Genomic DNA, 103,955 nt, shown 5'->3' on the forward strand with positions numbered 1-103,955 from the left:
GCGCCGCCGCCCGCCCCCCCCCCCCCCGGGCCCCCCCGCCCCCCGCCGCCCCCCCCCCCCCCCGGACCGGGGTCAGTACTGGCGGTCGGGCAGGGCGGCGATCGCCTCGTCCTGGGTGAAGGTGGTCTCCTCGGTGATGATGCGCTTCTCAGGCGTCTCACCGTCGTTGATCTGCTTCACGATGTCGATCAGCTGCTTGCCGAGCAGCGGCGAGCACTCGACGATGAAGTTGATCTTGCCGTCGGCGAGGGCCTGCATGCCGTCGTGCACCGCGTCGACGGTGACGATCTTGATGTCGACGCCCGGCTCCAGGCCGGCCGCCTCGATCGCCTCGATCGCGCCGAGGCCCATGTCGTCGTTGTGCGCGTAGATGAGGTCGACGTCGGGGTTCGACTTCAGCAGCGCCTCGGTCACCTGCTTGCCGCCCGCGCGGGTGAAGTCGCCGGTCTGGCTGGCGACGACCTCGAGGTTCGGGTTGGCCGAGATGACGTCGGCGAAGCCCTCGGCGCGGTCGATCGCCGGCGCGGCGCCCGTCGTGCCCTCGAGCTGGATGATCTTCACCGGCTCGGTGGTGTCGGCGTACTCGTCGAGCACCCACTGGCCGGCCTTCTCGCCCTCCTTCACGAAGTCGGACCCGAGGAAGCTCACGTAGAGCGAGTCGTCCTGCGAGTCGACCGCGCGGTCGGTGAGCACGACGGGGATGCCGGCGGCCTTGGCCTCGTTCAGCACGGCGTCCCAACCGGTCTCCACGACGGGCGAGAACGCGATGACGTCGACCTGCTGCTGGATGTACGAGCGGATCGCCTTGATCTGGTTCTCCTGCTTCTGCTGCGCGTCGGAGAACTTGAGCTCGATGCCCGCCTCCTCGAACGCGGCCTGGATGTCCTTGGTGTTGGCGGTGCGCCACCCGGACTCGGCGCCGACCTGGGCGAACCCGACCACGAGTTCGTCGAGCGGCTTCGGGCCGTCGCTGGCGGCGCTGCCGCCGCTGGCGCATCCGGTGAGGGCGAGGAGCATCGCGCCGGTGGCGGCGGCGATGCCGATGAGCTTCTTCATCAGCTGGAACCTCCTTGTTCACTGCCGGCGTCTGGGCTGCTGCGGAGTCTCGGTGCGCCGGGCGGCCGGTTCATTCGGGCCGCGTTGGAATGTTAGCGCTCACAAGTGAGCGCTCACAAGTGTGTTCTGGGAAATGGATGCCTCGCGGATGCGGGGCGATCTTCGTGTCGGTGCTATTCCCAGATCAGTGGATGAATCCGTCGGACCTGCTCGTCGCCGATTCGTGCGCGACAACCCGCCTCATCGACCGGTTGTGATCGCTCATTTCACACGTGCACAACCGCGATGTCGGGCGCCCGCCGGCACGGCGGCACCGCCCGGGCGACACCGGCCGGTGCAGGATGCTGCGTCGTCACGACGCCCGCCGGCCGCTCGCGTCCACCTGCACGGACACAGCGCGCGGGCAGGATGCTGCGTCCGTCGCGTCGCCCGCCGGCCGCTCGCGTTCACCTGCACGACACAGCTCGGGTGCAGGATGCTGGCCATGAGCGAACCCGAACACCTCATCGTCGGCGCAGGTCCGGTCGGCACCGCGCTCGCCCTCCGCGCCGCCGAGTCCGGCGAGCGGGTGCGCGTCGTCACGCGCTCGGGCCGCGGGCCGCGGCATCCGCTCGTCGAACTCGTCGCGCTCGACGCCGCCGACCGCCCCCGGCTCGCGGAGGCCGCCGCCGGTGCCCGAGTCGTCGTCAACTGCGCCAACCCCGGCGCCTACCCGCAGTGGGAACGCGTGTGGCCGCCGCTCGCCGCCTCGATCCTGCACGCGGCCGAGGCATCCGGCGCCGTGCTCGTGATCATGGGCAACCTGTACGGGTACGGGCCGGTCGACGGACCCATGCGGCAGGGCACGCCGCTGCGACCGTCCGATCACAAGGGCGCGCTGCGCGCCCGGATGTGGGAGGACGCGCTCGCCGCGCATCGCGCCGGGCGCGTGCGCGTCACCGAGGCGCGAGCGTCCGACTACCTCGGGCCGACCGCGCCGACCGCCAACGGGCTGCTGCCCCGGTACGCCGCGGCGACGCTCGCCGGCAGGTCGGCGACCGTGTTCGGCGACCCCGACGCCCCGCACTCCTGGACGGCGGTCGACGACATCGCGGCGACGCTCGACGTGCTCGGGCGCGACGAGCGCGCGTGGGGCCGCCCCTGGATCGTGCCGTCCAACCCGCCCGCGAGCGTCCGCGAGGTGCTCACCGCCCTCGGCGAGCGCGCGGGCACCGGTGCACCGACGCTGCGACGGATGCCGCAGTGGGCGCTCTCTGCGATGGGCCTCGTCGTGCCGGTGCTGCGGGAGGTGAGCGGCGTGCTCTACCAGTTCGAGCAGCCGTTCGTCGTGGATGCCGCGGAGACGACCGACGCGTTCGGCCTCGAGCCGACCGACTGGTCGGCCCTGCTCGACGCGACCGCGCGGGCGTGGCTTGACCGGGCGGCCGCGGGGCGCTGACGCGGGGGCCTGCGCGGCCTCGGCGACGGCGGTCGCCAGGCGCGGTGGCGGGCGCTACTGTTTCGCGGCCTTCGCCGCCGCCTTCGCGGCCTGCTTCGTGGCGCGGACCTTCGCGAGCGACTCCGGGTCGACGATGTCGGCCACCGAGGCGAACGACCCCTCGTCGCCGTAGTGCCCGGCGGCCTCGCGCCATCCGCTCGCCTCGAGCCCGCACTGCTTGCCGAGGAGCGCGAGGAAGATCCTGGCCTTCTGCTCGCCGAACCCGGGCAGCGCCTTCAGCCGCTTGAGCACCTCGGCGCCGTCGGGGTCGCCCTGCGTCCAGATGGCGGCGGCGTCGCCGCCCCACTCGTCGCGCACGGCCGCGGCGAGCGACTGCACCCGGCCCGCCATCGAGCCCGGGTACCGGTGCACGGCCGGCGGCTGCTTGAACGCCTCGACGAACCGCTCGGGGTCGACCGACGCGATCTCGGTCGGCTCGATCGTGCCGACCCGGTCGCGGATCTTGGCCGGGCCCGCGAACGCCGTCTCCATCGCGACCTGCTGGTCGAGCAGCATGCCCGTGAGCAGGGCGAACGCGTCGCTGCCCAGCAGTTCGTCGGCAGCGGCATCCCCGGTGATGTTGAGCGTGGTCATGGGGTCCATCCTCCCACCGGGGCGCGCGTCGCGCGGCGGTCGGCGCGCTCCGAGCTGCGCGCGTTCGTGTGCGTGCGCGTCGAAGGAGCGATCGTGCGACACGCCGGGCCGGCGCGGCGCGCCGCCAGGGAACTCCGACGACTCGCACGCGACCCGGTCGAGATCTGCCCGAATTCCGGACAGGAACTGTCCGCATGGCGCGCGATGCTGGACGAGTCAGCCCAGCCGGGACATCCGTCGCCCGGCCCGAACAGGAGGACCACCATGGACTGGAAGATCGAGCTCATCCACGTTCCCGTCACCGACGTCGACCGGGCCAAGGCCTTCTACGTCGAGAAGCTCGGCTTCAACGCCGACCACGACCAGCGCGTGAACGACGACCTGCGCTTCGTGCAGCTCACCCCGCCGGGCTCGGCGTGCTCGATCGCCTTCGGCGAGGGCCTCGGCGGCACGCTCGAGCCCGGAACGCTCGACGTGATCCAGGTCGTCATCCCCGACGCCGACGCCGTGCTCGCCGACCTGCGCGCGAAGGGCGTCGAGTGCGAGGGCGTCGACGAGCAGGCCTGGGGCCGCTTCATCACGCTCGCCGACCCGGACGGCAACCGCTGGACGCTGCAGCAGCTGCCCGACTACTCGGCCGGCTGAGGCGACGGAGGCCACCCGGCCGGGCCGGCGGCGGCCGGGCGCGCCCGATCCGGCCCCGCGACCGAGGCCCGGTCGAGGCATCCGTCGCACGATTCGCAGGGTGAGACGGCTCATGCCTCCCATACGACCCCATCAGTCGGCTCATCCTGCGAACTCGCGTCAGCGGGCCTCCGCGCCGTCCGCAGGATGAGGCGGCTCATGCCCTCTCATCCGACCTCATCCCGCGACTCATGCTGCGAATTCGCCCGACCGGGCGCGAAGGTGAGCGGCATCGGGACGGCCCGGGCCGCTCAGCCGCGCGGCGCCGCGGTGCTCGCGCGCACGACGAGCTCGGGCACACGCGAGGTGCGGTCGGGCGCCGCCGCCTCGTCGCGCAGCACGTCGGCGACGGTCGCCATGATGTCGCGTCCGAGCGAGTCGAAGTCCTGTCGAACGGTCGTCAGCGGCGGGGTGAAGAACGCGGCCTCGGGGATGTCGTCGAAGCCCACGACGCTGAGCTCGCCCGGCACCGCGACGCCCGCCTCGTGGCACGCGTGCAGCAGGCCGAGCGACATCTGGTCGTTGCCGACGAACACGGCGGTCGCCCAGCCCTCGTCGAGCAGGCGGCGGCCTGCCGCGTGACCGGATGCCGCGAGCCAGTCGCCCGCGATCGGCTCGCGGACCTCGAGCCCGTGGGCCTCGAGCGCGGTGGCGAAGCCGCGGCGGCGCTCGGCGGCGTCCATCGAGTCGGCGGGGCCGGCGACGTGGGCGATGCGGCGATGCCCGAGCCCGATGAGGTGCTCGGTCGCGAGCCGGGCGGCGGCGGCCTGGTCGAACGAGACGCGGTGCATGCCGGGTTCGACCTCGGATGCCACGGCCACGACGGGCACGCCCGCGTCGATGCCGCGCAGCACATCGACGCCCTCGCGCTCGCCCGAGATGAGCACGATCGCCTCGACGCGCTGCAGTACGAGCCGGTGCACGGCCTGCGTGAGCACGTCGGCCGCGAGCGTGCGCATGCTCGCCTGGCTCACCGCGTACCCCGCTTCGCGGGCCGCCTCGTTGAACCCGAGCGCGGCGCTCGAGGGTCCGTAGTCGGGGCGTCCGGCCAGGATCAGCCCGATCGAGCCCGAACGCCGCTGCGCCATGGCGCGGGCCGTCGGCGACGGCGTGTAGTTCAGCGCGGCGATCGATTCGCGCACGCGCTCCCGCGTCGCCGCGGCGACGCCCGGCAGGTCGTTCAGCACGCGCGAGACGGTCTGGTGCGAGACGCCCGCGTGACGGGCGACGTCGAACATGGTCGGCACGCCGGCCGACTCGGGGGCGGATGCCGCGCCGGACGTCGCCGTCGTGGCCGGCGCGCGCGAGGCATCCCGTCCGACCGGCGAGCCCGACGCATCCGCCCCGACCCGCACACCCGCCGTGGACGCCTCGGCCGGGTCGTCGCCGACCCGCGCCGAGGCATCCGCACCGCTCATGGGGTCCTCCCTCAGAGCCCCTGCGCCAGTCGGTAGTAGGCCTGGTTCCACCGTACTTCGCGCTGGAACCCGCGCAGGTCGGTGGACTCGTCGATGACCAGCAGCTCCACGCCGGCCATCTCGGCGAAGTCGCGGAACACGTCGACGCCGACCGCGGTCGACATGACCGTGTGGTGCGCGGCACCGGCGGTGAGCCACGCGGCGGCCGACGTCTGGAAGTCGGGGGCGGGCTTCCAGATCGCGCGCCCGACGGGCAGCTTGGGCAGCGGCTCGCGCGGCGCGACGTTCTCGACGACGTTCGCGGTGAGGCGGAACCGGTCGCGCATGTCGCTCATCGCGACGACGACGGCGGGGCCCGGGTCGGCCGTGAAGACCAGGCGCACCGGGTCCTCCTTGCCGCCGATGCCGAGCGGGTGGATCTCGAGCGACGGCTTCGCCGTCGTGATCGACGGCGCGACCTCGAGCATGTGCGCACCGAGGATCAGCTCATCGCCGGGCGTCATGTCGTAGGTGTAGTCCTCCATGAGGGTCGCGCCGCCGGGCAGGCCCGCGCCCATGACGTTCGCCACGCGCACGAGGATCGCGGTCTTCCAGTCGCCCTCGGCGCCGAAGCCGTAGCCCTCGGCCTGCAGCCGCTGCACGGCGAGCCCGGGCAGCTGGCGCAGCGCTCCGAGGTCCTCGAACGAGGTCGTGAACGCGCCGAAGCCGCCCTCCTCGAGGAACGAGCGCAGCCCGATCTCGACCGCCGCGCCGTAGCGGAGCGACTCGTGCCGGTCGCCGCCCTTCCGCAGCTCGGGCACGACGTCGTACTCGTCCTCGTAGAGCGCGACGAGCTCGTCGATCTCGGCGTCGGATGCCGCGTGCACGGCGTCCGCGAGCTCGTTCACGCCCCACGTGTTCACCTGCACGCCGAACCGCAGCTCGGCCTCGGTCTTGTCGCCCTCGGTCACCGCGACGTAGCGCATGTTGTCGCCGAAGCGGGCAAGCTTCAGGTCGCGGGATGCCGCGAGGCCGGCCGCCGCACGCTGCCAGGTGCCGAGCTCGCGCTGCACGCGCGGGTCGGACGCGTGCCCGACGATCGTCTTGCGCGGCACGCCGAGCCGGGTCTGGATGTATCCGAACTCGCGGTCGCCGTGCGCGGCCTGGTTGAGGTTCATGAAGTCGAAGTCGATGTCGGCGTAGGGCAGCTCGACGTTCGCCTGCGTGTGCAGGTGCGCGAGCGGCTTCTGCAGCGCGTCGAGTCCGGCGATCCACATCTTCGCGGGGCTGAACGTGTGCATCCAGGCGACGACGCCGATCACGTTCGGCGCGGCGTTCGCCTCGAGGGCGACCTGCTTGATCGCGGCCGAGTCGGTGAGCACCGGCATCCACACGACCTTGACCGGCACGTCGGATGCCGCATCGAGCGCCTCGGCGATCGTGCGCGACTGGTCGGCGACCTGGGCGAGCGTCTCGGGACCGTACAGGTGCTGGCTGCCGGTGAGGAACCAGACCTCGTAGCCGTCGAGCGAGGTGGTGAGCGGAGTGCGGGTCATGTGCGTGTCCTTCGTGTGGTTCCGGTTTCGGTGTCTGAGCGGCCGGCGGGCGGATGCCTCGGGGCCGTGGTCTCGGGTCGGCCCGCCGTCGTGGGCGAGGATCGGGTCGTGGTCGGCGAACTGGGCGGGATGGTCGTGTGCGCGACGCGAGGTCAGAGCGCCGCCACGGCCGCCGCCTCTGCGGCGAGGCCCGCAGCGTAGCGGTCGAGGTAGGCGGCGAAGCCGGCGACATCCGTCGGGTCGGGCTCGGCGACGTCGATCGCGGCGCCCGCGAAGACGCGCTCGTCGAGGTACGTTCCGAGGTCGGCCTCGGCGGCGTGGGCGAGGTAGGCGGCGAGCACCGCGATCCCCCATGCGCCGCCCTCCGACGCGGTCTCGCCGACCGCGACCGGCGCGTCGAGCGCTCCCGCGAGGAAGCGCTGCGCGACGCCCGCGGTGCGGAAGATGCCGCCGTGCGCGAACATGCGGTCGAGCCCGACGCCCTCGTCGTGCAGCACGCGCATGCCGAGGGCGAGCGTGCCGTAGACGCCGTAGATGTGGGCGCGCATGAGGTTCGCGAGCGTGAGCCGGCTGTCGGGCGTGCGGACGACCATGGGCCGCCCCTCCTCGAGCCCGGCGATGGGCTCGCCTGCCAGCTGGTTGTAGGCCAGGAGGCCGCCGGCGTCGGCCTCGCCCTCGAGCGCCTCGCCGAACAGCGTGCCGAACACGGCATCGCCGTCGAGCTCGACGCCCGCGGCCTCCGCGAACCGCCCGAAGACACCGGCCCACGCCGCGAGCTCGCTCGCGCCGTTGTTGCAGTGCACCATCGCGACGGGGTCGCCCGCGGGCGTCGTCACGAGGTCGAGCTCGTCGTGGGCGTTCGCGAGCGGATGCTCCAGCACGACCATCGCGAAGATGCTCGTGCCGGCGCTGACGTTCCCGGTCCGCGGCGCGACCGCGTTGGTGGCGACCATGCCCGTACCGGCGTCGCCCTCGGGCGGGCAGAACGGGATGCCGGCGCGGAGCGCGCCCGTCGGGTCGAGGAGCGCCGCACCCTCGGCGGTGAGCTCGCCCGCGCCGCGACCGGCGGGGAGCACCTCGGGGAGGAGCGCTGCGACCTTCAGCCCGGGCGCTCGGTCGGCGACGAGCTCGTCGTACGCGGCGATGAGCGTGGCGTCGTAGTCGCCCGTCGCGGAGTCGATCGGGAACATGCCGGATGCGTCGCCGACGCCGAGCACGTCGCGGCCCGTGAGCGCGCGGTGCACGTACCCGGCGAGCGTCGTGACGCTCGCGATCGCGGGCACGTGCGCTTCGCCGTCGAGCACCGCCTGGTGCAGGTGCGCGATCGACCACCGCAGCGGGATGTTCACGCCGAACCGCTCGCTGAGCTCCGCGGCCGCCGGCCCGGTCGAGGTGTTCCGCCAGGTGCGGAAGGGCACGAGCAGCTCGCCCTCGGCGTCGAACGCGAGGTAGCCGTGCATCATCGCCGAGACGCCGATCGCGCCGAAGGTCTCGGGTACGACGTCGTATCGGCGCCGCACGTCGGCGACGAGATCGGCGTACGCGGCCCGCAGCCCCGACCAGACCGAGTCGAGCGAGTAGGTCCAGCGGCGGTCGACGAACTCGTTCTCCCACTCGTGGCTGCCGACCGCGAGCACGTCGGTCGGGTCGGGGCCGATCAGGCAGGCCTTGATGCGGGTCGAACCGAACTCGATGCCGAGCGACGTGCGCCCGTCGAGGATCGCGCTGCGCGCGGCATCCGTGGTCATGGTCTCGCTCATCGTCGTGCGTCTCCACTGGGGTTCGTTAGCGCTAACAATGTCCAATGTTAGCGCTAACGAAAGCGTGACCCAAGCCCCTCACATCCCCGCCGGCGACGTTCGGGAGGAAGAACCTGCCGACCCGCCGTGCCTTCGGGTACGACACGCCGCTCCGCGGGCGATTCTTCCTCCCGAGCGGGCGGGGCCGGGGGCCGGGCGCGCGGGGCGCGCGGGGCCGGGCGCGCGGCCCCGGATCCCCGCAGGAGACACGACGAGGGGCGGATGCCGCGTGGCATCCGCCCCTCGCCGTCTCAGGAGGACGTACTGCGGGTCAGCTCCCGCCCGATCGACGCTTGTTGTACACGTCGAACGCCACCGCGAGCAGCAGCACGAGGCCCTTCACGGCCTGCTGCCACTCGATGCCGATGCCCATGATCGACATGCCGTTGTTCAGGACGCCGATGATCAGACCACCGATGATCGCGCCGCCGATCGTTCCGACGCCGCCCTGCACGGCCGCGCCGCCGATGAACGCGGCCGAGATCGCCTCGAGCTCGAAGCCGTCGCCGGCCTTCGGGCCCGCGAGGTTCAGGCGGGCGGTGAAGATGAGGCCGGCGAGCGCCGCCAGGAAGCCCATGTTCACGAACAGCCAGAAGTCGACCCGGCGGGTCTTGATGCCCGACAGCTCGGCCGCGTGGCGGTTGCCGCCGATCGCGTAGATGTGGCGGCCGAACACGGTGCGGTTCATCACCACGCTGTACACCAGCACGAGCACGCCGAGGATGATCAGCGTGATGGGGATGCCCTTGTACGAGGCGAGCGCGTAGGCGAAGAACCCGATCGCGGCCGAGATCAGCACGAGCTTCGTGATGAACCACGCCATGGGCTCCACGTCCTGCCCGTACTTCACACGACCCCGGCGGGTGCGCACCTGCTGCACGACGAGGATCACGATCGCGAGGGCGCCGACCCCGAGCGTCAGCGGGTCGAGTTCGAACTCGCCGAACACGTTCGAGAGGAAGCCGTTGCCGAGCGCGCGGTACTCGGTCGGGAAGGAGCCGATGTTCGCGTTGCCGAGCACGACGAGGGCCAGGCCGCGGAAGATGAGCATGCCCGCGAGGGTCACGATGAACGCCGGGATGCCGACGTACGCGATCCAGAAGCCCTGCCAGACGCCGACGAGCGCGCCGATGCCGAGCGAGAGGATGACGGCCAGCCACCACGGCAGCCCCCATTGGACGGCGAACACGCCCGAGCAGGCCCCCACGAACGCGGCGACCGAACCGACCGACAGGTCGATGTGGCCGGCGATGATGACCATCACCATGCCGATCGCGAGGACGAGGATGTACCCGTTCTGGACGACGAGGTTCGAGATGTTCTGCGGCCGCAGCAGGATGCCGTCGGTCAGGAACGCGAACAGCACGACCACCGCGACGAGCGCGATGAAGATGCCGTTGCGGCCCAGGTCGCTGAGGACATGGGTCAGCCGATCGGTGAACTTGTTCTGCACCGGGTTGATGTTGCTGCCCGCCGCGTGGGTTTCCTCGATGGTCGGGGGATTCGGATTCGACATGATGTCTCCTGGGGTGATCCGTCAGCCGCGGGCTAGCGGGGCTTTTCCATGGTCATGAGCTTGAGCATCGACTCGGGCGTGGCCTCCTCGACGGGGAGCTCCCCCGTGATGCGGCCCTCCGAGAGGGCGTACACGCGATCGCAGATGCCGAGCAGTTCGGGCAGCTCCGACGAGATGACGATGATCCCCTTCCCGGCAGCGGCCAAGCGGTTGATGATCGTGTAGATCTCGTACTTCGCGCCGACGTCGATGCCGCGGGTCGGCTCGTCGAGGATCAGCACGTCGGGGTCGGAGTAGATCCACTTCGACAGCACGACCTTCTGCTGGTTGCCGCCCGAGAGCTTCCCGGTCTTCACCAGGACGCTCGGCGCCTTGATGTTCATCGACGTGCGGTACTCGTTGGCGACCGCGTACTCCTCGTTGTCGTGCACGAGGCCGTACTTCTCGAGCTTCTTCAGCGACGCCATCGAGATGTTCCGCTTGATGTCCTCGATGAGGTTCAGGCCGTAGGTCTTGCGATCCTCGGTCGCGTACGCGATGCCGTTCTCGATCGCCTCGGCGACCGTGCGCGTCTTGATCTCCTCGCCGCGGAGGAAGACCTTGCCCGAGATCCGCGAGCCGTACGACTGGCCGAACAGGCTCATCGCGAACTCGGTGCGCCCGGCGCCCATGAGCCCCGCGATGCCGACGATCTCCCCCGCGCGGACGTGGAGGTTGACGTTGTCGACCATGACGCGCGAGGTGTCCTGCGGGTGGTGCGCCGTCCAGTCCTCGACGCGGAGCAGCTCCTCGCCGAGGTTCGGCGTGTGGTCGGGGTACCGGTGCTCGAGGTCGCGACCGACCATGTCCTTGATGATGCGGTCCTCGGTGACGTCCTGCTTGGCGATCGTCTCGATCGTCTTGCCGTCGCGGATGACCGTGACGGTGTCGGCGACCTTCTTGATCTCGTTCAGCTTGTGGCTGATGATGATCGACGTGATCCCCTGGCCCTTGAGGTGCAGGATCAGGTCGAGCAGGTGGTCGGAGTCCTCGTCGTTGAGCGCCGCGGTCGGCTCGTCGAGGATCAGGAGCTTCACCCGCTTCGAGAGCGCCTTCGCGATCTCGACGAGCTGCTGCTTGCCGACGCCGATCTCGCGGATCTTCGTGGTCGGGTTCTCGTTGAGTCCCACCCGGGCGAGCAGCTTCGACGCCTCGAAGTTCGTCTTGTTCCAGTCGATGAGACCGCCGGCGCCCTTCTGCTCGTTGTTGAGGAAGATGTTCTCGGCGATCGAGAGGTAGGGGCTGAGGGCGAGCTCCTGGTGGATGATCACGATGCCCTTGGCCTCGGAGTCGGTGAGGTCCTTGAACTCGACCTCCTCGCCCTCGAAGACGATGGCGCCGTCGTAGGTGCCGTGCGGGTAGACGCCCGACAGCACCTTCATGAGCGTGGACTTGCCGGCGCCGTTCTCGCCGCAGATCGCGTGCACCTCGCCGCGTTCCACACCGAGGTTGACGTTCGCGAGCGCCTTGACGCCGGGGAAGGTCTTCGTGATGCCGCGCATCTCGAGAATGTGGTTGGTCATCCCTTGCTCCTGCTCCATTGCCGGTGTGGGGCCGGCCGAGTGGCGGATGCCGCGGCCGGGACCTGAGGCGAGAGTACTCCCGTCACAGGTCCCGACACGCGGTGGTTCATCCGTTGAGGATCAGCGGCTGGTTCAGCCGTTGATCTCCTCTTCGGTCCAGTAGCCGGAGTCGACCAGGACCTCGGTGATGTTGTCCTTCACGACGATCTGCGACTCGAGCAGGTACGAGGGCACGACCTTCACGCCGTTGTCGTAGTCCTCGGTGTTGTTGACCTCGGGCTCCTCGCCGTTCAGCAGGGCGGTCGCCATGTCCACGGCCACGGCCGCGAGGTTGCGGGTGTCCTTGAAGATGGTCGAGTACTGCTCGCCTGCGTTGATCGCCTTGACCGAGTCGAGCTCGGCGTCCTGGCCCGAGATGACCGGCCACTCGTCGCCGACCGAGTAGCCGGCGTCGGTGAGGGCCGAGATGATGCCGCGCGAGAGGCCGTCGTACGGCGAGAGCACCGCGTTGACCTTCGAGCCGTCGGAGTACGTCGAGACGAGGATGTCCTCCATGCGGCTCTGCGCGACCTCGCCGTCCCAGCGGAGGATGGCGGCCTGCTCGAAGTCGGTCTGACCCGACTTCACGACGAGCGTGCCCTCGTCGATGTACGGCTGCAGGGTGTCGATCGCGCCGTTCCAGAAGAACGTGGCGTTGTTGTCGTCGGGCGATCCGGCGAACAGCTCGATGTTGAACGGACCCGCGGGCGCGTCGGCGGCCTCGGCGCCCTCGAGGTCGGTGAGACCCAGGCCCGCGAGGAGCGAGGTGGCCTGCTGCACACCCACGACGTAGTTGTCGAACGACGCGTAGTAGTCGACGTTCTCCGAGTCGCGGATGAGGCGGTCGTAGGCGATGACGGGGATGTCGGAGTCTGCGGCGGTCTGGAGGACCTCCGACAGGGTCGTGCCGTCGATCGCGGCGATGATCAGGGCCTCCGCGCCCTTGGTGATCATGTTCTCGACCTGCGAGACCTGGGTGGGGATGTCGTCCTCGGCGTACTGGAGGTCGACCTTGAAGCCCTGCTCCTCGAGCTGCTCCTTGACGGCGTCGCCGTCCTGGATCCAGCGCTCCGAGCTCTTGGTGGGCATCGCGACGCCGATGAGGCCGCCGTCGCCTTCTCCGCCGCCGCCGCCGCTGCCGCCCGAGCACGCGGCGAGCGCGAGCATCGAACCGGCCGCCAGGGTGGCGAGGAGCACCTTCTTCGTGGTGTTCACGGTGTGTCCTTTCACTGTGTGGTCATGGACGTCGTCGTCTTGGTGACGTTTCGGACCCGGCCTCGTCCATGACGACCGGCTCCCAGCGGCATCCGTCGTGACCTCGGATGCCGCAAGCTCTTCAGTTGCGTTTCGCCTTCGACCGGCTCGCGCCGGCCGCCGCCTTCCCGCCCGCGGCATCCCGACGCGCGTCGGTGGCCTGGCCGTAGACGTTCTGGTACCGGTCGTACAACCGGTCGATCGACTCCTGCGGGATCGGGATCAACGGGCCCGCCTCGCGGGCGAGGTGCACCGTTCGGGCGACGTCCTCGACCATGACCGCGGCCTTGACCGCGTCCTTCGCGTTCGCGCCGATCGTGAACGGGCCGTGGTTCTGCATCAGCACCGCACGCGAGCGGTGGCCGCGGAGCGTCTCGACGATGCCGCGGCCGATCGAGTCGTCGCCGATGATCGCGAACGGGCCGATCGGGATCGGCCCGCCGAACTCGTCGGCCATCGCGGTGATCACGCACGGGATCTCCTCGCCGCGCGCCGCCCAGGCGACCGCGTACGTCGAGTGCGTGTGCACGACGCCGCCGACCTCGGGCATGTTCCGGTAGACGTACGCGTGGGCCGCGGTGTCGCTCGACGGCGCCCGGTCCGCGCCCGGCGTGCCGGGGATGACGTTCCCGTCGAGGTCGCAGACGATCATGTTCTCGGGCGCCAGGTCGTCGTAGCTCACGCCCGAGGGCTTGATCACGAAGAGGTCCGCGCCGGGCACCCGGCCCGAGACGTTCCCGCCGGTCCAGACGACGAGCCCGTACCGGGTCAGCTCGCCGTGCAGGCGGGCGACGTCCGCACGCGTGCGGGCGATGGCGACCTCGATCTGCGGTCCGAACGTCGTCATGCGGCGACCGCCGCTGCGGTCTGGGCGACGGATGCCGCGGCGCGGGCGGCGATCGTTCCGGTGCCGATGCCGGGGGTCCCGCTGGAGACGACGCCGCGCCGGGGAGCTGCCGGGCTGGTGGGCCGGCCGGGGGCGGTCGTGTCGATCACGCGGGACTCCTTCGTCGTGTGCTGCGCCCGCCCTCGAGGGGCGGTGGTGGAACGTCCGGCGATGTGACGCTCCATGTGACCGTTCACATCGCGAGACTCATGTTAGCCACACGTTTCGCGATCCTGTCAACCGAGCGAGGTCACGGAACGGTAACGGGCCTCGTGCGGGTGCGACCGCCGTCTCCGCGCGCGGCGGTCGTCGCCCGCGCCAGGGACCCTGGCCCGGGGCCATCGCCGCGCGCCCCCGCCGCGCCCTCGTCGCGGCGCTCAGAACGCGGGCGCGCCCACCGAGTCGCGCACGATGAGCTCGGGCACGATCGTGCCCCGGTACTCGGGCGCGGCATCGTCGAGGTCGCCGAGGAGCAGGGCGACGCAGCGCCGCCCGAGCTCGGCGAAGTCCTGCCGCACTGTCGTGAGCGGCGGCCAGAAGTGCGACGCCTCGGGGATGTCGTCGAACCCGATGATCGAGATGTCGCGCGGGATCTCGAGGCCTGCGTCGCGCACCGCGTGCATGACCCCGAGCGCCATCTGGTCGTTCGAGGCGAAGATCGCCGTGAAGTCGCGCACCGTGAGCAGTTCCCGGCCTGCGTGGAAGCCGAAGTCGGCGGTCCAGTCGCCGAGGATCGGCGCGGTGGTCGGCACGTCCTGAGCGCCCATCTCGTCGAGGAATCCGCGCATGCGCGCCTCGGCCTCGATCCAGTCCTGGGGCCCCGCGAGGTGGTAGATCGACCGATGGCCGCGCTCGATCAGGTGCCGCGTGGCCAGGCGTGCGCCCGCGATCTGGTCCACCGAGAGCGTGTGCGCGGGGTCGCGCCCCGTCGACTGGAGCGTCACGTAGGGCACGTCGATGGAGAGCTGCTCGAGCGTGTCGAACACGCGCACCTGCGGGGCGATGACCACGAGGCCCTCGATGCCCTGGGCGCGCAGGTGCGCCAGCCCATCGGCGATCGACACGGCGTCGGAGGACTCGATGTTGGCCGTGCTCACCCAGTATCCGGCGGCGCGCGCCGCGGCCTCGATCGCGGCGATGCTCGACGCCGGCCCGTAGTGCGTGCTCGACGCCGAGAGGATCCCGATCGTGCGCGACCGGCTCGTCACGAGCGCCCGCGCCGCCCGGTTCGGGGTGTACTGCAACTCGGCCATGACGTCGAGCACGCGCTGCTTGGTCTCGGGGCGGATGCTCGGGTGTCGGTTCAGCACGCGCGAGACCGTCTGGTGCGAGACGCCGGCGACCCGCGCGACATCGCGGATGCTCGGGGCGCGGCCCTTGGGCGGCTCCTGCGACGGCTCTGGCACGGTGACCTCGATCGATCTCGGCATGTTCACGGTCACACATGCCGGCGACACCATTATGCACATCCCCGCACGGAATGTGACCGTCACAATGTGACCGTCACATGAACTCCGAACCCGCGCGGGTGCTCGCGAGCAGCCGCATGCCGCCCGCGGCCTCTACTCCCCCGACGTCGGTGCGGCCGCCGACTCGCCCGCCCGCGTCGAGGCGCCCTGCGCACCCGATCGCCAGCCGTCCGGCGGTCGCACGCGCGACGCGAGCAGCACGCCGACGACGGCGATCGCGGCGGTCACGGCGAACTCGGGCGCGAACGCCCCAGCGGCGGCCACGCTCGCGACGAGCGCCGTGACCGCGAGCGCCACGGCGCCGCCCAGCGACTCGCCGATCGTCAGGGCCGCACTGTTGAAGCCCTGCACCGACTGCGGCGACTGCTCGAGCACGGCGACCGAGAACCTCGGGTACATGAAGCCCATCGCGGCGCCGGCCACCGTCCAGGCGATGAACGCGGTCGCCGGCGGCAGCGAGAACAGCGCGATCACGAGCACGCCCGCGAGGGCGACGGCGAGCGTCACGGCCCCGATGCGCACGACCTCGGTGTTCGACAGCCTCGCGTCGAGCCGCCCCTGCAGCCACGACGCCGCGGCCCACGAGAGCCCGGCGCCCGTGAGCACCGCGCCGGCGAGGCCGGCGGGCAGGTCGTACCGCTCGATGAGCATCTTGGGGAGGTAGATCTCGGCGCCGAAGAACGCACCGGCCACGATGGCCCGCATCAGCACGGTCGCGGGGATGCCGCGGACGGCCCGGAGCGTGCCGACGGGAAGCAGCGGCCGCACGGCGAGCACCGCGAGCGCGACGGAGCACACCGCGATGACCCAGCGCCACGGCTCGTCGAACCCGGCCGCGAGGCTGATCCCGAGCGCGGCGGCGGCCGCGAGGACCGACCAGCCGACGCGCCGGCCGCTCCACCGGACCTCGGGGTCGCCCTGCACGCGGTCGAGCACCCGGAGCAGCGGCGCGAGCATCATCAGCGCAGCGGGCAGCACGACCGCGATCACGCCGAGGAACACCCAGCGCCAGCTCAGGTGCTCGGCCACGTAGCCGGCGACCGTCGGCCCGACGATCGACGGGATGACCCACGCCGCAGCGAAGCCCGCGAACACGCGGGAGCGCACCGACGCGGGGTAGACACGCGCGACGATCACGTACAACGGCACGATGACGGCCGCGCCGCCGATGCCGTGGACGAGCCGGCCGAGCACGAGCACGGTCATGTTCGGTGCGAGCCCGGCGACCACGAGGCCGACCACGAACAGCCCGCCGGCGGCGAGCAGCGGCGGCAGCGGTCCCGATCGGTCGCTCCAGTTGCCGGCGACGACCATGCCGACGACGCCGGCCGCGAGCGGCACCGAGAACGCCAGCGCGTACAGCCCCTCGCCGTCGAGGTCGGCTGCGATGATCGGCATGGCCGTCGTCACCGCGAGCACCTCGAACGCGGCGAGGAAGATCAGCGCGAACATGCCGAGCGAGAGCCAGCGCCACGACTTCGCGAACACGCCTCCGGCGGAGACGGCCTCGCCGGATGGCACGGGGGTGGAGCGGTCGGTCACCTGATCGAGCCTACGTCCGCCCACCGGCATCCGACGCACCCGAACCGGTCGTCGTTCGGCACGAGGCCGCCATCATCGGCGACCGCGCGCGCGGGGAGCGGCTGCGCTACAGCTCCTCGTGCGTGTCGGGGTCGGCGCCCCAGATGCGCCCGCGCTCGAGGCCCGAGATCGCGTCGACCTCGCTCGCCTCGAGCTCGAGGTCGAACACGTCAAGGTTCTCGCGCCGGCGCGCGGCATCCGCCGACTTGGGGATCGGCACGGCGCCGAGCGCGAGGTGCCAGGCGAGCACGACCTGTGCCGGCGTCGCGCCGCGGCGCTCTGCGATCTCGACGATGACGGGCTCCGCGAGCAGTTCGGTCCGCTTGGCGAGCGGGCTCCAGCTCTCGGTGCGGATGGAGTGCTCCGCGTGGTACGCGCGCAACTCGGCCTGCGGGAAGTACGGGTGCAGCTCGACCTGATTGACCACCGGCATCAGCCCGGTCTCGGCGAACAGGCGGTCGAGCATCGACGGGGTGAAGTTCGAGACGCCGATCGAGCGGACGACGCCGCGCTCCTTCAGCTTGATCATCGAGCGCCAGCTGTCGACGTAGCGGTCGCGCTTCGGATTCGGCCAGTGGATGAGGTAGAGGTCGACCCAGTCGAGGTCGAGGCGCTTGCGCGACTGCTCGAAGCTCGCGAGCGTCTCGTCGACGCCGTGGTGGCGGCCGGGCAGCTTCGTCGTGACGAACAGGTCGCTGCGATCGACGTCGGCGCGGCGGATCGCCTCGGCCACGACCTCTTCGTTGCCGTAGTTGTACGCCGTGTCGATGAGGCGGTAGCCGTCGTGGATCGCCGAGACGATCGCGTCGACGCCCGATTGGTCGTTCAACCCGTACGTGCCCAGGCCGATCGCGGGGATCGTGTTGCCGTCGGCGAGCGCATACGCGTGGGCGGTCATGCGCACCATCCTCCCCCGGGACGGGTCGCACATGCCAGCCGACCTGCGGCATCCGCACCGATTCGCAGGCGAACGAATGCGCCGACCCCTGCCAGCGGCGGCGATCGGGCCTCGCTGCTACGGCACGAGTTCCGCGTCGGCGGCGACGACGGAGGCCGCGACCTCCGCTCCGGCGGGCCGCCCGCGCCGCTCCCGGACCCGGCGCACGATGGTGACGACGACGGATGCCGCGGCCAGCACGATCGGCATGACGAGGTTCTGCCACGCCAGCACGAGCAGGCCGGCCGTGAGCACCGTCGCGACGATCGCCAGCCACCAGCCGAGCGAGAACCGGCGGAGGATGAGCGTCGCGGCGAGCATGCCGGCGGCGTAGATCGCCACCATGTTGCTCGTGTGGATGAGGATGAAGCCCGTCAGGTCGAGCTCGTTCCAGAGCATCAGCACGAAGTAGACGACGATGAGCCCGGCGGTGAGGGCGAGCGCGCGGCGCGGCACCGCGCCGTCCTCCGCGCCCTTCGCGAAGTACCGCGGCAGGTCGCCGTCGCGGCCGAGCGCGGCCCCGAGCTTGCCGAACGCCGGCAGGTAGGCGTTCAGCACGCCGACCGTGACGATCGCCGCCACGATCGCGACCAGCACCGACCCGATGCCGGGCGCCGTCGTCTCGACGAGGTCGAGCAGCGGCACCTGGCTCGCACCCGCGCGATCGCCGAGGACGGCGACCGTGACGAACTGCAGTGCGAGGTAGCCGAGGCCGACGAGCCCGATCGCGATGCCGGTCGCCACCGGGATGGTGCGACGCGGGTCGCGGAACTCGCCCGCGATGTGCGTGCCGACCTCCCAGCCCGCGAACGCCCAGACGAAGAGGCTGACGGCCACGCCGACGCCGGCCCAGCCGTTCGGGAGGAACGGGGTGAAGTTGCCCGGCTCCGCCGCGGGGAAGGTGACCGCGACGACTCCGACGACGACCGCGAGGAGCAGGCCGGTGAGCACGAACTGCACCCAGCCCGCGACGCGCACGCCGAACCAGTTGGCGATGAGCGGCGGCAGGAAGACCGCGAAGCCGATGACCGGCACGGCCGCGCGGTCGACGCCGAGGACCGCCACGACGTATTCGCCGCCGAGGATCGCGACGACGGGTGCGCCGACGCAGACGCCGAAGAAGAACCAGTACCCGGTCATGCGGGCCGCGGTCGGCCCGAGCGCGCGGCGCACGTAGCTGGCCACGCCGCCCGGGTCGGGGAAGCGCGACGCGAGCGCGGCGAACGTGCCGGCGAGCGGGACCGAGAGCACGAGCACGGCAGCGACGGCGAGGATCGAGGCCGGGCCGGCGGCCTGGGCGGCGAGCCCCGGCAGCACCAGGATGCCCGTGCCGAGCACGCTCGCGACGTAGAGGGCCGTGCCCTGGACCAGGCCCAGCCGGCCGCGGTGCGCTGCAGCGGCGCCGACCGGGGGCGCGACATCCAGGGTTCTCGTGCTCACCAGATCATCGTGCCGGATGCCACCGACGCGTGCGCTGGCAGGGACGACATCGTTCGTCGATTTCCTGCCAGCGTCGTGGCGCGTGGGTGCGAGCGGCTAGACCCGCCCGAGCGCACCGTCGATGTCGGCGAGCAGGTCGTCGACGTCCTCGATGCCGACCGACAGGCGCACGATCGACTCGGGGACCTCGGCCTCGGTGCCCTTGACCGAGGCATGCGTCATCTCCGAGGGGTAGTTGACGAGCGACTCGACGCCGCCGAGCGACTCGGCGAGCGTGAACAGCTCGGTCGACTCCGCGAAGCGCCGCGCGGCCTCGCCGCCGCCGACGAGGTCGATCGACACCATTCCGCCGAAGCCCGACATCTGCCGCGCCGCCAGTGCATGCCCCGGGTGCGACTCGAGGCCGGGGTAGAGCACGCGGGCGACCGCAGGGTGCTCGTCGAGCCGCCGGGCGATCGCGAGGGCGTTCCGGCTGTGCCGCTGCATCCGGATGCCCAGGGTCTTGATGCCGCGCGTCGTGAGGAACGCGTCGAACGGCGCCGACACCGCACCGGCGGCGAACTGCGTGAAGCCGACGCGCTCGGCGAGTTCCTCCTGCCCGGGCGCGAACACGAGCGCGCCGCCGACCACGTCGGAGTGACCGCCGAGGTACTTCGTCGTCGAGTGCACGACGACATGCCCGCCCAGGGAGATCGGCTGCTGCAACGCCGGGCTCGCGAACGTGTTGTCGACGACCACCGTGAGGCCGGCCTCGTCGCCGAGCTCGGCGAGCGCCGCGATGTCGGAGATCTTCATGAGCGGGTTCGACGGCGTCTCGACCCACAGCACCTTGGTGGTGCCGAGCTCGATCGCATCGCGGACCGCGTCGAGGTCGCTCGTGTCGACGGTCGAGTGGCGCACGCCCCAGTCGCCGAAGATGCGGCGGATCAGCCGGTGCGTGCCGCCGTACACGTCGTTGCCGATGACGACGTGGTCGCCCGGCTGCAGCACGGTGCGCAGCAGCGCGTCCTCAGCGGCCAGGCCCGACGCGAACGAGAGCCCGCGGATGCCGCCCTCGAGCGCCGCGAGCTGGGTCTCGAGCGCGGTGCGCGTCGGGTTGCCGCCGCGCGAGTACTCGTACCCGCCGCGGAGGCCGCCGATGCCGTCCTGCGCATACGTCGAGGTCACGTGGATGGGCGGGATGACCGCGCCCGTCGTGGGGTCGAACTCCTGGCCCGCGTGGATCGCGCGCGTGTCGAAGCCTGCGTCGTGCTGCATGGTTCCCGGCCCTTCAGGAGGAGAGGTACGAAAGGAGGTCGGTGCGCGTGATCACGCCGAGCGCCTTGCCGCCGTCGGTGACGAGCATGGCGGGCGCCTCGCCGAACGCCTGGCGCGCGGTCGCGACCGGCTCGTTCACGCCGATGAGCGGCAGCGGGTCGCCCACCACCGCCGCGACCTCGTCGGTGAGCTTCGCGCGGCCCGAGAACACCTGCTCGAGCAGCTCGTCCTCGTGCAGCGCGCCGACCACCTCGCCGAGCACGACGGGCGGCTCGGCCGAGAGCACGACGAGTTGCGAGACTCCGGTCTCGGTCATGCGGTCGATCGCCTCGCGCACCGTGTCGTTCGGGTGCACGTAGACGAGCGGTGCGGTGCGATCGGCCTTGGCCGCGAGGATGTCGCGGATCGTGTGCCCAGCGGGCGCGTTGCCGAAGCCGTAGGCGCGCAGCCACTTGTCGTTGAAGATCTTGCCGAGGTAGCCGCGCCCGGAGTCGGGAAGCAGCACCACGAAGACGTCGTCGGGCCCGGCGGATGCCGCGGCCTTCAGTGCCGCGACGACGGCCATGCCGCTCGACCCGCCGACGAGGATCCCCTCCTCGCGCGCGAGCCGGCGCGTCATCTCGATCGACTCGGCATCGGTGACCGCGATGATCTCGTGCGGCACGCTGGGGTCGTAGGCGGTCGGCCAGAAGTCCTCGCCGACGCCCTCGACGAAGTAGGGCCGTCCGGTGCCGCCCGAGTACACCGAGCCCTCGGGGTCGGCGCCGATGATCCGCACCGTGTCACCGGACACCTCGCGGAGGTACCGGCCGGTGCCCGTGATCGTGCCGCCCGTGCCGACGCCGGCCACGAAGTGCGTGACCTTTCCGTCGGTGTCGCGCCAGATCTCGGGACCGGTCGTCTCGTAATGCGAGAGCGGGCCGTTCGGGTTCGAGTACTGGTCTGGCTTGAAGGCGCCGGGGATTTCGCGGGCGAGCCGGTCGGACACCCCGTAGTACGACTCGGGGCTGTCGGGCGCGACCGCGGTCGGCGTCACGACGACCTCGGCGCCGTACGCCTGCAGCACGTTCCGCTTGTCCTCGGAGACCTTGTCGGGGCAGACGAACACGCAGCGGTAGCCGCGCTCCTGCGCCACGAGCGCGAGGCCGACGCCCGTGTTGCCCGAGGTCGGCTCGACGATCGTGCCGCCGGGCTTCAGCTTGCCCTCGCGCTCGGCCGCGTCGATGATGTTGCGCGCGATGCGGTCCTTCGAGGAGCCGCCCGGGTTCAGGTACTCGAGCTTGACGAGCACCGTGGCATCCGTCACGCCCTCGGTCACGTGGTTGAGCTTGACGAGGGGCGTGTTGCCGACGAGATCGGTGATGTGGGCTGCGTACTTCATTCCGCTGGCTCGTTCCTTGGTGTCGTGTGCGTCGAGAGGGGCGCCCGTTCGGCGGCCGACGCGAGGGATGGGGGTCGCTCAGTCAGCGACGACAACACCGGCACGAGAGGCTCACCCGGCCAGCCTAGCGAATGACGGATGCCTCGCGGCAGCCCGGCGGCGCAGACGCGACGTGCGCTCACCGGCCGGTCGTGGCGGCACCGCTCCGGCGCCGCGCCGACCCCTTCGGCGGCAGGAGCGTGTCGGACTCCTCGAGCGACATGCCGTTCGTCTCCGGGATCTTCGCGAGCACGAAGAAGAAGGAGAGCGCGGCGAAGGTCGCGTAGATGCCGTAGGTGAGCAGCAGCGACACGTCCGCGAGCAGCGGGAAGGTGACGGTCACGATGAAGTTCGCGATCCACTGCGCGGCGGCGGCGAGCCCGAGTGCACGGGCCCGGATCCGGTTCGGGAAGATCTCGCCGAGCAGCACCCAGACGAGCGGGCCCCACGAGAAGCCGAAGAACACGACGAAGAGGTTGGCGGCGACGAGCGCCACGGGTCCCCAGGCTCCGGGGAGCGAGAGGTCCTCGCCGGAACCGGTCGCATTCGCGAACGCGAGCGCCATCGTCGCGAGCGAGACCGCCATGCCCGCCGAACCGACGAGCAGCAACGGCCGACGGCCGACCCGGTCGACGAGCGCGATCGCGACGAACGTGACGAGGATGTTCGTGATCGACGTGAACACGCTGATCGCGAAGGCGTTCGACTCGTCGAAGCCCACTGCGCTCCACAGCGTCGTCGAGTAGTAGAAGATGACGTTGATTCCGACGAACTGCTGGAACACCGACAGCAGGATGCCGATCCAGACGATGCCGCGGAGCCCGAACACCGGCCCGCGCAGCGCGCCCTTGGCCTGCTTCGCCTCGGCGTCGGCCTTCATGGTGTTCCGGATGTCGCGGACCGCGCGCTCCACTTCGCCCGGCTGGATCCGCTCGAGCACGGCCCTCGCCTCGTCCTCCTTGTCGACGCGAACCAGGTAGCGCGGCGACTCGGGCAGCGAGAACGCGATGAGCCCGTACGCGACGCTCGGCACGATGCCTGCGAGGAACATCCAGCGCCACGCGTCGAGCCCGAACCAGAAGGGCTCGGCGGCGCCGCCCGCCGCCCACGCGAACACCGCGTCGGAGAGCAGCGCGGCGAAGATGCCGAACACGATCGCGAGCTGCTGCAGCGAGGCCAATCGCCCGCGCGCGCGCCGCGGCGAGATCTCCGCGATGTACGCCGGCGAGACGACCGAGGCGATCCCGATGCCGAGGCCGCCGATCACCCGCCACACGATGAGGTCCCAGACGCCGAGCGCCAGGCCCGACCCGATCGCGGAGATGAGGAAGAGGCTCGCCCCGATGATCATCACGGGGATGCGGCCGAACCGGTCCGCGAGCCGGCCCGCGAGCTCGGCGCCGACGGCGCAGCCGAGCAGGGCGCTCGCGATCGCGAGGCCCGTCAGGCCGGCCGACAGGCCGAACTCCTGCTCGATCGCGTCGACCGCGCCGTTCACGACCGACGAGTCGAAGCCGAACAGGAAGCCGCCGACCGCGCCCGCCACGGCGAGCGCGATGACCCTCCGATTCAGGCCGCTGCCCCGGCCGGCATCGCTCTCGTCGGACCCGCCCGGCTCCCCGGCCGCCGACTCGCCCCCCGGCCGATCGATGTGCTCGCTCACGCGCCCCGACCTCCCCCGCCGGCATCCGACCCGGACCGGCCCGAGCGGTCCGCACGCGGTCGCCCCCGCGCCGGCACGTTCCGAATGCTAGTCCCGCCCGGCGGCGCGAGGGCGGAGCCTCGCAGGTGACGGCGTTCTCCCAGCCCGATACGTTCGTATTGAGTACCCCGTCCCGTACCTCCACCCCGCTCGAGGAAGGCCCCGCGTGAGCGCGACCCAGCCCGGAAAGAAGCCCACCGTCAAGCAGCAGCGCGCTGCGGAACGCGAGCGCAAGCTCGAGGAGTACCGCAAGCGGGAGGCGCGCATGAAGCGCAACCGCCGCATCGCGATCTGGAGCTCCGTGGGCGTGGGCCTCGCGATCGTCGCCCTCATCGTCACCTCGGTCGTGCTCGCGCCGCGCGCCGCGAACTACACGGCCGGAGGCGACGGCGCCGAGATCGAGGGCGTCGAGACCTTCGAGAACGCGTCCGAGCACGTCGAGGGCGTCGTCGACTACGCGCAGGCGCCGCCAGCCGGCGGCCAGCACAACCCGGCCTGGCTGAACTGCGGCGTCTACGAGGAGGCGGTGCCGAACGAGAACGCCGTGCACTCGCTCGAGCACGGCGCGGTGTGGGTCACCTACGACCCCGAGGCCCTCTCCGACGACGACGTCGCGACCCTCCGGTCGAAGCTCCCGAGCACGTACGTCATCCTCTCGCCGTTCGACGGCCTGCCCTCGCCCGTGGTGCTGAGCGGCTGGAACGTCCAGCTCCAGGTCGACGACGTCGACGACCCGCGCATCGAGGACTTCCTCGAGGAGTACTGGCAGAGCCAGAACGTGCCCGAGCCCGGCGCGCTCTGCACCGGTGCCATCGACGGCCCCGGCAAGGTCGCGTGAGCGACGGACACGCCGAGCGCGACGCGCCCCCGCGCCGTTCGGGCGTCGGCCGCTGGGCCGTCGTGCTCGCGGCATCCGTCGCCCTGATCGCCGTCGCCGGCGCGGCCTTCGCGATCGGCCGGCTCTCGACGCTCGGCGAGGAGACGCCGTCGAACACGAGCGCCGAGGCCGGCTTCGCGCGCGACATGCAGGTGCACCACCAGCAGGGCGTCGAGCTGGCCATGATCGTGCGCGACGCGACCGACGACCCCGACGTGCGACTGCTCGGCTACGACATCGCGACCACGCAGGCGCAGCAGTCCGGGCAGATGTACGGCTGGCTCGCCGAATGGGGCCTCCCTCAGGCGGGTCCCGAGCCGTCGATGACGTGGATGACCCGGCCCGCCGCCGACGGCAGCTCGCATTCCAATCACGGCTCCGGCGAGGCCGAGCATGTTCCCGGCGAGCCGATGCCCGGCCTCGCGACCCCCGAGCGGGTCGCGGAGCTCCGTGAACTCGAGGGCGTCGAGGCGGAGCGGAGGTTCCTCGAGCTGATGATCGCCCACCACCAGGGGGCGGTCGTCATGGCCGAGGCGGTGCTCGAGCGCTCGACGTATCCGGTCGTGGTCTCGCTCGCCGAGTCGATCGTCGCGAGCCAGCAGGCCGAGATCGAGCTCATGGAGGGCATGCTCGCCGAGCGCTCGTAGCGCGGCCCCGGCGCAGGGCGCTCCGCTCAGCGCCGCGGGGGCTGCCGCGGGGCGCAGCGGTCAGGCCGTGGGCACCTCGGGCCGCTCGGCCTGCTGCCGGTAGAGCGAGGCGTAGACGCCGCCCTGCGCGATGAGCTCGGCGTGCGTGCCGCGCTCGGCGATGCGACCGGCGACGACGACGAAGATCACGTCGGCCGCCACGACCGTCGAGAGCCGGTGCGCGATCGCGATCGTCGTGCGGCCTCGCGAGGCGTCGTCGAGGGCTGTCTGGACGACGCGTTCGCTGATCGTGTCGAGCGCGCTGGTCGCCTCGTCGAGCACGAGCACCGCCGGGTCCTTGAGCAGGACGCGCGCGATCGCGATGCGCTGCTTCTCTCCTCCGGAGAGCCGGTAGCCGCGCTCGCCCACGACGGTGTCGTAGCCCTCGGGGAACGACGCGATGGTGTCGTGGATGTTGGCCGCGCGCGCCGCCGCCTCGAGCTCGGCGTCGGTCGCCTCGGGCTTCGCGTAGCGCAGGTTCTCGGCGATCGTCGCGTGGAAGAGGTAGGTCTCCTGGCTCACGATGCCGATGTTCGACACGAGCGACTCGTGCTCGAGGTCGCGCACGTCGACCCCGGCGAAGCGCACCGCGCCGCCCGTCGCCTCGTACAGCCGCGGCACGAGATACGACACCGTGGTCTTGCCGGCGCCGCTCGGTCCGACGAACGCCGCGTACTGGCCCGGCTCGATCGTGAACGACACGTCGTCGAGCGTGGGTCGTCCGTCGTCGTCGGCGTCGGGGTATCGGAAGGAGACGTGGTCGAACTCGACGCGGCCGAGGAGGGGGCGGCCCGAGGCATCCGCCGTCGCCGCCGCAGGCACCGGCCGTGCGTCGGGCGCATCGGTGATCGCGGGCGTCAGGTCGAGGTACTCGAAGATGCGCGCGAACAGCGCACCCGAGGTCTGCAGGTCGAGCGCGACGCGCATGAGCGCCATCAGCGGGAACAGCAGGCGGGCCTGCACGGTCGTGAACGCCACGATGGTGCCCGCGGAGATGTCGGTGGTGCCGCCGGTAATGAGCCAGCCGGACACGAGGTAGACGATCGCCGGGATCGCAGACATGAAGATGCCGACCATCGCGAAGAACCACTGGCCCGTCATCTGCTGGCGCACCTGCAGGTGGATCTGGTTCGCATTCTCGTCGCCGTACCGCGCGATCTCGCTGCGCTGGCGGGTGAAGCTCTTCGAGAGCAGGATGCCGGAGACCGACAGCGTCTCCTGCGTGATCGCGGTCATCTCCGACAGCGACTCCTGGGTCTTCGCGGCGATGCGGGCGCGCACCTGGCCGACCCGACGCTGCGCCACGACCATGACCGGGAGCAGCACGAGGGCGATCAGCGTGAGCTGCCAGTTCAGCAGCAGCATGGCCACGAACGCGGCGAGCACGGTCACGGTGTTGCCGAGCACGCTCGAGACGGTGTTGGTCAGCACGGATGCCACGCCGCCGACGTCGTTCTGCAGCCGCGACTGGATGACGCCCGTCTTCGTGCGCGTGAAGAAGCTGAGCTCCATGGACTGCAGGTGCGTGAACATGCGCACGCGCAGCGCGCCCATGACCTTGTTGCCGACCGTCGCGGTGAGCCAGGTCTGCCACACGCCGAGCAGCGACGAGACGATGAACACGGTCAGCATGGCGACGACGATGCTCGTGAGCACCGGCAGGTTCGGACCGGTGACCTGGCCGTCCGGGCCGACGGGGAACAACCCGTCGTCGAACGCGCGCTCGGTGAGCAGCGGCGGGATGACGCTGAGCGCCGCGCTGACCAGGACGAGCGCGACGGTCACCGAGAGCGCGACCCTGTGCGGGGCGAACAGCGCGGCGATGCGACGCATGAGGTGCGGGATCTTCGGCGCCTCGGCGTTCTCGGCGCGCTGCGCGCCCTCGTCGGCCGCGCTGATCCGGCCGCGTGGTCGGCCTCCCATGCGCCCGGGCGAGCCGCCCGGTGCACTCCCATGCATGCTCATGCGATCGAGCCTAGGCGCGGGCGCCGACCCCACGGCCGCGCGAGCCCGCTCGTGCGCTCACGTTCGCCGAGGGCGTGACCCTCGGGTGGGGCGTCGGGTGACCGGACCAGCCGGTGTCGAGGGTGCCGGGTACGACCGACGGGGCGGATGCCGCCTCATCCGCCCCGTCGACGCGCCGCGGATGCGGAGGCATCCGCCCGGTTCGATCAGCCCTTCGTCGCGCCCGCCAGGAGTCCCCGCACGAAGTAGCGCTGCAGGCTGAAGAACACGATCAACGGGATGACGATCGAGATGAAGGCGCCCGCCGTGAGGAGCTCCCACGCCTGGCCTCTCGTTCCGGTCAACTCCGCCAATCGCTGGGTGAGTGGCGCGACGTCCTGTGTGCCGCCGGAGAAGATCAGCGCCACGAGCAGGTCGTTCCACACCCAGATGAACTGGAAGATCGCGAACGACGCGATGGCCGGGGTGGCCAGCGGCAGCACGATCCGGAAGAAGATCTGCCCGTGCGTGGCTCCGTCGACGCGCGCGGCCTCGATGACGTCGCCCGGGATCTCCGCGATGAAGTTGTGCAGCAGGAAGATCGCGAGCGGCATGGCGAACATCGCGTGCGCGAGCCACACCGGTGCGTAGTTCTGCTCCGGGATGATCGGGATCACGTCGTGCAGCCACGCCTGCATCGGCCGCAGCCAGGTCGAGAAGATCTGGAGCAGCGGCACGAGCGCCATCTGCAACGGCACGATCTGGAGCGCGAACACGAAGATGAACAGCGCGTTGGCACCGCGGAATTTGATCCAGGCGAACGCGTACGCGGCCATGGTCGCGAGCACGAGCGGGATCAGCGTTCCGAGGAGCGTGATCGCGATGGAGTTCACGATGTACGCGCCGAGCTGCGGCGACGACGCCGACGGCGAGAGCAGCACCTCGGCGTAGTTGTCGAACGTGAAGCCCGGGTTCTGGAAGATCGTCCACCATCCGGTCGTCTGGATCAGCTCGGCCGGACGGAACGACGAGATGAACAGCCCGAAGGTCGGGATCGTCCAGAGGATCGCGATGACGAGCGCCGCGACCGTCGCGGTCCGCGACGTCAGGCGCTTCTTGACGCGAGCCGTCTTGGTGGTCCCGTACTCCGCCTCCTCGGCAGCTTCCAGGGATCCCTTGTCTCTGCTGACCGGGAGGTCGGCTGGGGCGACGCTGCTCATCGGATCTCCCTCTGCTTCCGGAGGACGTTGACGTTGTAGATGACGATCGGCATCACGAGGAGGAAGAGGATCAGCGCCAGGGCCGACCCTCGTCCGATCTCGCTCGCGCGGAACGCCTGCGTGTACATCTCGTTCGCGATGACGCTGGTGTTGAAGTTTCCGGCGGTCATGGTGCGGACGATGTCGAAGACCTTCAGCGTCGCGATCGAGATCGTCGTGATCACGACCACCAGGGCACCCCGGATGCCGGGGATCGTGACGTTGATGAACCGCTGCCACGCGTTGGTGCCGTCGAGCTGCGCCGCCTCGATCTGCTCAGTCGGAACGCCCTTGATCGCGGCGCTCAACAGGACCATCGCGAAGCCCGTCTGGATCCAGATCATCACGATGATCAGCAGGAGGGTGTTGATCGGATCGGTCTGCAGCCACTGCACGGGCTCACCGCCGAAGAGCACGACGATGGCGTTCAGCAGGCCGATCTGCTCGCGACCGGCCGACTTGTACTCGTAGACGAACCGCCAGATGATTCCAGCGCCCACGAACGAGATCGCGATCGGCATGAAGAGGATGACCTTGTAGTACTTCTCCCCTCGGGAGCGGTCGATGAAGATCGCGTACGCGAGGCCGACCGCCGTCGAGACGGTCGGGACGATCAGCACCCAGATGATCGTATTGATCAGTGTGCGGATCGCCGCGGGCTGCGTGAACGTCCAGATGAAGTTGTCCATCGTCCACGCGCCGCTCGAATCCTGGAACGCGAGGATCGAGGTGCGGATCGCCGGATAGACGAGTCCGACCGAGAGGAAGATGAGCGCAGGGGCCAGGAACCCGGCCAGCTGCCAGTAGTCGCGGCCCCGTTTCGGGGCCTTGTCGATGAAGAAGATGAGGAGGCCGATGATCGCGGCGAAGATCGCGAGCCCCATCACCACCTGAAGGATCTTGCCGAGCAGGTCGCCCGAGGTCATCATGCCTCCCGGTTCGTCGTTGAATCTGGGGGTTCCGAGGGGCGGGGTACCGAACCCCGCCCCTCGGTCATACCGCGTGCGACCCGCGGGACGCGCGCGGCGCGCGGACGATCAGCTGCTGGGCCAGCTCGCCTCGATCGTGTCGAGCACCGACTCGGTGCTGTCACCGCTCACCCACGCCACGATGCCCTTCCAGAAGGAGTCGGCGCCGACGGCACCGGGCATCAGGTCGGAACCGTCGAACCGGAACGTGGTCTCGGGGTCCTGCAGGATCTCGATGGACTGCACGAGCAGTTCGCTCGACGCGTTCTCGGGGTCGACGCCCTTGTTGGCGCTGATGACGCCGCCGAGGCTCACGCGGTTGTTCGCCCAGAGGTCGCTCGAGAGGTACGTGCGCACCGCCTCGACCTCCTCGGCGTCGCGGAAGGCGACCGGGAACTCGCCGCCGCCGGTCACCGACAGCGGGTCGTCGGCGTTCACCGGCGGGAGCAGGAACGCGAACACGGTGCCGTCGGAGGCCACGGTGTTCTCATCCCCACCCTCGGGGTTCCAGAAGGTCTCGTAGAACGAGGCCTGGTGGTGCAGCGAGCACTCGCCGTCGAGGATCGGCAGGCCGGCCGTCTGGAACGCCTCGGTGATCTGCGTCGACACGTCGCCGATGCCGCCGTTGACCATGTCGTCGTTCTTCAGGTACTCGCCGACCGCGTCGAAGGCCTCGGCCACCTGCGGGTCGTTGAACGGGATCTCGTGGGTCACCCACTGGTCGTACACGTCGGGACCGTGCAGGCGGAGCATGTAGTCCTCGACCCAGTCGGTGCCCGGCCAGCCGGTCGCCTCGCCCGACTCCAGGCCGACGCACCAGGGCTTGTGGTCGCCCTCGTCGGCGATGGTCTGCGAGAGGTCGGTCAGCTCGTCGAGCGTCTTCGGGATCTCGTAGCCCTTGTCCTCGAACTCCGCCGGCGAGTACCAGATGTAGCCCTTGATGCTCGCCATCAGCGGAGCGGCGTAGAACGTGCCGTCGGCCGTGCCGTAGTTCTTCCAGTCCTCGGACCAGAACTCGTCGACGTTCGCCTCGACGCCCTCGGACGCCGGGATCAGCCATCCGCCCGCGGCGAGACGCTGGAGCAGGCCGGGCTGCGGGACGATGCCGATGTCGGGCGCGTTGCCGCCCTCGGCGAGCACTGCGATCTGGGCCTCGAACTCGCTCGAGCCCTGGTAGTCGATCGAGATACCGGTGCAGGTGGCGAAATCGGACCAGGACTCGACCAGCCGGTCGGCCTCGAGGTCGAGGATCGTGCCGCCGATGGTGACCTCGGCACCGTCGAACGTGCCGTACTCCTCGTAGTCGGCGCAGTCGACGTCGCCCGCGTCCTCGTTCGCGATGTCGCCGGTACACGCCGTGAGCGCCAGGCCGGCAGCAGCGGCCACCACGACCGGGCCCGTCCAACGGCGATGCCGTGTGAGTCTCATGTCATCTCCTCGTTGAGTGTGGTGCAGGGCGGAACCGGGAACCGGTTCCAGACCCCACGCTAGGCGACCGCAGCAGCGCTGGGCAAGGGCACGGCGGGTCACGATCGGATGACGGATGCCGCGAGTGTGGCACCGGTTCCACACGAAGGGCGATTCGCGTACACTCCGACGCAAGCCCGACGGAGGGAGCGTGATGACCGCGATCTCGGACGTCGCGCGCCTCGCGGGCGTCTCGAAGTCGACCGCCTCGCGTGCCCTGACCGGACGCGGCTACGTCTCCGACGAGACGCGTCGCCGCGTCGTGGAGGCCGCCTCGGAGATCGGCTACATCGCCTCGCCGAACGCGGCGAGCCTCGTCACGGGACGGACCAAGAACGTCGGCGTCGTGATCCCGTTCGTCAATCGCTGGTTCTTCGGCGAAGTGCTCGAGGGCATCGAGCGCACCCTGCTCGCCGCCGGGTACGACCTGACGCTCTACAACCTCGCCATCGCGGGGCCGGAGCGCGACCGCGTCTTCGACTTCTTCCTCGCGCGCAAGCGCGTCGACGCCGTCATCGCGGTGGGCGTCGACCTCGCGAAGCGCGAGGTCGAGGTCATCGAGGCCCGGGGCAAGCCCATCGTCGCCCTCGGCGGCACCGGCCCCGGCGCGCCTCGCCTCGCCATCGACGACCGCGGCGCGGCGCGTCTCGCGACCGAGCACCTGCTCGACCTCGGCCATGAGCGCATCGCGCACCTCGCCGGAGCCGGCGCCGGGTCCGCGGCGCGCAGCGTGCAGGCACTCCGCCGCGCGGGCTTCGCCGACGCGATGCGCGGGGCCGGACTCCGGCCGGTCGGCGAGCCGGACGGCATCGTGGAGGCCGAGATGACCGTCCCCGGCGGGTACGACGCCGCGCTCCAGCTCCTCGGCCATCCGGCGACCCGTCCGACCGCGATCTTCGCGGCGTCCGACGAGATCGCGTTCGGCGCGATGCGCGCGGCCGAACGACTCGGGATGACGCTGCCCGGATCCCTCTCGATCGTCGGCTTCGACGGGCACGAGCACGCCGAGCTGTTCGGCCTCACCACGATCGAGCAGTTCCCGCGCGTGCAGGGCCGCTACGCGGTCGACGCGGTCATGCGGCTCCTCGGCGAGACGACCGGAGACGCCGACCCCATCACGCCCGACGGGCTCCCCGACTTCGACCGACCGCTCGAGACGCGGCTCGTGGTGCGCAGCAGCACGACGGCACCCTCGTCACGGCCGCTCGTCGCGCGCTGACACGCGGTCGACGCCCGTCCACGTGCGGGATGCCGGAGGCCGCTCCGGGGCGACCCGTGCCGCACCTCAGTGCCTGCCCGGGCGCGACCCCGCCCAGTCGTCCGTATCGTTCGCCGCGGGCCGTCATCCGGTACCGAGCGGATGGCACGAGGCCCGGCTCGGACGAGGGAGGGCATGATGAGCGCCGAGGGAATCACACTGCAACGGCTGGCCCGCGGGGGCGGCTACGACGGACCCAACGACGGAAGCCCCGGACCGAACACCTGGCGGGCGCTCCAGCGGCTGGTCACGGGGTACGGGTACACCGGCGCGATCGACGGAGCACCCGGCGCGAACACCTGGCGGGCGCTCCAGCGGTTCGCCGCGCTCGGCGGCTACGCCGGTCCGGTCGACGGCGTGATGGGGGTGGAGTCCTGGAAGGGCGTGCAGCGGCTGCTCTCGCCGTTCAGCTACGTCGCACCGGTCGACGGCATCCCGGACGCCGACACCTACCGCGCACTCCAGACGATGGGCCGCATCGGCGGGTACTTCGGACCCTACGACGGGGTCATGGGGCCGAACTCCTGGCGCGGCATCCAGACGATCATGGCCGGCGCCGGCTACACGGGCCCGATCGACGGCTCCCCCGGCCCGAACACCTGGCGGGGCATCCAGCGGATCGCCCAGCGCGGGGGCTACTCGGGCCCGATCGACGGCGTCCCCGGGCCCAACACGTACGCCGGGATCGAGGCGCTGCTCGTCCGGAGCGAGCACGACTGAGGCCGGAACGACGGATGCCCCGTGCCGAGCGAATCGGCACGGGGCATCCGTGTATTCAGGTGACGCAGGTCACCTCGAGCTGCGGCCCTCCTCGAAGGACGGCGATTGCTCGAGGGTGACGGTCGCCCTCAGTCCGCTGCCCTCCTCGAGGGCGGCGATTACTTGAGGGTGACGGTCGCGCCGGCCTCCTCGAGGGCGGCCTTCGCCTTGTCGGCGGTCTCCTTGTTCGCGCCCTCGAGCACGGCCTTGGGAGCACCGTCGACGACGGCCTTGGCCTCGCCGAGGCCGAGCGAGGTGAGCTCGCGGACGACCTTGATGACCTGGATCTTCTTGTCGCCGGCAGCCTCGAGGACGACGTCGAAGGAGTCCTTCTCCTCGACCTCTTCGGCAGCGGCGCCGCCGCCTGCGGCAGCGGGGCCGGCAACGGCGACCGGGGCGGCCGCGGTGACCTCGAAGGTCTCCTCGAACGCCTTGACGAACTCCGAGAGCTCGATGAGGGTCAGGCCCTTGAACTGCTCGAGCAGCTCCTCAGTGGACAGCTTCGCCATGATTCTTCTCCTTAGATTTCCTGGTAACTCACCGCTTGAGAGGCTCGCGCCTACGCAGCGGACTCCTGCTTCTCACGCAGCGCGTCGACCGTGCGAACGGCCTTCGAGAGCGGTGCGTTGAACAGATATGCGGCTCCGAACAGCGAGGCCTTGAAGGCACCGGCGAGCTTCGCCAGCAGCACTTCGCGGGACTCGAGGTCGGCGAGCTTGCCTACCTCTTCGGCGGTCAGGGGCTTGCCATCGAAGTAGCCGCCCTTGACCACGAGGAGGGGGTTCGCCTTGGCGAAGTCGCGCAGAGCCTTCGCGACGGCGACCGGGTCACCGTGCACGAATGCGATCGCCGACGGACCGGCGAGCTCGTCGTCGAACGACGAGATGCCGGCGTTGTTCGCCGCGATCTTGGTCAGCGTGTTCTTCACCACGGCGTAGCTCGCGTCCTCACGGATGGACGTGCGCAGCTGCTTGAGCTGGGCAACCGTGAGGCCGCGGTATTCAGTCAGCAGAACGGCGGTCGAGCTCTCGAAGAGGTTCGTGAGTTCGGCAACCGAGGCTTCCTTGTTCGCCATGGCCACTCCTTGTGTCTTCTGCATGCACCGCGGTGGCGATGCACGGCCTCGGAGCGCTGGTTGAAACTCATGGGAAAGAAAAAGAGCTCCGGCGCAGTTGCGCGGAGCTCGGACCGGTCGGAACCGGGAAGTCTTCGTCACACCTGCGCGGGCACCTGTTCTCACAGGACTTCGGTCGGATTCGCACGCGAACACGACAACCAGCGGTCTTCGGCTCCGACAAGGGTAGCGGATGCCGCCAGCGACGCCAAATCGGCCCGGTTCCCCTTGACGGGAATAGTTGACCGACATCCAAAGTTGACAACGCTCAACTACTTACCTATGGTTGACGCTGATCAACTTTCTCGGAGGACACCACTCTCTTGTCAGCAGCAGCTCCCACCGCCTCGGTCGAGGCGCCCACGCGCACGCCGCGCGAAGTCTTCATCGCCCTCTCGGGCCTCATTGTCACGATGTTCGTCGCGGTGCTCTCGGGCACGGTCGTCTCGACCTCGATGCCCCGCATCATCGCCGACCTCGGCGGCGACCAGGCCGCGTACACCTGGGTCATCACCGCGAGCCTGCTCGCCACTGCCGTCTCCACCCCGATCTGGGGCAAGCTCGCCGACCTCGTGAACCGCAAGGTGCTGCTCCAGCTGGCGATCTCGCTCTTCGTCGTCGGCACCGCGATCGCCGGATTCGCGCAGGACACGACGACGCTGATCACCGTCCGCGTCATCCAGGGCCTCGGCGCCGGTGGGCTCATGTCGCTCGTGATGATCATCGTCGCGCTCATCATCTCGCCGCGCGAGCGCGGCAAGTACATGGGCGTGGTCGGCGGCATCATGGCCGTCGCGACCATCGGCGGACCGCTCCTCGGCGGCGTCGTCACCGACGCGTGGGGGTGGCGCGCGAACTTCTTCCTCCCCATCCCCCTGGCGGTCATCGCGCTCGTGCTCATCCAGCTGACGCTGCACCTGCCCCAGCTCCCGAAGCGCGCGGTGAAGATCGACTACGTCGGCGCGATCCTGATGGCCGTCGGCGTCTCGCTGCTGCTCGTCTGGGTCACCATGGGCGGCAACCAGTTCGACTGGGACTCGGTGACGAGCTTCGTCATGATCGGCGTCGCCGCGGCATCCCTCATCGCCTTCATCGTCGTCGAGTTCCTCGTGGCCGAGCCCATCGTGCCCATGGCCCTGTTCAGGAACCGCACCTTCACGCTCGCGGTGATCGCGTCGATCTCCATCGGCGTCGCCATGTTCGCGACGAGCGTCTTCCTCGCGCAGTACTTCCAGCTCGCGCGCGGCGCGACCCCCACCGAGTCCGGCCTCATGACGATCCCGATGATCGTCGGGCAGATGGGCGCCTCGATCCTCATCGGCGCGCTCATCAGCCGCTTCGGCAGGTGGAAGGGCTTCATGGTCCTCGGCGCGCTGCTGACGGTCGCGGGCACCTACCTGATGACCACGCTCCGGTACGACAGCGACTACCTCTGGGTGAGCGTCGCGATGGTCGTGCTCGGCGCGGGCCTCGGCATGGTCATGCAGAACCTCACCCTCGTCGTGCAGAACGACACCCCGGTGTCGCAGCTCGGTGCGGCGTCCTCGAACGTGAACTTCTTCCGCTCGATCGCGGGCACCATCGGCGTCACGACCATGGGCTCGCTGCTCGCCACCCAGGTGCAGGACCACATCGCGACGGGCTTCGAGGGCTTCGTGCCGTCGACTCCCGAGGAGGTCGAGGCGCTGCAGGGTCTCTCGGGCGGCGCCGTGCCGAACGTGCACGAGCTCCCCGACACGATCCGCGTGATCATCGAGTCGGCGTACGGCCACGGCATCGCCGACGTGTTCTGGATCGCCGTGCCGCTCGCCGTGCTGTCGCTCATCGCGATCGCCTTCCTGCCGAACCGGCCCCTCTCGACGAAGACCGCCGCCGAGTCGCTCGCCGACGAGGCGGAGGACGCGATCATCGACCTCGCCGAGGCCGAGATCGGCGCACCGGTCCCGTCGGCCGAGTCGTTCGACGCGGGGGCCCGTCGCGAGCTGGTGTCGACGGCCACGGGTTCGGTGGCGTCGGTCGGCCGGGCCGATGCCTCGGAGCCGCGTCGCTAACATGGCCCTCATGACCGCCGACCCCGAGCTCGACGCCGCCATCGCGGCCGTCGAGGACCAGTTCGGCATCGTCTTCAACCGGGCGCGCATCGTCTGGGCCGAGTCGGCGAAGCTGGTGCACCCCCAACTCCAGCCCGCCGGGTACAAGCTGCTCAGCAGCATCGTGCGCGCCGGCTCGACGAACGCCCATGCGCTCGCCGAGCTCTACGACATGGACAAGAGCGCGATCAGCCGGCAGATCCGGCAGCTCGAGGAACTCGGCCTCGTCGAGAGCCGGGCCGACGAGCGCGACGGCCGGGCCCGGGTGCTCGTGCCGACCGCGGAGGCTCGGGATCGGGTCGCGAGCGTGCGCTCGGCGAACCAGGCCCGTCTCCGCAACGCGCTCGCGGGCCGGTCGGTCGGAGAGCTGCGCTCGCTCGCCGACGTGCTGCGCATCGTCGCGGAGGGCTGAACCCCGCCGCCGGAACGGCCCGTCCCCCACCGGGGCGGGCCGTTCGCCGTTCCGGGGCGCCCACGGGGTCGGCGCCGAGATGCCGCGAACCGTCGGTCGGCGGCTCGGATGCGACGATTCCCGTCATCTCTCGCCCGGCCGGGGGCCGGACGAGGGGCGGGGGGCGGGCGGTCAGGCGGGGAGGTCGACGACGAACACCGTGCGGCCGGGCTCGCTCTCGACGTCGACCGTGCCGTTGTGCGCCTCGACGACGGCCTTCACGATCGCGAGTCCGAGGCCGGTGCTGCCGGCACGGCGCGATCGCGACGCGTCGCCGCGCGCGAAGCGCTCGAACAGGCTCGCCCGCACGGCGGGGTCGATGCCGGGGCCGTCGTCGGTCACGGTCACCCGGACCCGGCCGGGCGTCGAACCGGCGGATGCCGCGCGCACGCGGCTCACGCGGACGACGACTTCCGTGCCCTCCGGCGTGTGCACCCGGGCGTTCGCGAGCAGGTTCGCGACGACCTGGTGGAGCCGGCTCGCGTCGCCCGTGACCGTCACCTCGTCGTCGGGCACCTCGACGCGCCAATCGTGACCGGGGGCGGCCACCTGGGCGTCGCCCACGGCGTCGATCACGAGCTGCGTGATGTCGACGGGATCGCGCCTGAGCTCCCGGCCCTCATCGAGCCGGGCCAGCAGGAGCAGGTCCTCGACGAGGTCCGTCATCCGGAGCGATTCCGACTCGATGCGGCCGAGCGCGTGCACCACGTCGGGCGGCAGGTCGCCGCCGTGCAGGCGCGTGAGCTCGGAGTACCCGCGGATCGAGGCGAGCGGCGTGCGGAGCTCGTGGCTGGCGTCGGCGACGAACCGGCGGACCTTGCGCTCTGACTGCTCGCGAGCCGACAGCGATGCGGACACGTGACCGAGCATGCGGTTGAACGAGGTCGCGAGCCGCCCGACCTCGGTCCGCTCGTCGTCGACGGGGACCTCGTCGGGCAGTTCGACGTCGCCGCGCGCGAGGGGCAGCTCGGAGACGAGCGTCGCGGTCTCGGTGACACGGTCGAGGGGCACGAGCGCGCGCCGCACGATCACCGCGCCGAGCACGAGGGCGGCCGCGAGGCCGGCGATCGCGACGACGCTCACGGTGACCGCGAGCTGCGCCGTCGTCGCATTCACCTCGGCGAGCGGGAAGGCGACGACGAACGAGAACCCGCCGTCGGTGGGCGCGGCGATCGCTCGGTACTCCCCGAGTTCGTCGAGCTCGACCGTCACGGGCGTCCGGTCCGGAGGCACGGAGGCGAGGACCGGTGCGATCGCCTCGGGCGGATCGACGAAGTCGCCCTCCTCGTCGATCGCGCCGAACGTCACGACCGCGCGATCGGTGACCAGCGCGGCGATCGCGCCGACGGGCTGGCCGGGGATGCGGAGCAGTGCCTCGGCGCCTTCGGGCGGCAGCGGCACCCGATCCTCGTGGTCCTCGCCCTCCTCGCGTTCCTCGCCGAGCGTCCGCGCCGCGCGGTCGGTCGCCTGGACGAGCTGCGCGTCCATGCGCGCCATGAGCTGGTTGTGCAGCGACGCGACGCTCACGAGGCCGACGATCGCGCTGACCAGCACGACGAGCGCGGCGATGACGAAGAGCAGCCGGCGGCGGAGCGTCTGCGGCGCACGTCGACGGCGCACGGCGGAGGAGTCTCCGCTGCCGCCCGTCGACGCGTCGCCGCGGGCGGCGGCATCGCCCGCGGCATCCGTCGCCTGCACGCGCTCGGACGCGGCACGCCGGGCGGCGGCCGCGTAGCCCGGCGCGCCCGGATGCGTCATCCCGCCGCCTTCAGCATGTAGCCCGCACCGCGGACCGTGTGGATCATCGGGTCGCGGCCCGCATCGATCTTCTTGCGCAGGTAGGAGATGTAGAGCTCGACGACCGACTCCTTGCCGCCGAAGTCGTAGTTCCAGACGCGGTCGAGGATCTGCGCCTTCGAGAGCACGCGGCGGGGGTTCCGCATGAGGAAGCGGAGCAGCTCGAACTCGGTCGCGGTGAGCTCGATCGAGGTGCCGTCGCGCTCGACCTCGTACGAATCCTCGTCGAGCGAGAGGTCGCCGACGCGGAGCACCGGGTCCTTCGCCTGGGCGAGCGTGAGCGTCGAGCGACGGATGAGTCCGCGCAGGCGTGCCACGACCTCCTCGAGGCTGAACGGCTTCGTGACGTAGTCGTCGCCGCCCGCGGTCAGGCCCGCGATGCGGTCGTCGAGCGAGTCCTTCGCGGTGAGGAACAGCACCGGCGTCTCGGTGCCGTCGGCACGCACGCGCTGGAGCACCTCGAGTCCGTCGATGTCGGGGAGCATGATGTCCAGCACGATGGCGTCGGGTCGGAACTCGCGCGCGGTGCGCACCGCGCCGAGGCCGTCGGAGGCGGTCCGCACCTCCCAGCCCTCGTAGCGGAGGGCCATCTTCAGGAGGTCGGTGAGGGAGTTCTCGTCGTCCACGACGAGAACGCGCACGGCGCTTCCGTCCGCCTTCGCGATCTGCGGTCGGTGCGCGGTTCCGGTGCCGGTCTCCATGCTCATGCCTTCGAGTATGCGCGTGTTCCTGTGCGGTTCCTATGACGCGAGCGAATGCCGCCTGTGACCCCGCCATGGGCCCGGTCGCACCGCGGTGCGCCCCGGCACGCCGGGGTCGGCCGGGGTGTCACGGGGAGCGGACTCATACCCGATGCATAGGTCCGCCATCGTGCCGCCACAGACCCCGTCCGTAGCGTCCGAGCCGTGCCCGCGACCGCCGCGGGCCGTGTTCGACACGATGAGGACCCCCGAATGTTCTTCACCTACCTCCGGCGCGAGCTCGCCGGGCGCCGCCGGCAGACCGCGATCATCGCGGTCGGGATGGCGCTCGCGATCGCACTCGTCATGATCGTCGACGCCGTCTCGGCGGGCGTGCGCGACGCGCAGGCCGCCGTGCTCGAGTCCGTGTACGGCGTCGGCACCGACCTCACCGTCTCGCAGGCGGCGGCCCCGCCCGAGGAGGGCGAGGGCGGCGGACCCGGCGTCCGGTTCGAGTTCGGCACCGAGGACGGCGAGGTCACCGACGGCGGCACCACGCTCAGCAACTCGCGCCTGACGGTCGACCGGGGCACGTCGACGTTCGACGCATCGGTGCTCGACACGGTCGAGGGCGTGGACGGCGTGGCCGCGGCATCCGCCACGCTCAGCCTGACCAACGTCACGTTCGACGGCGAGCTGCCCGAGCCGCCCACCGACCAGTCCGCCGGCGACCAGGCGGCAGGCGGCACGATGCCCGCGCCGGGCGAGGGCGGAGCCGTCGGCGGCTTCGGCGGCGGCGCGTTCGACGTGACGAGCGTGAGCGTGACCGGCGTCGACCCGGGCGCCGAGGCGATCGGTCCGCTCAGCGCGGTCGAAATCGCCGACGGGCGCGGCCTCGTCTCGGGCGACGCGGGCGAGCACGTCGTCGTCCTCGATGCGGAGTACGCCACGACCGAGGGCATCGCGGTCGGCGACACGATCGACCTCGGCGGCACCGAGTTCGATGTCGTCGGCACCGTCACCTCGACGGCGGCGGATGCCGCGACCGCGTCGAACGCGTACATTCCGCTCGACGTGGCCCAGGAGCTGTCCGGCATGGACGGCCAGGTCTCCGACATCTCCGTCCAGGCCGCGTCAGCCTCCGACATCCCGGCCGTGAAGGCCGACCTCGAGGCGGCCCTGCCCGACCAGACCGTGAGCACCCAGGAGGACCTCGCCGCGAGCGTCTCCGGCTCGCTCGGCAGTGCGAGCTCGCTCATCTCGAGCCTGGGCCTCTGGCTCTCGGTCGCGGTGCTCGCGGCCGCGTTCCTCATCGCGATCCTCTTCACCATCCAGGGCGTCACCCGGCGCACGCGAGAGTTCGGCACGCTGAAGGCGATCGGCTGGTCGAACCGCCGCATCGTCGGCCAGGTCGCGGGCGAGTCGCTCGTGCAGGGCCTCATCGGCGGCGCCGCCGGCCTCGCGCTCGGGTTCATCGGCATCGGCATCATCAACGCGATCTCCCCGAGCCTCGCGACCACGTCGTCCCCCATGGCTGCAGGCCCTGCGGGGGAAGGGGGCCCCGGCGGATTCGGCGGTGCGGGCGGCCCGTTCGCCGCGGCGCAGGAGACCACGGAGGTGATCCTGAACGCCCCGGTCACCGTGACGGTCGTCGCGCTCGCGGTCGGACTCGCGGTGCTCGGCGGGCTGCTCGCGGGCGCGATCGGCGGATGGCGCGCCAGTCGGCTCCGCCCGGCCGAGGCGCTCCGCAGCGTCGCCTGACGTTCCCCCGGCGACATCCGCCCGCCAGCGCGGCATCCGTCGCCAGACCATCGGACACCGGAAGGACCACCACATGTACACACTCGAGAACCTCACGAAGACCTATCGGCAGAAGGAACGCACGATCCATGCGCTGAGGGACGTGAGCCTCACGATCCCGGCGGGCCAGCTCGTGGCGATCCAGGGTCCGACCGGCGGCGGCAAGTCCACGCTGCTGCAGATGCTCGGCGCGCTCGATCGCCCGACCTCCGGTCGGATCTCGCTCGGCGAGGCCGACCTGTCGGGCATGCCCGACGCGAAGCTCGGCCGCATCCGGGCCACCGAGATCGGCTTCGTCTTCCAGGGCTTCAACCTCATCCCGACGCTCACCGCGCAGGAGAACGTCGAGACGGCACTCGAGCCGCTCGGCGTCCCTGCCGAGGAGCGTCGCCGCCGCGCGGCCGACGCCCTCGAGTCGGTCGGCCTCGGCGATCGCGCCGATCACGTGCCGAGCGAGCTCTCGGGCGGGCAGCAGCAGCGCGTGGCGATCGCGCGAGCGCTCGTGAAGGACCCCGACGTGCTCCTCGCCGACGAACCCACCGGCAACCTCGACGAGCAGACCCGCGACGAGATCATGGCGCTCCTCGAGGGCCTCCACCGCGATCGCGGGCTCACGCTCGTGATCGTGACCCACGACTCGGCCGTCGCGAGGCGCGCCGAACGTCGGCTGCACCTCACGCACGGAACGGTGACCGAGCGGGCGTAGCCGACCGGGCGGATGCCGCGGCCCTGCCCTCCGGCGGCGGCGTCCGCCCCCATCCGGGCACGCCGTGCCCGCGCACGGCGAGGCGCCCGCCCACCGACGTGGTGGGCGGGCGCCGTCGGCGGCACGACTCAGCGCAGCTGGATGGCCGGCGGGAGGTACTTGTCCTTCGCGATGTCGCTCTTCGGCACGACGCCGTAGACGCGAAGCATCACGTTGAACGCCCCGTCGCGCACCGGGAGCCAGTTCGCGACCGGCACGCCGTCGGGCTGGGTCACCGACATGTAGATCGAGATCGAGCCGTCCGGGTTCGTCTCCAGGCCCTCGGTGTAGCTCGCGACGACGTACTTGTCGAGCTCGTTCGGGATGGGCTGGATCGCCTGCGGCGTGTAGGCCGTCAGCGACCAGAACCGCTCGGCGTCCGGGATCGCGTCGGCCGGGAACGTCAGCACGTAGCCGTTCGCGTTCGACCCGTCGAGCGGTGCGCCGTTCCCGTCGAAGAACGCGTGGTAGTACGCGGCCGTCTCGATCGTGTTGCAGTACTGGCAGAACTCCGTGATCGATGCACGATCGAGCACGTTCTTCTTCCACGCGCCGATGTTGGTGAAGTGGGTCCAGTTCGTCGACCCCCGGCTGTCGAGGTAGTTCGCGATGAGGGCGTCGTGGGCCGACCTGGCCCCCCGGGCGAACTGCGCGCGCTCGGCCGACGTCAGGCTCGACCCGTCGCCGAACAGCGCGTCGAAGTCGTCGGAGAGCTTCTGCTCCTGGCGAGTCAGCGGCGGCGTCCAACCGTCGTCGGCGACCGCGACCTGCATCTGGCGCAGGAAGTCGATCGGAGCGACGCGGACGAGGTCGTCGGCGATCGTCTTCACCGGGACCCCGAACTCCTCGACCGGCTTGATGGCCGTCGGAACGCCGTCCACGAGGATGCCGGTGCGGAACGTGTTCGCTTCATCGGTCACGTCATCGGTCCCGATGTGCTTGTCGACCCGGAAGATCATGATCATGTGCTCGAGCGGCAGCCTGACGACGTTCGCACCCAGGAGGTCGTCCGAGGCGCCCGGCCCGATCAGCGCGTACTCGATGCTCTCCGTGCCCTCGCCCGCCTTCCGCGACGGGATGCCCGAGGGGTAGACGTTGCCGTAGGGATCGACGAGCAGGACGGAGTAGGCGACCGGAGTCGCCGGGACGTAGACGCCGACCGGGGTGTCGCCGACGTCGAGCGGAGTGCTCGCGTAGAGGGTGTCGTCGTTGATCGCCACGACGGCCTGGTAGATCGGGGAGATCGTGCTCGGGCCGATGAAGTGGTTCACCGGCACCGGGAGCGCGGTGGTCTGGAAGTGCGTGAACCAGATCGGGTAGAAGGTCGTGAGGTAGTTCTCGGTCGTCGAGGCGATGTCCTTGCCGCCGTTGTTGCCGGACGGCGGCGCGGCGGCCGCCGGTGCGGCGATCGCCAGGACCAGCGCGACGGCGGCGGAGGCGGCGAGAGCGACGGTTCGGGTCAGCCTGGTGCGGACCCCGTTGCGACGGTGCATGGTGTTCCCCCGTTCGGGCGAGCCGATTCACCCGAACGCGTGCCGTGCGGGTCCGACTGCCGTTTCCGCGCGGACGGTACCACAGGGGCGGGTACCGCCGTCGGGACCAGTGGCCCTTCCGGTGCTGCACGGATGTCCCACGTCTTGGGGCTGAACCTGTCGACGAAGACGACGTACGGTCCTCCTGTAGGGGGAGTTGATGTGAAGACGAGATGGCTCGTTGGCGCAGCGGCGCTCGCGGTGGTGCTCGGGGGATTCGCGGTCCCGCCCGCCGTGGCGGATCCGGTGCCGGATCCCGAACCCCCGGCCACCGCGCCCCGGGAGCCGCTCGGCGAGCCGGATGATCCGCCGCTCGACACCAGCCCGCCGGAGAACCCGAGCGACGTGCTCGAGTCGACGGACGCGCCGACCACTCGCGACCGGTCGTTGGAGGCGGGCTTCCAGGCCGCCCCGGTCGAGAACCGGATCGTCGGGACGGTGCTCGCGGCAGGCGGCACCTCCGTGGTGAGCGCCTCGGCCCTCGCGACGACCGGCTCGGTCACCGACCGCACGCCCGATCGGGGAGCCGGCGCCGATCGGTACCTCACGGCGGTGGCGCTGAGCGAGGGCCATTTCCCGTCCGGGACGACCGACGTGTGGCTCGCCAGCGGAGAGAACTTCCCCGACGGCGTCGCCGTCTCGCCCATCGCGGGGAACCGGGGCGGTCCGGTCCTCCTCACGCGTGGCACGTTCCTCCCCGACGCCGTCGCCGCCGAACTGGTCCGACTCGCGCCCGCGAACGTCTGGATCGCCGGTGGCACGGGGGTCATCACCGACGGAGTCGCGGCAGCGGTCGCGGCCGCGGTACCATCGGCGTCGGTGCGCCGCCTCGCCGGACCGGACCGGTTCGCAACGGCGGCCGCCCTCTCGGGCAACTTCTTCGCATCGGCGCCCGCCGCGTTCGTCATGAGCGGGCTCGACTTCCCCGATGCCCTGGCGGCGGGGCCCGCAGCAGCCATGGTGGGGGCGCCCTCACTGCTGGTGACGGCATCCGCCGTTCCTGCGGCGACCGAGGCCGAACTCTCGAGACTCCGTCCCGATGTGGTCTACGTCATCGGCGGCACGGGGGTGGTCGGCGACACCGTCGTCTCGCGCATCCGGTCCATCACCGGAGGCGAGGTCGTCCGCGTCGCCGGCCCCGACCGGTACGCGACCGCCGCCGCGGTGGCGGACCGCTTCTTCGAGCCCACCACGCCGAGCGTCGTCCTCGCATCCGGACGAGCCTTCCCCGATGCGCTCAGCGCGGGCCCCGTGGCCGGAGCCGCCGGCAGCCCCCTCCTCCTCGTCGACGCCGGCGCGGCGCCTCCGCGCGCCACGCTGGATGCGGCGCGGCGGGTGTCCTGGTGGCTGCCCGACGAGGGCCGGGTCCTCCGGTACGTCGTGGTCGCGCACCCGGATGACGACTTCTCGGCCTGGTCGGTCATCGGCCGGCCCGACCCCCGCCGCTACGACGTCATCATCGTCCTCACGACGGGCGAAGGGACCAGCTACTGCACCGGCGGGCCGGTCGCCAATCCCTGGACCTCCGAGCAGTACCTGCCGCAGCCGCAACCGACCGGGCTGCCGAACTCCGAGCGGTGCTCGAAGCACCGGATGGACAGTTGGCGGGCCTTCATGGACGGCACGGAGCTGGGCCCGGTCGGGCCCTGGGAGCGACTGACGAGCGGGCCGGTCGAGTTCGAGGGTCGCCAGGTCCCCGTGCCGCAGCGCCGTTCCGAGACGGACGAGATCCAGCCGGCCGACTACTTCGACCTCGCCGTCGGCGAGGATCGGGCGTTCATCTCCTTCGACATGGGCGCGCTCGTGCCCGACGAGGTCCTGTGGGCCATCCAGACCACCCGGGCACTCGCCGATCGCTTCCCGACGCAAGTGGAGGGCGACATCATCGGCGCGGGCTTCTACAACGACACCGATCAGGGGTATCGCAACGAGCACCCCGATCACGGGGCGGTGCAGGAGACGCTCGGCACGATCGACCTCGGCCTGCCCGGAAGCCAGTACGCCCCGGTCGGTCACAGCCAAGCCGGCCGGGCGTTCGGCGCCACCGTCGCGGAGTACTGCAGCCTGATGTGCCACCCGTGGCCCAAGACGCCGCCGCCCTACCGGGGCGCCATGGGCCACTTCCAGTGGTCGTACGGCTGGCTCGCCGACGGGTACTGGATGCCGGGCGCAGTTGACGCGCCCGCCGGGTTCTCCGAGTACCAGTCGTTCGCGAAGTGGTACTGAGCCCTACTGGTTCGAGAACGCAGCGTCGAACGACGCGGTCGGACGCGGCCAGATGAGGGAGCGCACGTACTCGAGCGCCTGCGGGCCGCCGTGCAGGCGGTCCATGCCGGCGTCCTCCCACTCGACCGAGATCGGGCCCGAGTAGCCGATCGCGTCGAGCGCGCGGAACGCGTCCTCCCAGGGCACGTCGCCGTGCCCGGTCGAGACGAAGTCCCAGCCGCGACGCGGGTCGCCCCAGGGCAGGTGCGAGCCGAGGATGCCGGAGCGGCTGTTCGCCGTCCGGATGCGCGTGTCCTTGCAGTCGACGTGGTAGATCCGGTCCTGGAAGTCCCAGATGAACCCGACCGGATCGACGCCCTGCCACATCATGTGGCTCGGATCCCAGTTGAAGCCGAACGCCGGGCGGCGATCGATCGCCTCGAGCGTGCGCACGCTCGTCCAGTGGTCGTAGGCGATCTCGGACGGGTGCACCTCGTGCGCGAAGCGCACGCCCTCGTCGTCGAACACGTCGAGGATCGGGTTCCAGCGGTTCGCGAAGTCCTCGTAGCCCGCGTCGATGACCGACGCGGGCACCGGCGGGAACATCGCGACGTACTGCCAGATCTTCGAGCCGGTGAAGCCCACCACGGTGTCGACGCCGAGCTTCCGCGCGACGCGGGCCGTGCGCTTCATGTCCTCCGCGGCGCGCTGCCGCACGCCCTCGGCGTCGCCGTCGCCCCACGTGTAGGGGCGCACGATCGCCTGGTGGCGGAAGTCGATCGGGTCGTCGCACACGGCCTGGCCGGTCAGGTGGTTCGAGATCGCGTACACCTTCAGGTCGTAGCGCTTCAGGAGCTCCAGCTTCTCCTTCAGGTAGCCCGGCTCCTCGTCGGCGAGCTTCGTGTCGAGGTGGTCCCCGCCGATGCCGATCTCGAGGCCGTCGTAGCCCCACTCCGAGGCCAGGCGCGCGACCTCCTCGAACGGCAGGTCGGCCCATTGCCCCGTGAACAGGGTGACGGGGTGGGTGGATGGGGTGTCGGTCATGCTGGGATCCTCTCTCGGTGGTCGGTGGTCATCAGGGCGCGACACGGTCGCGCCCGGCGGGCTGCGGCATCCGCTCGGCCAGGCCCTGGTGCCGGAGCACGAGGTCGCGGACCGCGGTCGCGGGCACTCGGTCCCCCGTGCCGTCGAGGAACGCCGGGTCGGAGGCGAGCAGCAGGGGGGTGTCGGCCGCGGAATCCGGCAGGCGACCGTGGGTGCCGCGCACGCACGACGGGTCGAGCGGCACCGTGCTCATGGCGTAGCGGAGGCCGAGCGCCTTGCGCGCCAGGTTGCCCGCCGCCTTGGCCCTCGCGAGGCGGTCGGCGGGGTCGAAGAACAGCTCGGCGGGGTCGTAGCCGGGCTTGCGGTGGATGTCGACGCCGCGCGCGTACTCGGGCGCGGCGTCGTCATCGAGCCAGAAGTAGTAGGTGAACCACGCGCCGGGCTCGGCGACCGCGATGAGTTCGCCCGACCGGGGATGGTCGAGGCCGTACCCGGCCTGCGCGTCGCGGTCGAGGACCACGTCGACGCCGTCGAGGGAGCGCAGGATGGCGGCGACGCGCGGCTCGTCGGCGGGGTCGGCGACGTACACGTGGGCGACCTGGTGGTCGGCGACGGCGAACGCGCGCGAGGTCCACGGGTCCAGCTGCTCGCGCCCGTCCTGCACGTGCACCTCGAGCAGGCCCTCCCGACGCAGCGCCCGGTTCACGTCGACGGGGCGGTCGGCGCCCGCGATGCCGTACTCGGCGAGGGCGACGACGGTGACGCCCTGCGCGTCGGCCTGGTCGAGGAGCGGAGTCATCGCCGCGTCGAGGTCGGCGGCGGCCCGCGCCGCCTCCGGGGCGTCGGGGCCGAAGCGCTGCAGGTCGTAGTCGAGGTGCGGCAGGTAGGCCATGGTGAGCTCCGGCGCGTCGGGCCGGTCGAGCACGCGGCGCGTCGCGTCCGCGATCCACCGGGTGGAGCGGATGCTCGCGGTCGGCCCCCAGTACTGGAAGAGCGGGAACTCGCCGAGGGCGTCGCGCAGCTCGTCGTGGAGCGCCGGCGGCCGGGCGTAGAAGTCGGGCGACTTACGGCCGTCGGCGTGGTAGATCGGGCGCGGGGTGACGGTGAGGTCGGTGGTCGCGCCCATCGCGTACCACCAGCCGAGGTTCGCGCTGGCGTAGGCGCCGCCGGCGCGGCGCCGCGCGGTCTCCCAGAGCTTCTCGCCCTCGACGAGCCGGTTGTGCTGCCGCCAGAGCAGCACGTCGCCGAGTTCGCGGAAGTACCATCCGTTGCCGACGATGCCGTGCTCGGCCGGCATCCGCCCGGTCAGGACGCTCGACTGCACCGAGCAGGTCACCGCGGGAAGCACCGTCCCGAGCTCGGCACGCGAGCCGCGCGACGCCATGCGCGACAACCGCGGCATGTGCCGCAGCGCGTCGGCGGTGAGGCCGACCACGTCGAGGAGCAGCACCGGGCGGGTCATGCGGGCTGCCCCTGCCGCACGGCCAGGCGGGCCGACGCCCACCGCAGCTCGCCGGCGATGCCCTCGACGAGGTCGAGCGGGTGCTCGGCGTCGACGCCCGGGAGCACCGACCAGGTGTAGGTCTCGACGTCCACGTGCAAGTGGTCGACGGGCTGGCTCGACGCGACCGCGTCGAGTGCGACCTCGAGCACCCCGGTCGTCGCCGCGAGGGGTGGCTCCGGCTCCAGGTGCAGGGGCACGTGGAAGTGCACCCGCCACGGTGCCGACGCCGGGAGGGCCTCGAGCGCCTCGGGCAGGTCGTCGGCGCGGATGACTCCGTCGGCCGCGTCCTCGCGGACCTGATGCAGGTAGCGGTCCTCGCGGTACGCGGCGACGGCTCGCCGAGCGTTCGGGGCTCCGGGGTCCTCGACGTGCAGCGCGGCCGACGCCTGCACCTTCGCGATCCTGATGCCCGCGCCCGCGATGCGCTCGACCTCGGTACGCGGATCGGCGAACGAGACCGCGAGGTGGCACGTGTCGAGGCAGATCCCGACGTGCTCGAGGTCGACGCGGTCGCGGTGCCGGTCGAGCCAGGCGACCGTGTCGGCGACGTCGTCGAGCACGCATCCCGGCTCCGGCTCGATGGCGAGGCGGATGACGCGTCCGGTCTCCGCGCGGATGGCGCGGAGTTCCGAGCCGAGCGCACCGAGCGCGACGAGCGCTTCGGCGTCGGCCTCGGCATCCCACCCCTCCCTCCAGCCGAGCGGCAGGGTCGAGATGCTGCCCTCCGCGCCGGGCGGCAGGAGCTCGGCGAGCACCCGGGCGGCATCGATCGTGTACTCGAGCCGAGCCGGGTCGGTCCAGTCCGGCGAGTAGACGCCGAGCTTGACGACGTCGGCGTGGAAGGCCTCGTAGGGGAACGCGTTGAGCGTGCGCACCTCGAGCCGCTCCTCCTCGAGCGCCTGCCGCAGCCGATCCAGTGCGGCGGGCTCGTTCGCGAGGCGCGCGGCGAGCGGCGCGGGAAGCCACAGGCCGACGCCGAGCACGTCGAGCCCCGCCGCGCGCCGGATCGGACCGGCCGCCGCGCGGAGCTGGACGAGGACGCCGTCGAGGTCCTCGGCCGGGTGCACGTTGGTGCAGTACGAGAGGTGCATCCTCAGTTCGCCCCCGCCGGGGCGGGCGTCGCGGCGGCGCCCCGCAGGATCGAGTTGCCCTCGAACAGCTCGGCGTCGCCGCCGAGCTCGAACCCGGGGAGCGGGCTCACGTCGAGCCGGCCGCTCTGCCCGTAGAACGCGACCGGGTTCTCCCACAGCACACCCTCGACGTCCGCCGCGGTGAACCCTGCCCCGAGCATGGCCCGACCGGTCTTCGCCGTCAGCAGCGGATCGGAGCGTCCCCAGTCGGCGGCGGAGTTCACGAGCATCCGCTCGGTGCCGAGCCGCTCGAGGATCGCGACCATGCGAAGCGGGTCCATCTTCGTGTCGGGGTAGATCGAGAATCCCATCCAGCAGCCTCGCTCGGCCACCAGGTCGACCGTGACCTCGTTGAGGTGATCGATCACGACCAGTTCGGGCGCGATGCCCGAGTTCGCGACGACGTCGAGGGTGCGCTGCGTGCCGTGCTTCTTGTCGCGGTGCGGCGTGTGCACGACGACCGGAAGGCCGTGCCGCTTCGCCAGGTCGAGATGGGTCTCGAGCACCTCGTCCTCCTCGGGCGTCATCGAGTCGTACCCCGTCTCGCCGACCGCGACGACCGACTCTCGACGGAGGTAGCGGTCGAGCTCGGGCAGCACCTCGCGACAGCGCGGATCGTTCGCCTCCTTGGGGTTCAGCGCGATCGCCGCGTGGTGGCGGATGCCGAACTGGGACGCCCGGAACCGCTCCCACCCCGTGATCGCGTCGAAGTAGTCGAGGTAGCTCGACACCCCCGTCCGCGGCTGCCCGAGCCAGAACGCCGGCTCGACCACGGCGCGGACGCCGGCGGCGTACATCGCCTCGTAGTCGTCGGTCGTACGCGAGGTCATGTGGATGTGCGGGTCGAAGATGCGCATGCTCAGCGTCCTTTCTCGAGGGATGCGTCGGCGGGCAGCAGCGCCCGCAGGTCATCCGGGATCGGTCGACCGGCGGCGGCGCGCTCCTCGGCCAGGTCCTCCGCCATGCGGGCGAGCTCGTCGTCGGCGCGTTCGTGGAGCCGCGCGACGCCCGTGAGCGGCACGCCCATGAACACCAGCTTCACGACCCCGTGCCGCCAGTCGTGGTCGCCGAGGTGACGTCCGGCGAACGGACCCATCGCCGCTGCGACCAGCCGCGGATCGTTCGTCCGGAGCGCGTCTCGCACGAGGTCGAGGCCGACCGAACGCACGAGGTCGGGCGCGGCATGCTCCCCCGCGATGCGGTCGAGCACGCCGAGCACCTCGATACGCTCCTCGGTGTCGCCGCTGCGGTAGCGCGTCTCGAGCTCGTCGGCCACGACGATCGCCGGAGCGCCCGCCCTCGCCGACGTCGTCGTCGCGCTCGACCGCGCCCCCGGCGCGCCGGTGCGGAAGTCCGCCTGTTCACCCATGCCGTTCACCCGATCCCTCCGATGACCTCGTCGAGCCGTTCGATGCTCTCGCGCACGAGGCGCGGGGCCGCGTGCGAGTGCCGCGGCAGTTCCACGGCGGCGATGCCGTCGTAGCCGAGCTCCGCGAGCGTACGGAACGCGAGCTCGAGGTCGAGCGACCCCGTGCCGAGCTCCAGGTGCTCGTGCGCGTGCGGAAGCATGTCGTCGACCTGAACGTTCACGATCAGGTCGCCCGCGGCCCGCAGCGCGGCCTCGACCCCGCCCGGCTCGACGACCACGCAGTGGCCGAGGTCGACCGTGATGCCGAACTCCGGCGGCTCGCCGAGGTCGGCCCGCAGTCGCAGCGCGTCGGCGACGGTCTCGACGAGCATCCCCGGCTCGGGCTCGAAGCCGAGCCGGACCCCGGCGGCCCGGGCCGCAGCGACGACCGGTGTCATCCGCTCCACGATGCGGTCCCAGGCGAGACCGGCGTCGACGCCCTCGGGCCGGACGCCCGACCACAGCGAGACGCAGTCGGCGTCGAGGATCGCGGCGATCTCGATCGCACGGAGGAGGAACGCCACGCGACGTTCCGCCCCGGCGTCGTCATCGAGCAGGTTCGGACGGTGCTTGCGGAACGGATCGAGCACGTACCGGCCGCCCGTCTCGACCACGATCCGCAGGCCACGAGCCTCGAGCTCGCGGCGAAGCAGCGCGGCGCGGCCCTGCCAGCCCTCGGCGGACGGATCGAAGTGCGGATGACCCAGCGTCAATGCGATCGCGCCGTAGCCGTTCGACCGGACGACCTCGAGCGCGGCGTCGAGCGGATGGTCGGCCAGGCCGTTCGTGCCGTATCCGAGCACGGGCCTCGCGACGGTCGTGGGCGCGGTCACGTGATCTCACGACCCTTCGCGCCGCGCCGCATGAGCAGGCCACCGAGCACGTCGATCGCGAGCAGCACGAGCGCGTCGACCGGGCGGCCGGCACGGGCGGTGAGCGCCGCCTGCAGGGGCACCATGGCCAGGATGCCCCGGCGCGTGGCGTCGCGGACGACGGGCGCGGTCGGCGTTCCGGCGGCGCCGGCCTGCGCGCGGATGGTCGGCACCGCGAACCGGAGCGCGGCGACCCACGACACGAGGCCCGCGGCATCCGCCGCCGGTCGCACCGAGGCGATCGCCGCACCCGCCGTCGCCGCAGCCGCCGACATCGCCACGAACCGATGCGTGCCGTGCACCTCGCCGCGCGCGAGCGCGGTGACGCTCGCGGTGTGCCCCGCCATGACGATCGCGGGCCGGGCCGCGGCCGCCGCGCCGTCGGCGCCTGCACCGAGCAGCACGTCGAGGCCGCGGCACGCCGCCATGACGACCGGGCCGAGCACGCCCCGCTTGGCTGCGAGGTCGTAGGCCCAGATCGACGCGGCGAGCGGGGCCGCCACGACGAGCGAGGGTCGTCCGCCCGTGAGGCCCGCCACGGTCATGCCCGCCGCGGTGAGCGCGGCGGCCGTCGCCACGGCGGCGCGCCGCGAGACCCGACCCGACGGGATCGGCCGCTCGGGGCGTTCGACCCGGTCGAGCTCGGCATCGGCCGCATCGTTCAGCGCCATGCCGCCCCAGTAGAGGAGGACGGAGGCCACGGGCAGCCCGAGGCGCGGGAGGATGCCGCGCCGACCGGCCGCGGCCATGCCCGCCGTCGCATCGCCGAGCACCGTGAGCCCGGCGGGCGCGCGGACGAGCTGGAGGAACGTGGAGGCGTCCACCGCGTGCCGCCTCAGGCCACCTGCGCCGCGGACCTGCGGACCGCCGTCCGGAGCGCCCACGACACGAGCTCATCGGCCTGGCGGGCGAACGCGTGCTCGTCGCTGCCCCACGGGTCCTTGAAGAAGTAGCCGAGTTCGGCGACTTTGCCGGTGATGCCGGCCCCGTCGGCGAGCGAGAGCAGTCGCGCGATGTCGATCACGAGCGGCGCCGCGAGCGTCGAGTCGTAGGCGCTCCAGGTCGTCTGGAGCGTGATCCTGGTGTCGAGGAACCCCTCGGCGTGCACGTGGTCCCACGCGGTCTTGAGGTCGCCGAGGTCGGGCACGTTGTCGATGTGGAGGGGCGTCACGACGTCGTCGCCGAGGAGGTCGTGGAGCCCGCGGTTCTTCGACGCGAGCTTGGACTGCACGGCTGCCGGGTCGGCGAGCGTCGCGCCGTCGCCGCCGCCGAGGAGGTTCGCGCCGGCCCACGAGAGCACGCGCATGCCGCGCGAGGCGAACATCGGCGCGAGCACCGTTCGGAGGAGCGTCTCGCCGGTCTTGCCGTCCTGTCCGGCGACCGGCACGCCGGACTCCGTGGCGAGGTCGCGGAGCGCGGGGATCCCGAGCGAGAGGGACGGGGTGAAGCACGCGTAGGGCGCGTGCGCACCTGAGACGGCAGCGATCGCCGAGAGCGTGCTGGAGGGCAGCGGCTCGGAGGCGTCGTCGTCGAGCGCCGCCTCGAGGGCGGCGCGGTCGTGGAATTCGGGTCGGTCGGCGGGGAGCGGTTCGGTGGAGGCGACGTCGATGACGACCACCCGGGCGAGTCCGTGGCGTTCGCGGAAGTCGCGGATGTCGGCCGCGCGGCGTGCGATCTCGTCGCGCTGGCTTCCGCGCGGCGTGCGGGCGACGAGGCGGAGGTCGGCATCGATCGCGTCGAGTCGCGGTGCGACGGCCTCGACGATGCGACCCGGGAGCATGCCGCCCGCGGCGAGTCGGCGAGCGCGGTCGGCGAGCGGAGTGTCGTCGACGTCGTGGCCGCCCACCACCAGGTCGGCGAAGCCGGGAAGGTCGACGCCGTCGAACTCCGGCCCGGCGGTGGTCAGCCCGACCGGCGCGACGAGGCCCTCGGCGAGCGCGGCGAGGCCGACGGTCGCGGTCGTCGCGACGCTCCCCCGAGCGCCCACGAACCAGATGCCGGTTCGTCCTTCGTTCATCGTCGAACTCCATTTCCTGTGCACCGTTGCGCGTGGGCCGTGCCCGGTTCCGAAGTTAGTCCAGCTTGCGCCCTCGGTCAATCATAAGTTGTCGGTATGGAGCGATAACCCGCTCGAATCCAATCGAAAGTCAGGCTGAACGGCCCGGAACACTCCTGGCCAGCACTGTGAGGTAGGCGACGAGCGCGTCCGGGAGGCCGGCGCCGTGGAGGGCGTCCACGGCATCGGCCGCGCGGCGGACGATGCACGCCCGGTGACGGTCCAGCGCGCCGCTGTCGCGCATGATCGCGCGCACGCGCTCGACCCCCGCGTCGGACAGGTCGGGCCGGCCGACATCGCGGTCGAGGCTCGCACGGTCCTGCTCCGACGACCCCGCGTACGCGAGCTGGAGCAGGAAGGTCCGCTTGCCGGAACGGACGTCGGAGCTCGTCGACTTGCCGGTGCGAGCCGGATCGCCGAAGACCGCCAACTCGTCGTCCATGAACTGGTAGGCGACGCCGAGATGCCGGCCGAACTCGTCGAGCGCGGCCTGGGACGCGTCATCCGCTCGGTCGGACGCAACGGCGCCGAGACGGAGCGGCAGCGCGATGCTGTAGCCCGAGGTCTTCAGCTCGGCCGTCCGACCGGGTCGTGCCGCCTCCGGCGGGAGCTCCTCGCCGCGCACGTCCATCAGCTCGCCCGAGATCGCGCACTCCAGGGCGGTCACGGCCTCGAGGACGAGCGAGACCCTGATCCGGTCGGACACGGGAGCGCGCGCGAGCACCCCCATGCACTCGGCGATGGCCAGATCGCCCCCGAGCACCGCGGCCGAGGCCGCCTGGTGCTCGGCCGTCGCGCCCGTGCCGATCGAGCGCAACGACTCGCGCGTCGCGCCGAACAGGTTCGGGCGGCCGTGCCGGCGGTCGTCACCGTCGATCAGGTCGTCGTGCACGCACAATCCGACGTGGAGCAGCTGCACCGCCGCGGCGACGGCGTCGCACGCCGCGGCATCGACTCCGCCCATGCCGAGGTAGGCCGCTGCCGCCAGCCTGGACCGAAGGTACTTCCCGCCTCGTTGCGCGGCGAGCCGGTCGACGAGCTCCCGCAGCTCGGGCTGGTCGGCGGCCGGGGCGTCCACCGCCGCCCATGCGGCCGAGACCGCCGCCGGCGCTCGGGCGACCGCGGCCTCGATGCGGGCGACGAGGTCGGCCGCGCGACGCGCGTCCACCTCGTCTCGGCCCATCCCGTCATGCGGGCCGTCGACCGCCTCGGTCGCGCGCGCCGCCCGCTCCTCGAGCCGCACGGATCCGATCGACGTCATCGCGCACCTCCCCTTCGTCCGCGGAACCCGGCCGTCCGGATCGCCCCGTCCTGCGGTCAGTCCCCTGCTTAGCCGGCGACGCCGGTCCAGGCGCTCGCCGCGCCCGAGCTCAGTTCGACCGCGTCGAGCACCCGCTGCACGTGCAGGCCGTCGGCGAACGACGGGCTCGGGTCGGAGCCGGAGGCGATCGATTCGACGAAGTCCCTCGCCTGGTTGGCGAACCCGTGCTCGTAGCCCAGGAGGTGTCCGGCCGGCCACCACGCCGACACCCACGGGTGCTCCGGCTCGGTGACGATGATCGACGTGAAGCCCTGCTCCGTGGCCGGGGCCGACGCGTCGTAGTACTCGATGCGGTTGAGGTGCTCGAGGTCGAACGCGATCGCCCCCTGCGACCCGGACACCTCGACGCGGAGCGCGTTCTTGCGGCCCGTCGCCATGCGCGAGGCCTCGAACGAGCCGAGCGCGCCCGATGCGAAGCGCCCGTGGAAGAACGCGACGTCGTCGACGGTCACCTCGTCGACGCCGGTGGCCGGCGCCGCCGACCCGCCCGAGATCGACCCGGACGAGGAGCCCGCGATCGGCCGCTGGCGTACGAACGTCTCGAGCAGGCCCGACACCTCCGCGACCCGGAGCCCGGTGAGGTACTCGGCCATGTCGACGGCGTGTGCGCCGATGTCGCCGAGCGCACCCGATCCGGCGCGGTCCTTCTTCAGCCGCCAGGTCATGGGCGACTCGGGGTCGACGAGCCAGTCCTGCAGGTACGAGGCGCGCACGTGGCGCACCTCGCCGATCCGGCCCTCGGCGATGAGGTGCCGCGCGAAGGCGGTCGCCGGCAGGCGCCGGTACGTGAACCCCACCATCGAGCGGATGCCGCGGGCGGCCGCGGCCTCGGCGGCGCGGGTCATCTCCTCAGCCTCGGCCGACGAGTTCGCGAGCGGCTTCTCGCAGAGCACGTGCTTGCCGGCCTCGAGCGCGGCGATCGCGATCTCCGCGTGCGAGTCGCCCGGGGTGACGATGTCGACGATGTCGATGTCGTCTCGCGTGACGACCTCGCGCCAGTCCGAGGCCGACTCGCGCCAACCCCACTTCTCGGCGGAGGCGGAGGCCCGATCCGGATCTCGACCGACGAGGACGTCCATCGTCGGCTCGGCCGTGAGGTCGAAGAACCTCGGGGCGACGCGCCATCCCTGCGAGTGGGCGGCTCCCATGAATCCATTGCCCACCATCGCGACGCGAAGTCGTTCACGCATGCCGATCGAGTGCCTTTCTGGGTAGGGGAGGCTGGGCGCCCCGCGGGGCGCCCAGCCTCGTGGGGGTTCGGGTCAGGACTCGAAGGCGAACTGGATGAACTCGTCCACGTTCTCCGCGGTCACGACCGGCGCGTCGAGGACGATCCGGTTCGCGACGCTGGGCGTGTACAGATCGCTCATCGTCTTGCCCTGCGCGATCAGTCGAGCCAGCGCGATGCCGTCGGCCGCCTGGGTCGACGGGTAGATGACCGTCGCCTCGAGCACCGAGTCGCCCGACTGGATGGCGCGCATCGCGTTCGCGCTGCCCGCACCGCCGACCATGAAGAACTCGTCGCGACCCGCGGCGTCGATGGCCGCGAGCACGCCCACGCCCTGGTCGTCGTCGTGGTTCCAGATCGCGTCGATCTCCGGTGCGGCCGACAGCAGCTGCGAGGTCACGGCCTCGCCGCCCTGGACGGTGAAGTCCGCGGCGACGCGGTTGGTGACCTCGAGTCCGCAGTCGGAGAGCGCGTCGGCGAAGCCCGCGGAGCGGTCCTGCGTGAGCGGCAGCGAGTCGATGCCGGCGATCTCGGCGATCACCGCGTCGTCCTGGCCACCGAGGCGCTCGCAGATGTACGTGCCGGCCGAGACGCCCATGCCGTAGTTGTCGCCCAGGATCGTGGCGCGGGCGGCGAACGGGCTGGAGAACTCGCGGTCGACGTTGATGACCGGGATCCCGGCCTCCATCGCCTTGGTCGCCGCCTCGGTCAGCGCCGCGCCGTCGGTGGGCAGCAGCACGATGGCGTCGACGCCGTCGTTGACGAACGTCTCGACCTGGCTGATCTGGAGGTTGGCGTCGTTCGTGCCCTCCGCGACGCGGAGCTCGACGTCGGAGTAGCTGTCGGCCGCCGCCTGGGCGGCCGAGTTGATGGCGCCGAGCCAGCCGTGGTCGGCCGCGGGGCCCGAGAAGCCGATGACGACCGTGTCGCCGGCCGCAGCGTTCTCCTCGGCGGAGTTCTGGTTCTCCGTGACGTTCGACTCGGAACCGCCCGCGGTGCAACCGGCCAGCAGGCCGGCGACCGCGAGGGATGCGCCCGCCATGACCAGCATGCGGGCTCGTGAAGTGCGGGTGACACTCATTCGTGTAGTCCTCTCATTGGAAGTGACGCAGCACCGCCAGATGGACCTCGTATCCATCCGGATGCCACCACACCCAACGGAGTCCACGCTGACGTTTCGTGAGCGTAGCAGAAGGTAGTCGGATTTGCGCAACTTATGTTTGTGGCGCGTTATAAGTTCGAGACACTCGTGATCCCGGGCCCGGCGCACCGATGAGGCGCCGTCGGGAGGCAATCCGGAAAAACCACTTGCGACATCGCGGTATCCCGTTATGATTTTCGAGTGATCAAAGACGACCATCTTCCGGCATTACTCCGAATGAGCGGGATCTCGAAGAACTTCTCGGGCGTCCAGGCGCTCAAGAACGTCGACCTCGAGATCGCCGCCGGCGAGGTGCACTGCATCCTCGGCCAGAACGGCGCGGGCAAGTCGACGCTGATCAAGACCCTCGCCGGGGCGCACCTCCCCGACGCGGGCACGATCGAGTGGGACGGCGACGAGGTCTCCCTCCATTCGCCGCAGGCCGCCATCGAGCTCGGCATCGCCACGATGTACCAGGAGCTCGACGTCGTCGACGGCCTGACCATCGCCGAGAACATCTTCCTCGGGCACGAGCTCGCGGTGGGCGGCTTCCTCCGCGCCGGCGAGGCGAACTCGCGGACCAGGCGCCTGCTCGAACGCCTCGGCCACGGCGACCTCTCGCCCTCCCGGGAGGTCGGCTCGCTCAGCGCGGCGAACAAGCAGATCGTGAGCATGGCTCGCGCGCTCTCGCACGACACGCGCCTCATCATCATGGACGAGCCGTCCGCCGTGCTCGACGGCGAGGAGGTGAAGAACCTCTTCCGCGTCATCCGCGAACTCACCGCAGCGGGCATCGCCGTCGTCTACATCACCCACCGGCTCGAGGAGATCCGGGAGATCGGCGACCGCATCACGGTCCTGAAGGACGGCCGAAGCACCGCGAACGGCCTCGACGTGGCCGAGACCCCGACCTCGGAGCTCATCCGGCGCATGACCGGCCGCGAGGTCGAGAACGTGTTCCCGGCGGCGACCCCGATCGCCGACGACGCACCGCTCGCTCTCGAGGTCGAGGGCCTCTCGCTCGAGGGCGTCTTCGCCGACGTCGACTTCACGGTGCGCGCGGGCGAGATCGTCGGCCTCGCCGGCCTCGTGGGCTCCGGTCGCTCCGAGATCCTCGAGACCATCTACGGCGCGCGGCGCGCGACCGCGGGCACGGTGCGGGCGAATGGTCGGGAGCTCCGCCGGGGTTCGGTCCGCGACGCGGTCCGTGCGGGCATCGGGCTCTCGCCGGAGGAGCGCAAGAGCCAGGGCCTGCTGCTCGACGAACCGATCTTCCGGAACGTCACGCTCTCCTCGTTCACCAGGTTCGCCAGGGGCGGGTTCGTCGACGAACGCCGCGAGCGCCGCATCGCCGCCGACCAGATCGACGCCCTCGAGCTCCGACCGGCCGACCCGGACCGGCCCGCGCGCACGCTCTCGGGCGGCAACCAGCAGAAGATCCTGCTCGCCCGCTGGCTCGTCAACCGCACGTCCGTGCTCCTCCTCGACGAGCCGACGCGCGGCGTCGACGTCGGCGCCCGCGCCGAGATCTACGCCCTCATCCGACGTCTCGCAGCGAACGGCGACGCCGTCGTCGTCGTGTCCAGCGAGATCGAGGAGGTGCTGGGCCTCGCCGACACCGTCCTCGTCGTCGGGGACGGCCGCATCCTCACCACCGTGAAGTCAGACCAGATCGACGAGCACCAGGTGCTCGACCTCGTGATGAAAGGAACCGCCGCGTGAGCGAGTCCCAGTCCCAGACCGTCGCCCCGGCCGAGGCCGGCCCCGAAGCGCCGCAGCCCGAGCCGCGCCGCCGGTTCACCGCGAGGAGCCTCCTGAGCGGATCCGTCGGCCGCAACCTCGGCCTGATCCTCGCGCTCGCCGCGCTCTTCGTCGTCGGCGCGATCACCGCCGGTGATCGGTTCACGAACATCGACAACATCCTCGTGATCATCCGCCTCGCCTCGATCATCGGCGTGATCTCGATCGGCATGACGTTCGTCATCATCGGCGGCGGCATCGACCTCTCCGTCGGCTCGGTGATGGGCCTCGCATCGGTCGTCGCGACGCTGTCCGCCATCCAGGCGGCCGCCGACAACTCGACCTGGCTCGTGATGGTCTTCACCGCCCTCGCCGTCGGCCTCGCGGCCGGATTCCTGAACGGCTTCGTCATCGCCTACGGCAAGGTGGTCGCCTTCATGGCGACGCTCGCGATGCTCGTCGCCGCACGCGGCCTCGCCGAGATCCTGGCGAACCGGACGACGCAGGTCGTGCGGATCCCGGAGTTCATCGAGTTCATGAACATGGACCTGATCGGCATCGACATGCTCATCTGGATCTTCGTGATCGTCGCCGTCGCCGGCTGGATCCTGCTCAACCGCACGACGTTCGGCCGTCGCACCGTCGCCATCGGCGGCAACCGCGAGGCCGCGCGACTCGCCGGTCTCGCCGTGCGCCGGCACACGATGTACCTCTACGCCCTCGCCGGCCTCACCGCCGGCATCGCCGCGGTCATGATCCTCGGCCGCACCACCGCGGGCACCTCGACCCACGGCACGCTCTACGAGCTCGACGCGATCGCCGCGGTCGTCGTCGGCGGCACGCTCCTCGTCGGCGGTCGCGGCACGATCACGGGCACCGTCTTCGGCGTCCTGATCTTCGCGACGCTCACCAACGTGTTCACGCAGAACAACCTCTCGACCTCCGTGCAGGCGGTTGCGAAGGGCGTGATCATCGTGATCGCGGTGCTGCTGCAGCAACGCTTCGCGGGACAGGGATCGAAGTCGCAGTAGCCGCTGCGCGAGTGAGCCTCCGGAGCGTATTCCGGAGGATGCATACGCATGCGAGTTATGCCGGAAGGTATGGGAGAATCGACGCATGGTTGACGTAAGTGCGCACGGCGAGGCGCGGCCCCATGTGAACGCGCTCGGCTCGACCGCCATGAGCGATCTGTTCCAGATCCTCCGCGACGGCCAGCCGCGGACTCGGAGCGAGCTCGCCTCGATCACCGGGCTCGCCCGGACCACGGTGGCGATGCGCATCGACGCCCTCACCGACCTGGGCCTCGTCGGCCCGGTCGGTGAGGCCGCGTCGACCGGCGGCCGCCCCTCGTCGCTCTTCGCGATCACCGCGAGCGAGCGGTTCGTGGTGGGCGTCGACATCGGCGCCTCGCACATCCGGGTGGCGCTCGCCGACATCACCGGGCGCATCGTCGAGGAGACCAACTCGGTCATCGCGGTCGCCGAGGGCCCGCGGGTCGTGCTCGACGCGGTCATCGCCGCCATGCGCGAGCTCATCGAGCACACGGGTCGTCGCCTCGGCGACCTCCTCGCCATCGGCGTCGGCGTCCCCGGACCGGTCGAGTTCAGCACCGGTCGACCCATCAACCCGCCGATCATGCCCGGCTGGGACCGCTTCGACATCGCGGGCTGGATCCGCCAGGAGATCGACGTGCCCGTGCTCGTCGACAACGACGTGAACATCATGGCGCTCGGCGAACGCGAGCGTGCGTGGCCCGACACCGACCACCTGCTCTTCGTCAAGATCGCCACGGGCATCGGCGCGGGGGTCATCTCCGGCGGCTTCCTCCAGCGCGGCGCGCAGGGCACCGCGGGCGACATCGGCCACGTCTACGTCTCGAGGGGTGCCGAGATCGCCTGCAACTGCGGCAACTTCGGATGCCTCGAGGCCCTCGCCTCCGGCAGCGCCATCGCGCGCGCACTCACGGCGGCCGGCATCCCCGCGTCGAACTCGCGCGACGTCGTCGACCTCGTCAAGAACGGCAACGTGAACGCCATCCAGGCGGTCCGCCAGGCCGGCCGCGACATCGGCGAGGTGCTCACGACCTGCCTCAGCCTGATGAACCCGTCGGTCATCGTGCTCGGCGGCTCGATGGCCGAAGCGGGCGAGCACCTGATCGCGGGCGTCCGCGAAGTCGTCTACCGTCGTTCGATGCCGCTCGCGACGGAGTCGCTGCACATCACGCTGTCGCAGACGGGTGCCGATGCGGCGGTGCTGGGCGCGAGCATGCTCGCGATCCACCACTCGCTCTCCCCCGCGAACATCGAGGCGATGATCGCGCAGTCGGCGAGCGGCGCACTCCGCGCGGTCAAGTAGCGCCGCGCGTCCGCCGCAGCCGTCCGCCGGGGGTGGCCGGGGGTAGCGTGGTCGGGTGACCGACACCCCCTTCGCGCTGTTCGACCTCGAGTCGGTCGCACCGCGCGTCGCGTCGGCGCTCCGGCAGCCTCCCCTGCCGCACGAGACGCGCATCGTCGCCGACTCGGGCGACCGCGTGGCGTGGCTGCGGGCCCGCGCGCAGGGCGTGACGGCGACGGATGCCGCGAAGCTCGCGTCCGAGGCATCCGTCCGAGCCGCGGCGAGCGAGAAGGTCTACGGCGGGCGCAGCCGCGGGTTCGGCGGCAGCCGGTACACCGACCACGGTCGCGAGCGCGAACCCGTGATCGCCCGATGGGTCCGATCCGAGCACGGCATCGCGCCGTCCAGCCTGCTCTTCCACGCCGAGGCCGACCGCCGGCACCTCGCGACGCCCGACGGGCTCGCGGTGCGGGGCGACGGCACGCTCGAGCTGTGCGAGATCAAGACGACGTCGAAGCCGTGGCGGGGCATCCCCCGCGGCTACCTCCGCCAGGTGTGGTGGCAGCAGTACGTGCTCGGGGCCGAGCGCACGCTCGTGGTGTGGGAGCAGCACGACGGCTTCGTGCCGGTGGGCGATCCGAAGTGCCGCTGGGTCGACCGCGACGAGGACCAGATCGCGCAGCTCGTGCGCCTGGCCGGAATGCTGCTCGAGGCGATCCGGCCGCAGCCCGGGGGCACCGAGCCCTCCCGGGTCGGCGGCCCGGACCGCTCGTTCTACCGCCCGGGGCCGCTCGCGTGAGCTTCGTGCTCCTGCACGGGCTCGGCGCCGACCGCCGCCAGCCGCTCGACCTGTTCGGTCCGGCGCTCGCGACGCCCGACGACGCGTCGATCCGCGTGGTCGCCCCCGACGTGCGCGCCCATGGCACCTCGACGGTCGTCGGCGACCCCGCCGACTTCGAGCTCGACCGCCTCGCCGACGAGGTCGCCGCCCGCGTGGTCGCCGAACTCGGGAGCACTGCACCCGTCGGCGCCGCATCCGGCGGCGAGGCGTCCTCGGGTTCCGGAGCACCGAGCCGCCCGGTCACCATCGTCGGCATCTCGATGGGGGCCGCGATCGCGCTGCGCATCGCGCTCCGGGGGCTGCTGCCGGTGGAGCGCGCGGTATTCGTCCGGCCGGCGTTCGGCGACGCGTCCCTTCCGCCGAACCTGCGCGCATTCCCCGTCATCGGCGAGCTCCTCCGGGAGCACGGACCCCACGGCGGCGCGGAGCGATTCGTGCGCACCGAGCCCTACCTCCGGGTGGCCGAGGCCTCACCGCTCGGCGCGCGCGGCCTGCTGACCCAGTTCCAGGCGACGGATGCCGCGCGTCGCGCCATCCGCCTCGTCGAGATCCCGCGCAACCGGGCGTTCGAGTCCGATGCCGAACCCGGCGGGCTCGCCCGCCGCGGCATCCGTTCGCTCGTCGTCGGAGCGCCGCGCGACCCGGTGCACCCGTTCGAGCTCGCGGAGCGATGGGCGGCGGACCTCGGTGCCGAGTTCGCGCGAGTGCCGGCCCGCGACGACGGGCAGGCGGCGCAGACGACGGCGATGCGCGAGGTCGTCGGGCGGTGGCTCAGCCGGTCGTGACGCGATCGACGTGGCTGTCACGACCGGTGCGGGCGTGCTCGGCGCCCGTCGATGGCGTCGCGCCGCATGCGGCCGGGGCGTTCGACTCCGGGCGAGCATCACCGCCGCGGCCGCGACGACCCGGACCACCCGGGACAGCGGGCGCATCCATCCCCTCGAATCCACCGGTCCTCCGCAGCCCGACGTGCCGCAGAATGGTCGGACGGGCGGCGAGCAGGCTGGGGGGATCGATGCGGGCACTGGTGGTCGACGAGACGGGCGAGGGCGCGGTGTTCCGCATGGCGGACGTCCCGGCGCCGCTCCGCGTGCAGGACGAGGTGCTCGTGCGGGTGATCGCCGCGGGCGTCAATCCCATCGATCGCAAGACCAAGCTCGGCCGCGGCGTCTCCGCGGCGATCCCGTCGTACCCGGCGATCCTCGGGCTCGACTTCGCGGGCGTCGTCGAGGAAGTGCCGTACTCGTCGCATCCGCTGAAGGTGGGAGACCGCGTCTACGGCATGGGCCGTGTGCCGCGCATGACGGGCACGTACGCCGAGGTGGTCTCCATCCCCTCCATGTCGGTCGCGCCCATGCCGATCGGCACGGGCTTCGTCGAGGCGGCAGGGATCCCGTGCGCGGCGCTCACGGCGTGGGGCGCGGTCGTCGACGTCGCGCGCGCGCATGACGGCCAGCGCATGCTGATCCACGCGGGCTCGGGCGGCGTCGGACACTTCGCCGTGCAGCTCGCCACGTACTTCGGCGCCCAGGTCACGGCCACGGGCTCGCCGCGCAACGCCGACTTCCTCCGCTCGCTCGGCGCCCAGCGCGTCATCGACCACACGACGGAGCGCTTCGAGGAGGTCGCGGGCGAACAGGACGTCGTGATCGACCTCATCGGCAACGTCATCGACGACACGGGCACGCGTTCGCTCGACGTGATCCGTCGCGGCGGCCTCATCGTGAACGTGCCCACCAAGTCGTGGCCGACGATGGCCGAGGAGGCGGCGGCCCGCGGCATCCGCTCGACGGGCTTCGTCGTCTCGCCCGACGCGCGCACGCTGTCGGTGATCTCTCGCCTCGTCGACGACGGGGCGATCCGCGTGCACGTCGACGAGGTGTTCCCGCTCGAGCAGGGAGAGACCGCGCATGCTCGCCTCGGCGGGGGCCACGTCCGCGGCAAGCTGGTGCTGCGGGTCGCCGACGACCCGGCCTAGACCGATTCCCGGCCTGACGCGGCGCACGACCCACCCGGTCCCCTCCCGCGGCACCGGGCACCGGGCACCGACGGCGTGCTCGTCGGGTCCTCCGGCGACTCCGCCTGCGGGCGATACGCGGGCGGCGTCGACCCCGGGGGTCGCGCGATCTCGGTGAAACGAGAGGAATCCTCTACTTCTCACCCGGCATGCGCGACTTGCGCAACACATCATGCAGTTTCTGTTGACTTGACGGCATAAGTCATCGAGAGTGGAGGACGTGCTCGAGGGCGACGGCGCTCTCATGAAAGGAATCACCATGTGCTACGGATTCGACGGCGACCGGGCGATGCAGTCATCCCTCGCCGAGCGGGGCATCAGCCGACGCGGCATGCTGATGGGGCTGGTCGGCGCCTCCGCCGCCGCACTCTCCCTCAGCGGCGGCGCGATGCCGGCGGTCGCCGACGCCGCGACCAAGCCGTGGAAGCGCGTCCCGCCCGGCAAGATCAGCATCCAGCTCTGGACCGTGCGCGAGGCGCTGGGCGCACCGTGGGGCCCCGGTGACTACGACACGACGCTGCGGGCGATCGCGGAGCTCGGCTACCCGCGCGTCGAGCAGGCGCTGGGCTACTTCGGCCGGTCGGCGTCCGAACTCCGCGCGTTCTACGACTCGATCGGAATCCGTGCCAGCTCGTCGCACGACGGGGTGTCGGCCGACGACGCGGCGCTCGCGATCAAGCTCGAGAACGCGGCGACGCTGGGCCAGAAGTACCTCAACGTGCCCTACTTCGCCTCGAGCTCCCTGGCCGACTGGCAGTGGCTCGCCGACCGCATGAACGTCGAGGCGCAGGCGGCGGCCTCGTACGGCATCGCGTACGGATACCACAACCACGCCCACGAGTTCACGACCGACCTCGGCGGCGGACTGACCCCGTGGCAGGTGCTCACCGAACGTCTCGACCCCGCGCTCGTGCACCTCGAGGTCGACCTCTACTGGGCGGTCACCGGCGGCGCGAACACGGGTGCGGCCGACCCGGTGCAGTTCGCGATCGACACGATCGACGCGGCTCCCCAGCGGGTGCGCCAGTTCCACGTGAAGGACCGCCACCTCGACGGCGACATGGCCGACCTGGGCACCGGCACGATCGCGTTCGACCGGATCTTCCGAGCACACGCGGTCGAGGAGTACATCGTCGAGAACGACACCCCCGACGTGACGCCGCTGCAGACGGCCGAGGTCGGCTACGACTACCTCCGTTCGCTCCGGTTCTGACCCCGCCTCGGGGAGGGGCGTCGATCTCGCCCCTCCCCGATGGGCGACCGGCTCCCATCGCGGTCGACCTCGTGCAGTGCGGGACCCCGATGGACGCATTCCGGCGCGGTCAACCCCGGCGGCGGTGACGGATGCCTCGGCTAGCGTGAGCCCATGACCGCCGCGCCGTCGATCGTCTGGTTCCGCGACGACCTCCGGGTCGGCGATCATCCCGCGCTGCACGCGGCCGTCGAGCGCGGCGAGCCGATCGTCGCGGTGTACGTGCTCGACGAGGAGTCGGCCGGCATCCGCCCGCTCGGCGGGGCCGCGAAGTGGTGGCTGCACCACTCGCTCGCCTCGCTCGCGAGCGACCTGCGCGACCGGGGCGTGCGGCTCGTGCTCCGGCGCGGCCCGGCGGGGCGCGTCATCCGCTCGCTCGTCGACGAGGCCGGCGCCGGCGCCGTGTACTGGAACCGCCGCTACGGCGGCGCCGAGCGCGAGGTCGACGCCGACCTGAAGTCCGACCTCGCCGACGCCGGGCTCGAGGTGAAGAGCTTCGGCGCTTCCCTGCTCTTCGAGCCCTGGACGATCCGCACCGGCTCGGGCACCCCGTTCTCGGTGTTCACCCCGTTCTGGAAGGCGTGCCTCGCGGCCGACGAGCCGCGGCATCCGCTGCCTGCACCGAGCGAGCTCGACGGCTACGGCGGACCGGACGGGCGGGGCGGCCCGGCCGGCGACGACCTCGACGACTGGGAGCTGCTCCCGACGCACCCGGACTGGGCGGGCGGCCTCCGCGAGACGTGGGAGCCCGGCGAACGCGCGGCCGTGCGACGGCTCCGCGCCTTCCTCGACGAGGATCTCTCCGACTACGCGACCGGGCGCGACCGACTGGATCGGCAGTCGACCAGCCGGCTCTCGCCGCACCTGCGCTGGGGCGAGATCAGCCCGCACCGCATCTGGCACGCCACGCGCGAGCGGGCGGCCGGCACCGAGGGAGCACGGAAGTTCCTCGCCGAGGTCGGCTGGCGCGAGTTCGCGTGGCACGTGCTCTTCCACTTCCCCGAGCTCGCGACGAGGAACTGGCGCGAGGAGTTCGATGCGTTCCCGTGGCCGCGGCTGCATCCGAGCGCCCTCACCGCGTGGGAGCGAGGCCGCACCGGCGTGCCGGTGGTGGACGCCGCGATGCGCGAGCTCTGGCACACGGGCGGCATGCACAACCGCGCGCGCATGATCACCGCGTCGTTCCTCACCAAGAACCTGCTCATCGACTGGCGGCGCGGCGAGCAGTGGTTCTGGGACACGCTCGTCGATGCCGACCACGCCTCGAACCCGTTCGGCTGGCAGTGGGTCGCGGGCTCCGGCGCCGATGCCGCGCCCTATTTCCGGGTGTTCAACCCCGAGCTCCAGCGCGAGAAGTTCGACCCGGCCGGCCGGTACGTCGGGCGGTGGGTGCCCGAAGTCGATTCCGACCGGTACCCCGAGCCCATCGTCGACCTCCGCGAGACCCGGGCGGCCGCGCTCGCGGCCTACGAGCACGTGAAGGGCGCGAAGCGGGCCCCGGCGGCCGACTAGGCGCTACCGCAGCGCGCGCTCGAGCACGTGGTCGTGCTCGAGCCGATCGCCGAGCCGGAACCCCTTCGTGCCGACGACCTCGAAGCCCTGCTTCTCGTAGAAGCGGATGGCGCGGCCGTTCTCCTGATTCACGCCGAGCCACACGACCGACGCGCCCGTGCCGGCCGCCGCGACGAGCGTCTCGCCCATGAGCGTGCCGGCGATGCCCGCGCCGTGCGCGACGGGGTGCACGTACATCTTGCTGAGCTCGATCGCCGGACGGGTCGTCACGCTGGCCGCGGCATCCGCATCGGCGGGAACGCCACCCTCGGTCGCGACGAGCATCGACCAGCCGACCAGTCCGCCCGTCGCGGCCACCTCCTCCGACCCGGCGAGCGCGATGCCCGCCCCCGTCGAGCGGTCGGGCTCGGCGACGAGGATCGTGCGATCGGGATCGGCCAGGAACTCGGCGAAGCGCACCTCGCTGAGCTGCTCGGCGATGAACCACGCGATGGCGTCGGCGGTCGTCGACGGCGGACACGCGAGCGGGAACGTGACGGCGGCGAGGCGCGCGAGGGCCTCGGCATCGCCCGGGGTCGCGGGCCGGATCGTGACGGTCACACGGCTGACGCTACCCGTGCCCGCGCGATCCGGTCCATCGATTCGGCGAGCGTCGCGTGTCGCACAGGTGCCCGACGGGCACGCGGGATGGCAGGATCGGCGCATGGACGCTCCCCTCGATCGCGTGACCGCCCGCTCCGACGACGGGCGCTCGTTCCAGATCACCGGCCCGGTCGACGGCTTCGTCGTCGGCGCGCTCGTCGTGGTCGACGACGGCGAGCGACGCCAGCTCGGACTCGTCGAGCAGCACGACGAGGTGCGCGGCCACCTGCGGGGCAGGCTGCTCGGCGTCATCGCCGACGGACTCCTCGACACGCGCGCGACGCTGCCGTTCGTCGCTGCGAGCGTGACGGCGGTCGACCCGGCCTCCGTCGACCTGCTGCATACGGCGACCGGCGCCGCGCTCGAGATCGGAACCGACCTCACGCCCCCGGGCGGCCCGGCGAGACTGCTGCCGCACCGGTTCAACCGCCACACCTTCTGGTGCGGGCAGAGCGGATCGGGCAAGACCTACGCGCTCGGCGTCGTGCTCGAGCAGCTGATCGCGCACACGGCGCTGCCCGTCGTCGTGTTCGATCCGAATTCCGACTTCGTCCGCCTCGGCGAGCTGAACCCGGGCGCAGCGGGGCCGACGGCCGACGCGCTGCGCGAGCGCGACATCCGGGTGCTGCGGCCGAACGTGCCCGGCGCCGAGCCGCTCCGCGCCCGCTTCGTCGACATGCCGATGGCGTCGAAGGCGGCGGTGCTGCAGCTCGACCCGGTCGTCGACCGCGAGGAGTACAACGCGCTCGTGCACCTGCGCGAGACGCTCGACACGACCGACCTCGGCGCGGTCCTGCCGACGCTCCGCGCATCGGACGACCCCGTGCATCGCGAGCTGGCGCTCCGCGTCGAGAACCTCGGCCTGATGGAGTGGGAGGTGTGGGCCGGCGGCGACGGCGCGGCGACCGACGTGATCGACGAGCGGCCGGATGCCACGGTGCTCGACCTCGGCGGATTCTCGACGCCCGAGCAGCAGCTCGTCGTCGCCCTCGCGCTACTCGACGAGCTGTGGGCGCGGCGCGAGGAGCGCCGGCCGGTGCTGCTCGTCATCGACGAGGCGCACAACCTCTGCTCGCCGCAGCTCGACTCGCCCGTCGCGATCGCGGTGCGCGAGCGGCTCGTGCAGATCGCCGCGGAGGGCCGGAAGTTCGGCCTCTGGCTGCTGCTGTCGACGCAGCGGCCATCGAAGGTGCACCCGGGGATCATCTCGCAGTGCGACAACCTCGCGCTCATGAAGATGAGCTCGCCCGTCGACCTCGAGGGGCTCGCGACGTACTTCGGCTACGCGCCGACCGGCCTCATCGCCCGCTCGCCGTGGTTCCGACAGGGCGAGGCGCTTTTCGCCGGCGGGTTCGTGCCGGCGCCGACACTGCTGAAGATGAACGCGCGCGTCACGCCCGAGGGCGGCGTCGACGTGCCGGTCCCCCTCCGCTGACGCGGCGAAGCGGATGCCGCGGGCTTCCCGTCCCGCGGCATCCGCTCCTGGTGCGCTCGCGCGCCGCCGGCTCCTAGAGGAAGCGGGCGTACGCCCCGACGGTGAGGAACGTCGGGAACTCGGGCTCGAGCGCGACCGACCGGAACACCGAGATGGCGTCGTCGAACCGGTCGCCCTCGAAGCGGGGCAGGTCGGCCACGGCGGCCGCCATGATCCGCACGATCGACGTCTGGTCGATGCGCGTGCCCTCGGCGGTGACCGTGTTGTCGTGCAGCCACTGCCACACCTGCGAGCGCGAGATCTCCGCGGTCGCGGCGTCCTCCATCAGGTTGTCGATCGCCGCGGCGCCGGTCCCTCGGAGCCACGACTCGATGTACCGGATGCAGATCGAGATGTTGTCGTACACGCCGGCCTCGGTGACCTCGCCGCCGATCGACGGGATGTCGAGCAGCTGCGCCGCCGTCACCTGCACGTCCTCGCGGAGGCGGTCGAGCTGGTTCGGCCGATCGCCGAGCACTGCGTCGAACTCGGCACGGGCGGTCGGGATGAGGTCGGGGTGCGCGACCCACGTGCCGTCGAAGCCGTCGCCCGCCTCGCGGCGCTTGTCGGCGGACACCGCGGCGAGCGCGCGCTCGGTCACCTCGGGGTCGCGGCGGTTCGGGATGAACGCGCTCATGCCGCCGATGGCGTGCGCACCGCGCTGGTGGCAGGTCGAGACGAGCAGCTCGGTGTAGGCCCGCATGAACGGCACGGTCATGGTGATCGACCTGCGGTCGGGCATGACCCAGCGGCGGCCGCGCGAGCGGAACGTCTTCACGATCGAGAAGATGTAGTCCCAGCGACCCGCGTTGAGGCCGGCGCAGTGTTCGCGCAGCTCGTACAGGATCTCGTCCATCTGGAACGCGGCCTGGATGGTTTCGATGAGCACCGTCGCGCGGATGGTGCCGTGCGGGATGCCGATCTCCTCCTCCGCGAACGTGAAGATGTCGTTCCAGAGCTTCGCCTCGCGGTGCGACTCGAGCTTCGGCAGGTAGAAGTAGGGGCCGCGACCGCCCGCGATGAGGGCCTTGGCGTTGTGGAAGAAGTAGAGCCCGAAGTCGACCAGGGAGCCGGAGGCGTGCATCGCGCGCCCCGCGCGGTCGTGGAACTTGAGGTGCTTCTCGACGAGGTGCCAGCCGCGAGGGCGGAACACGATGGTCGGCGTCTCGGTCGCGGTGACGCGGTACTCCTTGCCCTCCGGGCTCGTGTACTCCAGTTCGCCGCGCAGGAAGTCGAACAGCGACAGCTGGCCCTCGACGACGTTCGCCCAGGTGGGGCTCGTGGCGTCCTCGTGATCGGCGAGCCACACCTTCGCACCCGAGTTCAGCGCGTTGATCGCCATCTTCCGGTCGGTCGGACCGGTGATCTCGACGCGGCGGTCCTCGAGGCCGGGACCGGCGCCGGCGACGCGCCAGGTGCGGTCGTTCCGGATCCACTCGGTCTCGGGGAGGAACTTCGGGTCGCGGCCGTTCGCCGCGTCGACGCGGGTCTGCAGGCGGACGGCGAGCAGCTCGTGGCGCGTGTGCGCGAACCGGTCGTGGAGCTTCGCGAGGAACGCGAGCGCCTCGGGCGTGAGGATCTCGTCGTACCGCTCACCCAGGGGGGCGGTCACCTCGAGGTGCGGCTGCACCCTCTGGAAGCTGCCGGTCGCCGGCTTCGGCTCGGGCATGGTGGTGGGCTGCGGGCGAGCGGATGCCGCGGCATCCGTTCGTTCGATGGTGATGGTCATGGTCTCGTCTCCTTCGCGGGCGTCCGCCCGTCGATCAGTGCTGGAACTGCTCTTCCTCGGTCGATCCGACGAGGGCGAGGGTCGCGCTGTTCGGGTTCAGCGCCGTGGCGATCTGGTCGAAGTAGCCGGTGCCGACCTCGCGCTGGTGGCGCGTGGCGGTGTAGCCGTCGGCCTCGGAGGCGAATTCGGCCTCCTGCAGCTCGACGTACGCGGACATGTGGCGCTCGTTGTAGTCCTTGGCGAGCGTGAACATGCCGTGGTTCAGGGAGTGGAAGCCCGCCAGGGTGATGAACTGGAACGCGTACCCCATCGCGGCGAGCTCGCGCTGGAACTTCGCGATCTGGTCGTCGTCGAGGTGGCGCTTCCAGTTGAAGCTCGGCGAGCAGTTGTAGCTCAGGCGCTTGCCCGGGAACTTCGCGTGCACGGCCTCGGCGAAGCGGCGGGCGAGCTCGAGGTCGGGCTCGGCCGACTCGACCCAGAGCAGGTCGGCGTACTCGGCGTAGGCGAGACCGCGGGCGATGACCGGCTCGATGCCGTTCTGCACGTTGTAGAAGCCCTCGGCCGTGCGCTCGCCGGTGACGAACGGCTGGTCGCGCTCGTCGTGGTCGCTGGTCAGCAGCGTCGCGGCGAGCGCGTCGGTGCGGGCGATGATGATCGACGGGACGCCCGCGACGTCGGCCGCCATGCGGGCCGCGTTGATGGTGCGGATGTGCTGGCCGGTCGGGACGAGCACCTTGCCGCCCATGTGGCCGCACTTCTTCTCGCTGGCGAGCTGGTCCTCCCAGTGCACGCCCGCCGCGCCGGCCTCGATCATCTGGTGCATGAGCTCGTAGGCGTTCAGCGGTCCGCCGAAGCCGGCCTCGGCGTCGGCGACGATCGGCGCCATCCAGTCGCGGTCGTCCGTCCCCTGCTCGACCTGGCCGGCACGGAGCAGCGCGTTGTTGATGCGACGCACGACGGCCGGCACGGAGTTGGCGGGGTAGAGCGACTGGTCGGGGTAGGTCTGGCCGGAGAGGTTGGCGTCTGCCGCGACCTGCCAGCCCGAGAGGTAGATCGCCTTGAGGCCGGCGCGCACCTGCTGCACGGCCTGGTTGCCGGTGAGGGCTCCGAGCGCAGCCGACCACTCCGGGTCCTCCATGCGCTCGAAGGCGGTGCCGGTGTTCTTCTGGATGTTCTCCCACAGCTTCTCGGCGCCGCGGCGGGCGAGCGTGCGCTCCTCGCGGACGGGGCCGCGGAGGGCGATGACGTCCTCGGCGGTGTAGTCGCGCTTGACGCCCTCCCAGCGAGGGTTCGCGTCCCACTCGAGCTGCAGCTCGGCGGCGGTCTGCGTCTGGTCGCCGGGGCGGTTGATCGTGCTCATCGTGGTGCTCCTTCGGTGCAGCGGTGCGGATGTCTCGTGGTTCCGTCCGGCCTCTCCTGCGATGCCGTCCGGGGGTCTGTGGAACCATGCTGCGCGCCCGATGAGGGGCTCGGACGACGAATCGGGGGGTGAATTTTCCCGGTTCTTCCGCGTCGCGGAACAACCGCGGGGCGGCCGGATGCGTTGGCGCCGACCGGGGCAGAATGAGCACGTGGCGCACGACGACGGCCTCACCGACGACGAGCGTCGCCTCGAACGGCGACGGTCGCGGCTGGGCGTGCTCGGCGTCGCGCTCTTCGTCGGCGGCCCGGTGCTCGGCGCCGCGCTCGTCGTGGTCGGGTCGGTCATCGCGTTCGGCGAGGACCCGCGATGGGCGTTCCTCGTCGCCCTCGGGATCGGCATCGTCTTCGGGGTGACCTTCTTGGGGCTTCGGCTGCTGACGCGCCTCGAACGAGCGCGGGAGGTCGACGTGGACGTCGATGCACCTGCACCGGGGCCTCCTCCTGACGCCGGTGCGTGATACCTTGTGCTGCAAGGTACCTTGCAGCACAAGGTATGTCGCCCGGGCACCGCCCGGCACGCGGGACGGAGGCACGCATGCGCATCGGGAAGGACCTCGTCGCCGCCGCGGCGACGCCGGTCGTGCTCGGCATCCTGGCCGAGGGCGAGTCGTACGGGTACGCGATCCTCCAACGGATCTCGGAACTCTCGGGCGGCGAGCTCGAGTGGAGCGACGGCATGCTCTACCCGCTCCTGCACCGGCTCGAGCGCCTCGGGCACGTCGAGTCCGAATGGGGCGCCTCGCCGACCGGGCGCCCGCGCAAGCACTACCGGCTGAGCTCGCAGGGATCGGCGATGCTCGCGGAGCAGCGGCGTCAATGGGACGTCGTTGGCGACGTGCTCGCGAAGGTCTGGCCCGACGGCCCCGGACCGGGCGGCTCCGCCCGCCTCGCGCTCGGAGGTGCCTGACATGGCCGAAGACGACGGGCGCGAGCTCGGTCGCCTCCTCGCCTCATGGCGCGAGTGGCTCGAGCGGCGCGACACGCTCAGCCCGCAGGACGTCGACGAGCTCGAGGGCCACCTGCTCGACCGCGTGGACTCGCTCCGCGCCGCCGGCCTCCACGACGACGAGGCGTTCCTCGTCGCCGTTAAGCGCCTCGGCGCGGTCGACGACCTCTCGCGCGAGTACGCGCGGGTGCACTCCGAACGGCTCTGGAAGCAGCTCGTGCTCGACGACGGACCGAACGGCGGCGGGCGCTCCGCGGCATCCGGCGATCGCGACGCGCACGGGACGCCGAACTCGTTCCTGCGTCGGGCGAACGGCCTCGCCGTCGCACTCGGACTCGGAGTCGGCGCGGGCCTCGCGGTCAGGGTCGCGGGGCTGATCGGCGTCGACCCGACGTTCTTCCTCCGCAACGCCGCCATCCTGGTGCTCCCGTTCCTCGCGGCCTGGTTCGCGTGGCGGCATCGGCCGCCGGTCGGCGCGCTCGCCGGCATCGCGGGCGCCTTCGCGATCGCGGCCGTGGTGCTGAACGCCTACCCGTTCGCTCCGGGCGCCGGCACCGGCGCGTTGGCGACCGAGCCCTCGACGACCGAACTCCTCGCGGCCGTCCACGCCGCGGTCGCCCTCTGGCTCGTGAGCGGCGTGGCCTATGCCGCCGGCGACTGGCGCAGCGGCGACGCGCGCATGGACTTCATCCGGTTCAGCGGCGAGTGGGCGGTCTACTACCTGCTCATCGCGCTCGTCGGCGGCGGACTCTCGATGCTCGCCGTCGGGGTGTTCGGCTCGATCGGGTTCGATATCGGGTCGTTCATCGGCGAGTGGGTGATCCCGTGCGGTGCGGCCGGAGCGGTGCTCGTGGCGGCCTGGCTCGTCGAGGCGAAGCAGCGGGTGATCGAGAACATCGCCCCAGTGCTCACCAGGGTCTTCACCCCGCTGTTCGCGCTCATGCTGCTCGCCCTCGTCGTCGCCGCAGCCCTCCAGTGGAACCTCGTGGACGCGAACCGCGACCTGCTGATCGCCTTCGACCTCGTACTCGTCGTCGCGCTCGCGCTGCTCGTCTACTCGTACTCGGCGCGCGACCCGCTCGTGCGTGCGGGATGGTTCGAGTGGATCCAGTTCGTGATGCTGGCCGGCGCGCTCGTCGTCGACCTCGTCGTGCTCGTCGCGATGGTCGGCCGCATCGGCGAGTTCGGCGTCAGCGCGAACAAGGCGGCCTCGCTCGGGCTGAACCTCATCCTGCTGGCGAACCTCGCCCGAGCGGCGTGGCTGCACCTCGGCTTCCTGCGCGGGCGCGTCCCGTTCCTCCGACTCGAGCGTTGGCAGACCGCGTACCTGCCGGTCTACGTCGCGTGGTCGGCGGTGGTCGTGGCGGCGTTCCCGCCGCTGTTCGGGTTCGCCTGATCCGTCGCGCGTTTCGCCCGTATGACGAACCGGGCCGGTCCGTTTCACCCGCGTGACGATCCGTCGGACGATCTGTCGGGGGAACCGCCGTCCACCGATGGTTCGTCCGGTTATCCACGCGTCCATTGCACAGGCGTGCAACAGGGGTTTGAATGGCCGGACGCGACGCGGCGTCAGTGAACCGGAGGTGCCCACAGGTGACGACAGCGACCGAGGCGAGGACCGTCTCCCCCACCGACGAGCGGGATGCCGCATCCGGAACCGTGGAACTCCAGCAGGTCACGAAGCGCTATGGCGACGCGACCGCGGTCGACGGCCTGTCGCTGACGATCCAGCCCGGGGAGTTCATCTCGCTGCTCGGCCCGTCGGGCTGCGGCAAGACGACGACGCTGCGCATGATCGCCGGGTTCGAGCAGCCCGACGCGGGCGACATCCGCATATCCGGACGATCCGTCCTGGGTGCGCCGCCCTACCGCCGCGATGTCAACACCGTGTTCCAGGCGTACGCGCTCTTCCCGCACATGACCGTGGCGGAGAACGTCGCCTACGGCCTGCAGCAGCGCCGCACGCCCAAGGCCGAGGTGCGGCAGCGCGTGGCCGAGGCGCTCGACCTCGTGCAGATGCGGCGCTTCGCCGACCGCAAGTCCACGCGGCTCTCGGGCGGCCAGCAGCAGCGCGTCGCACTCGCCCGGGCGCTCGTCAACCGCCCCTCGGTGCTGCTCCTCGACGAGCCGCTCGGCGCGCTCGACCGCCAGCTCCGCGAGGAGATGCAGCTCGAGCTGAAGCTGCTGCAGTCGCGGCTCGGCATCACGTTCGTCTTCGTCACGCACGACCAGGGCGAGGCCCTGTCGATGAGCGACCGCATCGCGATCATGCGCGACGGGCGCATCGAGCAGCTCGCCGACGCCGACACGATCTACGCCCGACCCGCTTCGGCGTACGTCGCCGCGTTCGTCGGACAGCAGAACTTCTTCCGCGGCACCGCGACGGAGGGCGGCTCGGCGGTGGACTCCGTGCACGGGCTCGTGCGCGGCATCCGCTCGGACCGTCTCGCACCCATCGCCGACGGCACGTCGGTGCAGGCGGCGGTGCGGCCCGAGTTCGTGCACATCGAGGCGGATGCCGCGGCCGGCGCCCCGGCGACCGGCGCCAACCGCGTGCAGGGCACCCTGCTCGGCGTCTCGCACCTGGGCGAGACCATGCAGTACCTCGTGCGACTCGGCGACGACCAGAGCCTCATCGCACGCCGCCCCACGCCGGAGGCCCCCGACCTCGCGGTGGGCTCGGCGGTCTCGTGCTCGTGGAGCGACGCGAGCGTGCAGGTCTTCCCCTCCGACGATGCAGCGGCCGCCGGCGGCTACGTCGCACCTCCCACGCACTGACGCCGACCCCGACCCGCACCACCGACCCCAGCAATCCGCCCGACCCCCAAGGAGCGACATGGCCGAGAAGTCCACCCCCATCCGGATCCTCGCGAGCGCCGAGCAGGTGCCGATCCTCCAGCGCGCGATCGACCGCCGCCGGTTCCTCAGCTTCGCGGCCGCCATGGGCGGCACCGCGTTCCTCGCAGCCTGCTCGTCGCCCGGCGGCAGCGCGTCGTCGGCGCCCGCCGCGACCGGTGGCGCGCTCGAGGGCTCGCTCAGCATCTACACCTGGGGCGACTACGACTCGCCCGACGTCGTCTCGGCGTTCACCTCGGAGCTCGGCCCGAAGGTCACGTTCGACTCGTACGGCTCGAACGAGGAGCTCATCTCCAAGCTCGTCGCCGCGAAGGGCACCTCGGGCTACGACATCATCGTGCCGACCGGCGCATTCATCCCGCAGATGATCGAGAACGGCATCATCCAGCCGCTCAACAAGGACCTGCTGCCGAACATCGAGCACATGGATCCGGACTTCCTCGGCCGCAGCTGGGACGCCGAGAACGAGTACTCGATCTGCAAGGCGTGGGGCACGACCGGCTTCGTCTACGACAAGACCGTCATCACGCGCGAGCTCAAGGACTGGAACGACTTCCTCGACGCGGCGCAGAACGAGGCGAGCGGCAAGACCAGCGTGCTCGACGACCCGGCCGAGGTGACCGGCCTCTACTACTGGGCGAACGGCATCGACTGGAACACGACCGACGAGGCCGACCTCGCCGCGTGCGAGGACTTCATCGTGAACACCCTCGCGCCGCACATCTCGGCGTTCGACTCCTACCCCGGCGGCCAGGCGATCCCGCAGGCCACCCAGGTGCTCATGCAGGCGTGGAACGGCGACGCTCGCATCGGCATCATGGAGAGCCCCGACCCCGACCGCTGGCAGTGGGTGCTCGGCTCGCCCGCGACCGAGCTGTGGATGGACAACTGGGCGATCCCGGTCGGCGCGCCGCACCCCGAGGCCGCGCACGCGTTCATCAACTGGACGATGGTGCCCGAGAACCAGCTCCAGCAGGTCGACTACATCGGCTACCACACCGGCGCCGCCGGCATCGAGGACGCCGCGAACGAGGCCGGCCTAGAGATGCTCGACCTCGTGTTCTTCACCGAGGAGCAGATCGCCACCATGCACGACGGCGAGGTCAACGAGGCGCAGCAGGTCAACGTCGACATCTGGAACAAGGCGAAGGCCGCCGCCGGTGCGTAGTCTCCGCCTGCCGAGCTTCGCCCTCGCGATCCCCGCGTGGGTGTGGCTCGTCACGTTCTTCGTCGTACCGGTCGGCGCGGTGCTGTACTTCAGCTTCGGCTACAAGCCGGGCATCTTCGGCACCCACGCCACCGACGTGCTGTCGTTCGACCGGTACGCCGAGGCCCTCTCGCCGACGTTCTTCGAGGTGTTCATGAACACCCTGTGGGTCGGCATCGCGGGCACCCTGCTGTGCCTGGCCATCGGTCTTCCGGTGGCGTACTGGATGGCCGTCAAGGCGCCGGCGAACCGACGCGGGCTGCTCATCGCGCTCGTCATGGTGCCGTACTGGACGAACTTCCTCGTGCGCACGATCGGCTGGCAGATCATCCTCGCTCCCGAAGGCTGGATGTCGCAGCTGCTGCAGACGGTCGGCATCACGGAGGGCCCGCTCGAGATCCTGTACACGCGCACCGCGGTGCTCATCGGCGTGGTCTACAACTACCTGCCGCTCATGATCCTGCCGCTGTTCGTCGCATTCGACCGCGTCGGTCCGGCGCTGCGGGAGGCGTCGAAGGACCTCGGCGCGAACCGGGTGGGCACGTTCGTGCGCGTCACGTTCCCGCTCGCCCGACCCGGCATCATCGTCGGCCTGCTGCTCGTCTACATCCCGCTCATGGGCGACTACATCACCGCGACGGTGCTCGGCGGCGCGCAGGGCAACATGGTCGGCCAGCTCGTGGCCAGCCAGTTCCAAGCCGCGCAGAACTGGGCGCTCGGATCCGCGATGGCGGTGCTGCTCATCCTCGTGATCATGATCTCGGCCGCGGCGATCGGGCTCCTCCTGTGGCTCGCCTCGCTGCCGTTCCGTGCCCGCACCCGCGTCGTCCTGGAGGCCCCGGCATGACCACCACCGCACCCGAGACGACGCTGACGGATGCCGCGCCCGGCCCGGCCGTGGCATCCGCCCCCCGCACCCCCGAGGCACCGGTCGTGCGCCGCGCCCGCCGTTCCCCGGTCGACATCGGGCTGACGGTGTGGAGCGTGCTCGTCTTCCTGTTCCTGTTCGCGCCGATCATCGTGATCCTCGTGTACTCGTTCAACAACGGGCGCCTGCTCATCGCATGGAACGAGTTCGGGTTCGAGCCCTACCGGGCGCTCTGGGAGAAGCCCGCCGTGCGCGACGCCGTCGCCGTGTCGCTGCGCACGGGCGCCATCGCGGCGGTGCTCTCGACGCTCCTCGGCACGCTCGCCGGCATCGCCCTGGCCCGGAAGCCCGGCAAGTGGGCGCTGTGGTTCGTCGGGCTGCTGCTGCTCGTGTCGGTCACGCCCGAGATCGTCGACGCCGTGTCGCTGCTGCCGTGGCTGGTGTTCCTCGGCCAGGACGCGGGGCTGTCGATCTTCAACGACGGCACCGTGCGCCTCGTGGTCGGCCACTCGCTGTTCTCGACCGCGGTCGTGACCTACATCGTGCGCGCTCGACTCGTCGGGCTCGACGCCCAGCTCGAGGAGGCCTCGGCCGACCTCTACGCGAAGCCGTTCACGACCTTCCGTCGCGTGACGCTGCCGCTCGCGATGCCCGCGGTGCTCGCCGGCCTGCTGCTGTCGTTCACGCTGAGCCTCGACAACACCGTCGTCGCGGCCTTCGTCCAGGTCTCCGGCTCCACGCCGTGGCCCGTGTACGTGCTGAGTGCGCTGCGCGGCGGCCTCCGCCCCGAGATTGCGGCGGTCTCGACCGTGATGCTGCTGCTCACCCTCGCGGCGCTCGCCCTCGTCGCGGTCGTGCTGAAGCGCGCCGGCGACTCGGCGACGCAGATCGCCCGCACGATGTCGGGCGGCTGAACCCCGCGCGGCCGCGGTCCGACCCGAACGCCGCGGCCGCGCGGCATCCGCCCCACCCCGCACCTCCGCTCCGCCCACTGTTGTCCCGCCCGCGATCCGAAGGAGTCCATCGCCATGACCCACGCCGACCTCGTCTTCACCGGCGGCCCCGTCTTCACGGCCGACACGGTCCGGTCGCGTGCGAGCGCGGTGGCCGTGCGCGGCGGTCGCATCGTCGCGGTCGGGTCCGACGACGACGTGCGCGACCTCGTCGGTGCGACGACGGAGGTCGTCGACCTGCGCGGGCGGCTGCTGGTCCCCGGCTTCCAGGATGCGCACGTCCACCCCGTCTGGGGCGGCCTCGACCTCATGCGCTGCGACCTGGCCGAGCTGTCGACGCAGGACGAGTACCTGTCGCGCATCGCGGAGTACTCGGCCGCGCACCCCGACGACGAGTGGGTGCTGGGGGGCGGATGGTCCATGTCGGCCTTCCCCGGGGGGACTCCGACCGCGGCGGCGCTCGACCGGGTCGTGCCGGACCGCCCGGCGTTCCTCCCCAACCGCGACGGCCACGGCGCCTGGGTGAACTCGGCTGCGCTGCGACTCGCGGGCATCGACCGCGACACCCTCGACCCCGCGGACGGCCGGATCGAGCGCGACGCCGACGGCAACCCGACCGGAACCCTGCACGAGGGCGCGATGTCGCTCGTGAACCGCCTGCTCCCCGAGACGAGCCTCGAGACGCTCACGCAGGCGGTGCTGCTCGGCCAGCGGTACCTGCACTCGTTCGGCGTCACCGCGTGGCAGGACGCGATCGTCGGCACCTACGGCGACGCCGGCGACCCCGGCCCCGCGTACGTCGCCGCCGCGAACGCCGGGAAGCTCACCGGCCGCGTCGTCGGCGCCATCTGGTGGGACCGCACGCGCGGGATCGAGCAGATCCCCGACCTCGTCGCCAAGCGCGACGCCTACCGTGCGGGTCGGTTCGCCGCGACGAGCATCAAGATCATGCAGGACGGCGTCGCCGAGAACTTCACCGCCTCGATGCTCGAGCCGTACTGCGACGGCCACGGGCACTCCACCGACAACTCGGGCATCTCGTTCGTCGACCCCGCGGTGCTGAACCCGGCCGCCGCCGAGCTCGACCGCCTCGGCTTCCAGCTGCACTTCCACGCGATCGGCGACCGCGCGGTGCGCGAGTGCCTCGACGCGGTCGAGCACGCGATCGCCGCGAACGGCCGCAACGACCACCGGCACCACATCGCGCACATCCAGGTCGTGCACCCGGAGGACATCCCGCGTTTCCGCCAGCTCGGCGTCGCGGCGAACATGCAGTCGCTGTGGGCGGCGCTCGAGCCGCAGATGGTCGAGCTCACGCTGCCGTTCCTCGGCGACCCCCGCAGCGCCTGGCAGTACCCGTTCGGCGACCTGCTCCGCTCGGGCGCGGTGCTCGCCGCCGGAAGCGACTGGTCGGTGTCGACGCCCGACCCGCTGGCCGCCATCCACACGGCCGTGAACCGGAAGTCGGCGCCCGCGTACGCCGAGGGCGACTACGAGGCGTTCCTGCCCGAGCAGGCCATCGACCTCGCGACCTCGCTCACGGCGTACACCGCGGGCTCGGCGTGGGTGAACCACCTCGACGACGTGACCGGCACGATCCAGGTGGGCAAGTACGCCGACCTCGTGGTGCTCGACCGCGACCCCTTCGCCGGTCCGGCCGACGAGATCGGAACCACCCGCGTCGAGCAGACCTTCGTCGAGGGCGAGCGCGTGTACGCGGCGGATGACGCGGGGGCGGTGCGCGCGGCCTGAGCCGCGCTCGTCACGCGAGGGTCGAAGGTCGAGCGATGCGTGGGCCGGGGCGTCAGGCGCCGAGCTGTGCTCGCACGGCGTCGTCGAAGCCGTCGACCTCGAGGGACCACTCCGGGCGTGCGAAGCGGTCGCGCTCGAGCCGGAGCAGCACCTCTCGCTCCACGTGCTCCGCACGGGAGACGACGCGCTTCTCCCCGTTCTCGACGTAGCCGAGGTGGCGCGACACCCCAAGCGAGCTCTCGTTCCAGTCGATCGCGCCCGACTCGGCGACCTCGGCGTCGAGGTGATCGAAGCAGAATGCGAGCACGGCGGCGCGCATCTCGATGCCGAGCCCGATGCCCTGGCGTGACGCCGTCAGCCACGACCCGGTCGAGACCGTCCGGAGTTCGGCGAACTGCAGTCCGCGCACGTCCTGGATCCCGATCGGCGCCCCGTCCTCGATCACCGCGAAGAGCAGGGTCCAGGCCTCGGGTGTCGTCCCGGCGCGCTCGCGCCACACGTAGCGCGCCAGCTCACGCCGCAGGATCTCGGGCGGCTGGTCGCTCCACGGGTGGGCGAACGGCATCACCGCCGGGTCGTGGATGCCTCGGATCGCCGCCTCGGCGAGCGAGGCGATGTCGTCGTCGCGGACGAGTCGGAGTTCGAGCCGGGGCGTGCGCAGGGTGAGGCCGAAGAGCGGCCAGGCGTCCACGAGGTCCATGGCACGACGATAGCCATGACGTACCGGGGCCGGCTCAGCCCTCGCAGGCCGCCTGGAGCTCCCCGACCGCCGAGGCGAGCGCGCTGAGGCCGGCCTGCAGGGTCGCCGGGTCGGCGGTCGCCGGGTCCTGCGCTGCGGCGCGGGCCTGGTCGAAGAACGAGGTCGCCGCGTCCGCGGCGTCCTCGGCCGCCGGCCGGAGCTCCGCATTCGTGACCGCGTCGGTCGCTGCGACGATCGCGGACTCGACCTCGTCCATCGTGGCGATCGCCGCGTCGGGATCGTCGACGAGGTCGCTCTGGAGTGCCGCGCCGTCCACCGAGGAGAGCTCGTCGAGTCCGGTGCGGAGTTCCGTGCACGCCTCGTCGACCGTCTGGTCGGAACCTGCCGACGCTCCGTCCGATCCGGTCCGGGTTCCGCCCCCGGGCGCCCCGGTGCAGCCGGCGAGCAGGAGCATCGCGATCGCCGGGACGGCGAGCGCGGACGTGGTGCGCAGGGTCATGTTCGGGTCCTCCGTTCGAGTCCGCGGCGGCGGACCGGAACAGACTGCCACGGTGCGGCCACTCGGCGCGCGGTCTCCCAGCAACTTCGCGGATCGACCGGTCGCCGCCTCGATCATCACGCGGTATATCGTCGCGAGGCCCGGAGGGAACCCCCGCGCGGAGCCGAATGCCGGATCAGCGCCCGTCGTCGCGACCGACCCCGGCATCGCGCGCGAGCGCGATGGCCTCGTCGCGATCGGCGACGTGGAGCTTGGTGAAGATGTTGGAGATGTGGTTCCGGACCGTCTTCGGGCTCACGTAGAGCTCGCGGGCGATCTCCTGGTTGCGGGCGCCCGACGCGATCAGCTCCAGGACCTGGCGCTCGCGGGCGGTCAGCGTGGGGAACGCCTCGTCCGTCGCGCCCCGCGCCCGCTCCGCGGAGAAGTAGGCGAGCACCCGCCCCGCGATGCCGGAGCCGAACACGGCGTCGCCGGCGGCGACGGCCTCGGTGGCGCGAGCGATCTCCTCCGGGGTCGCGCCCTTCAACAGGTACCCCCGTGCCCCGGCCCGCATCGCGGCGAAGACGGAATCGTGGTCGTCGACCATCGTCAGGACGAGCACGGCCACATGCGGACTCGCCCGCACGATCGCGCGAGTCGCCTCGATCCCGCTGAGGGTCGGGAGGTTGACGTCCATGAGCACGACGTCGGGCTGGAGGCGTTCCGCCTCCCGCACGGCGTCGGGACCGTCGGGCGACGCACCGACGACCTCGATCGTCGGCACCGCGGCGAACACGCCGACGAGCCCGTCGCGGTACACGGGGTGGTCGTCGACCACGAGCACCCGGATCCGGTCCTCCGTCATCCCGGCCGCCCCTCACGCTCGAGCCGGATCGGGAGCGAGGCCCGGACCGTCGTCCCGCCGCCCCGCCTCGCCACGACCTCGCACGAACCGCCGAGCTCGTCCGCGCGCTCGCGCATGGACCTCAGCCCGACGCCTGCGGAGGTTGCGTCGTCGACGCCGTCGACGCCGTCGCCGTCGTCCGAGACCTCGATCCGCAGTGCGCCGTCGGCGGCGAGGATCCGCACGAGCACCGAGGACGCGCCGCTGTGCCGAGCGGCGTTCGTCATCGCCTCGGTCGTGATCCGGTACGCGGCGACTTCGGTCGCCGCCGGCAGCACGCTCCCGCGCGTCCGGATGTCCAGCGTCACCCGACCGGGCAGGAGCGAATCGGCGCGCTCGCGCACGGCGCCGGCGAGCCCGAGGTCGTCGAGCGCGGGCGGGCGGAGGTCGTCGACGATCCGACGGATGTCGAGCACGGCGTCGCGGATGCCGCTCTCGAGCCTGGTCGCACGCTCCTCGGCCCCATCCGTGCCGACGGGGAGCGAGCGCCTCAGGTTCCCCGCCTGGAGGGCGAGCGCGGCCAGCGCCGACCCGATGCCGTCGTGGATGTCGCGTCGGAGTCGTCGTCGTTCCTCTTCCCTGGCGAGCACGAGCTGCTCGCGCGACGACTGCAGGTCCTCCGCCAGCTGCACGGCCCGGACGGTCCCGGCGACCTGTCGCGCGAGGTCCTCGAGCACGCGCCGGTCGGCGGCCGAGAACGGCTCGCCACGGCTGCGGCGCCCGACTTCGAGGATGCCGATCGACTCACCCTGGTGCACGAGCTCGAACTCCTGCGGTTCGGTCGTCCGCGTGCCGTAGGCCGCGATCGGATGCGCGGATCCGGCCGTGACGACGGCGACGTACGGCACTCGAAGCGCCTCGCCGACGCCGGTGGTCACGGCGGGCAGCAGGTCCTCGGCGACGGCGGTGTCGGAGACTCGCCGGGCGAGGCGGGACATCGCCCGAGCTGGGTCGTCGCGGTCGCCGTACATCAGCCGGTTCACGACGCGCTGCAGCCACTCCCGCAGGGGGTAGGCGGCGATCGCGACGACGAGCACGACGAGCACCGAGACCCGCCAGTCGGCGGGGGTCGGGGCGACCGACCCCACCGCGAGCACGACGGCCCCGTAGACGGCGAGGGCGGTGATCGTGAGCGCACCGTAGACGAGCGTCCGATTGATGACGAGGTCGATGTCGTAGAGCCGGTACTTCACGATCGCGATCGTGACCGCCAGGAGCACCAGTGCGAGCGGCCCCCAACCGAGGAGGATGGCGACGACGGGCGACCAGTCGCCCCACCCCACGCCGGCGGCACCCGTCGCGAACAGCACGGCCCATCCGACGGCTGCGATGGCCGCCGCCCAGAGCATCCACCGCAGCTGCTCGCGCTCGTCGCCGCGAGCGCGACGTCGCCGCACGAGGACCGCGGCCCAGCCGGTCCCGATCGCGAGCGGGGTCAGCACCATGAGCAGCGCGAGCGGGAGGGCGGCGTCGGTTCGGATCGCCCGTGGGACGTCGACGAAGTCGACCGGCTCGGACGGGTAGAGCGCGTATCCGACGGTGGCGAGGACGAGCCACACGATCAGCGCGATCACCACCGGCCGCCACCGCCGGCTCGGCGGCCGGCCGTCGGGGAAGAGCAGCGGCACGAAGGTGAGCAGCGCGATCATCGCCGGGTACCAGGTCCACTCGGCGAACCAGGCCGCGACCTCCACGCCGGGCAGGCTCCCGGGAGCGAGGTACCACCCCTCGATCACGATCCACCTCGCGGCGGTGTCCAGGATGATGCTGCCGGAGGCGACCATGATGATCCAGCCGATCGGGTGCCGCGGAAGGCGTCGGAGGATGATCGCGGCCGGGACCCCGATGAACGGGACGAACACCGCGCCGCCGACGTAGAACGGCAGCTGGTCGACGATGGCGACGGGCAGGTCGTCCCGCTCGAGGAGGACGAGGACCGCGAGGGCGACGGCCGACGTGAACGCGATCGCACACACGACCCACGCCCACATGCTGGGCGACCGGAGCACGTTCATCGCGTCGACGCCTCCTCCGCTGGACGCGGCCTCAGCCTTGGGGCTCAGTATCCACCACGGCCGTGGCGACGGCGACCCATGCCACCGCGAACAGCAGCGGGAACATGCCCAGCATCCACGCGACGGGGAGGAGCGGGGCGACCACGAAACCGGCCCACGCGAGCCACCTCGGCAGCCGTCGCGAGCGCCAGGCGGTGACGCCGAACGCGACCAGCAGCAGTGAGAGTCCGATGGTGCCCACGTTGAACAACTGGCTCGCGAGCATCTCGAGGCCGTACCCGACCTCGGGCACCGGTGGGAAGCCGCCGTCGACGGTACCGGCGGCGACGTGCGCGCCGGCGGACGAGGCGGCCCCGGCCACGAGCGACCCGACCGCGACGATCGCGGCACCGACGACGCCGAGCTGCCCACCGATCGACGGTGAGGTGCGTCCGACGTCGACCGATCGCCGCAGGAATGCCGCGGACCAGGCGACGAGGAGACCGGCGAGCGGGAAGAGCACGACGCCGACCAATGACGTCAGGTTGAGCCGCACGTCGTCGGAATGGGCCGCGGCGAAGTCGTCGAGCGTGCTGCCCTCGTAGACATAGGGCGGCAGGGTGAAGACGACGGTGCCGGCGGCGAACACGACGAGGAATGCGGAGCCGAGCAGCCGTGTCGGCTGGAATCGGCGCCGGGTCCGCGTCGTCGAAATGGCGGGGTCGTCGGCTCGCGTGGACATGGCGGGCTCCTTCCGTGATGATTCGATGCCTCCACGTTCGCCGTCCCGATGTCCCGATCGCACGGGACCATCGGTCCCATTTCGGTGCTGAACGGCTCGAATAACAGAATTCACGTCGTTCTTCATCGCGGTCCGATCCATCTGATCGGCTCGAGCGCGGAGAATGCGATGTTCGTGCAGAACTTTCGGCGGTCTTCGGTTTGCGCCATCCGGGTGCGCATGTGAGCATGAGGCATGGTCACCGCCGATCGAGCCCGCCTCGCGACCCCGCCCGCCGCGTATGCCGCCGCGCCCGAGCCCGGGCCCGACGAGGTCGACGCGCTGACGCTCGGCCGCCGCATCCGCGAGCGCCGCCTGGCCGCCGGCATGACGCTGGGTCAGCTCGCCGCGGCGATCGACCGGGCGCCGTCCCAGGTGAGCGCGATCGAGAACGGCAAGCGCGAACCGCGGCTGTCGATGCTCCGCACCATCGCGCTCGCCCTCGGCACGACGGCCGACGAGCTGCTGCGACCGGATGCCCCCTCCGAACGTGCCGCGCTCGAGATCGCCGTCGAGCGCGCGCAGCGCGGACCGGTGTTCTCCGCGCTCGGCCTCGAGCCGTTCCGCGTGGCGAAGACGATGAACGACCAGACGCTCGAGACCATCCTCGCGCTCCACAACGAGATCGATCGGCTGCACCGCGAGCGCGCGGCGACGCCGGAGGAGGCCCGTCGGGCGAACGCGCAGCTGCGCGCCGAGATGCGGGCTCGCGACAACTTCTACCCCGAGCTCGAGGCGAAGGCTGCCGAGCTGCTCGAGGCCGTCGGCCACGCGGGCGGCCCGGTGTCGCACCAGCTCGTCGCCGACATGGCGAGCCACCTGGGGTATTCGCTGCACTACGTCGGCGACCTGCCGCACTCGACGCGCTCGGTGACCGACAAGCGGCACGGCCGCATCTACCTGCCGACCCAGCAGTCGCCGTCGCGCGACTCGCGCTCGCCGATCCTGCAGGCGCTCGCCTCGCACCTGCTCGGCCACGAGGAGCCCGGCAACTACGGCGACTTCCTCCGCCAGCGCATCGAGACCAACTACCTCACGGCCGCGATCCTGCTGCCCGAGCAGGCGGCCGTCCGTTACCTGACCGAGGCGAAGAACCTCCGCCGCATCTCGATGGAGGAGCTCCGCGACCACTTCGCGGTCTCGTACGAGACGGCGGCGCACCGGTTCACGAACCTCGCGACGGCGCGCCTCGACATCCCCGTGCATTTCATGAAGGTGCACGAGTCGGGCACCATCATCAAGGCGTACGAGAACGACTCGGTGCGCTTCCCCTCCGACGCGCTCGGCGCCGTCGAGGGCACGACGGTGTGCCGCAACTGGACGGCCCGCACGGTGTTCGACGTCGAGGACCGCTTCAGCCCGTGGTACCAGTACACGGACACCACGTCGGGCACGTTCTGGTGCACCTCGCGCATCGAGAAGGCCAAGGAGGGCGAGTACTCGGTCTCGGTCGGGGTGCCGTTCGAGCACGTGAAGTGGTTCCGCGGTCGCGAGACACCGCATCGTGCGGTGTCGCGCTGCCCCGACGAGTCGTGCTGCCGACGCGCGCCCGACGAGCTGTCGGGCAAGTGGGCGGATGCCTCCTGGCCGGCCGCCCGCACGCCGACCTCCCTGCTCGCGGCCCTGCCGACCGGCACCTTCCCGGGCGTCGACCAGACCGAGGTGTACCAGTTCCTCGAGGCGCACGCGCCTCGAGGTTGAGCCCGCACGGCGGGCAGGCTCAGGTCTCGCGGGCAGCGAGGTCGCGGAACCACGCGAGCCCGGCGCGGTGCGCCATGAGCCCGTAGTCGAGCGTCGCGCGCTGGTAGCGGAACACCTCGCGGTACTCGTCGGGCACGGCGTCGGCCTGCTCGTCGAGCGCGGCCGCGAACTCCTCCAGACGCGTGAGCTCGCGTTCGACCTCCGAGGTGATGTGATCGAGGATCTCGCGTCGCTCGTCGACGTCCTCCACGAGGCCGAGCAGGAACAGCCGGCTGAGCGCGGCGACCTCGAGGTCGCCGCCGGCGAGCGGCGAGCGGACCCAGGCGTGGAACGCCGCGACACCATCGTCGGTGATCGTGTGGATCTTCTTGTTGCGGCCGCCCTCGACGACTCCCTCGACGGTCACGTATCCGGACGCGACGAGTCCGCGGAGCGCGCTCTGCAGGCTGCCGAAGCTCGCCCGGTAGAACAGCGACGGCCCGCGCTGGAACTGGGTGTTCAGCGAGTACAGCGTCTGCGGGCCGAGCAGCATCAGCAGCCCGAGGATCACGTGGCCCATCCGGTGCTCCCTCCGCGACCACCGCCGGTCACGCCCGCCTCTTGTCGGCGGCCGATCGGCGACGTATATTCCTACTGGTGATATCCCTAGTCGTGATATCACGATTCGAGACGAGAGGATTCTCGCAGATGGCGCGCACCGAGTCGTTCGCCACACGCCTGGACCGACACCTCGACCGCGTCACGCGAGGTCGCGGCGAGCTCGGACCACCCCAGGTCGCGGTCCACGCACCCGCGCTCGGCATCGACTACCGCTTCGGCGACGCCGGCGCCCGGTTCCACGTCGCGAGCGTCGGCAAGCTCGCCACGGCGACGCTCGTCGCGCAGCTCGTCGAGCAGCGGGCGTTCGCGTTCGACACCCCGGTGGCCGAGTTGCTCCCTCGCGATGAGATCGCGGGCCTCTTCGAGACGACCTCGTCGACGGATGCCGCGGGCGGAGCAACGGTCGACCACCTGCTGTCTCACACGTCAGGTGTTGCCGACTACTTCGACGGGCCGGTCACGACAGGTGCTCGGCTGCGCGATCTCGTCACCGCCGAACCGGACCGGTTCTGGTCACCGGCCGACCTGCTCGCGTTCAGCCGGGAGCGTCAGCGACCGGTCGGCCGCCCCGGCGATCGCTTCCGCTACTCGGACACCGGCTTCGTCCTGCTCGGCCGAATCGTCGAGGAGTCGACCGGGCGGGCCTTTCACGACGTGCTGCAAAAGCGTGTCTTCCGGCCGGCGCGGATGCTCGACAGCGCGCTCCTCTTCCATTCCGTGCCCGACCGGGACCGTGTCGTCGGCGCCTCCGACGGCGACTCGGTCGACGGACGCGGCACCGGTGCCGGGCCCGCCGCGCCCCCACGCACGGCGATCGCGCCGCTCAGGCTCGGCCGCGTCGAGGCGAGCCGATTCACGAGCCTCAGCTGCGACTGGGCCGGCGGCGGCATCGTGAGCACGCCCGGCGACCTGCTCGCCTTCAGCCGTGCACTCCATGACGGCACGCTGATCGCGCCGGCGACGCTCGCGTACCTCGCCGAGCCGCGCAACCGGTTCCGTCCGGGCATCCGGTACGGAGCAGGCATGATGCAGATCCGCTTCGGCGGGCTCTCGCCGTTCCTGGCGGGCCTCCCCCGTCCGACCGGCCACATCGGCGTGCTCGCGACGCACGTGTTCCACGATGCGGCGCACGGCGCCGACATCGTCCTGAACTTCGCGTCGACCCGCGAGATGCGCCGCAGCTTCCTGACCCTCATCCAGATCGAGCGTGCGCTGCAGCGGGCCGCTCGCGCGTGATCGCGCGGCCCGGGAGCGGCGCACGACACTCACCCGGCACGTCGCCCTCACCGTGGATGAGGATCCGCGTGTCGGGCCGCACACGGCGCCGAGCCACTGATGCCCTTGCACGAGTGACGGGCCCGGCCCGGCTCACTCCGCGCGGTACCCCCGCACCGCGTGCACCGCGAACGACTCGGGGTAGCGGGCCGCGGCGGGCGGCTCGGGCGGGAACGCGTAGACGTTGAGCATGAGCTGCATCGGGTACTGCGGCGACTGCGCGACGCGCTTGCGCACGAGGCCGTCGATCGAGAACACGACCTCGTCGGGTCGCCAGTCGACGGCGTAGCGGTGCGGTTCGCGCACGTCCTCGTGCACGCGCACCTGCTCGAAGTCGTCGGTGATGGACGGGTCGTTGAACGGATGCACCCCCATGCCGACGACCGCACTGCCGTCGTCGGCGATGTCGCGACCGAAGATCTCGAAGACGCAGATCTCGGCCGACTGCGACGGCTCGTCCTCGAGGCCGATCATCCAGAGCGCCGCCATGGCGTGCTCGTCGATGGCGTCGATCGCGGCGACGATCTCGACGCGGCCGAAGTGCGGGGTGAACAGCCGTCGGTCGCGCTGGGCCTCACGCACCACCAGGTCGTCGCGGAACGGATGCTGACCAGTGGTCGAACCCACCGGCCCCGAGCGCACGGCGGTCTGAAGGTTCGACACCTGCGTCGTGCCGTCGTACTCGATCGACCACGACGGCTGGTCGGCGTCGACCCGCAGGCGCAGCACGCCGTCGGCAACGTCGTATCGCGCGCGCGTGCGCTCGCGGCTGGACCACTGGGGCAGGTAGTGCGGGATCCACTGCTCGAGGTCGAGCTCGGGACCGGAGAGATCGGCGTCGAACTCGAGCAGGTCGGGGGCGGGCGGCGGCACGGGAGGAGCGGGCGGCACAGCGGGCATGCGGTCGATCCTCGCCGACGCCACCGACACGAGGGACCTTCATCCACAGCTGCGCGGGGACGGCCGGCGAACCCCGGCCACCCTGTCCGATCGCCGTCGCCCATCCCGACGATCCGCCTATTGTCCACCTGTGCAATATGAGGCAGGATGGAGGGCACCAGACCGACTTGGAGTGATCCCACCCATGGGAACGACCGTCTTCGAACGCCGCCGCCCCGCGGCATCCGTCATCGACCGCAGCCTCGCCGACACCGCGCACCGCGTGTTCTGGCTCGACGACCTCGCCGATGAGGCGAAGCGCGCCCGCGCCCGCCTCGAGGGCACGATCGTCGCCGACCTCGCCGTGGTCGGCGGCGGGTACACGGGCCTCTGGACCGCCGTGCTCGCCAAGCGCGCCAACCCCGACCTGCACGTCGTGCTGCTCGAGGCGAAGCGCATCGGGTGGGCGGCCTCCGGCCGCAACGGCGGCTTCTGCGAGGCGAGCCTCACGCACGGCCGCGAGAACGGACTCTCGCGCTGGCCCGACGAGATCGACGACCTCGACCGACTGGGGCTCGCGAACCTCGACGCGATCGAGGCGTCCGAGGCCGAGTTCGGCATGGACTTCGAGTTCGAGCGCAACGGCGCCCTCGACGTCGCCGTCGAGCCGCATCAGGTCGAGTGGCTGCACGAGGCGGCGGCGGATGCCGCGTCGCGCGGCGACGACACCGTGAAGCTGCTCGACGAGCACCAGGTCCGAGAGGAGGTCGACTCCCCCACCTACCTCGGCGCCATCTGGAACACGCGCACGAGCGCCATCCTGCACCCGGCGAAGCTCGCGGCCGAGCTCGCACGCGTCGCGGAGGAGGCGGGCGTCGAGATCTTCGAGGGCTCGCCGGTGACGCGCCTCGACACCCCCGGCTCGACCGGTGCGGTGCAGCTCGTCACCGAGCACGGGCGGGTCGACGCGACGCGCGCGGTGCTCGCGACGAACGTCTTCCCGTCGCTGCTGAAGCGCAACCGCCTGATGACCGTGCCCGTCTACGACTACGTGCTCATGACCGAGCCGCTCTCCGACGATCAGCGCGCGGCGATCGGCTGGGCGAACCGCCAGGGCATCGGCGACATGGCCAACCAGTTCCACTACTCGCGCATGACGCGCGACGGCCGCATCCTGTACGGCGGCTACGACGCGATCTACCACTTCGGCGGGCGGGTCCGCGACGCCTACGAGGACCGCCCCGAGAGCTTCGAGAAGCTCGCGAGCCACTTCTTCACGACGTACCCGCAGCTCGAGGGCCTGCGCTTCACGCACAAGTGGGCCGGCGCGATCGACACGTCGACGCAGTTCACGGCGTTCACCGGCCTCGCGCGCGACGGCCGCGTCGCCTACGCATCCGGGTTCACCGGGCTCGGCGTCGCGTCGACGCGGTTCATGGCCGAGACGATGCTGGACCTGCTCGCGGGTCGCGACACCGAGCGCACGCGCCTGAAGATGGTGAAGACGCGCCCGCTGCCGTTCCCCCCGGAGCCCGCGGCGTCCCTCGGCATCAACGCCACGCGCTGGTCCCTCGACCGCGCCGACCACGACGGAGGACGACGCAACATGCTGCTGAAGACCCTCGACGCCCTCGGCCTCGGGTTCGACTCGTGAGCGCGCCCGAGCCGGCCTTCGCCCGACTCGTCGCGGGTGCGATGACGGATGCCGCGAGCCTCCCGCTCGCGCACGAACCCGTGCCGGCCGAGCAGGTCATCGCGGGCGCGCCCGAGACCGGGTACGCCCCGCTCGACGAGCCCGCCGACGGCAGGCGCACGGGCGAGCTCGGCGTGTGGGAGATGACGCCCGGCGCGATGCGCGACATCGAGGTCGACGAGGTGTTCCTGGTGATCGCCGGCGCGGCGACGGTCGAGTTCGTCGAGCCGGCGCTGCCGGCGATCGAGCTGCGGCCGGGCTCCGTCGTGCGCCTCGACGCGGGCATGTCGACCGTGTGGACCGTGACCGAGACGCTGCGGAAGCTGTTCATCGCGCGCTGACCCGCGCCTCCGCCGCTTCCTTCCCGCTGCTCGGCAAGCCCGCCGTCAGAGCTCGCAGTCGAGCGCGAGCGCCGCGTAGTCGAGCACCGCCCGTCGGCACTCGGCGCGATCGAGAGCGAGACCCAGCAGCGGGTACATGTCGTACGAGTCCTCGAGCGCGACGAGGTTGCGGGCGATCGCGGCGACCGGCATCCGCGGGCGGAAGGCCCCGACGCCGGCCCCGATCTCGAGGGTCGTGCGGTACAGCATCACCTGGCGCTCGATGATCGACCGGTGCATCGGGCGCAGCTGCGGGCGCTCGGGGAGCAGCGCGATGCTCTCGTAGACGATCCGGAGGTCGTCGCTGATCTGGTCGGGGATGCCCGCCTCGATCATCGCCCGAAGCCGTTCGCGGGGATCGCCGACCTCCTCCGCGATCCGGCGGCGGCGCTCGTAGAACTCCTCGAGCACGCCCTCGACCGCGGCCGCGACGAGGTCGTCGAAGGTCGGGAAGTAGTACAGCACGCTTCCCGCGCTGACCTCGGCCTCGGCCGCGACGGTGCGGACGTTGGCCTGCAGGATGCCGCGCTCCCCCGCGACGCGGCGCAGCGCCGCGACGAGTGCGTCGCGGCGCTGCGCCTGCCGGCTGCTGCTCTGATTCACGTGTGCCGTTCCTCGCGGGTCAGTCCGTCCTGGGCTCCGCCAGTTCGGCGTACTGCGCCGGGTTGCGCCGGCGCAGGACCAGTCCCCACACGATACCGGCGACGAACAGCACCGGGGTCGGCAGCAGGAGCAGGAGGTTGGGCAGGCCGTCGAGCCCGCTCACGTACTGGAAGTTCAGCGCGATGAGCAGGAACCCTGCGATCAGGCCTGCGGCGCCGAGCACCGGCGCACCGATGACCCGGAACCAGCCGTGCCCGCGCCGGTCCTTCGCGAAGAACCCGACCACCGAGACCGCCGCGACGGCCTGGGCGAACACGAGCCCCGCCACGCCGGCCGCGTACGCCCAGATTCCGAGCTGCAGGAGCGGGTCGGCGCCGGTGGCCCAGGCGATGAGGATGGCGACGACCGCGATGGCGGCGATCGTGGTGCTCGCCACGTGGGGCGCATGGCTGGTCGGGTGCGTCCGGGCGAGCGGCTTCGGGAGCAGTCCCTCTCGGGAGAGCGAGTAGAGGTACCGGCTCGACGCGTTGTGGAATGCCAGGAGGCAGGCGAAGAAGCTCGTCACGATGAGCACTTGGAGGACCCCGCCGGCCCATGCGCCGAGGTACTGCTCGCCGGCGATGAAGACCGTCGACTCGAAGTCGTCGCCGGCGACGAGCTCGAGCACACCCTCCGCGCCGAAGGCGACCGTGAGCACCCAGAACGTGAAGGCATAGAAGACCGCGAGGAACCCGATCGCGATGTACGTGGCGATCGGCACCGTGCGCGACGGGTCCTTGGCCTCCTCGGAGTAGATCGCGGTGCCCTCGAACCCGATGTAGGCGCCGAAGCCGATCACGAACAGCGCGGCGACGCCGGGCGCGAGGAACACGTTCTCGGGCGCGAACGGCGCTGCGCTCAAGGGCTCGGGGCCGCCGTTGACGAGCACGGCGATGGAGAGCACGAGCAGGATGCCGACCTCGGCGGTGAGCAGGACGGCGAGGACCTTCGCACCGACGTCGACCTTGCGGTAGCCCAGGAAGGCCACGCAGCCCGCCGCGATGAGCGACCAGATCGGCCACGGGAGGTCGAGGCCGAGGAGGTTCGCGAATGTCAGCTGGGCGAACAGCCCGAGGAAGCCGTAGAAGCTCACCGAGAGCGCGATGTAGGCGAAGACCGTGACCAGGGCGGTGCCGATGCCGAGCGGCTTGCCCAGCCCCTGGGAGGCGTACGCGTAGAAGGCGCCCGTGTTGCGCACGTAGCGCGACATCGCCGTGAAGCCGACCGCGAAGAGCACGAGGACCACGCCGCAGATGAGGATGGCGCCGGCGGCGCCGATCCCACCCAGTCGCATCGTGGTGGGCGCGCCGCTCGCGACGACGGTCAGCGGCGCCGCGGCGGACACCACGAAGAAGACGATGTCCCAGACGCGCAGGCGTCCGCCTGCGAGCCTGCCCGCCCCGGCCTCTCCTCCGGTCGGTGTATCGGCCACGGCCTCGGGTGCGTGTTGCGTCATTGCTCGTACTCCTCACCGCGCCGCGGCGCTCGGGACATGGACGGGACTTGAACAGTGATTCAAGTTCTCCTCACTACTCGTTGTCAACAGTGTTATGTTGAGGTCTCGTAACATCTGAACGCGTGTTCGAAATCTTGGAGTGAGTCGATGACGACGTCGAATGCCACCACCCACGGCCCGAGGGCCCGCGACCTCGGCGTGCCCTTCGACGGCGAGCCCGGTCGCTGGAACGCCCTCACCGACGTCCCCGGCGTCGAGGTCGGCTACACGACGATCATCGAGGGCGACCCAGGTGACCCGTCCGTCGCCCGCACGGGCGTCACCGCGATCCTCCCCCGCGGTCGCGACGGCGTCGGCGTGCCGTGCGCCGCCGGCATCCACTCGCTCAACGGCAACGGCGAGCTCACCGGCCGCAGCTGGATCGAGGAGTCCGGCGCCCTCACGCTGCCGATCGGCATCACGAACAGCCATTCGGTCGGCGCGGTTCACTCGGGCATCGACGAGTGGGCGCACCGCGAGCACCCCGAGCTCTCCGCGGAGTGGATGCTCCCCGTGGTCGGCGAGACGTGGGACGGCTACCTCAACCAGATCAACGCCGGGCACGTGCGGCCCGGGCACGCGATCGCCGCGATCGATTCCGCAGCGAGCGGGCCCGTCGCGGAGGGCAACGTCGGCGGCGGCACGGGCATGAACTGCTACGGCTTCAAGGGCGGGTCCGGCACCGCATCCCGGATCGTCCGGCTCGGCGCCGAGACCCACACCGTCGGCATCTTCCTGCAGGCCAACTTCGGCACCCGCGACGAGCTGCGGCTCGCCGGCGTCCCCCTCGGCCGGGCGTCGGCCGCTCCGAACCCGTACGAGGACCTCGAGTGGTTCGTCCGCGACGGCCAGCGGGCGCGCGTGCGCGCCGGATCCGGCAGCGTCATCGGCATCGTGGTCACCGACGCCCCGCTCCTGCCTGGCCAGTGCGAGGCCCTCGCCCGCCGAGTGCCGCTCGGGCTCGCCCGCACCGGCACGAGCGGAAGCCACTTCTCGGGCGACATCTTCCTGGCGTGCTCGACCGCCAACGCGGGCGCCTTCACTTCGAGCATCCCGACCACCGAGCCGGGCGACGACCCCTGCGAGACCGCGCGCTTCGTGCCGTGGGGCCGCATCGACCCCTACTTCGAGGCGGTCGTCCAGGCCACCGAGGAGGCCGTCGCGAACGCGCTCGTCGCCGCCCGCGACATGGTCGGCCGCGACGGTCATGCCAACGTCGCGCTCCCCCACGACGAGGTGCGCGCCGCGTTCGGCGGCCGGGTCGAGCACCCGGCCGCCTGAGCCGACCGCGCCTCGCGCTCAGCCCGAGGTCACTCGCGCCCGGGGATCGGCCGGCACGCGCACGTCGGCCACCTGTTCGAGGTGCGGATGCCGCTGGTCGCCGTCGTCGACCACGCCCGTGTGCCACGTCAGCCGCAGCTCGTCGGGCGCATCGACGAGCATCGCGAGGTTGTTCGCGAACCACGGCCCCTTCACGGTGCGCCAGCGGAACGGCGCGTCGGGCACCTTGGCAGAACGCGCGGCGAGCCGGCCGATCGGCGTCGCCGCGCCGTACGACATCACGACCGAGAACCAGCGCATGACCCGCGGCAGCGGGTTCCGGATGGGCGAGCACACGGCCTGGAGGATCCGCGACCCGGGAACGTCGTCGCGGTCGACCTGGGCGAGGTAGGAGTAGTGCACGTCGCCCGCGAGGAACAGCACGTTCTGCGGGGCCGGCCCGCGCTCGCCGGCGGCGAGCTCCCGGACCATCCGCGCGACCTTCTGGAACGTGTCCTCCCACGCGGCCCAGTGCTCGAGGTCCACGGCCTGGCGGAGTGTCTCGCCGACGCGGGCGGCCCGTCGACCCCATGCGCCCTGCGAGATCGCCTCATCCCACGCCTCGACGTTGTGCAGGCCCATCGGGAGGAGGAACGGGAGGGAGGTCGCGATCAGCACGTGCCGGAATCCGCCGCGCAACTGCGCGTCGAACCAGTCGAGCTCGTCGGGGTCGAGCAGGGCCCGGGCGTCCGGGTCGAGCTGGCGGGCGGCGCGCGAGTCGACGACGACGAGGCGGATGTCGTCGAAGTCGCGCGTGTAGCTCCACCGGACGCTCGTCGGCTCGCGGTCGCTGCGGTCGGCGAACGCGTCGACCTCATCGGTGAGGTCGAGTTCGCCGTCGCCGTCGTGACCGGCCACCCGCTGCCAGAGCTCGTCTCGAGACCGCTCCTCCGGGGTGAGGTTGCCGAGGTGCTGGTACACCCAGTACGACCCGAGCCCGGCCACGATGCGGCCGTGCCACCAGGAGGTGGCCTCCATCTCCTGCTTCCAGTCGTGCGAGGCGTTCCAGTCGTCGCGGATGTCGTGGTCATCGAAGATCATCGCGGTCGGCACCGTCGAGAGCAGCCAGCGGTTGGCGGGGTCGGACCAGGCGAGCCGGTACAGGTGGGCGTACTCCTCGTAGTCCTTCAGTTCCTCGCCCGGCTCCTCGTCGATGTCGCGCTTGTTCCGTATGAACTCCTGCATCTCCTCCGAGGTGATGTCGGCGTAGACCTGGTCGCCGAGGAACATCATCAGGTCGGGTCGCTCCGCGTAGCCGTCGGCGAGCGCGAGCGCGAACGTGCGCATCGCGTCGACGCCGTGCGTGAGGTTGCCCTTCAGGTCGTGCGGCACGCTCGTGCGGCACGACCCGTACGCCATGCGCAGGCGTCGGCCCGGCTCCCAGGTCGCGACGACGGATGCCGGCAGCTCCGAGTCCGGCTCAGGCCAGGCCTGCTCGCCGTCGACTTCGACCTCGTACGGCAGCACCGACCCCGGCTCGAGCCCATCGAGCTCGACGAGGGCGTAGTGGTGGTCGTGCACGGCGAAGGTCCGCGCCTGCCAACTGCGGCCGTCGGCCCGGACGCGGACCGTCGCGGCGTCCGCGGTCTCGACCCAGATCGTCGCGGAGGTCTCGCCGACGTGACGGAGCATCGGGCCGAGGATCAGCGGGGAGGTCATCACCTTGTTCTACCTCGCCGCCCCGTCGAACGTCACGGGGTTGCGATGGCCCGGACGACCGCTCCACCGCGCCCCGCCCGGCGTCAAGGCCCTCCCTACGTCGGGTGTCGCTGGCAGGATCGGCTGCGTCCACGGAAGGAGCTCCCATGCCGCAGTTCGCCGTCCTCATCTACGCTGACGAGTCCGCGCACGCCCTCGACGCCTCCGGGGCCGAGCTCGAGGAGAACGATCGGCACGCCGAGGAGCTCGCGGCCTCGGGCTCGATGGTCCTCGCCTACGCGCTGACGCCGCGCGCCGAGGCGGTCTCGGTGCGCCGGAGCGGGGTCACCGCCGGGCCGTTCGTGCCCGATGCGCCGTTCGTCGCGGGGTACTACGTGCTTGAGGCGCCCGACCTCGATGCGGCGGTCGCGATCGCGCGCGAGAACCCGGCGGTCCGCACGAGCTCGGGCGGCGTCGAGGTCCGACCCGTCCACAGCGGGGGCGTGATCGGCGGGTCCGGCTGAGCCGATCCGGGTGAGCCCGTCGCTCGGGCTCAGCCGCAGAACCGGCTATGCCGCCAGCCTTCCCGCCGCATCCGTCGTCGTCGGGGCCGGGTCGATGCGGAACGTGCGCCCGAAGCGTTCGAGCAGCTCGCCGCCGCCCGTGAGCACCGCGATCCCGGGCGCACCGGGGTCGCCAGACAACAGGCCGGACAACGCGGTCGGCGCGACGTCGAGCTCGAGCACGGCCTGCGGCACCGGCTCGAGCGCGGAGCGTCGACGCGGCTGCGGCAGGGCGCCGTCGCCGACGGGCACGATGTCGAGCGTGCGGCCGACGACGATCGCCGAGAGCGACACCTCGCCCGTGTGGAGCACGTACTCGGTGGGCGGGAGCTCGGCCGCGGCATCCGGTCGGAATGCCGCGCGCAGCGCGAACGCGAGCGAGTCGGCGCTGACGCCCTCGTCGTCGCCCGGCTCCCCGCCGAGGCCCCACCCCCATCGTTCGAGCGCGACGAGCACGGGTTCGAGGGCGCGGCCGAGCTCGGTGAGCTCGTAGCCGCCGCGCACCATCGGCACGCGGCGGAGCACGCCGGCCTCCTGCAGCTCCTTCAGGCGATCGCTGAGGATGTTGGTGGGGATCCGGGGCAGGCCCGCCTTCAGGTCGCCGTACCGGCGGGGGCCGACGAGCAGGTCGCGCACGATGAGCAGCGCCCATCGGTCGCCGACCCGCTCGAGGGCCCTCGCCGTGCCGCCGTGCTGGCCGTAGCCGCGCGCCGCTCGCGTCGCCATGCGGGGTCGCTCGACCTCGCGGGTCAGGCGCTCGCGGCGGCGTCGACGCCGTGCTCGGCCAGGTAGGCCTCGGGACCCATCTGCGCCGCGGCGGGCTCCATGAAGAGGAACCCGAGGATGTTGCCGTCCGGGTCCTCGAGGTCGCGCGAGTACATGAAGCCGTAGTCCTGTGCCTCGCGCGGTTCGGTGCCACCCGCGGCGAGGCCCTTCGCGAGCACCACGTCGACCTCGTCGCGCGAGTCGCGGGTGAAGGCGATGCTCGTCTGCGCGTGCGTCGTCGTGTCGATGATCTGCTTGTCGGTGAACGTGCCGAGGTACTCCTTCGTGAGGACCATGAAGTAGATGTTCTCGTCGAGCACGACGCAGGCCGCGTTCTCGTCGGTGAACGCCGGGTTGATGGTGAAGCCGAGGGCCTCGTAGAACGACTTGGACCGCTCGAGGTCGGTGGTGGGCAGGTTGACGAAGATGCTGGTGGTCATGGTTTCCCCCTGGATGTCCGGTGGTCGGGTCCGGCCGGTCGGCCGACATCCGATAGCTTGCTCTTTGCAAGTGAACTTGTCAATAGCAAGTGAATGGATGCCTCGCCGGCGGACTCAGCGCACGCCGCTCCGTCGCACCAGCAGCGCCAGGTGCAGCGCCGTCTGCGTCTCGCCGTCGTCGAGGTCGACGTCGAGCAGGTCGCCGATGAGCGCCAGCCGCTGGTAGAACACCGAGCGCGAGAGATGGCTCGCCTGCGCCGCCGCGGTGCGGTTGCCCGGGTGCGCGAGCATCGCCGCGAGCACGTCGAGCAGGTCGCCGCCGCGCGCGAGGTCGTGCTCGATGAGCGGGGCCAGCATGCGCTCCCCGAGTTCCTGCAGCCGGTGGTCGTCACGCAGCGCCGTGACGAGCCGGACGAGCGGGCGATCCTGCGACCGACGCACGATCGGGCCGCGCGCGCCGCGCGCGACGGGCGTGCGCGAGAGGTCCAGCGCCTCCTGCACCGAGACGAGGAGCCCGTCGAGGTCGGCGGAGCGCGCACCGATCGACAGCACGACGCCCGAGGCATCCGTCGCGCCGTCGGCCCTCGTGGCGAGCTGCCCGGCGAAGCGTCGCGCCGCGTCGTCGTCGAACCGGGTGCCGGCCGGCAGCGACACGAGCAGCACCCGAGCGGATGCCGCAGCACCCGTGCCGACCGGGCGGCCGTCGAGCGCGCGCCCGCCGAGCACGCGAGCCGCGGCATCCGCCTCGCCCTCCGCACCGCGCCCCGCCACGACGACGCCGTAGAGGTCGGCGCCGTGCACCGGCAGGCCCGCCGCCTCGAGACGCGCGGCCGCGCCGCCGGACGCCGCGAACCGCCCCCCGAGCAGGTGCTCGACGAGGCGTTGCCGCCCGATGCGGCCCCAGGTGTCGTCGTCGCCGTCGGCGAGCCGCCCGAGCGCGAGGGCGATCGCGCCATGTTCGAGCACGCTCGTCCGACCGGCGGGGTGCGCCGGTCCGGGCAGCGCGATGAGGTGACCCCACCGGATGCCGCGCGCCTCGACCGGAACGATGAGCCACGCGTCCGGGGCGGCGGCGGGCGACCCCGTCGCCGCGCCGCGCCCGCCGACCCCGTTCGTCGACCGGCGGCGGTGCGCATCGCGCGAGCGCAACTGCCAGCCGGTGAGCACCTCCTCCTCCGATGCCGGGGGAAGGTCGGCCGCGACGACCTCGTGCGAGAGGTTCTCGAGCAGCACCGGGGCATCGAGCGTCTGGGCGAGCTGCTGCACGATGTAGTCGGCCGGCGCGCCGCGCAGTGCGAGCGCGGTGAACCGCTCGCGCACCTCGTCGCGCGCGTGCAGTGCCGCGGTCTGCTCGGAGATGATGCGACGGTGCACCGCCTGGGTCAGCCCGACGAACTTCACCTCGCGGTGCAGCGCGGCGAGCGCGAGACCGTGTTCGGCGGCCGCGCGGTGCACGACGGCCGGCACGTAGCGGTAGTGCGCGCCGAGCTCGAGCACGAGGCCCGAGATGCCGACCTCGACGAGTCCGGCGATGAACGCGCGCAGCTCGTCGGGCTCGGTCGGCCAGCCCGACCCGGTCGAGAGCAGCAGCTCGCCCCCGTCGAGGAGGCGGGCGACGCCGGCACTGTCGGAGACGTGCACCCAGCGCACGCGAGCGTCGAGCGCCGCGTCGCCGACCAGCACCTCCGGCACACCCGCCGCGACCGCGTCCAACGCGAGGATCTCGCCGACCGTCGGCAGCGCGTCATCCGTCCCGGAGCCGTTCGCACCGTTCGCCACGATGCCCGGACGATCCGTACGATCTGCTTCGTCTTCACGACGCTCTGGCATCGGTTCGGCCTCTCTGCCTCTGTAAGACTGGGGAAACGCCAGCATAGACGACGTCGGTCGATCTGTCCGATCCCGAGGTTCGAGCCGGCGGAGCCACCGACGACGCGATGCCGAGGCATCCGTCGCCACGACCCACCGAAGGACTGCCATGAGCCTCACCGAGACCGCCTCGTCGCCCGCCGCGACCACCGACGTGCCGCAGATCGGGCACTGGATCGACGGCGCACTCCGCGCCTCCGCCTCGGGGCGCACCGCGCCCGTGTACAACCCCGCGACCGGTGCGGTGCAGGCCGAGGTCGCGCTCGCCGACCAGGCCGAGATCGACGAGGCGATCGCGTCGGCCGAGCGCGGCTACCGCGTCTGGAAGGACTACTCGATCGCGAAGCGCCAGGGCGTGCTCTTCGCGTTCCGCGAGCTGCTGAACTCGCGCAAGGGCGAGCTGGCCGAGATCATCACGCGCGAGCACGGCAAGGTCCTCTCCGACGCGATGGGCGAGATCCTGCGCGGCCAGGAGGTCGTGGAGCTCGCGACCGGCTTCCCGCACCTGATCAAGGGCGCGTTCTCCGAGAACGCCTCCAACGGCATCGACGTGTACTCGCTGAAGCAGCCGCTCGGCGTCGTCGGCGTCATCTCGCCGTTCAACTTCCCCGCGATGGTCCCGATGTGGTTCTTCCCCATCGCGATCGCCGCCGGCAACGCGGTCGTGCTGAAGCCCTCGGAGAAGGACCCGTCGGCCGCGCTGTGGCTCGCCGAGCTGTGGAAGGAGGCCGGCCTGCCCGACGGCGTGTTCACCGTCCTGCAGGGCGACAAGCTCGCCGTCGACGGCCTGCTCACCAGCCCGGTCGTGCAGTCGATCTCGTTCGTCGGCTCGACCCCGATCGCGCAGTACATCTACGAGACCGCCTCCAGGCACGGCAAGCGGGTCCAGGCCCTCGGCGGGGCGAAGAACCACATGCTCGTGCTGCCCGACGCCGACCTCGACCTCGTCGCCGACCAGGCCGTCAACGCGGGCTACGGCGCCGCCGGCGAGCGCTGCATGGCCATCTCGGTCGTGCTCGCCGTCGAGCCCGTCGCCGACGACCTCATCGAGAAGATCGCCGAGCGCATCGCGAAGCTGAAGATCGGCAACGGCGCCGGCACCGACGCCGGTGACGGCACGCTCCGTGAGCCCGACATGGGCCCCCTCATCACCGACGTGCACCGCGACAAGGTCGCCTCCTACGTCGACATCGCCGAGGCCGACGGCGCCCGCGTCGTCGTCGACGGCCGCGGGTTCACCGTCGACGGCCACGAGGACGGCTTCTTCTTCGGCCCCACCCTGCTCGACCAGGTGCCCACCACGAGCCGGGCGTACACCGAGGAGATCTTCGGCCCGGTGCTCTCCGTCGTCCGCGTCGAGAGCTACGACGAGGGCCTGGACCTGATCAACTCCGGCCAGTTCGGCAACGGCACCGCGATCTTCACCAACGACGGCGGCGCCGCCCGCCGCTTCCAGAACGAGGTCCAGGTCGGCATGATCGGCATCAACGTGCCCATCCCCGTCCCCGTCGCCTACCACTCCTTCGGCGGCTGGAAGCAGTCCCTCTTCGGCGACGCCAAGGCCTACGGCGTCCACGGCTTCGACTTCTTCACCCGCGAGAAGGCCATCACCAGCCGCTGGCTCGACCCCGCCACCCACGGCGGCATCAACCTCGGCTTCCCCCAGAACCACTGACCCCTCGCTGATCTCTCCACCGGGATGACGCGAACGGTCGCGGCCGCGACGCGGTGCGACCGTTCGGGTCATCCCATCGGGTGAAAGGACCCCACATGACCGACACGCTCATCCCGACCGAGGCCGGCGAGACGGCGGGCGCCGAGGCGACGACGGATGCCGCGACCGCGGCCTCGTACGTCGACCGCCGCGGCGCACGGCACGCCCTGCCCGACCCGGCCGCCGAGGCGCAGGTGCGCGCCGACGACCGCGCCCACGTGTTCCACTCCTGGAGCGCGCAGGCGCTCATCGACCCGCTGCCCGTCGCCGCCGGCGAGGGCGCCACGTTCTGGGACTACCAGGGCAACGCCTACCTCGACTTCTCGTCGCAGCTCGTGAACCTGAACCTCGGCCACCAGCACCCCGACCTCGTCGCGGCGATCCAGGACCAGGCCGCTCGCCTCGCCACGATCCAGCCCTCGATGGCCTCCGACGTGCGCGGCGAGCTCGCCCGCCGCATCGCGGAGGTCGCGCCCGGCGACCTCGACAAGGTGTTCTTCACCAACGGCGGCGCCGACGCGAACGAGTACGCGGTGCGCATGGCGCGCGCCGTGACCGGCCGCCGCAAGGTGCTGTCGATGTACCGCAGCTACCACGGCGGCACGGCGACGGCGATCTCGCTCACGGGCGACCCGCGCCGCTGGGCCAACGAGCCGAGCGACGGCTCGGTCGCGCACTTCCTCGGGCCGTACCCGTACCGCTCGTCGTTCCACGCCGAGACGCCGGAGCAGGAGACCGAGCGCGCGCTCGCCCACCTCGAGCAGGTCATCACGCTCGAGGGCGCGTCGACGATCGCCGCGATCATCATCGAGACCGTCGTCGGAACCAACGGCGTGCTCGTGCCGCCGCCCGGCTACCTGCAGGGCGTCCGCGCCCTCGCCGACAAGTACGGCATCGTCTACATCGCCGACGAGGTGATGGTCGGCTTCGGGCGCATCGGCGAGTGGTTCGCGGTGAACCACTTCGGCGTGACCCCCGACCTCATCACCTTCGCCAAGGGCGTCAACTCGGGCTACGCGCCGCTCGGCGGCGTCGTGATCTCCGACCGGATCGCGTCGCACTTCGACACCGTGGCGTTCATGGGCGGCCTGACGTACTCGGGGCACCCCCTCGCGTGCGCGCCCGGCGTCGCCACCTTCGAGGTGTTCGAGCGCGATGGCATCCTCGAGCGGGTCCGCGACCTCGGCAGCCGCGTCGTCGGGCCTCGCCTGGCGGAGTTCGCCGAGAAGCACCCGTCGGTCGGAGACGTGCGCGGCCTCGGCCTCTTCTGGGCGATCGAACTGGTCCGCGATCGCGAGACCCGTGAGCCGCTCGTGCCGTTCAACGCGTCGGGGGCGGATGCCGCGCCCATGGGCCGGGTCGCCGCGGCGTGCAAGCAGGCGGGCCTCTGGCCGTTCATCCACTTCAACCGGATGCACGTCGCGCCGCCGCTGGTCATCAGCGAGGCCGACCTCGTCCGCGGGCTCGACATCATCGACGCGGCCCTCGACGTGGCCGACGCCGAGCTCGGCTGACGCCGGAGTCTCCGCGGGGGCGCCGCCCGACCTCGGGTCGGGCGGCGCCCCCGGCGTGCCCGGCCCGGGGAGCCCGCTCGGCCAGCCGGAGGGCCAGGGAGGC

89 protein-coding genes are annotated in these 103,955 nt (G+C 71.5%); 36 read left to right on the forward strand and 53 right to left on the reverse strand.

The window, feature by feature from the left end; translation table 11 throughout:
- Window positions 1–72: 72 nt before the first annotated feature.
- Window positions 73–1,056 carry an ABC transporter substrate-binding protein gene (locus ACSJD1_RS06795; RefSeq protein ID WP_438854564.1) on the reverse strand — a complete coding sequence of 328 codons (984 nt, stop codon included), beginning with the start codon at window positions 1,054–1,056 and terminating at the stop codon, window positions 73–75.
- 484 nt (window positions 1,057–1,540) lie between these two features.
- Between ACSJD1_RS06795 and ACSJD1_RS06800 the strand changes: the two genes are divergently transcribed.
- Window positions 1,541–2,494 carry an NAD-dependent epimerase/dehydratase family protein gene (locus ACSJD1_RS06800; RefSeq protein WP_438854565.1) on the forward strand — a complete coding sequence of 318 codons (954 nt, stop codon included), beginning with the start codon at window positions 1,541–1,543 and terminating at the stop codon, window positions 2,492–2,494.
- 54 nt (window positions 2,495–2,548) lie between these two features.
- On the opposite strand, the gene ACSJD1_RS06805 is transcribed toward ACSJD1_RS06800, so the two are convergent.
- Entirely contained in the window at window positions 2,549–3,136 is a 588-nt protein-coding gene (locus ACSJD1_RS06805) for an HhH-GPD-type base excision DNA repair protein (RefSeq protein WP_438854566.1), read from the reverse strand.
- Between the two features lie 255 nt (window positions 3,137–3,391).
- Here ACSJD1_RS06805 and ACSJD1_RS06810 point away from each other — a divergent pair, with 255 nt between their 5' ends.
- Window positions 3,392–3,772: a glyoxalase superfamily protein gene (locus tag ACSJD1_RS06810; protein ID WP_438854567.1), complete on the forward strand. Its 381-nt coding sequence runs from the start codon at window positions 3,392–3,394 to the stop codon at window positions 3,770–3,772.
- A gap of 290 nt (window positions 3,773–4,062) precedes the next feature.
- Here ACSJD1_RS06810 and ACSJD1_RS06815 read toward each other — a convergent pair whose 3' ends face one another.
- The 15 genes from ACSJD1_RS06815 to ACSJD1_RS06885 form a co-directional block, all read right to left on the reverse strand.
- On the reverse strand, window positions 4,063–5,229 hold the full coding sequence (locus tag ACSJD1_RS06815; protein ID WP_438854568.1) for a LacI family DNA-binding transcriptional regulator: 1,167 nt from the start codon (window positions 5,227–5,229) through the stop codon (window positions 4,063–4,065).
- 11 nt (window positions 5,230–5,240) lie between these two features.
- Window positions 5,241–6,764 carry an L-arabinose isomerase gene (gene araA / locus ACSJD1_RS06820; protein WP_438854569.1) on the reverse strand — a complete coding sequence of 508 codons (1,524 nt, stop codon included), beginning with the start codon at window positions 6,762–6,764 and terminating at the stop codon, window positions 5,241–5,243.
- 152 nt (window positions 6,765–6,916) lie between these two features.
- The gene (locus ACSJD1_RS06825) at window positions 6,917–8,524 is read right to left on the reverse strand and encodes a xylulokinase (protein ID WP_438854570.1); all 1,608 of its coding nucleotides are present in this window, start codon (window positions 8,522–8,524) and stop codon (window positions 6,917–6,919) included.
- Between the two features lie 310 nt (window positions 8,525–8,834).
- A complete protein-coding gene (gene mmsB, locus ACSJD1_RS06830; protein WP_438854571.1) occupies window positions 8,835–10,079 on the reverse strand; it encodes a multiple monosaccharide ABC transporter permease in 1,245 nt (414 codons plus the stop codon).
- Between the two features lie 32 nt (window positions 10,080–10,111).
- The gene (gene mmsA / locus ACSJD1_RS06835; RefSeq protein WP_438854572.1) at window positions 10,112–11,641 is read right to left on the reverse strand and encodes a multiple monosaccharide ABC transporter ATP-binding protein; all 1,530 of its coding nucleotides are present in this window, start codon (window positions 11,639–11,641) and stop codon (window positions 10,112–10,114) included.
- A gap of 132 nt (window positions 11,642–11,773) precedes the next feature.
- On the reverse strand, window positions 11,774–12,847 hold the full coding sequence (gene chvE, locus ACSJD1_RS06840; protein ID WP_438854644.1) for a multiple monosaccharide ABC transporter substrate-binding protein: 1,074 nt from the start codon (window positions 12,845–12,847) through the stop codon (window positions 11,774–11,776).
- A 169-nt stretch (window positions 12,848–13,016) separates the two neighbouring features.
- Window positions 13,017–13,781 carry an L-ribulose-5-phosphate 4-epimerase gene (locus ACSJD1_RS06845; RefSeq protein ID WP_438854573.1) on the reverse strand — a complete coding sequence of 255 codons (765 nt, stop codon included), beginning with the start codon at window positions 13,779–13,781 and terminating at the stop codon, window positions 13,017–13,019.
- Window positions 13,778–13,930, reverse strand: a complete 153-nt coding sequence (locus tag ACSJD1_RS06850; protein ID WP_438854574.1) for a hypothetical protein — start codon at window positions 13,928–13,930, stop codon at window positions 13,778–13,780. Before ACSJD1_RS06850 ends, ACSJD1_RS06845 begins: the two co-directional genes overlap by 4 nt.
- Window positions 13,931–14,197: 267 nt before the next feature.
- Window positions 14,198–15,250, reverse strand: coding sequence for a LacI family DNA-binding transcriptional regulator (locus tag ACSJD1_RS06855; protein ID WP_438854575.1), 1,053 nt, complete (start codon window positions 15,248–15,250; stop codon window positions 14,198–14,200).
- Between the two features lie 132 nt (window positions 15,251–15,382).
- Complete coding sequence (locus tag ACSJD1_RS06860) at window positions 15,383–16,831, reverse strand: MFS transporter (RefSeq protein WP_438854576.1); 1,449 nt, start codon at window positions 16,829–16,831, stop codon at window positions 15,383–15,385.
- A 106-nt stretch (window positions 16,832–16,937) separates the two neighbouring features.
- Window positions 16,938–17,768: an aldo/keto reductase gene (locus ACSJD1_RS06865; protein WP_438854577.1), complete on the reverse strand. Its 831-nt coding sequence runs from the start codon at window positions 17,766–17,768 to the stop codon at window positions 16,938–16,940.
- A gap of 117 nt (window positions 17,769–17,885) precedes the next feature.
- Window positions 17,886–19,247 carry an APC family permease gene (locus tag ACSJD1_RS06870; RefSeq protein ID WP_438854578.1) on the reverse strand — a complete coding sequence of 454 codons (1,362 nt, stop codon included), beginning with the start codon at window positions 19,245–19,247 and terminating at the stop codon, window positions 17,886–17,888.
- A gap of 96 nt (window positions 19,248–19,343) precedes the next feature.
- Entirely contained in the window at window positions 19,344–20,504 is a 1,161-nt protein-coding gene (locus ACSJD1_RS06875; RefSeq protein ID WP_438854579.1) for a cystathionine gamma-synthase, read from the reverse strand.
- A gap of 13 nt (window positions 20,505–20,517) precedes the next feature.
- Window positions 20,518–21,885 carry a cystathionine beta-synthase gene (locus ACSJD1_RS06880; RefSeq protein ID WP_438854580.1) on the reverse strand — a complete coding sequence of 456 codons (1,368 nt, stop codon included), beginning with the start codon at window positions 21,883–21,885 and terminating at the stop codon, window positions 20,518–20,520.
- Between the two features lie 178 nt (window positions 21,886–22,063).
- Window positions 22,064–23,497, reverse strand: a complete 1,434-nt coding sequence (locus tag ACSJD1_RS06885) for a sugar porter family MFS transporter (RefSeq protein ID WP_438854645.1) — start codon at window positions 23,495–23,497, stop codon at window positions 22,064–22,066.
- Window positions 23,498–23,792: 295 nt separating this feature from the next.
- Here ACSJD1_RS06885 and ACSJD1_RS06890 point away from each other — a divergent pair, with 295 nt between their 5' ends.
- The gene (locus ACSJD1_RS06890; protein WP_438854581.1) at window positions 23,793–24,464 is read left to right on the forward strand and encodes a DUF3105 domain-containing protein; all 672 of its coding nucleotides are present in this window, start codon (window positions 23,793–23,795) and stop codon (window positions 24,462–24,464) included.
- A complete protein-coding gene (locus ACSJD1_RS06895; protein WP_438854582.1) occupies window positions 24,461–25,150 on the forward strand; it encodes a DUF305 domain-containing protein in 690 nt (229 codons plus the stop codon). The genes ACSJD1_RS06890 and ACSJD1_RS06895 overlap by 4 nt, the downstream gene beginning before the upstream one ends.
- Window positions 25,151–25,210: 60 nt before the next feature.
- Here ACSJD1_RS06895 and ACSJD1_RS06900 read toward each other — a convergent pair whose 3' ends face one another.
- From ACSJD1_RS06900 to ACSJD1_RS06915, 4 genes are all read right to left on the reverse strand, one after another.
- Complete coding sequence (locus ACSJD1_RS06900) at window positions 25,211–27,148, reverse strand: ABC transporter ATP-binding protein (RefSeq protein ID WP_438854646.1); 1,938 nt, start codon at window positions 27,146–27,148, stop codon at window positions 25,211–25,213.
- 212 nt (window positions 27,149–27,360) lie between these two features.
- Window positions 27,361–28,353: a carbohydrate ABC transporter permease gene (locus tag ACSJD1_RS06905; protein ID WP_438854583.1), complete on the reverse strand. Its 993-nt coding sequence runs from the start codon at window positions 28,351–28,353 to the stop codon at window positions 27,361–27,363.
- Window positions 28,350–29,318 carry a carbohydrate ABC transporter permease gene (locus tag ACSJD1_RS06910; protein ID WP_438854584.1) on the reverse strand — a complete coding sequence of 323 codons (969 nt, stop codon included), beginning with the start codon at window positions 29,316–29,318 and terminating at the stop codon, window positions 28,350–28,352. Before ACSJD1_RS06910 ends, ACSJD1_RS06905 begins: the two co-directional genes overlap by 4 nt.
- Before the next feature lie 111 nt (window positions 29,319–29,429).
- Entirely contained in the window at window positions 29,430–30,788 is a 1,359-nt protein-coding gene (locus ACSJD1_RS06915; RefSeq protein WP_438854585.1) for an ABC transporter substrate-binding protein, read from the reverse strand.
- Window positions 30,789–30,981: 193 nt separating this feature from the next.
- Between ACSJD1_RS06915 and ACSJD1_RS06920 the strand changes: the two genes are divergently transcribed.
- Together ACSJD1_RS06920 and ACSJD1_RS06925 are read left to right on the forward strand one after the other, a co-directional pair.
- The gene (locus ACSJD1_RS06920) at window positions 30,982–32,046 is read left to right on the forward strand and encodes a LacI family DNA-binding transcriptional regulator (protein ID WP_438854586.1); all 1,065 of its coding nucleotides are present in this window, start codon (window positions 30,982–30,984) and stop codon (window positions 32,044–32,046) included.
- Window positions 32,047–32,223: 177 nt separating this feature from the next.
- Window positions 32,224–32,805, forward strand: a complete 582-nt coding sequence (locus ACSJD1_RS06925; RefSeq protein WP_438854587.1) for a peptidoglycan-binding domain-containing protein — start codon at window positions 32,224–32,226, stop codon at window positions 32,803–32,805.
- 158 nt (window positions 32,806–32,963) lie between these two features.
- On the opposite strand, the gene rplL is transcribed toward ACSJD1_RS06925, so the two are convergent.
- Window positions 32,964–33,353 (reverse strand): 50S ribosomal protein L7/L12, encoded by a 390-nt coding sequence (gene rplL, locus ACSJD1_RS06930; protein ID WP_127792363.1) that lies wholly within the window; start codon window positions 33,351–33,353, stop codon window positions 32,964–32,966.
- A 50-nt stretch (window positions 33,354–33,403) separates the two neighbouring features.
- Window positions 33,404–33,919, reverse strand: a complete 516-nt coding sequence (gene rplJ / locus ACSJD1_RS06935; protein ID WP_129234139.1) for a 50S ribosomal protein L10 — start codon at window positions 33,917–33,919, stop codon at window positions 33,404–33,406.
- Window positions 33,920–34,281: 362 nt separating this feature from the next.
- Here rplJ and ACSJD1_RS06940 point away from each other — a divergent pair, with 362 nt between their 5' ends.
- Complete coding sequence (locus ACSJD1_RS06940; RefSeq protein WP_438854588.1) at window positions 34,282–36,009, forward strand: MDR family MFS transporter; 1,728 nt, start codon at window positions 34,282–34,284, stop codon at window positions 36,007–36,009.
- A gap of 10 nt (window positions 36,010–36,019) precedes the next feature.
- Window positions 36,020–36,460, forward strand: a complete 441-nt coding sequence (locus ACSJD1_RS06945; protein ID WP_438854589.1) for a MarR family winged helix-turn-helix transcriptional regulator — start codon at window positions 36,020–36,022, stop codon at window positions 36,458–36,460.
- 171 nt (window positions 36,461–36,631) lie between these two features.
- Here the strand turns inward: ACSJD1_RS06945 and ACSJD1_RS06950 are convergent, their stop codons facing one another.
- Both ACSJD1_RS06950 and ACSJD1_RS06955 read right to left on the reverse strand, forming a co-directional pair.
- Window positions 36,632–38,257, reverse strand: coding sequence for a sensor histidine kinase (locus ACSJD1_RS06950; RefSeq protein WP_438854590.1), 1,626 nt, complete (start codon window positions 38,255–38,257; stop codon window positions 36,632–36,634).
- Entirely contained in the window at window positions 38,254–39,003 is a 750-nt protein-coding gene (locus ACSJD1_RS06955; RefSeq protein WP_438854591.1) for a response regulator transcription factor, read from the reverse strand. Before ACSJD1_RS06955 ends, ACSJD1_RS06950 begins: the two co-directional genes overlap by 4 nt.
- Before the next feature lie 246 nt (window positions 39,004–39,249).
- Between ACSJD1_RS06955 and ACSJD1_RS06960 the strand changes: the two genes are divergently transcribed.
- On the forward strand, window positions 39,250–40,737 hold the full coding sequence (locus tag ACSJD1_RS06960) for an ABC transporter permease (RefSeq protein ID WP_438854592.1): 1,488 nt from the start codon (window positions 39,250–39,252) through the stop codon (window positions 40,735–40,737).
- A 73-nt stretch (window positions 40,738–40,810) separates the two neighbouring features.
- Entirely contained in the window at window positions 40,811–41,482 is a 672-nt protein-coding gene (locus ACSJD1_RS06965) for an ABC transporter ATP-binding protein (protein ID WP_438854593.1), read from the forward strand.
- A 128-nt stretch (window positions 41,483–41,610) separates the two neighbouring features.
- Here the strand turns inward: ACSJD1_RS06965 and ACSJD1_RS06970 are convergent, their stop codons facing one another.
- Window positions 41,611–43,014, reverse strand: a complete 1,404-nt coding sequence (locus tag ACSJD1_RS06970) for a DUF1214 domain-containing protein (RefSeq protein WP_438854594.1) — start codon at window positions 43,012–43,014, stop codon at window positions 41,611–41,613.
- 201 nt (window positions 43,015–43,215) lie between these two features.
- Here ACSJD1_RS06970 and ACSJD1_RS06975 point away from each other — a divergent pair, with 201 nt between their 5' ends.
- Window positions 43,216–45,279 carry a cell wall-binding repeat-containing protein gene (locus tag ACSJD1_RS06975; RefSeq protein ID WP_438854595.1) on the forward strand — a complete coding sequence of 688 codons (2,064 nt, stop codon included), beginning with the start codon at window positions 43,216–43,218 and terminating at the stop codon, window positions 45,277–45,279.
- A gap of 3 nt (window positions 45,280–45,282) precedes the next feature.
- Here ACSJD1_RS06975 and ACSJD1_RS06980 read toward each other — a convergent pair whose 3' ends face one another.
- The 11 genes from ACSJD1_RS06980 to ACSJD1_RS07030 form a co-directional block, all read right to left on the reverse strand.
- Window positions 45,283–46,302, reverse strand: a complete 1,020-nt coding sequence (locus tag ACSJD1_RS06980) for a sugar phosphate isomerase/epimerase family protein (RefSeq protein ID WP_438854596.1) — start codon at window positions 46,300–46,302, stop codon at window positions 45,283–45,285.
- A gap of 31 nt (window positions 46,303–46,333) precedes the next feature.
- Window positions 46,334–47,764, reverse strand: a complete 1,431-nt coding sequence (locus tag ACSJD1_RS06985; RefSeq protein ID WP_438854597.1) for a nucleotide pyrophosphatase/phosphodiesterase family protein — start codon at window positions 47,762–47,764, stop codon at window positions 46,334–46,336.
- Window positions 47,761–48,897 (reverse strand): metabolite traffic protein EboE, encoded by a 1,137-nt coding sequence (gene eboE, locus ACSJD1_RS06990; RefSeq protein ID WP_438854598.1) that lies wholly within the window; start codon window positions 48,895–48,897, stop codon window positions 47,761–47,763. The genes ACSJD1_RS06985 and eboE overlap by 4 nt, the downstream gene beginning before the upstream one ends.
- A gap of 2 nt (window positions 48,898–48,899) precedes the next feature.
- The gene (locus ACSJD1_RS06995) at window positions 48,900–49,793 is read right to left on the reverse strand and encodes a TatD family hydrolase (RefSeq protein WP_438854599.1); all 894 of its coding nucleotides are present in this window, start codon (window positions 49,791–49,793) and stop codon (window positions 48,900–48,902) included.
- A gap of 2 nt (window positions 49,794–49,795) precedes the next feature.
- Window positions 49,796–50,305, reverse strand: coding sequence for an EboA domain-containing protein (locus ACSJD1_RS07000; RefSeq protein WP_438854600.1), 510 nt, complete (start codon window positions 50,303–50,305; stop codon window positions 49,796–49,798).
- Window positions 50,306–50,310: 5 nt separating this feature from the next.
- Window positions 50,311–51,177 carry a sugar phosphate isomerase/epimerase family protein gene (locus ACSJD1_RS07005; protein WP_438854601.1) on the reverse strand — a complete coding sequence of 289 codons (867 nt, stop codon included), beginning with the start codon at window positions 51,175–51,177 and terminating at the stop codon, window positions 50,311–50,313.
- Window positions 51,174–52,040 carry an SCO3242 family prenyltransferase gene (locus ACSJD1_RS07010; RefSeq protein WP_438854602.1) on the reverse strand — a complete coding sequence of 289 codons (867 nt, stop codon included), beginning with the start codon at window positions 52,038–52,040 and terminating at the stop codon, window positions 51,174–51,176. Before ACSJD1_RS07010 ends, ACSJD1_RS07005 begins: the two co-directional genes overlap by 4 nt.
- An 11-nt stretch (window positions 52,041–52,051) precedes the next feature.
- Window positions 52,052–53,233, reverse strand: a complete 1,182-nt coding sequence (locus ACSJD1_RS07015; protein ID WP_438854603.1) for an inositol-3-phosphate synthase — start codon at window positions 53,231–53,233, stop codon at window positions 52,052–52,054.
- 130 nt (window positions 53,234–53,363) lie between these two features.
- Window positions 53,364–54,533 (reverse strand): polyprenyl synthetase family protein, encoded by a 1,170-nt coding sequence (locus ACSJD1_RS07020; protein ID WP_438854604.1) that lies wholly within the window; start codon window positions 54,531–54,533, stop codon window positions 53,364–53,366.
- Between the two features lie 68 nt (window positions 54,534–54,601).
- On the reverse strand, window positions 54,602–55,759 hold the full coding sequence (locus tag ACSJD1_RS07025; protein ID WP_438854647.1) for a Gfo/Idh/MocA family protein: 1,158 nt from the start codon (window positions 55,757–55,759) through the stop codon (window positions 54,602–54,604).
- Between the two features lie 96 nt (window positions 55,760–55,855).
- Window positions 55,856–56,902, reverse strand: coding sequence for a substrate-binding domain-containing protein (locus ACSJD1_RS07030; protein ID WP_438854605.1), 1,047 nt, complete (start codon window positions 56,900–56,902; stop codon window positions 55,856–55,858).
- Between the two features lie 297 nt (window positions 56,903–57,199).
- On the opposite strand from ACSJD1_RS07030, the gene ACSJD1_RS07035 reads away from it, so the two are divergent.
- The 8 genes from ACSJD1_RS07035 (at window position 57,200) to ACSJD1_RS07070 (ending at window position 66,658) form a co-directional block, all read left to right on the forward strand.
- On the forward strand, window positions 57,200–58,684 hold the full coding sequence (locus ACSJD1_RS07035; protein ID WP_438854606.1) for a sugar ABC transporter ATP-binding protein: 1,485 nt from the start codon (window positions 57,200–57,202) through the stop codon (window positions 58,682–58,684).
- Entirely contained in the window at window positions 58,681–59,733 is a 1,053-nt protein-coding gene (locus ACSJD1_RS07040; RefSeq protein ID WP_438854607.1) for an ABC transporter permease, read from the forward strand. Before ACSJD1_RS07035 ends, ACSJD1_RS07040 begins: the two co-directional genes overlap by 4 nt.
- A gap of 148 nt (window positions 59,734–59,881) precedes the next feature.
- Window positions 59,882–61,057, forward strand: a complete 1,176-nt coding sequence (locus ACSJD1_RS07045) for an ROK family protein (protein ID WP_438854648.1) — start codon at window positions 59,882–59,884, stop codon at window positions 61,055–61,057.
- A gap of 55 nt (window positions 61,058–61,112) precedes the next feature.
- A complete protein-coding gene (locus ACSJD1_RS07050; protein ID WP_438854608.1) occupies window positions 61,113–61,835 on the forward strand; it encodes a YqaJ viral recombinase family protein in 723 nt (240 codons plus the stop codon).
- The gene (locus ACSJD1_RS07055; RefSeq protein ID WP_438854609.1) at window positions 61,832–62,662 is read left to right on the forward strand and encodes an alpha/beta fold hydrolase; all 831 of its coding nucleotides are present in this window, start codon (window positions 61,832–61,834) and stop codon (window positions 62,660–62,662) included. The genes ACSJD1_RS07050 and ACSJD1_RS07055 overlap by 4 nt, the downstream gene beginning before the upstream one ends.
- Before the next feature lie 230 nt (window positions 62,663–62,892).
- Window positions 62,893–63,855, forward strand: a complete 963-nt coding sequence (locus ACSJD1_RS07060; protein ID WP_438854610.1) for an NADP-dependent oxidoreductase — start codon at window positions 62,893–62,895, stop codon at window positions 63,853–63,855.
- Between the two features lie 298 nt (window positions 63,856–64,153).
- Window positions 64,154–65,107, forward strand: coding sequence for a sugar phosphate isomerase/epimerase family protein (locus tag ACSJD1_RS07065; RefSeq protein WP_438854611.1), 954 nt, complete (start codon window positions 64,154–64,156; stop codon window positions 65,105–65,107).
- Window positions 65,108–65,260: 153 nt separating this feature from the next.
- Window positions 65,261–66,658 (forward strand): cryptochrome/photolyase family protein, encoded by a 1,398-nt coding sequence (locus tag ACSJD1_RS07070; protein ID WP_438854612.1) that lies wholly within the window; start codon window positions 65,261–65,263, stop codon window positions 66,656–66,658.
- 3 nt (window positions 66,659–66,661) lie between these two features.
- On the opposite strand, the gene ACSJD1_RS07075 is transcribed toward ACSJD1_RS07070, so the two are convergent.
- Window positions 66,662–67,258, reverse strand: a complete 597-nt coding sequence (locus ACSJD1_RS07075) for a GNAT family N-acetyltransferase (RefSeq protein ID WP_438854613.1) — start codon at window positions 67,256–67,258, stop codon at window positions 66,662–66,664.
- Between the two features lie 103 nt (window positions 67,259–67,361).
- Here ACSJD1_RS07075 and ACSJD1_RS07080 point away from each other — a divergent pair, with 103 nt between their 5' ends.
- A complete protein-coding gene (locus ACSJD1_RS07080) occupies window positions 67,362–68,735 on the forward strand; it encodes an ATP-binding protein (RefSeq protein WP_438854614.1) in 1,374 nt (457 codons plus the stop codon).
- Between the two features lie 73 nt (window positions 68,736–68,808).
- Here ACSJD1_RS07080 and aceB read toward each other — a convergent pair whose 3' ends face one another.
- Window positions 68,809–70,443: a malate synthase A gene (gene aceB / locus ACSJD1_RS07085; protein ID WP_438854649.1), complete on the reverse strand. Its 1,635-nt coding sequence runs from the start codon at window positions 70,441–70,443 to the stop codon at window positions 68,809–68,811.
- A 94-nt stretch (window positions 70,444–70,537) separates the two neighbouring features.
- Complete coding sequence (aceA, locus tag ACSJD1_RS07090; RefSeq protein WP_438854615.1) at window positions 70,538–71,863, reverse strand: isocitrate lyase; 1,326 nt, start codon at window positions 71,861–71,863, stop codon at window positions 70,538–70,540.
- 211 nt (window positions 71,864–72,074) lie between these two features.
- Between aceA and ACSJD1_RS07095 the strand changes: the two genes are divergently transcribed.
- The 8 genes from ACSJD1_RS07095 to ACSJD1_RS07130 all read left to right on the forward strand — a co-directional run bounded on the left by ACSJD1_RS07095 (window position 72,075) and on the right by ACSJD1_RS07130 (window position 80,507).
- Window positions 72,075–72,383, forward strand: coding sequence for a hypothetical protein (locus tag ACSJD1_RS07095; protein WP_438854616.1), 309 nt, complete (start codon window positions 72,075–72,077; stop codon window positions 72,381–72,383).
- Window positions 72,384–72,460: 77 nt separating this feature from the next.
- Entirely contained in the window at window positions 72,461–72,832 is a 372-nt protein-coding gene (locus ACSJD1_RS07100; protein ID WP_438854617.1) for a PadR family transcriptional regulator, read from the forward strand.
- A gap of 1 nt (window position 72,833) precedes the next feature.
- On the forward strand, window positions 72,834–74,267 hold the full coding sequence (locus ACSJD1_RS07105; protein ID WP_438854618.1) for a permease prefix domain 1-containing protein: 1,434 nt from the start codon (window positions 72,834–72,836) through the stop codon (window positions 74,265–74,267).
- A gap of 197 nt (window positions 74,268–74,464) precedes the next feature.
- Window positions 74,465–75,649 carry an ABC transporter ATP-binding protein gene (locus ACSJD1_RS07110; RefSeq protein WP_438854619.1) on the forward strand — a complete coding sequence of 395 codons (1,185 nt, stop codon included), beginning with the start codon at window positions 74,465–74,467 and terminating at the stop codon, window positions 75,647–75,649.
- Window positions 75,650–75,707: 58 nt separating this feature from the next.
- Complete coding sequence (locus tag ACSJD1_RS07115) at window positions 75,708–76,895, forward strand: polyamine ABC transporter substrate-binding protein (protein WP_438854620.1); 1,188 nt, start codon at window positions 75,708–75,710, stop codon at window positions 76,893–76,895.
- Window positions 76,888–77,781 (forward strand): ABC transporter permease, encoded by an 894-nt coding sequence (locus ACSJD1_RS07120; RefSeq protein ID WP_438854621.1) that lies wholly within the window; start codon window positions 76,888–76,890, stop codon window positions 77,779–77,781. Before ACSJD1_RS07115 ends, ACSJD1_RS07120 begins: the two co-directional genes overlap by 8 nt.
- The gene (locus ACSJD1_RS07125) at window positions 77,778–78,716 is read left to right on the forward strand and encodes an ABC transporter permease (protein ID WP_438854622.1); all 939 of its coding nucleotides are present in this window, start codon (window positions 77,778–77,780) and stop codon (window positions 78,714–78,716) included. Before ACSJD1_RS07120 ends, ACSJD1_RS07125 begins: the two co-directional genes overlap by 4 nt.
- 114 nt (window positions 78,717–78,830) lie before the next feature.
- Entirely contained in the window at window positions 78,831–80,507 is a 1,677-nt protein-coding gene (locus ACSJD1_RS07130; RefSeq protein WP_438854623.1) for an amidohydrolase, read from the forward strand.
- Between the two features lie 52 nt (window positions 80,508–80,559).
- Here ACSJD1_RS07130 and ACSJD1_RS07135 read toward each other — a convergent pair whose 3' ends face one another.
- The 5 genes from ACSJD1_RS07135 to ACSJD1_RS07155 all read right to left on the reverse strand — a co-directional run bounded on the left by ACSJD1_RS07135 (window position 80,560) and on the right by ACSJD1_RS07155 (window position 85,325).
- A complete protein-coding gene (locus ACSJD1_RS07135; protein ID WP_438854624.1) occupies window positions 80,560–81,207 on the reverse strand; it encodes a GNAT family N-acetyltransferase in 648 nt (215 codons plus the stop codon).
- Between the two features lie 34 nt (window positions 81,208–81,241).
- Window positions 81,242–81,706, reverse strand: coding sequence for a hypothetical protein (locus ACSJD1_RS07140; protein ID WP_438854625.1), 465 nt, complete (start codon window positions 81,704–81,706; stop codon window positions 81,242–81,244).
- Between the two features lie 175 nt (window positions 81,707–81,881).
- Complete coding sequence (locus tag ACSJD1_RS07145) at window positions 81,882–82,550, reverse strand: response regulator (protein WP_438854626.1); 669 nt, start codon at window positions 82,548–82,550, stop codon at window positions 81,882–81,884.
- Window positions 82,547–84,604: a sensor histidine kinase gene (locus ACSJD1_RS07150; RefSeq protein ID WP_438854627.1), complete on the reverse strand. Its 2,058-nt coding sequence runs from the start codon at window positions 84,602–84,604 to the stop codon at window positions 82,547–82,549. The genes ACSJD1_RS07145 and ACSJD1_RS07150 overlap by 4 nt, the downstream gene beginning before the upstream one ends.
- A gap of 31 nt (window positions 84,605–84,635) precedes the next feature.
- Window positions 84,636–85,325 (reverse strand): hypothetical protein, encoded by a 690-nt coding sequence (locus tag ACSJD1_RS07155; RefSeq protein ID WP_438854628.1) that lies wholly within the window; start codon window positions 85,323–85,325, stop codon window positions 84,636–84,638.
- A 234-nt stretch (window positions 85,326–85,559) separates the two neighbouring features.
- Here ACSJD1_RS07155 and ACSJD1_RS07160 point away from each other — a divergent pair, with 234 nt between their 5' ends.
- The gene (locus ACSJD1_RS07160; RefSeq protein WP_438854629.1) at window positions 85,560–87,065 is read left to right on the forward strand and encodes a helix-turn-helix domain-containing protein; all 1,506 of its coding nucleotides are present in this window, start codon (window positions 85,560–85,562) and stop codon (window positions 87,063–87,065) included.
- Between the two features lie 19 nt (window positions 87,066–87,084).
- Here ACSJD1_RS07160 and ACSJD1_RS07165 read toward each other — a convergent pair whose 3' ends face one another.
- The gene (locus ACSJD1_RS07165; RefSeq protein WP_438854630.1) at window positions 87,085–87,624 is read right to left on the reverse strand and encodes a hypothetical protein; all 540 of its coding nucleotides are present in this window, start codon (window positions 87,622–87,624) and stop codon (window positions 87,085–87,087) included.
- A gap of 128 nt (window positions 87,625–87,752) precedes the next feature.
- Between ACSJD1_RS07165 and ACSJD1_RS07170 the strand changes: the two genes are divergently transcribed.
- Window positions 87,753–88,901, forward strand: coding sequence for a serine hydrolase domain-containing protein (locus ACSJD1_RS07170; protein ID WP_438854631.1), 1,149 nt, complete (start codon window positions 87,753–87,755; stop codon window positions 88,899–88,901).
- Window positions 88,902–89,033: 132 nt separating this feature from the next.
- Here the strand turns inward: ACSJD1_RS07170 and ACSJD1_RS07175 are convergent, their stop codons facing one another.
- Window positions 89,034–89,840 carry a glycoside hydrolase family 16 protein gene (locus tag ACSJD1_RS07175; RefSeq protein WP_438854632.1) on the reverse strand — a complete coding sequence of 269 codons (807 nt, stop codon included), beginning with the start codon at window positions 89,838–89,840 and terminating at the stop codon, window positions 89,034–89,036.
- A gap of 184 nt (window positions 89,841–90,024) precedes the next feature.
- On the opposite strand from ACSJD1_RS07175, the gene ACSJD1_RS07180 reads away from it, so the two are divergent.
- Both ACSJD1_RS07180 and ACSJD1_RS07185 read left to right on the forward strand, forming a co-directional pair.
- Complete coding sequence (locus tag ACSJD1_RS07180; protein ID WP_438854633.1) at window positions 90,025–91,473, forward strand: NAD(P)/FAD-dependent oxidoreductase; 1,449 nt, start codon at window positions 90,025–90,027, stop codon at window positions 91,471–91,473.
- On the forward strand, window positions 91,470–91,853 hold the full coding sequence (locus ACSJD1_RS07185; RefSeq protein ID WP_438854634.1) for a cupin domain-containing protein: 384 nt from the start codon (window positions 91,470–91,472) through the stop codon (window positions 91,851–91,853). The genes ACSJD1_RS07180 and ACSJD1_RS07185 overlap by 4 nt, the downstream gene beginning before the upstream one ends.
- A 45-nt stretch (window positions 91,854–91,898) precedes the next feature.
- On the opposite strand, the gene ACSJD1_RS07190 is transcribed toward ACSJD1_RS07185, so the two are convergent.
- Window positions 91,899–92,495: a TetR/AcrR family transcriptional regulator gene (locus ACSJD1_RS07190; protein ID WP_438854635.1), complete on the reverse strand. Its 597-nt coding sequence runs from the start codon at window positions 92,493–92,495 to the stop codon at window positions 91,899–91,901.
- A gap of 19 nt (window positions 92,496–92,514) precedes the next feature.
- Entirely contained in the window at window positions 92,515–93,990 is a 1,476-nt protein-coding gene (locus ACSJD1_RS07195; RefSeq protein WP_438854636.1) for an APC family permease, read from the reverse strand.
- A 147-nt stretch (window positions 93,991–94,137) separates the two neighbouring features.
- On the opposite strand from ACSJD1_RS07195, the gene ACSJD1_RS07200 reads away from it, so the two are divergent.
- A complete protein-coding gene (locus tag ACSJD1_RS07200) occupies window positions 94,138–95,310 on the forward strand; it encodes a DmpA family aminopeptidase (protein ID WP_438854637.1) in 1,173 nt (390 codons plus the stop codon).
- Between the two features lie 18 nt (window positions 95,311–95,328).
- Here the strand turns inward: ACSJD1_RS07200 and ACSJD1_RS07205 are convergent, their stop codons facing one another.
- On the reverse strand, window positions 95,329–97,008 hold the full coding sequence (locus ACSJD1_RS07205) for an alkaline phosphatase D family protein (RefSeq protein ID WP_438854638.1): 1,680 nt from the start codon (window positions 97,006–97,008) through the stop codon (window positions 95,329–95,331).
- Between the two features lie 146 nt (window positions 97,009–97,154).
- Here ACSJD1_RS07205 and ACSJD1_RS07210 point away from each other — a divergent pair, with 146 nt between their 5' ends.
- Window positions 97,155–97,511 carry a YciI family protein gene (locus ACSJD1_RS07210; protein ID WP_438854639.1) on the forward strand — a complete coding sequence of 119 codons (357 nt, stop codon included), beginning with the start codon at window positions 97,155–97,157 and terminating at the stop codon, window positions 97,509–97,511.
- 45 nt (window positions 97,512–97,556) lie between these two features.
- Here ACSJD1_RS07210 and ACSJD1_RS07215 read toward each other — a convergent pair whose 3' ends face one another.
- From ACSJD1_RS07215 to ACSJD1_RS07225, 3 genes are all read right to left on the reverse strand, one after another.
- Complete coding sequence (locus tag ACSJD1_RS07215; RefSeq protein ID WP_438854640.1) at window positions 97,557–98,276, reverse strand: winged helix-turn-helix transcriptional regulator; 720 nt, start codon at window positions 98,274–98,276, stop codon at window positions 97,557–97,559.
- 23 nt (window positions 98,277–98,299) lie between these two features.
- A complete protein-coding gene (locus ACSJD1_RS07220) occupies window positions 98,300–98,755 on the reverse strand; it encodes a VOC family protein (RefSeq protein ID WP_353815878.1) in 456 nt (151 codons plus the stop codon).
- 114 nt (window positions 98,756–98,869) lie between these two features.
- Window positions 98,870–100,534, reverse strand: a complete 1,665-nt coding sequence (locus tag ACSJD1_RS07225) for a PucR family transcriptional regulator (RefSeq protein WP_438854641.1) — start codon at window positions 100,532–100,534, stop codon at window positions 98,870–98,872.
- A gap of 199 nt (window positions 100,535–100,733) precedes the next feature.
- Here ACSJD1_RS07225 and ACSJD1_RS07230 point away from each other — a divergent pair, with 199 nt between their 5' ends.
- Both ACSJD1_RS07230 and ACSJD1_RS07235 read left to right on the forward strand, forming a co-directional pair.
- Window positions 100,734–102,299, forward strand: coding sequence for a CoA-acylating methylmalonate-semialdehyde dehydrogenase (locus tag ACSJD1_RS07230; protein ID WP_438854642.1), 1,566 nt, complete (start codon window positions 100,734–100,736; stop codon window positions 102,297–102,299).
- 95 nt (window positions 102,300–102,394) lie between these two features.
- Window positions 102,395–103,852: an aspartate aminotransferase family protein gene (locus ACSJD1_RS07235; RefSeq protein ID WP_438854643.1), complete on the forward strand. Its 1,458-nt coding sequence runs from the start codon at window positions 102,395–102,397 to the stop codon at window positions 103,850–103,852.
- Window positions 103,853–103,955 lie beyond the last annotated feature (103 nt).

Source organism: Agromyces excoecariae, from assembly GCF_051715505.1.
Classification (GTDB): Bacteria; Actinomycetota; Actinomycetes; order Actinomycetales; family Microbacteriaceae; genus Agromyces.

Bases quoted from the DNA above. Each gene is read 5' to 3' on its own strand.
- ACSJD1_RS07135 (WP_438854624.1), bottom strand. From the start codon at position 81,207: ATGGACCTCGTGGACGCCTGGCCGCTCTTCGGCCTCACCCTGCGCACG.
- ACSJD1_RS07100 (WP_438854617.1), top strand. From the start codon at position 72,461: ATGCGCATCGGGAAGGACCTCGTCGCCGCCGCGGCGACGCCGGTCGTG.
- ACSJD1_RS06825 (WP_438854570.1), bottom strand. From the start codon at position 8,524: ATGAGCGAGACCATGACCACGGATGCCGCGCGCAGCGCGATCCTCGAC.
- ACSJD1_RS07115 (WP_438854620.1), top strand. From the start codon at position 75,708: ATGGCCGAGAAGTCCACCCCCATCCGGATCCTCGCGAGCGCCGAGCAG.
- ACSJD1_RS07160 (WP_438854629.1), top strand. From the start codon at position 85,560: ATGGTCACCGCCGATCGAGCCCGCCTCGCGACCCCGCCCGCCGCGTAT.
- mmsB (WP_438854571.1), bottom strand. From the start codon at position 10,079: ATGTCGAATCCGAATCCCCCGACCATCGAGGAAACCCACGCGGCGGGC.
- ACSJD1_RS06965 (WP_438854593.1), top strand. From the start codon at position 40,811: ATGTACACACTCGAGAACCTCACGAAGACCTATCGGCAGAAGGAACGC.
- ACSJD1_RS07210 (WP_438854639.1), top strand. From the start codon at position 97,155: ATGCCGCAGTTCGCCGTCCTCATCTACGCTGACGAGTCCGCGCACGCC.
- ACSJD1_RS06900 (WP_438854646.1), bottom strand. From the start codon at position 27,148: ATGCATGGGAGTGCACCGGGCGGCTCGCCCGGGCGCATGGGAGGCCGA.
- ACSJD1_RS07150 (WP_438854627.1), bottom strand. From the start codon at position 84,604: ATGAACGTGCTCCGGTCGCCCAGCATGTGGGCGTGGGTCGTGTGTGCG.
- ACSJD1_RS06910 (WP_438854584.1), bottom strand. From the start codon at position 29,318: ATGACCTCGGGCGACCTGCTCGGCAAGATCCTTCAGGTGGTGATGGGG.
- ACSJD1_RS06970 (WP_438854594.1), bottom strand. From the start codon at position 43,014: ATGCACCGTCGCAACGGGGTCCGCACCAGGCTGACCCGAACCGTCGCT.
- ACSJD1_RS07145 (WP_438854626.1), bottom strand. From the start codon at position 82,550: ATGACGGAGGACCGGATCCGGGTGCTCGTGGTCGACGACCACCCCGTG.
- ACSJD1_RS07045 (WP_438854648.1), top strand. From the start codon at position 59,882: ATGAGCGATCTGTTCCAGATCCTCCGCGACGGCCAGCCGCGGACTCGG.
- ACSJD1_RS06905 (WP_438854583.1), bottom strand. From the start codon at position 28,353: ATGAGCAGCGTCGCCCCAGCCGACCTCCCGGTCAGCAGAGACAAGGGA.
- ACSJD1_RS07035 (WP_438854606.1), top strand. From the start codon at position 57,200: ATGAGCGGGATCTCGAAGAACTTCTCGGGCGTCCAGGCGCTCAAGAAC.
- mmsA (WP_438854572.1), bottom strand. From the start codon at position 11,641: ATGACCAACCACATTCTCGAGATGCGCGGCATCACGAAGACCTTCCCC.
- ACSJD1_RS07205 (WP_438854638.1), bottom strand. From the start codon at position 97,008: ATGACCTCCCCGCTGATCCTCGGCCCGATGCTCCGTCACGTCGGCGAG.
- ACSJD1_RS07020 (WP_438854604.1), bottom strand. From the start codon at position 54,533: ATGACGTCGATCGGATCCGTGCGGCTCGAGGAGCGGGCGGCGCGCGCG.
- ACSJD1_RS06995 (WP_438854599.1), bottom strand. From the start codon at position 49,793: ATGCGCATCTTCGACCCGCACATCCACATGACCTCGCGTACGACCGAC.
- ACSJD1_RS06945 (WP_438854589.1), top strand. From the start codon at position 36,020: ATGACCGCCGACCCCGAGCTCGACGCCGCCATCGCGGCCGTCGAGGAC.
- ACSJD1_RS07215 (WP_438854640.1), bottom strand. From the start codon at position 98,276: ATGGCGACGCGAGCGGCGCGCGGCTACGGCCAGCACGGCGGCACGGCG.
- aceA (WP_438854615.1), bottom strand. From the start codon at position 71,863: ATGAGCACGATCAACCGCCCCGGCGACCAGACGCAGACCGCCGCCGAG.
- ACSJD1_RS07025 (WP_438854647.1), bottom strand. From the start codon at position 55,759: ATGGTGGGCAATGGATTCATGGGAGCCGCCCACTCGCAGGGATGGCGC.
- ACSJD1_RS06815 (WP_438854568.1), bottom strand. From the start codon at position 5,229: ATGAGCGGTGCGGATGCCTCGGCGCGGGTCGGCGACGACCCGGCCGAG.
- ACSJD1_RS06810 (WP_438854567.1), top strand. From the start codon at position 3,392: ATGGACTGGAAGATCGAGCTCATCCACGTTCCCGTCACCGACGTCGAC.
- ACSJD1_RS07105 (WP_438854618.1), top strand. From the start codon at position 72,834: ATGGCCGAAGACGACGGGCGCGAGCTCGGTCGCCTCCTCGCCTCATGG.
- ACSJD1_RS06845 (WP_438854573.1), bottom strand. From the start codon at position 13,781: ATGACGACGTTCGGACCGCAGATCGAGGTCGCCATCGCCCGCACGCGT.
- ACSJD1_RS07080 (WP_438854614.1), top strand. From the start codon at position 67,362: ATGGACGCTCCCCTCGATCGCGTGACCGCCCGCTCCGACGACGGGCGC.
- ACSJD1_RS06980 (WP_438854596.1), bottom strand. From the start codon at position 46,302: ATGACCGACACCCCATCCACCCACCCCGTCACCCTGTTCACGGGGCAA.
- ACSJD1_RS06855 (WP_438854575.1), bottom strand. From the start codon at position 15,250: ATGCCGAGATCGATCGAGGTCACCGTGCCAGAGCCGTCGCAGGAGCCG.
- ACSJD1_RS07200 (WP_438854637.1), top strand. From the start codon at position 94,138: ATGACGACGTCGAATGCCACCACCCACGGCCCGAGGGCCCGCGACCTC.
- chvE (WP_438854644.1), bottom strand. From the start codon at position 12,847: ATGCTCGCGCTCGCCGCGTGCTCGGGCGGCAGCGGCGGCGGCGGCGGA.
- ACSJD1_RS07220 (WP_353815878.1), bottom strand. From the start codon at position 98,755: ATGACCACCAGCATCTTCGTCAACCTGCCCACCACCGACCTCGAGCGG.
- rplJ (WP_129234139.1), bottom strand. From the start codon at position 33,919: ATGGCGAACAAGGAAGCCTCGGTTGCCGAACTCACGAACCTCTTCGAG.
- ACSJD1_RS06950 (WP_438854590.1), bottom strand. From the start codon at position 38,257: ATGACGCATCCGGGCGCGCCGGGCTACGCGGCCGCCGCCCGGCGTGCC.
- ACSJD1_RS07070 (WP_438854612.1), top strand. From the start codon at position 65,261: ATGACCGCCGCGCCGTCGATCGTCTGGTTCCGCGACGACCTCCGGGTC.
- ACSJD1_RS06915 (WP_438854585.1), bottom strand. From the start codon at position 30,788: ATGAGACTCACACGGCATCGCCGTTGGACGGGCCCGGTCGTGGTGGCC.
- ACSJD1_RS07170 (WP_438854631.1), top strand. From the start codon at position 87,753: ATGGCGCGCACCGAGTCGTTCGCCACACGCCTGGACCGACACCTCGAC.
- ACSJD1_RS07060 (WP_438854610.1), top strand. From the start codon at position 62,893: ATGCGGGCACTGGTGGTCGACGAGACGGGCGAGGGCGCGGTGTTCCGC.
- aceB (WP_438854649.1), bottom strand. From the start codon at position 70,443: ATGCCCGAGCCGAAGCCGGCGACCGGCAGCTTCCAGAGGGTGCAGCCG.
- ACSJD1_RS07195 (WP_438854636.1), bottom strand. From the start codon at position 93,990: ATGACGCAACACGCACCCGAGGCCGTGGCCGATACACCGACCGGAGGA.
- eboE (WP_438854598.1), bottom strand. From the start codon at position 48,897: ATGCACCTCTCGTACTGCACCAACGTGCACCCGGCCGAGGACCTCGAC.
- ACSJD1_RS06955 (WP_438854591.1), bottom strand. From the start codon at position 39,003: ATGAGCATGGAGACCGGCACCGGAACCGCGCACCGACCGCAGATCGCG.
- ACSJD1_RS07030 (WP_438854605.1), bottom strand. From the start codon at position 56,902: ATGAGTGTCACCCGCACTTCACGAGCCCGCATGCTGGTCATGGCGGGC.
- ACSJD1_RS06800 (WP_438854565.1), top strand. From the start codon at position 1,541: ATGAGCGAACCCGAACACCTCATCGTCGGCGCAGGTCCGGTCGGCACC.
- ACSJD1_RS07125 (WP_438854622.1), top strand. From the start codon at position 77,778: ATGACCACCACCGCACCCGAGACGACGCTGACGGATGCCGCGCCCGGC.
- rplL (WP_127792363.1), bottom strand. From the start codon at position 33,353: ATGGCGAAGCTGTCCACTGAGGAGCTGCTCGAGCAGTTCAAGGGCCTG.
- ACSJD1_RS07065 (WP_438854611.1), top strand. From the start codon at position 64,154: ATGTGCTACGGATTCGACGGCGACCGGGCGATGCAGTCATCCCTCGCC.
- ACSJD1_RS07000 (WP_438854600.1), bottom strand. From the start codon at position 50,305: ATGGGTGAACAGGCGGACTTCCGCACCGGCGCGCCGGGGGCGCGGTCG.
- ACSJD1_RS07155 (WP_438854628.1), bottom strand. From the start codon at position 85,325: ATGTCCACGCGAGCCGACGACCCCGCCATTTCGACGACGCGGACCCGG.
- ACSJD1_RS07015 (WP_438854603.1), bottom strand. From the start codon at position 53,233: ATGAACGAAGGACGAACCGGCATCTGGTTCGTGGGCGCTCGGGGGAGC.
- ACSJD1_RS06865 (WP_438854577.1), bottom strand. From the start codon at position 17,768: ATGACCGCCCACGCGTATGCGCTCGCCGACGGCAACACGATCCCCGCG.
- ACSJD1_RS07175 (WP_438854632.1), bottom strand. From the start codon at position 89,840: ATGCCCGCTGTGCCGCCCGCTCCTCCCGTGCCGCCGCCCGCCCCCGAC.
- ACSJD1_RS07140 (WP_438854625.1), bottom strand. From the start codon at position 81,706: ATGACCCTGCGCACCACGTCCGCGCTCGCCGTCCCGGCGATCGCGATG.
- ACSJD1_RS07230 (WP_438854642.1), top strand. From the start codon at position 100,734: ATGAGCCTCACCGAGACCGCCTCGTCGCCCGCCGCGACCACCGACGTG.
- araA (WP_438854569.1), bottom strand. From the start codon at position 6,764: ATGACCCGCACTCCGCTCACCACCTCGCTCGACGGCTACGAGGTCTGG.
- ACSJD1_RS06805 (WP_438854566.1), bottom strand. From the start codon at position 3,136: ATGGACCCCATGACCACGCTCAACATCACCGGGGATGCCGCTGCCGAC.
- ACSJD1_RS07235 (WP_438854643.1), top strand. From the start codon at position 102,395: ATGACCGACACGCTCATCCCGACCGAGGCCGGCGAGACGGCGGGCGCC.
- ACSJD1_RS06920 (WP_438854586.1), top strand. From the start codon at position 30,982: ATGACCGCGATCTCGGACGTCGCGCGCCTCGCGGGCGTCTCGAAGTCG.
- ACSJD1_RS06875 (WP_438854579.1), bottom strand. From the start codon at position 20,504: ATGCAGCACGACGCAGGCTTCGACACGCGCGCGATCCACGCGGGCCAG.
- ACSJD1_RS07180 (WP_438854633.1), top strand. From the start codon at position 90,025: ATGGGAACGACCGTCTTCGAACGCCGCCGCCCCGCGGCATCCGTCATC.
- ACSJD1_RS06795 (WP_438854564.1), bottom strand. From the start codon at position 1,056: ATGAAGAAGCTCATCGGCATCGCCGCCGCCACCGGCGCGATGCTCCTC.
- ACSJD1_RS07165 (WP_438854630.1), bottom strand. From the start codon at position 87,624: ATGGGCCACGTGATCCTCGGGCTGCTGATGCTGCTCGGCCCGCAGACG.
- ACSJD1_RS06925 (WP_438854587.1), top strand. From the start codon at position 32,224: ATGAGCGCCGAGGGAATCACACTGCAACGGCTGGCCCGCGGGGGCGGC.
- ACSJD1_RS06985 (WP_438854597.1), bottom strand. From the start codon at position 47,764: ATGACCCGCCCGGTGCTGCTCCTCGACGTGGTCGGCCTCACCGCCGAC.
- ACSJD1_RS06880 (WP_438854580.1), bottom strand. From the start codon at position 21,885: ATGAAGTACGCAGCCCACATCACCGATCTCGTCGGCAACACGCCCCTC.
- ACSJD1_RS07130 (WP_438854623.1), top strand. From the start codon at position 78,831: ATGACCCACGCCGACCTCGTCTTCACCGGCGGCCCCGTCTTCACGGCC.
- ACSJD1_RS06960 (WP_438854592.1), top strand. From the start codon at position 39,250: ATGTTCTTCACCTACCTCCGGCGCGAGCTCGCCGGGCGCCGCCGGCAG.